The 113724-nt window shown below is 71.9% G+C and carries 107 protein-coding genes, 7 tRNA genes and 1 pseudogene (2 of these 115 cut by a window edge); 88 read left to right on the plus strand and 27 right to left on the minus strand.

Translation table 11 applies throughout. The features are described from left to right. Positions 1-1137, plus strand: the 3' portion of a protein-coding gene (locus ACZ6IM_RS11880; RefSeq protein ID WP_052837783.1) for a glycoside hydrolase family 10-like protein. Its footprint begins 108 nt before the window's first position; only the last 1137 of its 1245 coding nucleotides appear in the window; its start codon lies off the left edge, out of view; the stop codon is at positions 1135-1137. Between the two features lie 30 nt (positions 1138-1167). Here ACZ6IM_RS11880 and ACZ6IM_RS11885 read toward each other — a convergent pair whose 3' ends face one another. Both ACZ6IM_RS11885 and ACZ6IM_RS11890 read right to left on the minus strand, forming a co-directional pair. Beyond that, positions 1168-1362 (minus strand): DUF1918 domain-containing protein, encoded by a 195-nt coding sequence (locus ACZ6IM_RS11885; RefSeq protein WP_052837784.1) that lies wholly within the window; start codon positions 1360-1362, stop codon positions 1168-1170. Positions 1363-1437: 75 nt separating this feature from the next. Next, positions 1438-2364 carry a DMT family transporter gene (locus tag ACZ6IM_RS11890; RefSeq protein WP_052837785.1) on the minus strand — a complete coding sequence of 309 codons (927 nt, stop codon included), beginning with the start codon at positions 2362-2364 and terminating at the stop codon, positions 1438-1440. Between ACZ6IM_RS11890 and ACZ6IM_RS11895 the strand changes: the two genes are divergently transcribed. The 3 genes from ACZ6IM_RS11895 to ACZ6IM_RS11905 all read left to right on the plus strand — a co-directional run bounded on the left by ACZ6IM_RS11895 (position 2363) and on the right by ACZ6IM_RS11905 (position 4994). Then, entirely contained in the window at positions 2363-3802 is a 1440-nt protein-coding gene (locus ACZ6IM_RS11895) for an aminotransferase-like domain-containing protein (protein WP_469556179.1), read from the plus strand. The genes ACZ6IM_RS11890 and ACZ6IM_RS11895 overlap by 2 nt on opposite strands. A 57-nt stretch (positions 3803-3859) precedes the next feature. Continuing rightward, entirely contained in the window at positions 3860-4300 is a 441-nt protein-coding gene (locus ACZ6IM_RS11900) for a GNAT family N-acetyltransferase (RefSeq protein ID WP_052837787.1), read from the plus strand. Positions 4301-4373: 73 nt separating this feature from the next. Next, complete coding sequence (locus tag ACZ6IM_RS11905) at positions 4374-4994, plus strand: histidine phosphatase family protein (RefSeq protein WP_052837788.1); 621 nt, start codon at positions 4374-4376, stop codon at positions 4992-4994. Here ACZ6IM_RS11905 and ACZ6IM_RS11910 read toward each other — a convergent pair. Then, positions 4957-5409, minus strand: coding sequence for a DUF6314 family protein (locus ACZ6IM_RS11910; protein ID WP_052837789.1), 453 nt, complete (start codon positions 5407-5409; stop codon positions 4957-4959). The two genes, ACZ6IM_RS11905 and ACZ6IM_RS11910, sit on opposite strands and share 38 nt — an antisense overlap. A gap of 151 nt (positions 5410-5560) precedes the next feature. On the opposite strand from ACZ6IM_RS11910, the gene ACZ6IM_RS11915 reads away from it, so the two are divergent. The 7 genes from ACZ6IM_RS11915 (at position 5561) to ACZ6IM_RS11945 (ending at position 13548) form a co-directional block, all read left to right on the plus strand. Then, positions 5561-8035 (plus strand): alpha-L-arabinofuranosidase C-terminal domain-containing protein, encoded by a 2475-nt coding sequence (locus tag ACZ6IM_RS11915; protein WP_052837790.1) that lies wholly within the window; start codon positions 5561-5563, stop codon positions 8033-8035. Positions 8036-8108: 73 nt separating this feature from the next. Next, positions 8109-8633, plus strand: a complete 525-nt coding sequence (locus ACZ6IM_RS11920; protein WP_052837791.1) for an AAA family ATPase — start codon at positions 8109-8111, stop codon at positions 8631-8633. An 81-nt stretch (positions 8634-8714) separates the two neighbouring features. Continuing rightward, positions 8715-9743, plus strand: a complete 1029-nt coding sequence (gene argC, locus ACZ6IM_RS11925; RefSeq protein WP_052837792.1) for an N-acetyl-gamma-glutamyl-phosphate reductase — start codon at positions 8715-8717, stop codon at positions 9741-9743. Then, positions 9740-10891, plus strand: coding sequence for a bifunctional glutamate N-acetyltransferase/amino-acid acetyltransferase ArgJ (gene argJ, locus ACZ6IM_RS11930; RefSeq protein ID WP_052837793.1), 1152 nt, complete (start codon positions 9740-9742; stop codon positions 10889-10891). Before argC ends, argJ begins: the two co-directional genes overlap by 4 nt. After that, on the plus strand, positions 10888-11796 hold the full coding sequence (gene argB / locus ACZ6IM_RS11935) for an acetylglutamate kinase (RefSeq protein WP_052837794.1): 909 nt from the start codon (positions 10888-10890) through the stop codon (positions 11794-11796). Before argJ ends, argB begins: the two co-directional genes overlap by 4 nt. Next, positions 11793-13001: an acetylornithine transaminase gene (locus ACZ6IM_RS11940; RefSeq protein ID WP_052837795.1), complete on the plus strand. Its 1209-nt coding sequence runs from the start codon at positions 11793-11795 to the stop codon at positions 12999-13001. Before argB ends, ACZ6IM_RS11940 begins: the two co-directional genes overlap by 4 nt. A 7-nt stretch (positions 13002-13008) precedes the next feature. Further along, positions 13009-13548, plus strand: coding sequence for an arginine repressor (locus tag ACZ6IM_RS11945; RefSeq protein WP_052837796.1), 540 nt, complete (start codon positions 13009-13011; stop codon positions 13546-13548). Between the two features lie 166 nt (positions 13549-13714). On the opposite strand, the gene ACZ6IM_RS11950 is transcribed toward ACZ6IM_RS11945, so the two are convergent. The 5 genes from ACZ6IM_RS11950 to ACZ6IM_RS11970 form a co-directional block, all read right to left on the minus strand. Beyond that, a complete protein-coding gene (locus tag ACZ6IM_RS11950; protein ID WP_469556413.1) occupies positions 13715-14455 on the minus strand; it encodes an FAD:protein FMN transferase in 741 nt (246 codons plus the stop codon). 55 nt (positions 14456-14510) lie between these two features. Next, positions 14511-15284: an FMN-binding protein gene (locus ACZ6IM_RS11955; protein ID WP_469556187.1), complete on the minus strand. Its 774-nt coding sequence runs from the start codon at positions 15282-15284 to the stop codon at positions 14511-14513. A 31-nt stretch (positions 15285-15315) separates the two neighbouring features. Continuing rightward, positions 15316-16698, minus strand: coding sequence for a ferredoxin reductase family protein (locus tag ACZ6IM_RS11960; RefSeq protein WP_052837799.1), 1383 nt, complete (start codon positions 16696-16698; stop codon positions 15316-15318). A 102-nt stretch (positions 16699-16800) separates the two neighbouring features. Continuing rightward, complete coding sequence (locus ACZ6IM_RS11965) at positions 16801-17517, minus strand: L,D-transpeptidase family protein (protein WP_052837800.1); 717 nt, start codon at positions 17515-17517, stop codon at positions 16801-16803. Positions 17518-17520: 3 nt separating this feature from the next. Then, complete coding sequence (locus ACZ6IM_RS11970; protein WP_052837801.1) at positions 17521-18108, minus strand: pyridoxamine 5'-phosphate oxidase family protein; 588 nt, start codon at positions 18106-18108, stop codon at positions 17521-17523. A gap of 119 nt (positions 18109-18227) precedes the next feature. On the opposite strand from ACZ6IM_RS11970, the gene argH reads away from it, so the two are divergent. From argH to ACZ6IM_RS11990, 4 genes are all read left to right on the plus strand, one after another. Beyond that, complete coding sequence (argH, locus tag ACZ6IM_RS11975) at positions 18228-19655, plus strand: argininosuccinate lyase (protein ID WP_469556190.1); 1428 nt, start codon at positions 18228-18230, stop codon at positions 19653-19655. 102 nt (positions 19656-19757) lie between these two features. After that, positions 19758-20729 (plus strand): aldo/keto reductase, encoded by a 972-nt coding sequence (locus ACZ6IM_RS11980; RefSeq protein WP_052837803.1) that lies wholly within the window; start codon positions 19758-19760, stop codon positions 20727-20729. Between the two features lie 103 nt (positions 20730-20832). Beyond that, positions 20833-21384: a TetR/AcrR family transcriptional regulator gene (locus tag ACZ6IM_RS11985; RefSeq protein ID WP_469556193.1), complete on the plus strand. Its 552-nt coding sequence runs from the start codon at positions 20833-20835 to the stop codon at positions 21382-21384. Then, positions 21381-22913 (plus strand): MFS transporter, encoded by a 1533-nt coding sequence (locus tag ACZ6IM_RS11990; RefSeq protein ID WP_052837805.1) that lies wholly within the window; start codon positions 21381-21383, stop codon positions 22911-22913. The genes ACZ6IM_RS11985 and ACZ6IM_RS11990 overlap by 4 nt, the downstream gene beginning before the upstream one ends. 76 nt (positions 22914-22989) lie before the next feature. On the opposite strand, the gene ACZ6IM_RS11995 is transcribed toward ACZ6IM_RS11990, so the two are convergent. After that, entirely contained in the window at positions 22990-23661 is a 672-nt protein-coding gene (locus tag ACZ6IM_RS11995; protein WP_052837806.1) for a lysophospholipid acyltransferase family protein, read from the minus strand. Between the two features lie 448 nt (positions 23662-24109). Between ACZ6IM_RS11995 and ACZ6IM_RS12000 the strand changes: the two genes are divergently transcribed. The 3 genes from ACZ6IM_RS12000 (at position 24110) to ACZ6IM_RS12010 (ending at position 26406) form a co-directional block, all read left to right on the plus strand. After that, positions 24110-25276 carry a glycerophosphodiester phosphodiesterase gene (locus ACZ6IM_RS12000; RefSeq protein ID WP_469556196.1) on the plus strand — a complete coding sequence of 389 codons (1167 nt, stop codon included), beginning with the start codon at positions 24110-24112 and terminating at the stop codon, positions 25274-25276. Between the two features lie 74 nt (positions 25277-25350). Further along, a complete protein-coding gene (locus ACZ6IM_RS12005) occupies positions 25351-25851 on the plus strand; it encodes a sigma-70 RNA polymerase sigma factor region 4 domain-containing protein (protein ID WP_052837808.1) in 501 nt (166 codons plus the stop codon). 57 nt (positions 25852-25908) lie between these two features. After that, the gene (locus tag ACZ6IM_RS12010; protein WP_052837809.1) at positions 25909-26406 is read left to right on the plus strand and encodes a GNAT family N-acetyltransferase; all 498 of its coding nucleotides are present in this window, start codon (positions 25909-25911) and stop codon (positions 26404-26406) included. Positions 26407-26430: 24 nt separating this feature from the next. On the opposite strand, the gene ACZ6IM_RS12015 is transcribed toward ACZ6IM_RS12010, so the two are convergent. Both ACZ6IM_RS12015 and ACZ6IM_RS12020 read right to left on the minus strand, forming a co-directional pair. Then, complete coding sequence (locus ACZ6IM_RS12015; RefSeq protein WP_469556198.1) at positions 26431-26859, minus strand: hypothetical protein; 429 nt, start codon at positions 26857-26859, stop codon at positions 26431-26433. A gap of 1 nt (position 26860) precedes the next feature. Then, positions 26861-27220 carry a hypothetical protein gene (locus ACZ6IM_RS12020; protein WP_052837811.1) on the minus strand — a complete coding sequence of 120 codons (360 nt, stop codon included), beginning with the start codon at positions 27218-27220 and terminating at the stop codon, positions 26861-26863. Between the two features lie 102 nt (positions 27221-27322). Here ACZ6IM_RS12020 and ACZ6IM_RS12025 point away from each other — a divergent pair. The 9 genes and pseudogenes from ACZ6IM_RS12025 to ACZ6IM_RS12065 all read left to right on the plus strand — a co-directional run. Next, positions 27323-27460 (plus strand): annotated as a pseudogene (locus ACZ6IM_RS12025) (HAD family hydrolase); the annotation flags it as partial. A 426-nt stretch (positions 27461-27886) separates the two neighbouring features. Continuing rightward, entirely contained in the window at positions 27887-28951 is a 1065-nt protein-coding gene (locus ACZ6IM_RS12030) for a methionine ABC transporter ATP-binding protein (protein WP_052837812.1), read from the plus strand. Then, on the plus strand, positions 28948-29685 hold the full coding sequence (locus ACZ6IM_RS12035; RefSeq protein ID WP_052837813.1) for a methionine ABC transporter permease: 738 nt from the start codon (positions 28948-28950) through the stop codon (positions 29683-29685). Before ACZ6IM_RS12030 ends, ACZ6IM_RS12035 begins: the two co-directional genes overlap by 4 nt. Positions 29686-29750: 65 nt before the next feature. Further along, positions 29751-30578: a MetQ/NlpA family ABC transporter substrate-binding protein gene (locus tag ACZ6IM_RS12040; RefSeq protein WP_052837814.1), complete on the plus strand. Its 828-nt coding sequence runs from the start codon at positions 29751-29753 to the stop codon at positions 30576-30578. A 170-nt stretch (positions 30579-30748) separates the two neighbouring features. Beyond that, on the plus strand, positions 30749-31387 hold the full coding sequence (locus ACZ6IM_RS12045) for a GNAT family N-acetyltransferase (protein WP_052837815.1): 639 nt from the start codon (positions 30749-30751) through the stop codon (positions 31385-31387). Positions 31388-31504: 117 nt separating this feature from the next. Continuing rightward, a complete protein-coding gene (gene cbiE / locus ACZ6IM_RS12050; protein WP_469556203.1) occupies positions 31505-32731 on the plus strand; it encodes a precorrin-6y C5,15-methyltransferase (decarboxylating) subunit CbiE in 1227 nt (408 codons plus the stop codon). Positions 32732-33103: 372 nt separating this feature from the next. Further along, on the plus strand, positions 33104-36754 hold the full coding sequence (gene cobT / locus ACZ6IM_RS12055) for a nicotinate-nucleotide--dimethylbenzimidazole phosphoribosyltransferase (RefSeq protein WP_469556205.1): 3651 nt from the start codon (positions 33104-33106) through the stop codon (positions 36752-36754). A 253-nt stretch (positions 36755-37007) separates the two neighbouring features. Continuing rightward, the gene (gene cobA, locus ACZ6IM_RS12060; protein ID WP_469556208.1) at positions 37008-38240 is read left to right on the plus strand and encodes a uroporphyrinogen-III C-methyltransferase; all 1233 of its coding nucleotides are present in this window, start codon (positions 37008-37010) and stop codon (positions 38238-38240) included. A 1-nt stretch (position 38241) separates the two neighbouring features. Then, positions 38242-39060 carry a TrmH family RNA methyltransferase gene (locus ACZ6IM_RS12065; protein WP_052837819.1) on the plus strand — a complete coding sequence of 273 codons (819 nt, stop codon included), beginning with the start codon at positions 38242-38244 and terminating at the stop codon, positions 39058-39060. A gap of 20 nt (positions 39061-39080) precedes the next feature. Here ACZ6IM_RS12065 and ACZ6IM_RS12070 read toward each other — a convergent pair whose 3' ends face one another. Continuing rightward, entirely contained in the window at positions 39081-40550 is a 1470-nt protein-coding gene (locus ACZ6IM_RS12070) for a serine/threonine-protein kinase (protein WP_469556416.1), read from the minus strand. A 589-nt stretch (positions 40551-41139) separates the two neighbouring features. On the opposite strand from ACZ6IM_RS12070, the gene ACZ6IM_RS12075 reads away from it, so the two are divergent. The 3 genes from ACZ6IM_RS12075 to ACZ6IM_RS12085 all read left to right on the plus strand — a co-directional run bounded on the left by ACZ6IM_RS12075 (position 41140) and on the right by ACZ6IM_RS12085 (position 42860). Beyond that, positions 41140-41322 carry a hypothetical protein gene (locus ACZ6IM_RS12075; RefSeq protein WP_052837821.1) on the plus strand — a complete coding sequence of 61 codons (183 nt, stop codon included), beginning with the start codon at positions 41140-41142 and terminating at the stop codon, positions 41320-41322. 213 nt (positions 41323-41535) lie between these two features. Next, positions 41536-42471 (plus strand): phosphotransferase, encoded by a 936-nt coding sequence (locus tag ACZ6IM_RS12080; RefSeq protein ID WP_469556213.1) that lies wholly within the window; start codon positions 41536-41538, stop codon positions 42469-42471. A 101-nt stretch (positions 42472-42572) separates the two neighbouring features. Beyond that, complete coding sequence (locus tag ACZ6IM_RS12085) at positions 42573-42860, plus strand: TFIIB-type zinc ribbon-containing protein (protein ID WP_052837822.1); 288 nt, start codon at positions 42573-42575, stop codon at positions 42858-42860. Between the two features lie 84 nt (positions 42861-42944). Here ACZ6IM_RS12085 and ACZ6IM_RS12090 read toward each other — a convergent pair. From ACZ6IM_RS12090 to ACZ6IM_RS12110, 5 genes are all read right to left on the minus strand, one after another. Beyond that, positions 42945-43016 (minus strand) — tRNA-Val (locus tag ACZ6IM_RS12090). Positions 43017-43037: 21 nt separating this feature from the next. Further along, a tRNA-Val gene (locus ACZ6IM_RS12095) sits at positions 43038-43109 on the minus strand. A gap of 36 nt (positions 43110-43145) precedes the next feature. Beyond that, positions 43146-43217, minus strand: a tRNA-Val gene (locus tag ACZ6IM_RS12100). A gap of 1 nt (position 43218) precedes the next feature. After that, positions 43219-43292, minus strand: a tRNA-Cys gene (locus tag ACZ6IM_RS12105). A 38-nt stretch (positions 43293-43330) separates the two neighbouring features. After that, positions 43331-43403, minus strand: a tRNA-Gly gene (locus tag ACZ6IM_RS12110). A gap of 177 nt (positions 43404-43580) precedes the next feature. Between ACZ6IM_RS12110 and ACZ6IM_RS12115 the strand changes: the two genes are divergently transcribed. The 3 genes from ACZ6IM_RS12115 (at position 43581) to ACZ6IM_RS12125 (ending at position 46364) form a co-directional block, all read left to right on the plus strand. Next, positions 43581-44642: a chorismate-binding protein gene (locus tag ACZ6IM_RS12115; RefSeq protein WP_052837823.1), complete on the plus strand. Its 1062-nt coding sequence runs from the start codon at positions 43581-43583 to the stop codon at positions 44640-44642. Continuing rightward, positions 44639-45460 (plus strand): aminotransferase class IV, encoded by an 822-nt coding sequence (locus ACZ6IM_RS12120; protein ID WP_469556218.1) that lies wholly within the window; start codon positions 44639-44641, stop codon positions 45458-45460. Before ACZ6IM_RS12115 ends, ACZ6IM_RS12120 begins: the two co-directional genes overlap by 4 nt. 79 nt (positions 45461-45539) lie before the next feature. Then, a complete protein-coding gene (locus ACZ6IM_RS12125) occupies positions 45540-46364 on the plus strand; it encodes a GNAT family N-acetyltransferase (RefSeq protein WP_469556221.1) in 825 nt (274 codons plus the stop codon). Between the two features lie 34 nt (positions 46365-46398). Here the strand turns inward: ACZ6IM_RS12125 and ACZ6IM_RS12130 are convergent, their stop codons facing one another. Beyond that, positions 46399-46923, minus strand: a complete 525-nt coding sequence (locus ACZ6IM_RS12130; protein WP_052837987.1) for a DsbA family protein — start codon at positions 46921-46923, stop codon at positions 46399-46401. A gap of 189 nt (positions 46924-47112) precedes the next feature. On the opposite strand from ACZ6IM_RS12130, the gene ACZ6IM_RS12135 reads away from it, so the two are divergent. Beyond that, the gene (locus tag ACZ6IM_RS12135) at positions 47113-47565 is read left to right on the plus strand and encodes a hypothetical protein (RefSeq protein WP_052837826.1); all 453 of its coding nucleotides are present in this window, start codon (positions 47113-47115) and stop codon (positions 47563-47565) included. A gap of 196 nt (positions 47566-47761) precedes the next feature. Then, positions 47762-47941, plus strand: coding sequence for a hypothetical protein (locus ACZ6IM_RS12140; RefSeq protein WP_003977283.1), 180 nt, complete (start codon positions 47762-47764; stop codon positions 47939-47941). A gap of 93 nt (positions 47942-48034) precedes the next feature. Here the strand turns inward: ACZ6IM_RS12140 and ACZ6IM_RS12145 are convergent, their stop codons facing one another. Both ACZ6IM_RS12145 and ACZ6IM_RS12150 read right to left on the minus strand, forming a co-directional pair. Beyond that, positions 48035-48595, minus strand: a complete 561-nt coding sequence (locus ACZ6IM_RS12145) for a CGNR zinc finger domain-containing protein (protein WP_052837827.1) — start codon at positions 48593-48595, stop codon at positions 48035-48037. A 277-nt stretch (positions 48596-48872) separates the two neighbouring features. After that, entirely contained in the window at positions 48873-49286 is a 414-nt protein-coding gene (locus tag ACZ6IM_RS12150) for an SsgA family sporulation/cell division regulator (protein WP_004002642.1), read from the minus strand. Between the two features lie 191 nt (positions 49287-49477). On the opposite strand from ACZ6IM_RS12150, the gene ACZ6IM_RS12155 reads away from it, so the two are divergent. From ACZ6IM_RS12155 to ACZ6IM_RS12195, 9 genes are all read left to right on the plus strand, one after another. Continuing rightward, positions 49478-49930, plus strand: coding sequence for a TIGR02611 family protein (locus tag ACZ6IM_RS12155; RefSeq protein ID WP_052837828.1), 453 nt, complete (start codon positions 49478-49480; stop codon positions 49928-49930). Positions 49931-50008: 78 nt separating this feature from the next. Further along, a tRNA-Val gene (locus ACZ6IM_RS12160) sits at positions 50009-50080 on the plus strand. A gap of 353 nt (positions 50081-50433) precedes the next feature. After that, complete coding sequence (locus ACZ6IM_RS12165; protein WP_052837829.1) at positions 50434-51735, plus strand: ABC transporter substrate-binding protein; 1302 nt, start codon at positions 50434-50436, stop codon at positions 51733-51735. After that, positions 51735-52733 carry a carbohydrate ABC transporter permease gene (locus tag ACZ6IM_RS12170; RefSeq protein WP_052837830.1) on the plus strand — a complete coding sequence of 333 codons (999 nt, stop codon included), beginning with the start codon at positions 51735-51737 and terminating at the stop codon, positions 52731-52733. Before ACZ6IM_RS12165 ends, ACZ6IM_RS12170 begins: the two co-directional genes overlap by 1 nt. Next, complete coding sequence (locus ACZ6IM_RS12175; RefSeq protein WP_052837831.1) at positions 52730-53641, plus strand: carbohydrate ABC transporter permease; 912 nt, start codon at positions 52730-52732, stop codon at positions 53639-53641. Before ACZ6IM_RS12170 ends, ACZ6IM_RS12175 begins: the two co-directional genes overlap by 4 nt. Positions 53642-53652: 11 nt before the next feature. Then, positions 53653-54252, plus strand: a complete 600-nt coding sequence (locus ACZ6IM_RS12180) for a hypothetical protein (RefSeq protein WP_052837832.1) — start codon at positions 53653-53655, stop codon at positions 54250-54252. Positions 54253-54403: 151 nt separating this feature from the next. Continuing rightward, complete coding sequence (locus ACZ6IM_RS12185; RefSeq protein ID WP_469556230.1) at positions 54404-57139, plus strand: exo-rhamnogalacturonan lyase family protein; 2736 nt, start codon at positions 54404-54406, stop codon at positions 57137-57139. A 39-nt stretch (positions 57140-57178) separates the two neighbouring features. After that, positions 57179-57637, plus strand: coding sequence for an SRPBCC family protein (locus tag ACZ6IM_RS12190; RefSeq protein ID WP_052837834.1), 459 nt, complete (start codon positions 57179-57181; stop codon positions 57635-57637). A gap of 39 nt (positions 57638-57676) precedes the next feature. Further along, positions 57677-57748: transfer RNA gene (locus ACZ6IM_RS12195), tRNA-Val, on the plus strand. A gap of 139 nt (positions 57749-57887) precedes the next feature. Here ACZ6IM_RS12195 and ACZ6IM_RS12200 read toward each other — a convergent pair. After that, positions 57888-58613, minus strand: a complete 726-nt coding sequence (locus ACZ6IM_RS12200) for a 3'-5' exonuclease (RefSeq protein ID WP_052837835.1) — start codon at positions 58611-58613, stop codon at positions 57888-57890. A gap of 171 nt (positions 58614-58784) precedes the next feature. Between ACZ6IM_RS12200 and ACZ6IM_RS12205 the strand changes: the two genes are divergently transcribed. The 4 genes from ACZ6IM_RS12205 (at position 58785) to ACZ6IM_RS12220 (ending at position 63391) form a co-directional block, all read left to right on the plus strand. Further along, complete coding sequence (locus ACZ6IM_RS12205) at positions 58785-59351, plus strand: DUF4365 domain-containing protein (RefSeq protein WP_469556235.1); 567 nt, start codon at positions 58785-58787, stop codon at positions 59349-59351. Further along, positions 59348-60604: a hypothetical protein gene (locus ACZ6IM_RS12210; protein WP_469556238.1), complete on the plus strand. Its 1257-nt coding sequence runs from the start codon at positions 59348-59350 to the stop codon at positions 60602-60604. Before ACZ6IM_RS12205 ends, ACZ6IM_RS12210 begins: the two co-directional genes overlap by 4 nt. Positions 60605-60775: 171 nt before the next feature. Next, positions 60776-62752 (plus strand): threonine--tRNA ligase, encoded by a 1977-nt coding sequence (gene thrS / locus ACZ6IM_RS12215; protein WP_052837838.1) that lies wholly within the window; start codon positions 60776-60778, stop codon positions 62750-62752. Between the two features lie 90 nt (positions 62753-62842). Then, positions 62843-63391 carry an HIT family protein gene (locus tag ACZ6IM_RS12220; protein ID WP_052837839.1) on the plus strand — a complete coding sequence of 183 codons (549 nt, stop codon included), beginning with the start codon at positions 62843-62845 and terminating at the stop codon, positions 63389-63391. A 130-nt stretch (positions 63392-63521) separates the two neighbouring features. Here ACZ6IM_RS12220 and ACZ6IM_RS12225 read toward each other — a convergent pair whose 3' ends face one another. Both ACZ6IM_RS12225 and ACZ6IM_RS12230 read right to left on the minus strand, forming a co-directional pair. Next, complete coding sequence (locus ACZ6IM_RS12225) at positions 63522-65177, minus strand: hypothetical protein (RefSeq protein ID WP_469556242.1); 1656 nt, start codon at positions 65175-65177, stop codon at positions 63522-63524. Positions 65178-65415: 238 nt separating this feature from the next. Continuing rightward, complete coding sequence (locus ACZ6IM_RS12230; protein ID WP_469556245.1) at positions 65416-67614, minus strand: elongation factor G-like protein EF-G2; 2199 nt, start codon at positions 67612-67614, stop codon at positions 65416-65418. A 207-nt stretch (positions 67615-67821) separates the two neighbouring features. Between ACZ6IM_RS12230 and pgsA the strand changes: the two genes are divergently transcribed. The 15 genes from pgsA (at position 67822) to relA (ending at position 83181) form a co-directional block, all read left to right on the plus strand. Beyond that, complete coding sequence (gene pgsA / locus ACZ6IM_RS12235; RefSeq protein WP_052837842.1) at positions 67822-68547, plus strand: phosphatidylinositol phosphate synthase; 726 nt, start codon at positions 67822-67824, stop codon at positions 68545-68547. After that, the gene (locus ACZ6IM_RS12240) at positions 68544-69473 is read left to right on the plus strand and encodes a phosphatidylinositol mannoside acyltransferase (protein WP_052837843.1); all 930 of its coding nucleotides are present in this window, start codon (positions 68544-68546) and stop codon (positions 69471-69473) included. Before pgsA ends, ACZ6IM_RS12240 begins: the two co-directional genes overlap by 4 nt. Further along, entirely contained in the window at positions 69470-70633 is a 1164-nt protein-coding gene (locus tag ACZ6IM_RS12245; RefSeq protein ID WP_052837844.1) for a glycosyltransferase family 4 protein, read from the plus strand. Before ACZ6IM_RS12240 ends, ACZ6IM_RS12245 begins: the two co-directional genes overlap by 4 nt. Before the next feature lie 58 nt (positions 70634-70691). Continuing rightward, complete coding sequence (locus ACZ6IM_RS12250; protein ID WP_052837845.1) at positions 70692-71234, plus strand: LemA family protein; 543 nt, start codon at positions 70692-70694, stop codon at positions 71232-71234. 112 nt (positions 71235-71346) lie between these two features. Then, positions 71347-72258: a pyridoxal 5'-phosphate synthase lyase subunit PdxS gene (gene pdxS, locus ACZ6IM_RS12255; RefSeq protein ID WP_052837846.1), complete on the plus strand. Its 912-nt coding sequence runs from the start codon at positions 71347-71349 to the stop codon at positions 72256-72258. A 13-nt stretch (positions 72259-72271) separates the two neighbouring features. After that, positions 72272-72880: a pyridoxal 5'-phosphate synthase glutaminase subunit PdxT gene (gene pdxT, locus ACZ6IM_RS12260; RefSeq protein ID WP_052837847.1), complete on the plus strand. Its 609-nt coding sequence runs from the start codon at positions 72272-72274 to the stop codon at positions 72878-72880. A gap of 47 nt (positions 72881-72927) precedes the next feature. Then, positions 72928-73680, plus strand: a complete 753-nt coding sequence (locus ACZ6IM_RS12265) for a YebC/PmpR family DNA-binding transcriptional regulator (RefSeq protein WP_052837848.1) — start codon at positions 72928-72930, stop codon at positions 73678-73680. A gap of 190 nt (positions 73681-73870) precedes the next feature. Then, positions 73871-74437, plus strand: coding sequence for a crossover junction endodeoxyribonuclease RuvC (gene ruvC, locus ACZ6IM_RS12270; RefSeq protein WP_052837849.1), 567 nt, complete (start codon positions 73871-73873; stop codon positions 74435-74437). Beyond that, complete coding sequence (gene ruvA / locus ACZ6IM_RS12275) at positions 74434-75039, plus strand: Holliday junction branch migration protein RuvA (protein ID WP_052837850.1); 606 nt, start codon at positions 74434-74436, stop codon at positions 75037-75039. The genes ruvC and ruvA overlap by 4 nt, the downstream gene beginning before the upstream one ends. Before the next feature lie 47 nt (positions 75040-75086). Continuing rightward, positions 75087-76160: a Holliday junction branch migration DNA helicase RuvB gene (gene ruvB, locus ACZ6IM_RS12280; protein ID WP_052837851.1), complete on the plus strand. Its 1074-nt coding sequence runs from the start codon at positions 75087-75089 to the stop codon at positions 76158-76160. A 175-nt stretch (positions 76161-76335) separates the two neighbouring features. Further along, complete coding sequence (yajC, locus tag ACZ6IM_RS12285) at positions 76336-76854, plus strand: preprotein translocase subunit YajC (RefSeq protein WP_469556251.1); 519 nt, start codon at positions 76336-76338, stop codon at positions 76852-76854. A 135-nt stretch (positions 76855-76989) separates the two neighbouring features. Next, positions 76990-78777, plus strand: a complete 1788-nt coding sequence (gene secD, locus ACZ6IM_RS12290) for a protein translocase subunit SecD (RefSeq protein ID WP_469556254.1) — start codon at positions 76990-76992, stop codon at positions 78775-78777. Between the two features lie 3 nt (positions 78778-78780). Next, complete coding sequence (gene secF / locus ACZ6IM_RS12295; protein WP_052837854.1) at positions 78781-79902, plus strand: protein translocase subunit SecF; 1122 nt, start codon at positions 78781-78783, stop codon at positions 79900-79902. Next, entirely contained in the window at positions 79899-80447 is a 549-nt protein-coding gene (locus ACZ6IM_RS12300) for an adenine phosphoribosyltransferase (protein ID WP_052837855.1), read from the plus strand. Before secF ends, ACZ6IM_RS12300 begins: the two co-directional genes overlap by 4 nt. Before the next feature lie 190 nt (positions 80448-80637). Then, a complete protein-coding gene (relA, locus tag ACZ6IM_RS12305) occupies positions 80638-83181 on the plus strand; it encodes a GTP pyrophosphokinase (protein WP_052837856.1) in 2544 nt (847 codons plus the stop codon). A gap of 79 nt (positions 83182-83260) precedes the next feature. On the opposite strand, the gene ACZ6IM_RS12310 is transcribed toward relA, so the two are convergent. Beyond that, a complete protein-coding gene (locus tag ACZ6IM_RS12310; RefSeq protein ID WP_052837857.1) occupies positions 83261-84490 on the minus strand; it encodes a DUF349 domain-containing protein in 1230 nt (409 codons plus the stop codon). Positions 84491-84625: 135 nt separating this feature from the next. Beyond that, positions 84626-85453: a peptidylprolyl isomerase gene (locus ACZ6IM_RS12315; protein ID WP_052837858.1), complete on the minus strand. Its 828-nt coding sequence runs from the start codon at positions 85451-85453 to the stop codon at positions 84626-84628. A 183-nt stretch (positions 85454-85636) separates the two neighbouring features. Here ACZ6IM_RS12315 and ACZ6IM_RS12320 point away from each other — a divergent pair, with 183 nt between their 5' ends. The 5 genes from ACZ6IM_RS12320 (at position 85637) to rpsD (ending at position 90785) form a co-directional block, all read left to right on the plus strand. Then, positions 85637-86344 (plus strand): MBL fold metallo-hydrolase, encoded by a 708-nt coding sequence (locus ACZ6IM_RS12320; protein ID WP_052837859.1) that lies wholly within the window; start codon positions 85637-85639, stop codon positions 86342-86344. An 11-nt stretch (positions 86345-86355) separates the two neighbouring features. Further along, on the plus strand, positions 86356-87618 hold the full coding sequence (hisS, locus tag ACZ6IM_RS12325; RefSeq protein WP_052837860.1) for a histidine--tRNA ligase: 1263 nt from the start codon (positions 86356-86358) through the stop codon (positions 87616-87618). Positions 87619-87819: 201 nt separating this feature from the next. Further along, positions 87820-88482, plus strand: a complete 663-nt coding sequence (locus tag ACZ6IM_RS12330) for a vitamin K epoxide reductase family protein (protein ID WP_052837861.1) — start codon at positions 87820-87822, stop codon at positions 88480-88482. Positions 88483-88524: 42 nt separating this feature from the next. Continuing rightward, positions 88525-89880 (plus strand): replication-associated recombination protein A, encoded by a 1356-nt coding sequence (locus ACZ6IM_RS12335; protein WP_052837862.1) that lies wholly within the window; start codon positions 88525-88527, stop codon positions 89878-89880. Between the two features lie 290 nt (positions 89881-90170). Continuing rightward, a complete protein-coding gene (gene rpsD / locus ACZ6IM_RS12340; protein WP_003977321.1) occupies positions 90171-90785 on the plus strand; it encodes a 30S ribosomal protein S4 in 615 nt (204 codons plus the stop codon). 31 nt (positions 90786-90816) lie between these two features. On the opposite strand, the gene ACZ6IM_RS12345 is transcribed toward rpsD, so the two are convergent. Continuing rightward, positions 90817-93006: an ATP-binding protein gene (locus tag ACZ6IM_RS12345; protein WP_052837863.1), complete on the minus strand. Its 2190-nt coding sequence runs from the start codon at positions 93004-93006 to the stop codon at positions 90817-90819. Positions 93007-93171: 165 nt separating this feature from the next. On the opposite strand from ACZ6IM_RS12345, the gene ACZ6IM_RS12350 reads away from it, so the two are divergent. The 14 genes from ACZ6IM_RS12350 (at position 93172) to nusB (ending at position 106662) form a co-directional block, all read left to right on the plus strand. Further along, the gene (locus ACZ6IM_RS12350) at positions 93172-93621 is read left to right on the plus strand and encodes a DUF948 domain-containing protein (protein ID WP_076973493.1); all 450 of its coding nucleotides are present in this window, start codon (positions 93172-93174) and stop codon (positions 93619-93621) included. 7 nt (positions 93622-93628) lie between these two features. Beyond that, on the plus strand, positions 93629-93985 hold the full coding sequence (locus ACZ6IM_RS12355; protein ID WP_052837864.1) for a DUF6167 family protein: 357 nt from the start codon (positions 93629-93631) through the stop codon (positions 93983-93985). Then, positions 93985-96657: an alanine--tRNA ligase gene (gene alaS, locus ACZ6IM_RS12360; RefSeq protein ID WP_469556264.1), complete on the plus strand. Its 2673-nt coding sequence runs from the start codon at positions 93985-93987 to the stop codon at positions 96655-96657. The genes ACZ6IM_RS12355 and alaS overlap by 1 nt, the downstream gene beginning before the upstream one ends. 35 nt (positions 96658-96692) lie before the next feature. Beyond that, entirely contained in the window at positions 96693-97157 is a 465-nt protein-coding gene (gene ruvX, locus ACZ6IM_RS12365) for a Holliday junction resolvase RuvX (RefSeq protein WP_469556420.1), read from the plus strand. A gap of 128 nt (positions 97158-97285) precedes the next feature. Then, a complete protein-coding gene (gene mltG / locus ACZ6IM_RS12370; protein ID WP_052837867.1) occupies positions 97286-99040 on the plus strand; it encodes an endolytic transglycosylase MltG in 1755 nt (584 codons plus the stop codon). Continuing rightward, positions 99021-99860: a shikimate dehydrogenase gene (locus ACZ6IM_RS12375; RefSeq protein WP_052837868.1), complete on the plus strand. Its 840-nt coding sequence runs from the start codon at positions 99021-99023 to the stop codon at positions 99858-99860. The genes mltG and ACZ6IM_RS12375 overlap by 20 nt, the downstream gene beginning before the upstream one ends. A 48-nt stretch (positions 99861-99908) precedes the next feature. Then, entirely contained in the window at positions 99909-100280 is a 372-nt protein-coding gene (locus tag ACZ6IM_RS12380) for a hypothetical protein (RefSeq protein WP_469556268.1), read from the plus strand. 173 nt (positions 100281-100453) lie between these two features. Continuing rightward, on the plus strand, positions 100454-101638 hold the full coding sequence (aroC, locus tag ACZ6IM_RS12385) for a chorismate synthase (protein WP_052837870.1): 1185 nt from the start codon (positions 100454-100456) through the stop codon (positions 101636-101638). Further along, positions 101635-102150, plus strand: coding sequence for a shikimate kinase (locus ACZ6IM_RS12390; RefSeq protein ID WP_052837871.1), 516 nt, complete (start codon positions 101635-101637; stop codon positions 102148-102150). The genes aroC and ACZ6IM_RS12390 overlap by 4 nt, the downstream gene beginning before the upstream one ends. Continuing rightward, positions 102147-103238 carry a 3-dehydroquinate synthase gene (gene aroB / locus ACZ6IM_RS12395; RefSeq protein ID WP_052837872.1) on the plus strand — a complete coding sequence of 364 codons (1092 nt, stop codon included), beginning with the start codon at positions 102147-102149 and terminating at the stop codon, positions 103236-103238. The genes ACZ6IM_RS12390 and aroB overlap by 4 nt, the downstream gene beginning before the upstream one ends. A gap of 167 nt (positions 103239-103405) precedes the next feature. Next, complete coding sequence (locus ACZ6IM_RS12400; protein ID WP_469556273.1) at positions 103406-104329, plus strand: Pro-rich N-terminal domain-containing protein; 924 nt, start codon at positions 103406-103408, stop codon at positions 104327-104329. Between the two features lie 165 nt (positions 104330-104494). After that, on the plus strand, positions 104495-105601 hold the full coding sequence (locus ACZ6IM_RS12405; protein ID WP_052837874.1) for an aminopeptidase P family protein: 1107 nt from the start codon (positions 104495-104497) through the stop codon (positions 105599-105601). Positions 105602-105664: 63 nt separating this feature from the next. Further along, positions 105665-106231 (plus strand): elongation factor P, encoded by a 567-nt coding sequence (gene efp / locus ACZ6IM_RS12410; RefSeq protein WP_052837875.1) that lies wholly within the window; start codon positions 105665-105667, stop codon positions 106229-106231. A 2-nt stretch (positions 106232-106233) separates the two neighbouring features. Continuing rightward, positions 106234-106662 (plus strand): transcription antitermination factor NusB, encoded by a 429-nt coding sequence (nusB, locus tag ACZ6IM_RS12415; RefSeq protein ID WP_052837876.1) that lies wholly within the window; start codon positions 106234-106236, stop codon positions 106660-106662. Positions 106663-106888: 226 nt separating this feature from the next. Here nusB and bldD read toward each other — a convergent pair whose 3' ends face one another. Next, on the minus strand, positions 106889-107392 hold the full coding sequence (gene bldD / locus ACZ6IM_RS12420; protein WP_003977337.1) for a transcriptional regulator BldD: 504 nt from the start codon (positions 107390-107392) through the stop codon (positions 106889-106891). A 297-nt stretch (positions 107393-107689) separates the two neighbouring features. On the opposite strand from bldD, the gene pyrR reads away from it, so the two are divergent. The 6 genes from pyrR to carB all read left to right on the plus strand — a co-directional run. Further along, positions 107690-108259 (plus strand): bifunctional pyr operon transcriptional regulator/uracil phosphoribosyltransferase PyrR, encoded by a 570-nt coding sequence (gene pyrR, locus ACZ6IM_RS12425; protein WP_052837877.1) that lies wholly within the window; start codon positions 107690-107692, stop codon positions 108257-108259. Between the two features lie 114 nt (positions 108260-108373). Then, on the plus strand, positions 108374-109354 hold the full coding sequence (locus ACZ6IM_RS12430) for an aspartate carbamoyltransferase catalytic subunit (protein WP_052837878.1): 981 nt from the start codon (positions 108374-108376) through the stop codon (positions 109352-109354). A 4-nt stretch (positions 109355-109358) separates the two neighbouring features. Continuing rightward, a complete protein-coding gene (locus tag ACZ6IM_RS12435) occupies positions 109359-110645 on the plus strand; it encodes a dihydroorotase (protein ID WP_052837879.1) in 1287 nt (428 codons plus the stop codon). Beyond that, positions 110642-111217, plus strand: coding sequence for a PH-like domain-containing protein (locus ACZ6IM_RS12440; RefSeq protein ID WP_398917124.1), 576 nt, complete (start codon positions 110642-110644; stop codon positions 111215-111217). Before ACZ6IM_RS12435 ends, ACZ6IM_RS12440 begins: the two co-directional genes overlap by 4 nt. After that, positions 111214-112356, plus strand: coding sequence for a glutamine-hydrolyzing carbamoyl-phosphate synthase small subunit (carA, locus tag ACZ6IM_RS12445; protein WP_052837881.1), 1143 nt, complete (start codon positions 111214-111216; stop codon positions 112354-112356). The genes ACZ6IM_RS12440 and carA overlap by 4 nt, the downstream gene beginning before the upstream one ends. Further along, positions 112349-113724: the beginning of a carbamoyl-phosphate synthase large subunit gene (gene carB / locus ACZ6IM_RS12450; protein WP_052837882.1), read on the plus strand. 1933 nt of this gene lie beyond the right edge of the window; the window shows 1376 of its 3309 coding nt (coding positions 1-1376); it begins with the start codon at positions 112349-112351; its stop codon lies off the right edge, out of view. The genes carA and carB overlap by 8 nt, the downstream gene beginning before the upstream one ends.

The following is a 113724-nucleotide window of genomic DNA, read 5'->3' on the forward strand; positions in this document are numbered from 1 at the left end:
CGCAGCGCCGCCGCCGGGATGCGCGGGATGTGGCTGGCCACCGTGGCCAACCGCGACTGGCCCACCCGTGCGGGGCTGCGCGCCGCCGAGCAGCGCGCGGAGCTGATCGAGCACCTCGACAACGCGGTCCGGCACCGCCTCAACACGGTGATCCTCCAGGTGCGCCCGACGGCCGACGCGCTGTGGCCCTCGGCGCACGAGCCGTGGTCGCAGTACCTGTCCGGCAGTCAGGGCCGCGACCCGGGCTGGGACCCGCTGGGCACGGCCGTGGAGGAGGCCCACGCCCGCGGCCTTCACCTGCACGCCTGGTTCAACCCGTACCGCGTCGCCACCCACGACGACCCGGCCCACCTCGTCTCCTCCCACCCCGCACGGAAGAACCCCGGCTGGGTGGTGCCGTACGGCGGGCAGCTCTACTACAACCCCGGGCTGCCCGAGGTCCGGGCCTTCGTGCTGGACGCGGTCATGGACGCGGTGGCGAAGTACGCGGTGGACGGGGTCCACTTCGACGACTACTTCTACCCCTATCCGGTGGCGGGCCAGAGCTTCGGCGACGGCGGGACCTTCGGCACCTTCGGCACCGGCTTCGCCACGAAGGCCGACTGGCGCCGGGACAACATCGACCGCCTGGTGCGCGAGACCGCACAGCGCGTCAAGGAGGTCCGGCCCGCCGCCCGCTTCGGCGTCAGCCCCTTCGGCGTGTGGCGCAACGCCGCCACCGACGAACGCGGCTCCGACACCAGGGCGGGCGTGCAGACCTACGACGACCTGTACGCGGACACCCGCAAGTGGGTGCGCGAGGGCTGGATCGACTACGTCGTGCCGCAGCTGTACTGGAACATCGGGATGGACGGCGCCGACTACGCGAAGCTGCTGCCCTGGTGGGCCGAGGTGGCCCGGGGCAGCCGCACCCAGCTGTACGTGGGGGAGGCGCTGTACAAGTCCGGCGACCCGGCCCAGCCCGCAGCCTGGCAGGACCCGGCCGAGCTGTCCCGCCACCTCGCGCTGGCCGCGCGCCACCCCGAGGTCCGCGGGCACGTCTACTTCTCCGCGAAGGACGTCGCCGAGGACCGCGGCGGCGCGATGGCGCGGGTGGCCGCCGACCACTACGCGCAGCCGGCCACCGTCCCGCGCTGAGCCGCTCCCGCGCGCGGCGCGGCCACCGCGCTACAGATGGGTCTCCCTGTGCCGGATCTCCGAGTCGGGGCCGGGCGAGCACACGGCCTCGTGACCGTCCTCGAACCGGACCCGGTACGGGGGAGTGCCCTTGTCGCCCATGACTTCGACGATCTCCGCGACCTTGTCGTGCTCACCGACCACCCGGCCGTGCTGGACCAGCTGGTCGCCCTTGGTTGCGTGCATCCGTGAGGCCTCCTCACCTGTGTGCCGCCCGGGGGCAGGGTCTGAGGGGTTGAGGATCTGAGGGTCTGACCGGGGCTAACCCCTGGCCCGCTGGGTGACCGCGATGCACACCAGTACGGCCGCGGCTGTCAGCGGAGCGGCCACCGGCAGGTGCTCGCCCAGGAGAAGTACCGACCACACCAGTGTGAGCAGCGGCTGGGCCAGCTGCAACTGGCTGGCCTTCGGGATGCCGATCGCCGCCATGCCCCGGTACCAGACGACCAGGCCGAGGAACTGCGAACCCATCGCCACCCACAGCAGCCCGGTCACACTGTGCGCCGTCAGGTGCACCGGCTCGGCCGACAGCGCCACCGCCGCCATCGGCACCGTCAGCGGCAGACACAGCACCAGCGCCCAGCCGATGACCTGCCACCCCGGCATCTGACGGGCCAGCCGGCCGCCCTCCGTGTAACCGGCCGCGCACACCAGCAGCGCCCCGAAGAGGTAGGCGTCGGCCGAGGTCAGCGCGCCGCCGCTCTGCTGCACCGTGAAGGCGATCACGGCCGCCGCGCCCGCCAGGGCCGCGATCCAGAAGGTGCGCGAGGGGCGGGTGCCGACGCGCAGGGCGGACAGCAGCGCGGTGGTCAGCGGCAGCAGCCCCACCACGACGGCGGCGTGTGCGGTGGTCGAGGTCTGCAGGGCGAGCGTGGTCAGCAGGGGGAAGCCCAGCACCACCCCGGCACCGACCACCCCGAGGCCGAGCCAGTGCCGCCGCTCGGGCGGTGCCACCCGCAGGACCACCAGGCAGGCACCGGCGACGGCGGCGGCCAGGACGCTGCGCACGGCGATCAGGGACCAGGGGCCGAAGCCCTCCAGACCCCAGGCGGTGGCCGGGAAGGTGAGGGAGAAGGCGACGACGCCCAGGGCGGCCTGGACGGTGCCGAGGGAGGCGCCGCCGGGCATCGCGCTCGCGGCGCCGACTGCTATCCGGGGCGATGCGGTAGCGCTACTCTGTGCTCTCATGCAAGAGCGTAGCAGCGTCGCTGACCTGGTGACCGTGTTGCGACGGGAGCTGAACCGCTACTCGCCCGGCGGAAAGCTCCCGTCCAGCCGGGCCCTCGTCGACCGGTTCCGGGTGAGCCCCGTGACGGTCTCCCGTGCCCTGGCCCAGCTGGCCGCCGAGGGGCTGGTCGTCACCCGGCCCGGCGCCGGCGCCTTCCGTGCCGCGCCGCGCCCCTCGGCCGCACCCGCCGGGGACACCTCCTGGCAAGAGGTCGCGCTCAGCGCCGACGGGGCCGCCGACCTCGTACCGCGATCCGTGGACGCCTCCGGGGTCCTGGTCTCGCTGGCCGCCCCGCCACCCGGTGTCGTGGAGTTCAACGGCGGCTACCTGCACCCGTCCCTGCAGCCGGAGCGGGCGATGGCGGCGGCCCTGGCCCGGGCCGGGCGGCGGCCGGGTGCCTGGGGCCGGCCGCCGGTGGAAGGGCTGCCGGAGCTGAGGGAGTGGTTCGCGCGCGGCATCGGCGGCGCCATCACGGCGGCCGAGGTGCTGATCACCGCGGGCGGCCAGTCCGCGCTGGCCACCGCGCTGCGCGCGCTCGCCCCGCCCGGCGCCCCCGTGCTCGTCGAGTCCCCGACCTACCCCGGCATGCTGGCCATCGCGCGGGCGGCCGGACTGCGCCCGGTGCCCGTTCCCGTGGACGCCGACGGCGTACGTCCGGCTCTGCTCGCCGACGCCTTCCGCGCCACCGGTGCCCGCGTCTTCGTCTGCCAGCCCCTGTTCCAGAACCCGACCGGAGCCGTGCTCGCGCCCGAGCGGCGCGCGGAGGTGCTGCGCATCGCGCGCGCGGCCGGTGCCTTCGTCGTGGAGGACGACTTCGTGCGCCGGCTGGTGCACGAGGACGCGGGCCCGCTGCCCGCCCCGCTCGCCGCCGACGACCCGGACGGCGTCGTCGTCCACGTGTGCTCGCTGACCAAGGCGACCTCGCCCAGCTTCCGGGTGAGCGCCCTGGCCGCGCGCGGGCCGGTCCTCGAGCGCCTGCGCGCCATCCAGATCGTCGACACCTTCTTCGTGCCCCGGCCGCTTCAGGAGGCGGCGCTGGAACTCGTCGGGTCGCCCGCCTGGCCGCGCCATCTGCGCGCGGTGTCGGCCGAGTTGAGGGCCCGCCGGGACGCCATGACCTCCGCCCTGCGTCTGGAGCTCCCCGAGATCTCCCTGGCCCGCATCCCCTCCGGCGGCTACCACCTGTGGCCGCGCCTGCCGGAGGGCGCCGACGAGAACGCCCTGACCTCGGCCGCCCTGCGCGCGGGCGTCGCGATCACGCCTGGCCGCCCGTACTTCAGCGCCGAACCCCCGGCCGCCCATGTCCGGCTGAGCTTCGCTGCGGTCGCGAACGTCGCGGAGATCGCGGAAGGGGTACGGCGCCTGCGCACCGCCTGCCAGGAGGTGTGGGGCGGCTGACGGAGGCCGGGGGATATCCGGTCGACGCGCTGTCCCCGGCCCTGCGAGCATCCCGGCATGACCGACACGCCGAGGCTCCCCGAGGGCTACGAGATCTCCGCCGACCCGGACCGCATCGACGCCGGGCGCGTGCACCACTGGCTGTCCACCGACGCGTACTGGGCCCTGGGACGGACCCGCGAGAAGCAGGACCGGGCCATCGGGGCCTCGCTCAACTTCGGGGTGTACGACGCGGTCTCCGGCGAGCAGGTCGCGTACGCCCGGGTGGTCACCGACCTGGCCACCTTCGCGTGGCTCTGCGACGTGTACGTCGACCCGTCGGTGCGGGCCAAGGGCCTGGGCACGGCGCTGGTCGCGGCCGTGCGCGAGCACCTGGCGCCCCACGGGCTGCGGCGCATCCTGCTGGCGACGCACGACGCGCAGGGCGTCTACGAGAAGCTCGGGTTCAGGGCGCTGGACCGGCCGGAGCAGTGGATGGCCTTCGCCTTCGGTCGGTGAGCCGTGGCACACCCTGGGTAACCCGCAGGTAACACCCCTTGACCTGGACACCTTCGCACTCCACCATCACCGCATGGCGCTTCGGGTCACGTTCGTCGCGGCTGCGCGCAGCTCACCGCTGCTGGCGGAGCGCTTCGACGACGACCGGCCGCTGGACCGGGCCGGCTGGGACGAGGCGGTGCGCGCCGCGGGCGACCTGCTGCCGCTGGCGGCGGCCGAGTTGCGCTATTGCTCGCCCACGCCCCGCAGCCGCGCCACCGGTGACGCCCTCGGCTGTGCTCCGCTGGCCCAACTCGCCCTGCGGGACTGCGACATGGGCCGGTGGCGCGGTCTGACACTCGGCGAGGCCATGGCCCGTGAGCCGGCGGCCGTGGACGCCTGGCTCGCCGATCCGCGCTCGGCGCCGCACGGCGGGGAGTCGCTGCTGGGCTTCATCACCCGCGTCGGCGGCTGGCTCGACACCCGCCCCGGCGAGGACGGCGACCGGATCGTCGCCGTGGCCGAGCCCTCGGTGATCCGGGCCGCGCTGGTCTACGCGCTGAAGGCGCCGCCCGGAACGTACTGGAACCTGGACGTCCGCCCGCTGTCGGCGACCACCGTGACGGGCCGGGCGGGCCGCTGGAGCCTGCGTTTCGAAGGCGCACCGGACCAGGGTGCTACGCACCCGGCGTTTCGCGAAGGTAATCCGTCGTGAGCAGCAGGTCCTTGGCCGGGCCGCCCACCCGCCACACGGTCCGCCAGCGGTCCGGGCCCCGGACGGTGAACTCGCCCCGGTAGAGGTCGGCGGCGCACGGGTGGTCGGCCACGTGGTGCCCCGAGGTCAGGTCCAGCCCGTGGAAGGGGCGGCCGTCCGCGAAGCGCACGTCGGCGCGGCCGGGCGCGCCGCCCGGCCGGTAGCGCAGCGTGCGCTCGGCCGGCCGGGTCACGCCCTGCCAGGTGAAGGCGCCCGACTCGCGGCCGACCAGCCCGCCGCCGTCGAGTGCGTCGAAGGACGTGACCCCCTCGAACCAGCCCTCGAGGCCGCTCGCCAGATCCCGCACCGACCGCTCGGTGCGCCAGCGCCCCGCGAGGTACGCCAGTACGTCGGGCACCGGCCACAACTCGCCCATTTCGACTCGCTTTCCCGCTCCGGCCCACTCGTTGCCGCGCGACCCATTGACGCGCCGCGACCCCCTCCCTATCTTGCCGTTCGAAGTGCTGACCAATGTCCGATATCTCGAACGAACTCGAACGACTTCTAGTGAGAGCCGCGGAGTATCCATGTCACGCACCCGCTGGAGACTCGGTCTCAGCGTCACCGCCCTCCTGACGGCCTCGGCCCTGCTGCCGTCCCCGGCACACGCCGAGGCCGTCGCCGACTACACGATCACCGTCGACCCGTCCGGGCAGGGCCCCACGATCGACGACACGATGTACGGCGTCTTCTACGAGGACATCAACCGTGCCGCCGACGGCGGCCTGTACGCCGAGCTCGTGCAGAACCGGTCCTTCGAGTACTCCACCGCCGACCACGCCTCGTACACACCGCTCACCGGGTGGGCGGCCGACGGCACGGCCGAGGTGGTGAACGACGGGGGCCGCCTCAACGAGCGCAACCGCAACTACCTCTCGCTGGCCGCCGGTTCCACCGTCACCAACGCGGGCTACAACACCGGCATCCGGGTGGAGAAGGGTGCGAGGTACGACTTCTCGGTCTGGTCCCGCGCCGAGAGCGGCACCACCCTCACCGTCGCCCTCCGGGACGCCGCGGGCATGCTCGCCAAGGCGCGCGAGGTGGCGGCGAAGGGGAAGTGGCGCAAGTACACCGCCACCTTCACCGCGACCCGCACCAGCAACCGCGGCCGCCTCGCCGTCACCACGACCGCTCCCGCCGCCCTCGACATGGTGTCCCTCTTCCCCCGCGACACCTACAAGCAGCAGCCGGGCGGCCTGCGCAAGGACCTCGCGGAGAAGATCGAGGCCCTCCACCCCGGCTTCCTGCGCTTCCCCGGCGGCTGCCTGGTCAACACCGGCTCCATGGCGGACTACAGCGCGGACTCCGACTGGCAGCGCAAGCGCAGCTACCAGTGGAAGGACACCATCGGCCCGGTCGAGGAGCGGGCCACCAACGCCAACTTCTGGGGCTACAACCAGAGCTACGGCCTCGGCTACTACGAGTACTTCCGCTTCGCCGAGGACATCGGCGCCATGCCGCTGCCCGTCGTCCCCGCCCTGGTCACCGGCTGCGGCCAGAACCAGGCCGTCGACGACGACGCCCTGCTGAAGCGGCACATCCAGGACACCCTCGACCTCATCGAGTTCGCCAACGGCCCCCGCACCAGCGAGTGGGGCGGCAAGCGCGCCGAGATGGGCCACCCCGAGCCCTTCCACCTCACCCACCTCGAGGTCGGCAACGAGGAGAACCTCCCGAAGGAGTTCTTCGCCCGCTTCGAACGGTTCCGCACCGCCATCGAGGCGAAGTACCCGGACATCACCGTCGTCTCCAACTCCGGCCCCGACGACTCCGGCGCCACCTTCGACACCGCCTGGCGGCTCAACCGCGACGCCGGTGTCGCGATGGTCGACGAGCACTACTACAACAGCCCGCAGTGGTTCCTCCAGAACAACGACCGCTACGACTCCTACGACCGGAAGGGCCCCAAGGTCTTCCTCGGCGAGTACGCCTCCCAGGGCAACGCCTGGAAGAACGCCCTCGCCGAGGCCGCGTTCATGACCGGCCTGGAGCGCAACGCCGACGTGGTCCAACTGGCCTCCTACGCCCCGCTGCTCGCCAACGAGGACTACGTGCAGTGGAGCCCGGACATGATCTGGTTCAACAACCACGCGTCCTGGGGCTCGGCCAACTACGAGGTCCAGAAGCTGTTCATGAACAACACCGGCGACCGCGTCGTCCCCTCGAAGGCCACCGGCACCCCCGACGTCAGCGGCCCCATCACCGGCGCCGTCGGCCTGTCGACCTGGGCGACGAGTGCGGCGTACGACGACGTGAGGGTGACCTCGGCCGACGGGGAGACGCTCCTGTCCGACGACTTCTCCGGTGACGCCTCGCGGTGGACCCACTCGGGCTCCGGCAACTGGACCGTCCAGGACGGCCAGTACGTCCAGACGGACACGGCGGCCGAGAACACCATGGTCACGGCGGGCGACCCGGCCTGGCACGACTACGACCTGCATGTGAAGGCCACGAAGAAGTCCGGCAAGGAGGGCTTCCTGGTCGCCTTCGGCGTCAAGGACACCGGCAACCACTACTGGTGGAACCTGGGCGGCTGGAACAACACCCAGTCCGCCGTCGAGCACGCCTCCGACGGCGGCAAGTCGACGCTCCTGTCCAAGGCCGGGTCGATCGAGACGGGCCGCGCCTACGACATCGACGTCAAGGTCCGGGGCCGCCAGGTCACCCTCTACCTCGACGGCGAGGAGTGGGGCAGCTTCACCGACGACAAGCCGGCCGAGCCGTTCCGCCAGACCGTCACGCGCGACGACCGCACCGGCGAAATGATCGTCAAGGTCGTCAACGCCCAGGACACGGCCGCCCGCACCGCCGTAGACCTCGGCGGCGCCAAGGTCGCGTCCAGGGCACGCGTCACCACGCTGGCCGCCGACCAGGACGCGGTCAACACCGAGACGGACACCCCGGTGACCCCGGTGACGTCCACCTTCTCGGGGGCGGCGAGCACGTTCACGTACACCTTCCCGGCGAACTCGGTGACGTTCCTCAGGATCCGACAGAGGTAGCCCGCCGGCCCGCCACCCGGACCGGCGACGAAACCGCCCGTCGCGCCGTCGGTCCGGGCTAGCGTGGGGACGCATGATCGTATGGCTCAACGGGACCCACGGCGCCGGCAAGACGACCACCGCCGCGCTCTTGCAGCGGCTGCTCCCGGATTCCCGGGTGTTCGACGCCGAGAAGGTCGGCGAGACGCTCATGGACATCACGCCGGGGCTGCCCGGGACGGACAACTTCCAGCACTGGCCGCCGTGGCGGCCGCTCGTCGTCGAGACCGCCCGGCACGTGCTCGACTACACCGGCGGCACCCTGGTGGTGCCGATGACCGTCCTGGTCGAGGAGTACTGGAGGGAGATCGCCGACGGCCTCGCCGCACACGCGATTCCCGTGCGGCACTTCGTCCTCCACGCCGATCAGGACACCCTGCGGGGGCGCATCGCGGGGGACACCGTGGTGGGGCCGAACTCGCCCTTTCGTCTCCAGTACCTCCAGCCCTACGCCGAGGCGGCCCGCACCTGGCTGCATGCCGAGGCCGAGGTGGTGGACACCACGCACCTCGCACCCGCCGAGGCCGCGCTGCGGATCGCGGAGGCCGTCAAGGCGTAGTGCCGGGCGGTCCATGCCACGGTGCGTTGCATAAACGTGCAGCGAAACGTATAGTCATGCCATCGAGGAGGAGGGTTTCCCATGGCGGTACGTGCGGCGGTGGCCGGAGCGAGTGGGTACGCGGGCGGTGAGCTGCTGCGTCTGCTCATGGCCCACCCCGAGGTCGAGATCGGCGCCCTGACCGGCAACTCCAACGCGGGGCAGCGCCTGGGCGCGCTGCAGCCGCATCTGCTGCCGCTGGCCGACCGGGTGCTGGAGCCGACGACGCCGGAGGTGCTCGGCGGTCACGACGTCGTCTTCCTCGCGCTGCCGCACGGGCAGTCCGCCGCCGTGGCCGAGCAGCTCGGTCCCGACGTCCTCGTCGTCGACATGGGCGCCGACTTCCGGCTGAAGGACGCCGGTGACTGGGAGCGGTTCTACGGCTCGCCGCACGCCGGCACCTGGCCGTACGGCCTGCCCGAACTTCCGGGTGCCCGCGCCGCGCTGGAGGGGTCCAAGCGCATCGCGGTACCCGGTTGCTACCCGACGGCCGTGTCCCTGGCCCTCTTCCCGGCGTACGCCGCGTCGCTGGCCGAGCCCGAGGCCGTGATCGTCGCCGCGTCCGGCACCTCCGGCGCCGGCAAGGCGGCCAAGCCGCACCTGCTGGGCAGCGAGGTCATGGGCTCCATGTCGCCCTACGGCGTCGGCGGCGGCCACCGGCACACCCCCGAGATGATCCAGAACCTCCGCGAGGTGGCGGGGGAGCCGGTCACCGTCTCCTTCACGCCGACCCTCGCGCCGATGCCCCGCGGCATCCTCGCCACCTGCACCGCGAAGGCGAAGCCCGCAATCACCGCCGAGACGGTGCGGGCCGCCTACGAGAAGGCCCTCGCCGACGAACCGTTCGTGCACCTGCTGCCCGAGGGGCAGTGGCCCGCGACCGCCTCCGTGTACGGCTCCAACGCCGTCCAGGTGCAGGTCGCCTACGACGACGCCGCGGGCCGGATCATCGCCATCAGCGCCATCGACAACCTGGCCAAGGGCACCGCGGGCGGTGCCGTCCAGAGCATGAACATCGCCCTCGGTCTCGACGAGACCACCGGACTGACGACGATCGGAGTTGCGCCGTGAGTGTGACGGCAGCGAAGGGGTTCACGGCGGCGGGCATCGCCGCCGGGATCAAGGAGAGCGGCAACCCCGACCTGGCCCTCGTGGTCAACACCGGCCCCCGACGCTGGGCCGCGGGCGTCTTCACCTCCAACCGCGTCAAGGCCGCGCCGGTCCTGTGGTCCGAGCAGGTCCTCAAGAGCGGTGAGCTGACCGCCGTCGTGCTCAACTCCGGCGGCGCCAACGCCTGTACCGGACCCAAGGGCTTCCAGGACACGCACGCCACCGCCGAGAAGGCCGCGGAGGTGCTCGGGACGGGGGCGGGCGAGGTCGCCGTGTGCTCCACCGGGCTCATCGGCGTCCTGCTGCCCATGGAAAAGCTGCTCCCGGGCGTGGAGACGGCCGCCGGCCAGCTCTCCGAGCACGGCGGCGAGAAGGCCGCCATCGCCATCAAGACCACCGACACCGTGCACAAGACGTCCGTCGTGACGAAGGACGGCTGGACCGTCGGCGGCATGGCCAAGGGCGCCGGCATGCTCGCTCCCGGCCTCGCCACCATGCTCGTCGTGATCACCACCGACGCCGACCTGGAGACCGAGGTCCTGGACCGCGCCCTGCGCGACGCCACCAGGGTCACCTTCGACCGGGTCGACTCCGACGGCTGCATGTCCACCAACGACACCGTGCTGCTGCTCGCCTCGGGCGCCTCCGGCGTCACCCCTCCGTACGAGGCGTTCGCCGAGGCCGTCCGCACCGTCTGCGACGACCTCGGGCAACAGCTCATCCGGGACGCCGAGGGTGCCAGCAAGGACATCAAGGTCGAGGTCGTGAACGCCGCGACGGAGGACGACGCCGTCCAGGTGGGCCGCACCATCGCCCGCAACAACCTCCTCAAGTGCGCCATCCACGGCGAGGACCCGAACTGGGGCCGGGTGCTCTCCGCCATCGGCACCACGTCCGCCGCCTTCGAACCGGACCGGCTCAACGTCGCCATCAACGGCGTCTGGGTCTGCAAGAACGGCGGCGTCGGCGAGGACCGGGAGCTGGTCGACATGCGCTACCGCGAGGTCCACATCGTGGCGGACCTCGCCGCGGGCGACGCCACCGCCACCATCTGGACCAACGACCTCACCGCCGACTACGTCCACGAGAACAGCGCGTACTCGTCATGAGCAGCGGACCCACGCGGAAGCACACCGCGCTCCCCAAGGCCCAGATCCTCATCGAGGCGCTGCCCTGGCTGACCCGGCACCACGGCAAGACCGTCGTCATCAAGTTCGGCGGCAACGCCATGATCGACGAGGACCTCAAGGCGGCCTTCGCCCAGGACGTCGTCTTCCTGCGGCACGCCGGCCTCAAGCCCGTCGTGGTGCACGGCGGCGGCCCGCAGATCAGCGCCGCCCTCGACCGGCACGGCATCGTCAGCGAGTTCAAGGCCGGCCTGCGCGTCACCACCGAGGACGCCATGGACGTCGTGCGGATGGTGCTGGCCGGGCAGGTGCAGCGCGAGCTGGTCGGGCTGCTCAACCAGCACGGACCGCTCGCCGTCGGCCTCACCGGTGAGGACGCGCACACGCTCACCGCCACCAAGCACCAGCCGGAGATCGACGGCGAACTCGTCGACATCGGCCGGGTCGGCGAGATCACCGCGATCGACACCGGCGCCATCGAGGCGCTGCTGGCCGACGGCCGCATCCCGGTCGTCTCCTCCATCGCCCGCTCCCAGGACGACCACCATGTCTACAACGTCAATGCTGATACGGCGGCTGCGGCACTCGCTGCGGCGCTCGGCGCCGAGACTCTCATGGTCCTCACCGACGTCGAGGGCCTCTACGAGGACTGGCCGAACTCCGACGAGGTGATCAGCCGCCTCACCGCGTCCGAGCTGGAGAAACTGCTGCCCGAGCTGTCCAGTGGCATGGTGCCGAAGATGGAGGGCTGCCTGCACGCCGTACGCGGCGGCGTCACCACCGCCCGTGTCATCGACGGCCGGGTCCAGCACTCGATCCTGCTGGAGATCTTCACCGACGAGGGGATCGGCACGATGGTCGTGCCGGACGAAGAGGGGGAGTCGTGAGCAACACGGAGCTGACCGAGCGGTGGCAGGGCACCCTCATGAACAACTACGGGACACCGCGCCTGCCCCTGGTGCGCGGCGAGGGCGCCCGTCTCTGGGACGCCGACGGCAAGGAGTACCTCGACTTCGTCGGCGGCATCGCGGTCAACGCGCTCGGCCACGCCCACCCGGCGGTGGTGGACGCGGTGAGCCGGCAGATCGCCTCCCTCGGCCACGTCTCCAACCTCTTCATCGCCGAGCCGCCCATCGCCCTCGCCGAACGGCTGCTCCAGCACTTCGGCCGCGACGGCAGGGTCTACTTCTGCAACTCCGGCGCCGAGGCCAACGAGGGCGCCTTCAAGATCGGCCGGCTGACCGGCCGGCCGCACATGGTCGCCACCCAGGGCGGTTTCCACGGCCGCACCATGGGCGCCCTGGCGCTGACCGGCCAGCCCGGCAAGCAGCAACCGTTCCTGCCGCTGCCCGGCGACGTCACGCACGTACCGTACGGCGATCCGCAGGCGCTGGCCGCGGCGGTCACCGAGGAGACGGCACTGGTGGTCATCGAGCCGATCCAGGGCGAGAACGGCGTCGTCGTGCCGCCCCCCGGCTATCTGAAGGCGGCCCGCGCCATCACCGCCGCCACCGGAGCGCTGCTCGTCCTGGACGAGGTGCAGACCGGCATCGGCCGGACCGGTCACTGGTTCGAGTACCAGGCTCACGAGGGCGTCCTGCCGGACGTCGTCACCCTCGCCAAGGGCCTCGGCGGCGGACTGCCCCTGGGCGCGACGGTCGCCTTCGGACGCGCCGCCGACCTCCTCCAGCCCGGCCACCACGGCACGACCTTCGGCGGCAACCCGGTCGCCTGCGCCGCCGGACTCGCCGTCCTCAACACCATCGAGGACGAGGGACTGCTCGACAACGTCAAGCGGCAGAGCGAGCGGCTGCGCGGCGAGATCGAGGCCCTGGGGCACCCGTTGATCGCCCACGTCCGGGGCGCCGGACTGCTCCTCGGTATCGTGCTCACCGAGCCGCTCGCCGCCCAGGTGCAGCAGGCGGCTCAGGACGCCGGAATCCTGGTCAACGCGCCCGCACCCGATGTCGTACGGCTGATGCCCGCGCTGAACCTCGGCGACGACGTGGTGGACGCGTTCCTCGGGGCGCTGCCCGGCATCCTTGACCAGGCCGCCGACGCGGCCCACGGGGACGGACGATCCGGAGAATGAGACGACGATGAGCCACGCGCAGGAGCACGAGCAGACGGCCGGGCCCGCCCTGCCGCAGACCCGCACCGCACGCCACCGCCGGATCGTGGACATCCTCAACCGGCAGGCGGTGCGCTCGCAGAGCCAGCTGGCGAAGCTGCTCGCCGACGACGGGCTCACCGTCACCCAGGCGACGCTCTCCCGGGACCTGGACGAGCTGAACGCGGTGAAGATCCGCAACACCGACGGCGACCTCATCTACGCGGTGCCCAGCGAGGGCGGTTTCCGCACCCCGCGGGCGCCGCTCGGGGAGTCGGCCAAGGAGGAGCGGATGCGGCGGCTCTCCGCGGAGTTGCTGATCTCCGCGGAGGCGTCGGCGAACCTCGTGGTCCTGCGGACCCCTCCGGGGGCGGCGCAGTTCCTCGCCTCGGCGATCGACCAGGCGGAGCTGCACGACATCCTGGGCACGATCGCGGGCGACGACACGCTGATGCTGATCAGCCGGGAGCCCGCGGGTGGGCAGGCCCTGGCGGATCATCTGCTGCGGCTGGCCCAGAACGGCAACTGAAGGAGGCGGTGCGGAGGTCTGCCGACTGCGGCCACGTCGTGGCTGTTCGCGCGGTTCCCCGCGCCCCCAGGGGGCTGCAGCCAGGGCGACTGCAGCGGCGCCCCGCCAACGCGGTGAGTGACAACGCCGGTACCTCGCTACAGCACCGGCCGGCTTTCCGCACCGGTCACCCCAACCACCCCGCCAATCCCCCCGTGCACCGCACCTCGTCCCCCGCGGTGATCAGCAGCGCCTCCACCCCCTCCAGCGACTCCAGCCACCGCAGCCCCTCCCGCGCCCCCATCGCGAACGCCGCCGTGGCCCAGCAGTCGGCCCACGTCAGCCGGGGTGCCACCACCGTCACGGACAGCAGGTCGGTCACCGCGGAGCGGCCGGTGCGCGGGTCGACGACATGCGCGCCGCGCTCGGCGGAACCGGACGTCGCCACGGCCAGCTCCGCCGCCCCCGCCGCCGAGACGACCGCCGCGAGCCCGCCCGGCCGCAGCGGGTCCGACACCCCGACCCGCCACGGTCGCGCCGCGCCCGGCGTGCCGAGCAACTGCACGTCCCCGCCGCCGTTGACGCTGACCCCGCTCGTACCGCCCGCCGCCGCGATCCGCCGCGCGGCGCGTTCCACGGCCCAGCCCTTGACGATCCCGGTCGGGTCGAGCCGTCCCTCGTACCGCGTGCTGAACCAGCCCTCGCTCACCCGCTCGGCCTCGGCGGCCAGCTCCAGCACCTCGGCGACCTCCGGAGCGCACGCGGCGACGGTCATCTCCCCGCGCGCCAGCCGGGAGATCTCGCTGCCGTCCCGGTAGGTGCTGAACACCTCGTCGGCCCGGTGCACCCCGGCGACCGCCTCGTCCAGTGCCGCCCGGACGGCCGCCGGTTCCCCGCCGCGGACGTCGAAGGAGAAGACGGTCCCCATCGCCTCCTCCACGTGACGCACCGCGGCGGGAGCCCGTGCGGAACCGGCTCCGGTGTCAGCCACCGGCCCGGTCCAGGGCGGACTGGAGGGACTGCTTGTATCCGGCGCTGGTGTAGGTGGCGCCGGAGACCGTGTCGATGTCGGCGGTGCCCGCGGCGACGGCCGCCCGGTTGAGCCTGGGCACGGCGTCGGCGGTGACCTGGTCGCTGCGGCCGCCCTTGGGCGCCTGGAGCGCCTCGGCGTCGGTGATCCTCCCGCCGCTGACGGTCACCCGGACCTGCACGGGCCCGTACTGGGTCTGAGCGGCGTCGCCGGTGAGCACCTGCGTGCCCTGTCCGGCGCCCGTGCCCGCGCCCTTCCCGGGGGCTCCGGAGCCGGCCGCCGCGGCCGCCTTGTCCAGCGCCGACTGGAGGGACTTCACGTACCCGGCGCTGGTGTAGGTGGCGCCGGAGACCGCGTCGATGTCGGCGGTGCCCGCGGCGACGGCCGCCCGGTTGAGCCTGGGCACGGCGTCGGCGGTGACCCGGTCACTCTGCCCGCCCCTGGGCGCCTGCACCGCCTCGGCCTTGGTGATCTTCCCACCGCTCACGGTGAGCCGGACCTGCACGGGACCGTACTGCGTACTGGCCGCGTCGCCCGTGACGGTGCCGGCGGCCCCGGCGCCCCGGCCGCCCTGCGGCGACGGTGCGGCCACGGGCGGAGCCGCGCCGCCCGCCGCCGAGGCGGAGCCCGGGTCGGACGCCGGTTTCAGCGACAGCAGCAGCACGATCCCGGACACGGTGGCGGCCCCGGCGAGCACGGCACGCCGAACGGGGTGGCTTTTCCTCATCTGTCCTGGACTCCTGATGTCTGTCCGTCGCTCACATCTCGAACGACTCGTGGTGGATACGGCGAGCGGGGACCCCCGCGCCGCGCAGTGCCTCGTACACCGACTGGGCGAAGCCGGGCGGCCCGCACAGGAAGACGTCGTGGCGCTCGACGTCCGGGATCTTCCGGGCCAGGGTCTCGGCCGAGATGTCAGGACGCTCCCCGTCCGGGCTGTTGACCGCGTACATCAGCCGGGCCCCGCGCTCGTCGGCGATCCCGGCCAGCTCGTCCCAGAGCGCCAGGTCCTGGGTGCTGTTGGCCCGGTAGAGCAGCGTGATGTCGCCGGACGCGCCGGGCAGCGTCTCGAACAGCGCCCGCATCGGCGTGATCCCGACCCCGCCCGCCACCAGCAGCACCTTGCCGCGGCTGCGGCGCTGGGCGGTCAGGGCGCCGTACGGGCCCTCCGCCCACACCCGGGTGCCGGGCGTCAGCTCACGCAGCCGGGCGCTGTGGTCGCCGATCGCCTTCACGGTGATCCGCAGCATGTCCGGGCGGGGCGCCGCCGACAGCGAGTACGGGTGCGAGCTGAACCGCATCCCCGGCGCCAGGAACCGCCAGCGGAAGAACTGCCCGGCCTCCGCGCCCATCCGGTGCAGCCGGCGCCCGCCGATGAGCACCGACACGATTCCCGGCGTCTCCTCGATCACCGCCTCCACCCGCATCCGGTGCCGCAGGTTGAGACGCAGGGGGGTCAGGACCCGGTACCAGAGGACCAGTGCGGTCACCGAGCCGTACAGGGCGTACCAGACGGTCCTGGCGACCGGTTCGACGGCGAAGTCGTTGCCGGTGGTCAGCTGGTGCCAGAAGGTCAGGAACACCGCCGCGTAGGTGAGCAGGTGCACGTGGTACCAGGCGTCGTACGGGATCCGGCGGCGGACGGGGCCGACGGACAGGAACCCGATGACGACCAGCAGACCGGTGCCGATGGCCGCCTTGCCCATGTCCGGCAGCTGGTTCACCGAGTCGACCGTCTGCGCGACGATGTCGCCGAGGCCCTTGCCGGCCTGTGCCGCGTACCCCCACATGATCAGGAAGACGTGGGCCAGGACCAGGCAGAGGGTGTAGCGGCCGGTCATGGCGTGCCAGCGGGCGACCCGGTCGGACCCGACGCGCCGCTCCAGCGCCGGCACCCGGGCCATCTGGAGCACCACCAGCGCCATGAGGTACCCGGCGAGCAGTCCGGTGATCCGCCCGGCGCCGAGGATCTTGCCGGCGTCGTCGGAGATGGCGGGCGTGTTGCGCCACCACAGCCACAACACGCCCGCCGCGCCCGCCCATACGGCGAGCAGCAGGGGGACGGCGGGGGAGCGGCGCGGACGGATGCGCCGCATCGTCTGACGGCGGGCGGCACGGCCGCCGGCGAGCGTGGTGGTCACGGTTCCTCCGTGGGGGACTCGGCCCTTGGCCTACAGATACGCGCCGTGCCGGGCGAGCGTTCAGCCCGTGCCGGTAATGCCCTCCGCTGATGCCGTCCGTGTTCAGTACCGGGTGACGGCCGTCGCCCCGTGCGAGGTGCCGATCGCGATGTGCGGTGCTTCCCCCGGCTCGGCCCACCGCAGGATCCGCCGCATGGCCTCCTTCGGCACCGACACGCAGCCGGCCGTCGCCCCGCGCCCCTCGACGTGCAGGAAGATGCCCGCGCCGCGGCCGCGCACCGGACTCTCGTAGTTGAAGCCGACGACCAGGGCGTGGGCGTACTGCGCCGGATAGGTGACCAGGTGCTCGGCCTCGGTGGCCCGGCAGTCGGCGGGAAGCGGCTCGGTCCAGCGGTTGTAGGAGCGGGAGGCGTTGTCCTGGCACCACCAGGAGTCCTCGTGGACCGGGCGGTACCGGTACGCCGTGCCGGGCGGCGCGGGCTCGGTGCCGAAGGCGTACGGCAGGTCGTACAGGCCGGTCGGGGTGGTGCCGGTGCCCTGGACGCGCGCCGGCCCGTCGGTGAGTCCGCCGGACCCGAAGCGGGCCGGCGCGGAACCGGCCGCCACCCAGCGCCCGTCGCGCCCGCCCACGTGGTCCCACCAGGTGACGGTCCCCGTGGTCGAGCCGGTGTCCGGCGCGACGGCGGTGATCAGCTGGGTGCCGCCGCCCGTGTCGGCCATCCGGGCCGGAAGCGGCGCGGGAGCGGTCCCGTCGGCGGGGGCGGCGCCGAGCAGGAGGAGGGAAGTGGACACGAGGGCGGCGACGGCACCGGGGCGCATGGTTCAGACGGTAGAGGGAGGCAGCGGCAACGGCAGCCCGGGGAGGCCGTCGATGCTGGAGGCGATGTGCTCCTTCTTGGTGAAGTACGCGCTGAGCGAGGCGTCGTCCTCCCGCGCGAACCGCTTGCCGTGCAGGTCCCGGTCGCTCTCGTAGGCCATGAAGGGGACGGCGTAGCCGCAGGTGTCGCGGATGAGTTCGGCGTGCACGACGATGACCGCGCGCAGTCCGTGCGCGGTGGTGTCGATGTCCGGGAAGTGGGTGAGCAGGTCCGGGAAGCGGGGGTCGTCGCGGAAGACCGGCTCGCCGCGGCCGTGCACCCGGACGATGTTCGGCGGGCCCTGGAAGGCGCACCACATCAGGGTGATCCGCCCGTTCTCCCGCAGGTGGGCGATGGTCTCCGCGTTGGAGCCCGCGAAGTCGAGGTAGGCCACGGTCAGTTCGTCGAGCACCGCGAAGCAGCCCGTGAGGCCCTTGGGGGACAGGTTGACCGTGCCGTCGCCGGCCAGCGGAGCGGTGGCGGTGAAGAAGAGGGGCTGGGCCTCGATGAAGGTACGGAGTCTGCCGTCTATGCGCTCATAAGTCTTTCCCATGTCTAACGATTATGGGGGTGCGGGGCGCCGTGGGCGGCGCCAACCTGCAAGATTGACGAAACATGCAGAGTTCTGCATACTCATGCAGGACAGTGATCGTACGGTGAGGAGCGACCCTAGTGAGCAGCAACAGCGGTGACGTCCGGCTCTGGGGCGGCCGTTTCGCCGACGGTCCCGCCGAGGCACTGGCGAAGCTGTCCGCGTCCGTCCACTTCGACTGGCGGCTCGCGCCCTACGACATCGCCGGTTCGCGCGCCCACGCGCGCGTGCTGCACCAGGCCGGGCTGCTCACCGAGGACGAGCTGACCCGGATGATCGCCGGGCTCGACCGGCTGGAGGCGGACGTCGCCGACGGCTCCTTCACCGGCACCATCGCCGACGAGGACGTCCACACCGCCCTGGAGCGCGGGCTGCTGGAGCGCCTCGGCCCCGACCTCGGCGGCAAGCTGCGCGCCGGCCGCTCCCGCAACGACCAGGTGGCGACCCTCTTCCGGATGTACCTGCGCGACCACGCCCGGACCGTCGGCTCGCTGATCGCCGACCTCCAGGACGTGCTGATCGGCCTCGCCGAGGCCCACCCGCACGTGGCCATGCCCGGCCGCACCCACCTCCAGCACGCCCAGCCGGTGCTCTTCGCCCACCACGTGCTCGCCCACGCCCAGGCGCTGGGCCGGGACGCGGAGCGGCTGCGCCAGTGGGACGAGCGCACGGCCGTCTCCCCGTACGGCTCGGGCGCGCTCGCGGGCAGCAGCCTCGGCCTTGACCCGGAGGCCGTCGCCCGCGACCTCGGCTTCGAGCGCGGCAGCGCCGGCAACTCCATCGACGGCACGGCTTCCCGGGACTTCGTCGCCGAGTTCGCCTTCATCACCGCGATGATCGGCGTGAACGTCTCCCGGATCGCCGAGGAGATCATCATCTGGAACACGAAGGAGTTCTCCTTCGTGACCCTGCACGACGCCTTCTCCACCGGCTCCTCGATCATGCCGCAGAAGAAGAACCCGGACATCGCCGAGCTGGCCCGCGGCAAGTCCGGGCGGCTGATCGGCAACCTGACCGGTCTGATGGCCACCCTCAAGGCCCTCCCGCTCGCGTACAACCGCGACCTCCAGGAGGACAAGGAGCCGGTCTTCGACTCCATCGACCAGCTGGAGGTCCTGCTCCCCGCCTTCACAGGGATGATGGCCACGCTCACCGTGCACCGCGAGCGGATGGAGGAGCTGGCCCCGGCCGGGTTCTCGCTGGCCACCGACATCGCCGAGTGGCTGGTCAAGCAGGGCGTGCCGTTCCGGGTCGCGCACGAGGTGGCCGGCGAGTGTGTGAAGGTCGCCGAGGCCGACGGCAAGGAGCTGGACGAGCTGACCGACGAGCAGTTCGCCAAGATCTCCGCCCACCTCACCCCCGAGGTCCGCACCGTCCTCGACGTCCCCGGTGCCCTCGCCTCCCGCAGCGGCCGCGGGGGTACGGCGCCCAGCGCGGTCGCCGTCCAGCTCGCCGAGGTGAAGGCGGACGTGGCCGCCCAGCACGCCTGGGCGGACGCCAAGAAGTAGCGGCCGGAAGCAACAGCCGGTGTGCCCGGAGGGCATCGCGGTTACGTTGGTCAACAGCTCAGCAGCCCAACCGCTTCAGCAGTCGACCGAACGGAGCCCGCGATGCCCTTCGCCCGTCTGGCCGCGGCGACCACCCCCACCTGTCACATCGGGCTGGGTCTCGCCGCCGTCGGCCGCCCCGGCTACATCAACCTCGGCCGCGACCGCGACCTCGGAGAGGACCGCACCGTCGAGGCGCTGCGCGAACGCACCCACGACCTCCTCGACGCCGCCTACGCGCAGGGCGTGCGCTACTTCGACGCGGCCCGCTCCTACGGCCGCTCCGAGGAGTTCCTGGCCGGCTGGCTCCGCGACCGCCCCGACGTCGACGACGTGGTCGTCGGCAGCAAGTGGGGCTACACCTACACGGCCGACTGGTCCACCGACGCCGAGAAGCACGAGGTCAAGGACCACGGCGTCGCCACCTACGACCGCCAGCGCGCCGAGACCGACGCCCTGCTCGGCGACCGGCTCGACCTGTACCAGATCCACTCGCTCACCCCGGACAGCCCCGCCCTCACCGACAAGGAGCTGCACGCCAGGCTGGCCGAGGCCGCCGCGCAGGGCAGCACCGTCGGCTTCTCCACCAGTGGCCCCGCCCAGGCCGACACCATCCGCGCCGCGCTCGCGGTGACCGTCGACGGCGAGCCCCTCTTCCGCACCGTCCAGTCGACGTACAACGCGCTGGAGACCTCCGCCGGACCCGCGCTGGCCGAGGCGCACGAGGCCGGGCTCACCGTGATCGTCAAGGAGGGCATGGCCAACGGCCGGCTCGCGGAGCCGCACGCCCCCGACGTCCTGAAGGCCGTCGCCGAGGAGACCGCCCTGGGCTGCGACGCGGTCGCGCTCGCCCTGGTCCTGCGGCAGCCCTGGGCCGGTGTGGTGCTGTCCGGCGCGGCGACCGTCAACCAGCTCGGCTCCAACCTGCACGCCGCCGTGGTCGACCTCGACGACGACCAGGTGGCACGCCTCGGCGTACTGGCCGAGGACCCGCACGCCTACTGGGCGCGCCGCGGTCAGCTGCCCTGGCACTGAGACCGCAGCCCCGCCGAAACCGCAGAACCCGTGACCGCCCGAGAGGTGAGTCACGCATGCCCGGGGTGATACGGCAATGTCTCATATGGGTTATCGTTGTCTCATGGCCGTCGATCGAGACCAGGTACTGCGCAGCGCCGCCGCCCTGCTGACCCGGAAATCCACCGCGACCATGGATGAGGTCGCCAGGGCCGCCGGCCTCAGCCGGGCCACCCTGCACCGGCACTTCGCCGGGCGGGACGCCCTCGTCCGCGCGCTGGAGTCGCTCGGCATCGCCGAGTGCGAGGCCGCGCTGAGAGCGGCCCGCACCGACGAGGGCCCGGCGGCCGACGCGGTGCGCCGGCTGGTCCGCGCGATGGAGCCCTCCGCCGGTTTGCTCGCCTTCCTCTACACCGAGAACCAGTTGTTCGAGGGCGAGGAGCAGAACGAGGGCTGGACCCGCATCGACGCCGGGCTCACCGAGTTGTTCCGCAGGGGCCAGGAGAGCGGCGAGTTCCGCATCGACCTCACCCCCGCCTGGCTCACCGAGGCGCTGTACGGCCTGCTGGCCTCCGGCGCCTGGGCGGTGACCGAGGGCCGCGTGGCCCGCAACGACTTCACCCACATGATCGTCGAGCTGCTGCTCGGCGGCGCACTCCGGAGAGAGGAACCATGACCCGCACCCTGCAGCCGGCCCACCCGACCGAGGCGGTGAAGCGCCCCGGCCGCTGGCTGGCGCTGTCCGTCCTGGTGCTGGCCGTGCTGCTGGTGGCCGTCGACGCGACCGTCCTCGGTCTCGCGACCCCCTACATCAGCGAGGACCTCGCGCCCTCCGGCACCCAGCTGCTCTGGATCGGCGACGTCTACTCCTTCGTCATCGCCGGCCTGCTCGTCTCCATGGGCAGCCTCGGCGACCGCATCGGACGCAAGCGGATCCTGCTCGTCGGCGCCACCGCCTTCGGCGCGATATCCGTCCTCAACGCCTACGCGCACACGCCCGAGGTGATGATCCTCGCCCGGGCCCTGCTCGGCGTCGCGGGCGCCACCCTGATGCCCGCCACCCTCGCCCTGATCCGCAACCTCTTCCACGACCCGCGCGAACGCAGCCTCGCCGTCGGCATCTGGGGCGCGGCGGCCTCCGCCGGCGCGGCGGTGGGTCCGGTCGTCGGCGGGTTCCTGCTGGAGCACTTCTGGTGGGGCTCCGTCTTCCTGATCAACCTGCCCGTGATGGCCGTCCTGGTCGTCGTCGGCGTCAGACTGCTGCCCGAGTCCCGCAACCCGAACCCGGGCCCCTGGGACCTGGCCAGCGTCGTCCTGTCCCTCATCGGCATGGTCGGCGTCGTGTACGCGGTCAAGGAGGCGGCCGCCCACGGGTTCGCCTGGGCCACGCTCGCCGCGGGCCTGCTGGGCGCCGCCGCGCTCTACGGCTTCGTCCGCCGCCAGCTGACCATGCCGGTCCCGCTGCTCGACATGCGGCTGTTCCGCAACCGCGGCTTCAGCGGCGCGGTCCTGGCCGACCTGCTGACCATCCTGGGCCTGTCGGGACTGGTGTTCTTCCTGTCCCAGTACCTGCAACTCGTCCAGGGCAGGGGGCCCTTCGAGGCGGGCCTGGCCGAACTGCCCGCCGCCGTCGGCGCGGTGGTGGCCGGGCTGATCGCCGGGCGCGCGGCCCGGCGTTTCTCGGTCCGATCCGTGGTCTCCGGCGGACTCGCCGCCGTCGGACTCGCGCTCGCCGCGCTGACCGTCATCGGCCAGCACACCCGCTACCCGCTGCTCGGCGCGGCCCTGCTGGTCGTCGGCCTCGGCGCGGGCTTCGCCTTCACCGTCACGGCCGACGTGATCCTCTCCAGCGTGCCCGGGGAACAGGCGGGCGCCGCCTCCGCGGTCTCCGAGACGGCGTACGAACTCGGCGCCGCCCTCGGCATCGCCGTGCTCGGCTCCATCGTGACCGGCGTCTACCGCGACTTCACCGGCCCCGCCGGCACCCCGGCCGCGGCCCACGAGTCACTGGGCGGTGCGGTGCACGCCGCCGCCGGGCTCCCGGCGCCCGCCGGCCAGGCACTGCTCGACTCCGCCCGGCAGGCCTTCGTCGACGGCCTGGCCCTCGCGGCGGGCGTCGGCGCCGCCGTACTCCTGGCCGCCGCCGCGGCGTCCTGGTACCTGCTGCGGGGCCAGCGCCTGGAGGACGGGGTGGAACACCCGTAGCGCCACGACACGGAAACGCGATGCGGCGGACCGCCCACCGGGCGGTCCGCCGCATCGCGTACGCGGGTCCGCGGCGCTACGCCGCCTTCGCCTTGCTCGCGTACATGTCCACGTACTCCTGGCCGGACAGCCGCATGACCTCCGTCATCACGGAGTCGGTCACGGCCCGCAGGACGTAGCGGTCGCGGTCCATGCCCTCGTAGCGGGAGAACTCCATCGCCTCGCCGAAGCGGACCGTGACCCGGCCCGGCCGCGGCAGGCCTGCGCCGCCCGGCTGGAGCTTGTCGGTGCCGATCATGGCGAACGGGACCACCGGGGCGCCGGTCATCAGGGTCAGCCGGGCGATACCGGTGCGGCCCCGGTAGAGACGGCCGTCGGGGGAGCGGGTGCCCTCCGGGTAGATGCCGAAGATCCGGCCCTCGTCCAGCACCCGCCGCCCGGTCATCAGCGCCGCGACCCCGCCCCGGCCGCCGTCGCGGTCGACCGGGATCATGCCGACGCCGGTGAAGAACCAGGCCATCAGCCGGCCCTTGAGGCCCTTGCCGGTGACGTACTCGTCCTTGCCGATGAAGACGACCTGCCGGTCGCAGACCAGCGGCAGGATCATCGAGTCGATGAAGGTGAGGTGATTGCCGGCCAGGATCACCGGACCCTCGCCCGGGATGTTCTCCACACCCTCCACCCGTGTGCGGAACATCAGGCGCATGATCGGGCCGAGCACTGCCTTGATGAACACGAAGCGGGACAACGGGCCCTCCGGTGTCGGGGATGCGGTATGAGTCTGTGCAGGTGAGGACATTACTCGGGCCCCGGGGGGTCACGCACCTCGGGTCACCCGGGTCTTACACGCCGTTGACGCGTGTTCACCTGCGGCGCGTGGGCGTTGCGCGGCGGTAACACGCACGCGGCGATGTGAGGCAGGTCGCGTCCGCGAGGACCGGGTCCGCAGCGCGGCCACGGCCCGGATCGAAGCACATCCGGGCCGCGCACCGGGTGAGGCGCGCCGCCCGGGTGCCGTCACGGAGCCCGTGCCCTTCGCCTACCCCGGCACGCCGCCGTCAAGCCGACGGCACGTCAGCGTCCGCGCCCCACACGACATCCCCGCGCACCCGCGTGTTCGGGCCGCGGTCTCCCGCTCGTCATGTACGCGCCCCTACGATCGGCCCGCACGGAACGGTCGACGGCAGGAGGGCCCCATGGGAACGCAGGAGTCGGACGAGCGGGCGGGCGGCGGCACCGGACGGCGGGCGCTCCTCGGGGCGGCGGTGCTCGGCGCGGGCGGGGCCGTACTGGGCCTGCCCGGGACGGCGAGAGCCGCCGACGCCCGGCACGGCGGCGGTGTGCAGAGCCTGCCCGTACCGACCGTCATCGGTCACCGCGGTGCCAGCGGCTACCGCCCCGAGCACACCTTCGGCTCCTACGAGCTGGCCCTGGACCTGGGCGCCGACATCGTCGAGGCGGGCGACCTGGTGCCCACCAAGGACGGTCACCTCGTCTGCCGGCACGAGCCGGAGATCGGCGGCACCACGGACGTCGCCGACCACCCGGAGTTCGCCGACCGCAAGCGCACCACACTGCTCGACGGGGTCTCCACGACCGGCTGGTTCACCGAGGACTTCACGCTCGCCGAGCTCAAGACGCTCCGCGCCACCGAGCGCATCCCGGCCAACCGCCCGCACATCACCCTCTACGACGGCCGCTGGGAGATCCCCACCTTCGAGGAGGTGCTCCGCTGGCAGAACGAGCAGACCCGCAAGCGCGGCAAGCAGGTCTGGATCTACCCCGAACTCAAGCACCCCACCTACTTCCGCAAACTGGGCCTGGGCACGGAGGAGCGCCTGGCACGGCTGCTGCGCAAGTACGGCAAGGACCGGAAGAACTCGCCCGTCATCATCCAGTCCTTCGAGCCCACCAGCATCCAGCGGATGAACAAACTCGTCGGCAACCCCCTCGCCGTCCTGCTGTCCGGCGCGAACACCCGCCCCTGGGACTTCGTCGAGACCGGCGACCCGCGCACCACGGCCGACCTCGTCACGCCCAAGGGACTGAAGGAGATCGCCTCCTACGCGCAGGGCATCGGCCCGACCCTTGACCTGATCATCCCGAAGGACTCCGCCGGGCGGCTCACCGAGCCGACGACGCTCGTCCGCGACGCACATCGAGCGGGCCTGATCCTGCACCCGTACACCATGCGCAACGAGAACCCCTTCCTTCCCGCGGAGTTCCGCAAGGGCGGCGACCCCGACGCCTACGGCGACGTCTTCGGCGCGTTCCGGACGTACTTCGCCACCGGCATCGACGGCATCTTCACCGACAACCCGGACACGGGTGTGCTGGCCCGCGAGGACTTCGTCAACGGCTGAGCGCACACACCCGGTTGGGGTGACCTTGGGCCGCCCGGGCAACCCGTCGCCCGGGCGGCCGCGTCGACGTGCATATGACGCACGACCTGCTCACCTCTCTGCGCCCCCTGCTCACCGCCGAGGCCTCGGCCGAGGCATATGCGTCCGGAACCGAGCCCGGCGACCTGGAACAGGCGGTCTGGCTGCGCCTGCTGGAACGCCTGGCGGCCGACGGCCCGCCCCCCGACCCGCACCGCTGGCTGCGCGGCGCCGTCCGCACCGAGGTCCGCCGTACCCGCCGCACGGCCCGCAACGAGCGGCCGTACGGGACCGAACCCGCCGGTGTCGCCGTGGACGCCCACGAGCCCGAGCGGCTTGCGCTTGCCGCGGCCCGGCACCGCGCGCTGCGCGACGCCGTGCGCCGGCTGCCGGGCCGCTGCCCCCGCCTGATGGAGGCCCTGTTGTCGCCCAGGGACCTCACATACCGGGAAATCGCGGGGGAGTTGGGTATCTCACAGGGCAGTCTTGGCCCGGAACGCTCCCGATGTCTGGGATGTCTGCGGCGATTGCTGACGCCGGAGGTTGCGGCCGGCTGAGGACGGGGATAGGAGTGGGGGACCACAGGTGATCAGGTGAGCGGGAGGCATGCGCACATGGGCATGAGCGTGACCATCTCGGCGGCGACCGAACAGGATGCCGAGCAGATCTTCCGGCTGCAGTACCTCTGCTTCCAGAGCGAGGCGGCGCTGTACGCCAACTACCGCATCGACCCGCTCGTCCAGACCCTGGACTCCGTGCGCGAGGAGGTCGCCGCCGACTGCGTCTTCGTGGCGCGGCTCGGCGACGAGGTCGTCGGCTCGGTGCGGGGGCGGGTGACCGAGGACGGGGCGGCGGCCATCGGCAAGCTCTGCGTCCACCCCCGCCTCCAGGGGCACGGCATCGGAGCCCGGCTGCTGCGGGCCGCCGAGTCCGCCCTGGTCGAGGAGCGTGGCGCCAAGCGGTTCCGGCTGCACACCGGGCACCGCAGCGAAGGCAACCTGCGGCTGTACCGCCGGGTCGGCTACGAGACGGTGGGGACCGCCGAGGGCACCGACGGCGTACCCATGATCGTCCTGGAGAAGCCGGCGGAGACGTACGCGACCACGGCCTGAGCTGCCGCCGGGTCCCGGCGACCGCTACGCGGTGCGGGCCCGGCGCAGCCAGTACAGGGCAGACAGCGGCAGCAGCACGGGAATGAAGAGGTACCCCATCCCGTAGTCCGACCACACGGTCGCGTCGGGGAAGGCCGACGGCTCCACCAGCGTCCAGGTGCCGACCGTCAGCACCCCCACCAGTTCGGCGGCGCAGCACACCTGCGCCGCCTTGCGGGCCGTCTCGCCGCCGCGCACCAGGGTGTAGGTGATGAACCCGTAGACGACACCCGCCAGGGCCGACAGCGCGTAGGCGAGCGGGGCCCGGTCGAACTCGGTGGCGATCTGGTACGCGGACCGCGACACCGCGCCGACGACCATCACGCCGTACAGCCACACCAGCAGGATGCCGGGCCCGCCGATCAGCCGCTGCCCGGTCCGCTTCTCCTGCGTGTTCTCCTGCGTGGCCACCATCTCAGCCTCCCCAGATGTCATACAGCCGGACCTCCAGGACGGCGAGGACGACCCCGCCGGCCGCGACCGTCACCGAACCCCAGCGGGTGCGCTCGGCCAGCGACATGAACCCCGCCGCCGGCACACAGGCGAAGGCGCCCAGCAGATACGCGACGAAGATCGTCGTGCCCTGCTCCGGATCCTCGCCCCGCGCCAGCTGCACGACGCCGACCACCAGCTGGATCAGCGCCAGCGCCGAGACCACGGCCATGCCGATGAAGTGCCAGTCCTTCGTCGGCTGGTCACGGTAGGCGGCCCAGCCGCACCAGGCGGCCAGCAGCAGTGCGGCGACGCCGGTCACCAGCGTCAGGACGTCAAGCATGGCAGCGAGCCTATTACGGCCCAAAAGGCCCGCCGTCCCCGGCCCCGGGGCCCGGCCGAGGCGCGGCTCTGCGCCGTCGGCATCCTCACCACGGCCCTCGTCGCCGCCGGCACGGGGACCGTGGCGTTGGCCACAACCCACCGGGCCGGCGAACTCGACGCCGACCTGGTGGTCACCGGCCTCCCGGCCTTGTCGGCACTGGTCACCGAGGGCGGAATCGAGATCACCGCCCGAGGCTGATCGGAATCCCTGGGACCGCCTGCTGTCCACCGCTGTCCAGTATCCGGACGGCGGTCTCCGGCCAGGGGCATACGTCTGCTTTACTGATCGGCATGAGCACCACGAGCGACCGCACCCCTGCGACCGAGGCGACGACGACGCCCGGTGCTCGTTGTATGTGCCGCCGAATGTGCGCCTTCTAGAGGGCCCCCGCACCACCTGAGCCTCGCGCCCCGAAGCGAGCGCCCGCTCATGCCCGCCCGCGCCCGACGCGCACGCGGCCCGAGCCACGCCCCGCGCACACGTTTCTCCCCGGTCCCACCGCCATGGCGCACCGCCACCGCGAGAACCGTGCCGCGTTCCGAAGGCCCCCAAGAACCCGAAGAACAACGCCCCGTGCCCGGCGCACACCACCGCGCCGCGCACTCGACAGTGACGGAAACCCACGTGATCACCACATCGGGCCTCACCAAGGTCTATCGTTCACGCGGCCGCGAGGTCACCGCCCTGGACGGCGTCGACCTGCACGTCCGCGAGGGCGAGGTGTACGGCGTCATCGGCCAGTCCGGCGCCGGCAAGTCTTCGCTCATCCGCTGCGTCAACCTCCTGGAGCGCCCCACCGCCGGCACGGTCACCGTCGACGGCCGGGACCTCACCGCGCTGGCCGGTCGCGGCCCCCGCGCGGGCCGGGAACTGCGGCAGGCGCGCAGCCGTATCGGCATGGTCTTCCAGCACTTCAACCTGCTCTCCTCGCGGACCGTGCGGGACAACGTCGAACTGCCGCTGGAGATCCTCGGGAAGTCGGGGAAGGAACGTTCCCGCAAGGCGCTGGAACTGCTCGACCTCGTCGGCCTCGCCGACAAGGCCGGTGCCTACCCCGCCCAGCTCTCCGGCGGTCAGAAGCAGCGTGTCGGCATCGCCCGCGCCCTGGCCGGCGACCCCAAGGTCCTGCTCTCCGACGAGGCCACCAGCGCCCTCGACCCGGAGACCACCCGCTCCATCCTCCAGCTGCTGCGCGACCTCAACCGGCAGCTCGGGCTGACCGTCCTGCTCATCACCCACGAGATGGACGTCGTCAAGAGCATCTGCGACTCGGCCGCACTCATGGACCGCGGCCGCATCGTCGAGTCCGGCACGGTCGGCGAACTCCTCGCCACCCCCGGTTCCGAACTGGCCGCCGCGCTCTTCCCGGTCGGCGGCGACGCCTCCGCGGAGGACCGCACCGTCCTCGACGTCACCTTCCACGGCGAGGCCGCCACCCAGCCCGTCATCTCCCAGCTCTCCCGCACCTACAACATCGACATATCGATCCTCGGCGCCGCCATCGACACCGTCGGCGGCCTCCAGGTCGGCCGGATGCGCATCGAACTGCCCGGCCGCTACGAGGACAACGTCGTGCCTGTCGGCTTCCTGCGCGAACAGGGGCTGCAGATCGACGTGGTGAACGAGACGCCGGACCCGGCCGGCGTCTCGACCGCGTCGGCCTCGCCGGTGAAGGAAGGTGCCAAGTGACCTGGTCGCAGATGCAGCCCCTGCTGGAGCAGGCCTCCTGGGAGACCCTGATCATGGTCGGCTGGTCCACCCTGATCGCCGTCGTCCTCGGACTTCCGCTCGGCGTGCTCCTCGTCCTCACCGACCGCGGCGGCCTGCTGCAGAACGTCCTGGTCAACAAGGTCATCGGGCAGATCGTGAACATCGGCCGCTCGATGCCCTTCATCATCCTCATGGTCGCGCTGATGAGCTTCACCCGCTGGGTCACCGGCACCACCATCGGCAGCGAGGCCGCGATCGTGCCGCTCGCCATCGGCGGCATCCCGTTCTTCGCGCGGCTCGTCGAGACCGCCGTGCGCGAGGTCGACGGAGGGCTCGTCGAGGCCGTCCAGTCCATGGGCGGCAACACCTGGACCATCGTCCGCAAGGTCCTGGTCCCCGAGGCGCTCCCCTCCCTGATCGCCTCCACCACCACCACGATCATCGCCCTCATCGGTTACTCCGCCATGGCCGGCACTGTCGGCGGCGGCGGCCTCGGCGACCTCGCCGTCCGCTACGGCTACCAGCGCTTCGAGCCCGGCTTCATGTGGATCACCGTCGCGCTGCTCGCCGTCGCGATCTCCCTCATCCAGTTCGCCGGCGACTACGCGGCCCGCACCCTGCACCGCCGCGGCGGACGCGGCGGAGCGGCGCCCGGGCTCCGGCTGCTCAGGGCCAAGGAGCCCGCCGCGGCCGACGTGAGCAAGGTCGCCTGACCGCACTCCCCAGACTCCCCGCCCCACCGGGACGGGGTCGCACCACCTCAGGAAAGGCACTTTTCGTGCGTAACACCGCCAAGTTCACCACCGCCGTCCTCGCCGTCGGAGCCCTCACCCTCGGCCTGACCGCCTGCGGCTCCGACAAGGACTCCGCCTCCGACACCTCCGGTCCGCTGGTCGTCGCCGCGAGCCCCACCCCGCACGCCGAGATCCTCGACTACGTCAAGGACAACCTGGCGAAGGACGCGGGCCTCGACCTCGAGGTCAAGGAGTTCACCGACTACGTCACGCCGAACACGGCGACGGAGGACGGCTCCGTGGGGGCGAACTACTTCCAGACCCAGCCCTACCTCGACGACTTCAACAAGAAGAACGGCACCCACATCGTGTCCGTCGTCGACGTGCACCTGGAGCCCCTCGGCCTCTACTCCCACAAGGTGAAGAAGGCCGACGACCTGAAGAGCGGTGCGACCGTCGCCGTCCCCAACGACACCGTCAACGAGGGCCGCGCCCTTCAGCTGCTCGCCGCCAACGGGATCATCACCCTCAAGGACGGCGTCGGCACCGCGGCGACCCCCTCGGACATCACCGAGAACCCGAAGAAGCTCGAGTTCAAGGAGCTGGAGGCGGCCCAGACCCCGCGCTCCCTGGACGACGTGGACGCGGCGGTCGTCAACGGCAACTACGCCATCGAGGCCGACCTGAAGCCCGCCCAGGACGCCCTCGTCCTGGAGAGCGCCAAGGGCAATCCGAACAGCAACCTCCTCGCCGTCAAGGAGGGCCACGAGGACGACCCGCGCGTCAAGAAGCTCGCGAAGCTCCTCAACTCGCCCGAGGTGAAGAAGTTCATCGAGGACAAATACGCGGGCGCCGTCCTGCCCTCCTTCTGATCCTCCGGCCGAGCCTCCCTGCGGACCGCCGTCCGGGCCGATCCCCGCGTCATCCACCGGGTCCGCTCCGTGCTCACGGGGCGGACCCGGTGGTGTGGTTGAGTGCTTTCATGCTGCATGCTGGGCAGTTCGAGCAGGCCCTGACGGTCACACAGGTTACGGAGCGGCGCATGACGAGCACCTTCCCCAACATCTCCATCAGCACGGAGCGGTTGGTGCTGCGCCCCCTCGACGAGGACGACGTCCCCGCGCTGGCCGCGATGATGAACGACGAGCAGGTCGCCGCCTGGACCCACGTACCCCAGCCCTTCACCGAGGACAACGCCGCCACCTGGATCGGCGAGTACGCCCCCGCCGAGCGCACCGCCGGCCGGGGACTCGACCTCGCCGTCACCGAGTTCCTCACCCAGCGGCTGGTCGGTGTCATCCAGCTGACCAAGACCAACTGGCACGTACGGGCCACCGAACTCTCGTACATAATCGCCCCCTGGGCCCGGGGTGAGGGGTACGCGTCCGAGGCGGCCCTCGCCACCGCCCAGTGGCTCTTCGGCGACCAGAAGTTCGAACGCGTCGAGCTGCGCACCGCGGCCGACAACACCGCCTCCCAGCAGGTCGCCCAGAAGATCGGCTGCATCAGCGAGGGTGTCCTGCGCGGCGCCTGTATAGCCCGCGTACGCACCGAGGACGGCGTCTGGACGGACGTACGCACCGACTTCATCGTGTGGAGCCTGCTGCCGGAGGACCTGGAGGGCACCACCGGGCAGCTGACCGACACCGATGGTTTCACCACCTTCACGGACTGGAACTGACAGACGGGGCCGACCGGCGCCACCACCCCGGACCCAGGCCGCACCAGGTACGCTCACGGGGCGCACCCGTGACGGTACCGCGACCACGACCTGCGAAAACCCTGGAGACTGACGACGATGGCCGACCGGGTCACGGTGATCGGCTGGGACGGTTCGCCACTGACCGCCGCGGCACGCTCAGCACTGGGTGCCGCCACCCTCGTGGCCGGCGCCGCCCACCACCTGGCACTTCCCGAGGTGCCGCCCGCCGCCGAACGCATCCGTCTCGGGAGCGTCGCCCTCGCCGCCCGCCGACTCGCCGCCCATCGCGGTACGACGGTCGTACTGGCCGACGGCGACCCCGGCTTCTTCGGCGTCGTACGCACCCTGCGGGCCCCCGAGTTCGGCCTGGAGGTCGAGGTCGTCCCCGCCGTCTCCTCCGTGGCCGCCGCCTTCGCCCGCGCCGGGATGCCCTGGGACGACGCCCATGTGGTCGTCGCCCACCCGCGCACCCTGCGCCGCGCGGTGAACGTGTGCCGGGCCCACACCAAGGTCGCGGTCCTCACCTCACCGGGCGCAGGACCGGCCGAACTCGGCCTGCTGATGGAGGGCGTCCACCGCACCTTCGTCATCTGCGAGGAACTGGGCACCACCCGCGAGCGGGTCACCGTCGTCACCTCCGACAAGGCCGCCGACCACGCCTGGCGCGACCCGAACGTCGTGATCGTGGCGGGCGGCAGCGCCGGTCCGGCCGCCGCGGGCGACGGCACCGGCTGGATCGCCGGCCGCGACCCCGCCACCGGCCCGCGTGGCTGGTCGCTGCCCGCCTCGGCCTACGGCGGCGAACTGGGCGAGGGCGAGACCGACCTGCTGCGCACCGCCCAACTCGCCCGGCTCGGTCCGCGCCTCGGCGACCTCGTGTGGGACATCGGCTGCGGCAGCGGCGCCTTCGCCACCGAGGCCGCCCGCGGCGGCGCCGCCGTCATCGCCGTCGACCGGGACCGGGACGCATGTGCCCGCACCGAGGCCACCGCACGGCATTTCGGCGTCCAGCTCCAGACCGTGCACGGCAACGCCCCGCACATCCTGGAGAACCTCCCCGAACCGGACGTGGTCCGGGTCGGCGGCGGGGGAGCGGCCGTGGTCTCCGCGGTCGCGGACCGCCGCCCGCAGCGCATCGTGGCGCACGCCGCGACCCGCGACGCGGCCGAACTCGTGGGCAGGGACCTGACGGAGCACGGGTACCGCGTCGAGTGCGCCCTGCTGCAGTCCGTCGGACTCGACACCCGGGCCTGGACGGAGACGGAGCGGAGCGTCGCGTTCCTGCTCAGCGGAGAGATCGTGCGGCGCGAGGCCGCCCGCTGAGGTCCCGCCGTGACCGCGCCCCGTGATCGGTTGTTCATACCGCGCGGGGTAGGCTGGCGGATTGTTGTACCGCATGCGGACACCCGGCAGTTCGTCGGTCGATGTCCGTAAAAACCCGCACCTTCGGGGGCGGGTGTGGTACGGCAGAACCGGAGGACGCGCAACGTGGCGCAGTCCACAGCGGGCCGTCGCGGATCAAGCTGTCGTGGCGGGGGAACGACCGCGACAATGCCACTCAATGGCTTTGTCGTCATTTCCCGCGGGTCGTTCGTGCCGCTGGGCATGCCCGCTCGTTCTTCACTACGGGCGGTCGGTGCGCCGTCCCGGGTGAGCTGGTCGTAGAAGCACTAACCGATGGGCGAGGGGTTACGCATGACCGACACCGGCCAGATCCCGGGCGAGGGGCTGCCGGAGAACGCAGGCATGGTGGAGCAGCCGGGCGTCCCCGCACCCGGCGCGTACACCTACCTCTCCGAGACCACCGCCGAGGACGAGGACCTGTTGTTGCTGCCGGGAGCCCAGAGTGCCTGGGGCAACGAGGTCGCGCCGCCGGCGCCGGAGCCGGTCGTCGAGGCCGTGCACCAGCCCGGCCCGCACGAGATGTCCGGCCGTGACAGCGGTTCGGTCGACCTCGGCGGCGTCCGGCTGCCCGATCCGGCGCAGGACCCCGCGTCCGCCCCGGCCCCGCCGCGCAGGCCCCTCCACCTCGGTCCGCCGATCCCGGACACCTCCGCCAGCCCGGTCCGCTCCCTCGCCGACCGCGGCCCCGCCGACGTGCCGGTACGGCATCCGGGCCCGCCGACCGCGGGGCCCGAGTACCTCGACGTGCCGCAGGCCGCCGTGCCGACCCCGCAGGCGGCGGCCCCCTGGGGAGCGCAGGCGGCGCCGCAGGCCGAGGAGGCCCCGGTGAACGCCGGGGCGGGGCATGCGGAAACGGTTGTTCCGGTACCGCAGCAGCAGCAGTCGGCCGAGCCGGTGGGCGCGGCCGAGGCGCTCGTGACCCGCGTGGCGACGGAGGCCGTGGCGGCGACCGGCGGGACGTCCGGGGGCCCCGGCGAGCCCGGCGAACCGCAGGAGGCTCCCGCGCCGGAGGCGGTCTCCGCACCGCAGGAAGCGCCCGTACCGCAGGAGGTGGCGCCGACCGACGCGGAGCAGGCGACCACCCCCGCGGAGGAAGCCGTACCGGATCCCGAGACGGCCCCCGCCGAGCCCATGGACCCCGCGACCCCTGTGACCGAGTCTGTCCAGGCGGCGGCCGAGGACCACGCCGGGCCCGAGCAGACGCCGGGGGAGCCGGTGGCCCAGGTGGCCCAGCTGGTCCCCGCGGAGTCGGCTCCGGAGGAAGCCTCGGCGCAGACACCGGCGCAAGCCCCGTCGGAAGCCCCGCAGGCACTCGGCGAACCCCCGGTGGGCAACACCCCGGAGGCCCCCGAGCCGCAGGAAGCCCCGCCCTCCCCGGCACCCGAGCCCGAGCCCGGCGACGTCCAGGCGCCCGGCGCGTCGGTGTCCGTCGCGGAACCCGCGCCCGTCGCGGCACCCGAGGCGGTCGTGCCCGAAGCGGTCGCGCCCGAGCCGTCCCCGGTTCCGGAGCAGGCTGCTCCGGTCCAGGTGGAACCCGGACAGCCGGAGGCCCGGCCCGCCCCGGAGGAAGCGCCGGACGCGCAGCCGGACGTCCTGCCCGCGCCGGAGTTCGCCGTCCCCCAGCCGTCCCCGGCAGCCGGTCCGGAGCCGCAGGCCGTCGAGGCCCCCGCACCACAGCCGGCCCAGGGCCCCCAGTCCCTCGTGGACGCCACCATGCCCCAGGAGCAGGAGCAGGAGCAGGAGCAGGAGCAGGAGCAGGAGCAGGAGCAGGAGCAGGAGCCGACAGCCGTGGCCGACGGCGCGGCGGAGCCCCTGCCCGCCGCGGCCCCCGCCCTCCAGGAACCGCAGCCCGCCCAGCCCGTGGCCCAGTTCATGCCCGTCGACGGCGGTCAGGTGCCCACCACCCCGCACCTCGCGCCCACGCCCCCGGAGGCGGTCCTGGTCCCGCCGGCGGCTCCGGCAGCGGAGCCCGTCGCCGCGGCCCCGGTGGTCGAGGACGCCGCGGCCGGGGTACCGGCGCCGCGCGAGGCCGATCCCGAAGTCGTCCAGAGCGTCGACGACCTGGACACCCGGGGCGCCGGCGAGGACGACCACGTGACCGAACCCGCCGAACCCGCCGAAGCGGGGGCCCCCGACGCGCAGCCCGCCCCCCAGGAAGACCCGCACGACGTGAGCACGCCTGCGGCCGTGGCAGCCCGGCAGCCCGCCGGCCCGGCGGCTCCCGCCTACGACGACGCCGAGCGCGAGGCCGTACTGAAGGTCATGCGCGAGCGCCGCGACATCCGCAACGGCTTCCGCAGTGACCCCATCCCGCACGAGGTGCTGCTCCGCGTTCTTGAGGCCGCGCACACCGCGCCGTCCGTCGGTCACTCGCAGCCCTGGGACTTCGTCGTCATCCGCTCCGCCGACACCCGGCGCGCGATGCACGAACTGGCGATGCGTCAGCGCGACGCGTACGCGAAGTCGCTGCCCAAGGGCCGGGCCAAGCAGTTCAAGGAACTCAAGATCGAGGCCATCCTCGACACGCCGGTCAACATCGTCGTCACCGCCGACCCGACCCGTGGCGGCCGGCACACCCTCGGCCGCCACACCCAGCCGCAGATGGCGCCGTACTCCTCCGCGCTCGCCGTCGAGAACCTGTGGCTCGCAGCTCGCGCCGAGGGCCTCGGCGTCGGCTGGGTCAGCTTCTTCGACGAGCGCGAGATGGTCCGCGCCCTCGGCCTGCCCGAGCACCTGGACGTCGTCGCCTACCTGTGCGTCGGATACGTCGACGAGTTCCCGGACGAGCCCGAGCTGATGCAGGCCGGCTGGTCCAAGCGCCGCCCGCTGTCCTGGGTGGTGCACGAGGAGACGTACGGCCGTCGCGCCCTGCCCGGCGAGGCACCGCACGACCTGCTCGCCGAGACCGTCGCGCAGATCCGCCCGCTGGACGCCAAGGCGCTCGGCGAGGCCTGGGAGCGGCAGAAGCGCATGACCAAGCCGGCCGGCGCGCTCGGCATGCTGGAGATCATCTCCGCCCAGCTGTCCGGACTGTCCCGGCAGTGCCCGCCGCCCATCCCGGAGCCCGCGGCCGTCGCCGTCTTCGCCGGTGACCACGGAGTGCACGCCCAGGGCGTCACCCCGTGGCCTCAGGAGGTCACCGCCCAGATGGTGGCCAACTTCCTGGGCGGCGGAGCGGTCTGCAACGCCTTCGCCACCCAGGTCGGCGCCGAGGTGTGTGTCGTGGACGTCGGTGTCGCCACCGACCTGCCCGCGACGCCGGGCCTGCTGCCCCGCAAGGTCCGCGCGGGCACCTCCGACATGACCACCGGCGCGGCGATGACCCGCGAGGAGGCCAAGCAGGCCATCGAGGTCGGCATCGAGACCGCCCGCGACCTGGTGGCTGCGGGCAACAAGGCGCTGCTCACCGGCGAGATGGGCATCGCGAACACCACCGCGTCCGCCGCGCTCATCTCCGTCTTCACCGGTGCCGACCCGGCCGAGGTCACCGGCCGCGGCACCGGCATCAACGACGAGACGCTGGCCCGCAAGACCGAGGTCGTCCGCCGCGCCCTCGAACTCCACCAGCCGGACCCGGCCGACCCGATCGGGGTGCTCGCGGCGATCGGCGGCTTCGAGCACGCGGCCATGGTCGGCCTGCTGCTCGGCGGTGCCTCCCTGCGCACCCCGGTGATCCTGGACGGCGTCAGCGCCGGTGCCGCCGCCCTGGTGGCCCGCGCGATCGCCCCCGAGGTCCTCGCGGCCTGCATCGCCGGACACCGCAGCGCCGAGCCCGGCCACGTCGCCGCGCTCAACAAGCTGGGCCTGCGTCCGTTGGTCGACCTCGACCTCCGCCTCGGCGAGGGGACGGGCGCGCTGCTCGCCCTGCCGATGGTGCAGAGCACGGCACGGGCGATGCACGAGGTGGCGACGTTCGACTCGGCGGGCGTCACCGAGAAGTAGCCGAGAAACTGCCGAGCAGCTGCCGGGAACAACCGAACGGCCGAGAAGTACGCGAAGCAGCCGTCGCACGACGCGGGGCCCGGGACCACGGTGCCGGGCCCCCGCCGGGGCCGCCGTGCTCCCAGCCCCACCCGGCGACCGGGGTCCATCCACCGGACTGGTGGTCCACCCACCGGACCACCCGGGCCCCGCCCGCCACCCCGCCGTAAAATCCGCACGTCAGCGACACCGCCGCAAGAGGAGCCGTCCCCTCATGGCCGAACACCCCGCCTACCCCGTAGGCCTCCGCCTCGCCGGCCGCCGCGTGGTCGTCCTCGGCGGCGGGCAGGTCGCCCAGCGCCGTCTCCCGGCCCTGATCGCGGCGGGCGCGGACATCCGCCTCGTGTCTCCCGACGCCACCCCCTCGGTCGAGGCCATGGCGGACTCGGGGGAGATCACCTGGGAGCGGCGCCCGTACACCGAAGGCGACCTCGCAGACGCCTGGTACGCCCTGATCGCCACCAGCGACACCGGGGCCAACAACGCCGCCTCCGCCGAGGCCGAGCGGCACCGCGTGTGGTGCGTCCGCTCCGACGACGCCGACCGCGCCACGGCCTGGACCCCGGCCACCGGACACAGCGAGGGCGTCACCGTCGCCGTGCTCACCACCGACGCGCGCCACCGCGACCCCCGCCACACCGCCGCCATCCGCGACGCGGTGGTGGAGGGCCTGCGCGACGGCACCCTCGTCGCCCCGCACCGGCGCATCCGCACACCCGGCGTCGCCCTGGTCGGCGGCGGCCCCGGTGACCCCGACCTGATCACCGTCCGCGGCCGCCGCCTGCTCGCCGAGGCCGACGTCGTCATCGCCGACCGGCTCGGCCCCCGCGACCTGCTCGCCGAACTGCCGCCGCACGTCGAGGTCATCGACGCGGCCAAGATCCCGTACGGACGCTTCATGGCCCAGGAGGCCATCAACAACGCGCTGATCGAGCACGCCAAGCAGGGCAAGGCGGTCGTCCGGCTGAAGGGCGGCGACCCGTTCGTCTTCGGCCGGGGCATGGAGGAGGCCCAGGCGCTGGCCGAGGCGGGTATCGCCTGCACCGTCGTCCCCGGCATCTCCAGCTCCGTCTCGGTCCCCGGCGCGGCCGGCATCCCGGTCACCCACCGGGGCGTCGCCCACGAGTTCACCGTGGTCAGCGGGCACGTCGCCCCCGACGACGAGCGCTCCCTGGTCGACTGGGCGTCCCTGGCGAAGCTGACCGGCACCCTCGTGATCCTGATGGGCGTCGACAAGATCGGCAGGATCGCCGAGACCCTCGTCGCGCACGGCAAGTCCCCCGACACCCCGGTCGCCCTCGTCCAGGAGGGCACCACGGCCGCCCAGCGCCGGGTGGACGCGACCCTCGCCACCGTCGCCGAGGTGGTCGTCGCCGAGGAGGTCAGGCCGCCCGCCGTCATCGTCGTCGGCGAGGTCGTCGCCGTAGGCCCGCACGGGACGGTGTGACGTGGCCGGCATCGTCACGATCGACGACCCCGACGACCCGCGCCTGCACGACTACACCGACCTGACCGACGTCGAACTGCGGCGCCGCCGCGAACCCGCCGAGGGCCTGTTCATCGCCGAGGGCGAGAAGGTCATCCGGCGGGCCGGCGAGGCGGGCTACGCGATGCGCTCGATGCTGCTGTCCGCCAAGTGGGTCGACACCATGCGCGACATCATCGACGAGGCCCCGGCCCCGGTGTACGTCGTCGACCCGGCGCTCGCCGAGCAGGTCACCGGCTACCACGTGCACCGCGGCGCCCTCGCCTCGATGCGGCGCAAGCCGCTGTCCCCGGCCGCCGACCTCCTGACGACCGCCCGTCGCGTCGTCGTCATGGAGTCCGTCAACGACCACACCAACATCGGCGCGATCTTCCGCTCCGCCGCCGCGCTCGGCATGGACGCGGTCCTGCTCTCCCCGGACTGCGCGGACCCCCTGTACCGGCGCAGCGTCAAGGTCTCGATGGGCGCGGTCTTCTCCGTGCCGTACGCCCGCCTCGACACCTGGCCGGCCGGTCTGGCGACGGTCGGAGAGGCGGGCTTCACGCTCCTCGCCCTCACCCCCGACGAGCGGGCCGAGCCCCTCGACGCGGTCGCCCCGCACCGCATGGACCGGGTGGCCCTCATGCTGGGCGCCGAGGGCAGCGGCCTGTCCCGACGAGCCCTGGCGGCGTCCGACACGTGGGTCCGCATCCCGATGTCCCACGGCGTCGACTCCCTGAACGTGGGCGCGGCGGCCGCGGTCGCCTTCTACGCGGTGACGGCGGGACGCCCCTCGGCATAGGCGCCCGTGCGGGCGCGGCCTCAGAGCCCGGACGCGCGCTGCTCCGGAGGACCGCCGGGCACGACTCCCCGCTCCCGGAGTGCCACCCGCCCCTGCTGCGACTCCCGCTCCTGCTGCGTCGCCCGCACGCCGCCCCGCTCGTCGCCGAGCCCGCGCGAGGGCCCCTGACAGCCCTGAGCGGCGGCGATGCCCAGCGCGACCAGCAGCGTCACCACCACGAACACGAACAGGCGCTGCCGCAGCAGCCGCGGATTGGCGGGCCGCCGCCACCTGGTCCCCGTCGTCCTGGGCCCCGTACGGCCGGCTCCGCTGCGCGGTGCGGACCGGCCACCGTCGTTGCGGGAGGGGTTCCGGCCGGTCGTGTCGCGCGAGGACGGCGTGGGCCTGGGCCCGGACCGGCCCCCCGCGCCGCCGCCCCGTGACGGTGTGCCACCGCGCGAGGGTGCCCCGCCCCGGGAGGGCGCTCCGCCCCGCGACGGAACGGACCCCCGGGGCGCGGGTCCACGCGACCCCGACGTGCCGCGCGGCGGGGGAGTGCCCGGTGCGCCCGGCCGGCCCTGCGGACGCCGCGGGCCACGCTCCGGGTAGGTGTCGGCGAGCCGCCCCGTGGGCACGTCCGCCTCACCACTGCGGGGCGCGGGCGGCCGTACGTCGGCCATGCCCTGGGCCTCCCTGGCGGCGATCTCCTTGAGCCGCAGCGACAGTTGCAGGGTGCTGGGGCGCTCCTCCGGGTCCTTGGCCAGGCACGCCCGCACCAGCGGGGCGAGCGCGTCCGGGACGCCGTGCAGCTGGGCCTCCTCGTGCACCACGCGGTAGAGCATCACCTCGGAACTGCCGTGCCCGAAGGGCGAGTCGCCCATCGACGCGTATGCCAGCGTGGCACCGAGCGAGAACACATCCGTGGCCGGGGTGACGGCGGCCCCGCGCACCTGCTCCGGCGCCAGGAACCCGGGCGAGCCGACCGCGGTGCCGACGTGTGTGAGGGTGGAGGCACCGGTGGCCCAGGCGATGCCGAAGTCGATGATCCGCGGCCCCTTCGGGGACAGCAGGATGTTGGACGGCTTCAGGTCCCGGTGCACCACCCCGGCCTCGTGCACGGCGACCAGGCCCTCGGACAGCGCTGCGCCCACGGCCGCGACGTCGGCCGCGACCAGCGGACCCCCGTCCACGACCTTGTCGTGCAGGGAGGGGCCGGGCACGTACTGCGTGGCGAACCAGGGGCGGTCCGCCTCCAGGTCCGCGGCGACCAGCCGGGCCGTGCAGCCGCCCCGGATGCGCCGGGCCGCGGAGACCTCACGCGCGAACCGTGACCGGAACTCCTGGTCCTCCGCCAGGTCGGGCCGGATGACCTTCAGCGCCACCCGCTGCCCCTTCTTGTCGGAGCCCAGGTAGACCACGCCCATTCCACCCGCGCCGAGCCGCCTGTGAAGCCTGAACGAGCCGACGACGCGCGGGTCCTCGCGCCTCAGGCGCATCATCGCCATGTTCATCCCCGCTGCCCGGTCCCTGTGACGTGCCACAGCTTACGTTTCCACGGCCGCCCGCGCGCAGAGGCCGCGCCCTCTCACGAGAACGGATTGTCAGTACCCGGTGCGAGAGTTGAGAGGTGGTCAGCGAACGCGTGGACGGAGTCGCCACGCCGCACCCCTGATCCCAACCGACCGCAGGGGCGGGGGGATTGGGCCGGGAGTGGGCGACCGGGCGGGGAAGGCCGGGGATGGAGGGGAGGGGCCACGCACGTACGGCGCGGTGGTGGGCGGGGTGGGCCCCGGGGCGGGGGCGGAGGCGTGCCGGGAGGTGATCGGAGTGAGGGAAGTCACCGGACAGCCCGGAGATACCCGGACAGGGCGGGCACCCCGTCCGGGAAGACCCCGAGACCCGGGAGCCGGTCTCCACCCAGGGGAGTACTCGGCAGGTGAGGGCTCATCCTCCGGGAGGCCCGGCAATCGGTACGAGGGCATGACGTCCGGCGCACGCCCGACGCATAGATTTGAGGTCAAGCGGCGGGTGCAGCACTCGTCCCCCGAGGTCAGACACCCGCCGCTGCAACGAGACAACGAAACGGTCAGGAGAGGGACCATGGCCCAGACGGTTCCGCGGACGCTGGTCCGCACACGGCAAAGCCGCCGTCAAGGCCGTCGCCACCCCGCGGTGGCGACGCTCATGGCCCTGCCCCTGGCGGTCCTGCTCCTCCTCGTCTTCGACGGGTGGGAGACAGTGGCCACACAGGCGTCGTCCGTGGGTGTGGTGCTGGGGCGCTGAGCGGCGACCCCAGGCCCGGAAGAGCGGTCCGGGCGGGGACATCCATCCATGAAACCCCGTGGGGACGGGGGTGCGGCGGACGGCAAGAAATGCCGGCGCAGCTGGGGAGCTGCGCCGGCATTGCCGTTCCCTCCGGCCGCCTGCGAGGCAGGACCGGTGCTCGACCCAGCCGGCGCGCACGGCCGCACGCCGCGCCTGCGTACCCTCACCCACGTGACCACGGACGCCCCCGCTCTCCTCCCCGCCCTCGAGGCCCGCGCCAGGGAGACGGCCCACGCCCGCACCCCGGCCTGTCCCTGCGGCGCGGCCACCCTCGCCGACCGCCCCGACGCCACCGTCGTCCGGCACGGGGGCACCGTCGCCAAGGCCCACGCCGCGGACGCCGGCCACGCCGAGCTGTCCCTCCGTGTCACCGCGGCCGCCCGCCTCCCCGGCGTATTCCTGCCCCCGCTCTCCCCGGCCCCCGCCGACCTGCACGGGCGGCTCGTCACGTACTGGCCCTACGGCACGCCTGTCGACCCGGAGGACCCGGACGCCGCTCCGTGGGAGGCCGCGGCCACCCTCCTCGCCCGCCTGCACCGCACGCCGGCCCCCACCCCCGTACCGCCCATGCGCGGCCCCGCGAAGGCGGCCCTGGCCGCAGCCCGCCTCCGGGACACCGCACCCGGCCACCCCGCCACCGCGCCCGTACTCGCGGCCTGGGCGGCGCTGCCCGCCTGGGCACGCGACGAGGCCGCCATGCCGGACACGACCACCCTCTGCCACGGCGACCTCCACCTCGGCCAGCTCATACGCCACCCCGCCCCCGCGGGACCCTGGCTGCTGATCGACGTCGACGACCTCGGCACCGGCGTCCCGGCCTGGGACCTGGCCCGCCCCGCGGCCTGGTACGCCTGCGGGCTGCTGCCGTCCGAGGAGTGGCACCGCTTCCTGACCGCCTACCGCGCCTCCGGCGGCCCCGCCGTCCCCGCCGACGGCGACCCCTGGCCCGCCCTGGACGTCCCGGCCCGCGCCCTCACCGCGCAGACCGCCGCTCGGGCCGTCACCAAGGCGGCCCTGGAGGACCGGCCGCTGGACGAAGTGGAGCGTTGCCTCGTCGACGCCTGCGCGCGCATGGCGTCCGTCCGGCCCGTCGCCCCACGGGGTTGAGCCGAAGTTCCGCGAAGTAGGGTGCAACCGACCCGCGGCGGGACAGAGTCTGTCCTGGCGATACGCGAAGCAGGACCGACCGGCGAGGAGTTGAGCCGAGCATGCAGTGCCCCAAGTGCCACGCACCGATGCACACATACAACCGCAACGGCGTTCAGATCGAGCAGTGCAGCGGCTGCCGCGGCATCTTTCTCGACTACGGCGAGCTGGAGTCGCTGACCCGCCTGGAGGCCCAGTGGTCCCAGCCCGCGCCGCCGCCCCCGCCCGCCGCGCCGCAGGCGTACCCGGCGGCCCAGGCTCCGGCCTGGGGCGCCCCGCAGCACGGCGGCCACGGTCACTACGGCCACCACCGCCAGAAGAGCTTCGGCCGCATGCTCTTCTCCAGCTGATCCGTCGCCCGCGGGCCCGCCCGGGCGGGCCCGCACACGACGAAGCCCCCGGCCGTTCGAGGCGGCCGGGGGCTTCGTTCCGGGTGGACGATACTGGGATTGAACCAGTGACCTCTTCCGTGTCAGGGAAGCGCTCTCCCGCTGAGCTAATCGTCCGGGAGTGGTGCGATTACTGCGTGCGCGATACTGGGATTGAACCAGTGACCTCTTCCGTGTCAGGGAAGCGCTCTCCCGCTGAGCTAATCGCGCGGGGATCCGTACGGATCAGTGATCCTGGCGGATCAGTGGACGATACTGGGATTGAACCAGTGACCTCTTCCGTGTCAGGGAAGCGCTCTCCCGCTGAGCTAATCGTCCTTGGAGGTGGAGACGGGATTTGAACCCGTGTAGACGGCTTTGCAGGCCGTTGCCTCGCCTCTCGGCCACTCCACCAGGAGTGCAGAAGGCCCGGGAGGCCCCCTGTTCCTGCGAGCGGACGACGAGGCTCGAACTCGCGACCTCAACCTTGGCAAGGTTGCGCTCTACCAACTGAGCTACGTCCGCCTGTCGGTTCGGTCCGCTTGCGCGGCCCGGCGACGTGATGAACTCTAGCGGATTCCGGGGCCAGTACAAAAACGCGTTTGTGCAGCGTGCTGCGGTGCGTCCGCTCGCGGACCAGGTCAGGGCACCCGGAAGGACACGTTCGGGTCATCTCAGGGCCACCGGCCTAGACTCGGCAGCGTGCTCGACCTCCCTCCCCTCGCCCGCTTCGGCGACCGTCTCGCCACCGGTCTCCTCGACGTCACGAGCGATCCCGCGGCCCTGGACTCCGAGGGGTTCTGGGCGGTCTGCGCGGACTTCGAGGGCCGCCTGACCTGCGCACGCTTCGCGCACGTACGGACCGAGCCGGTGCCCGCGCCCACACCGGGAGCGTGGCGGGGCCCCGCCGTCGGCGACTGGGCGTCCTCGCTCGACCGCGCCGCGTACACGACGGGCGTACGGCGCATCCGCGCGCACATAGCCGCCGGCGAGGTCTACCAGGCCAACCTCTGCCGGGTGCTCTCGGCGCCCGTGGATCCCGGCGCCGACGTCGATGCCCTCACCGCGCTGCTGGCCCGCGGCAACCCGGCGCCGTACGCCGGAACGATCCGGCTGCCCGGACACGGCGTCGAGATCGCCACCGCCTCGCCGGAGCTGTTCCTGCGTCGGAACGGCCGGACGGTCGAGTCCGGACCGATCAAGGGCACCGGCCGGACCGAGGCCGACCTGCTGGAGAAGGACTACGCCGAGAACGTCATGATCGTGGACCTGGTCCGCAACGACCTGGGGCGGGTCTGCGCCACGGGCACGGTCACGGTGCCCGACCTGTGCGCCGTCGAGAAGCACCCGGGCCTCGTCCACCTGGTGTCCGCGGTGCGTGGCGAGCTGTCCCGGGACGCGGGCTGGCCTGAGCTGCTCGACGCCGCCTTCCCGCCCGGGTCCGTCACCGGCGCGCCCAAGTCCAGCGCCCTGCGGATCATCGAATCGCTGGAGACCGCGCCCCGGGGCCCGTACTGCGGGGGCGTCGGCTGGGTCGACGCCGACCGGGGGACGGGCGAGCTGGCCGTCGGCATCCGCACCTTCTGGATCGACCGGTCCACCGACGGCGCCGCGCGGCTGCGCTTCGGCACGGGTGCCGGCATCACCTGGGGCTCCGAGCCGCAGGGCGAGTGGCGGGAGACCGAACTGAAGGCCTCCCGGCTGCTCGCGGTAGCGTCGGGGGCGTACGAGGCGAACGGAACCGGAGAGGCGCTGGCGACGTGAAGATCTGGCTCGACGGCAGGTTGCAGGACATCGGGTCAGCCCGTGTCTCCGTCCTCGACCACGGGCTGACCGTGGGCGACGGCATCTTCGAGACGGTGAAGGCGGTGGACGGCAGGCCGTTCGCGCTGACCCGGCACCTGGACCGGCTGACCCGCTCGGCCCGCGGCCTCGGCCTGCCCGACCCCGACCTCGACGAGGTGCGCCGCGCCTGCGCCGCGGTCCTCGACGCCAACCCGATGCCGCTGGGCCGGCTGCGCATCACCTACACCGGAGGCCACGGCCCCCTCGGCTCCGACCGCGGCGAGCACGGCCCGACCCTGGTCGTCGCCCTCGGCGAGGCCGCCCGCCGCCCCGACTCCACGGCCGTCGTCACCGTCCCCTGGACCCGCAACGAGCGCGGCGCGCTCACCGGCCTGAAGACCACCTCCTACGCCGAGAACGTCGTCGCCCTCGCCCGCGCCCGCGAACGGGGCGCCTCCGAGGCGCTGTTCGGCAACACGGTGGGCCGGCTGTGCGAGGGCACCGGTTCGAACGTCTTCGTCGTCCTCGACGGCGAGATCCACACGCCGCCGGTCGCCTCGGGCTGCCTCGCCGGGATCACCCGCGCCCTGGTGGTCGAGTGGACCGGGGCCCGCGAGACCGACCTCCCGCTGGATGTCCTGGAGCGCGCCGACGAGGTCTTCCTGACCTCGACCCTGCGGGACGTACAGGCCGTGCACCGCGTCGACGACCGCGAACTGCCGGGCACCCCGGGACCGGTGACCGCCAAGGCCATGCGGATCTTCGAGGAGCGGTCCGGGGACGACCTGGATCCATGACCCCGCATCCCCGACCGGGAACCGCGAAGCCGCCGATATTCGGCTGCCGTTCTCGTCCACGGTGGGTAGAACTGCCGTGATGACCACGACCCTGCGGCCGACCGAGCCGCTCCAGCGCACCGCCGACGGGACCCGATCGCGCCACTACCAGGTGTGCGTGAACAGCCGCCCCGTCGGCGTGCTGCACCTCGGCACCTCACCCTCCCTCGGCGACTCGGTGGCCGTGATCCACGAGCTGCGCGTCGACGAGCCGGACCGCCGGCGCGGCCGGGGCACGGTGGCCGCGCTCGCCGCCGAGGAGGTGGCGCGTTCCTGGGGCTGCCGGCAGATCGAGGCGGGCGTCGCCGGTGACGCCGAGGCGGGCACCCGGCTCGCGCAGGCACTCGGCTACGTCCTGCGCAACCGCACCATGAGCAAGCCGCTCGGCACCACCCCGCCCGCCCTGCCCCCGGGCAGCGCGGCACGGCCCATGACACCGGAGGACTTCGCCGCCTGGCACGCCTACGAGTCCGAGCGGTACGCCCGCACCTGGATGGAACGGGGCGTGCCCGAGGCCGACGCGCGCGAGAAGGCCCGCCGTGATCACGAAGTGCTGCTGCCTCAGGGGCTGGACACCGAGAACATGCTGTTCAGCGTGTTGGAACACGAGGGCGAGCGGGTCGGGATCCTGTGGCTGGCGCTGCGGGAGGACGGGGCCTTCGTGTTCGACGTCGAGGCCGACGCGCCCCACCGGGGCCGGGGCCACGGCCGTACCCTGATGCTGCTGGCCGAGGCCCGGACGATCGCCGCCGGGCTGCCCCTGATCGGCCTCAACGTCTTCGCGGGGAACACCGCGGCCGAACGGCTCTACGAGTCGCTCGGCTACGAGACCACGCGGTACATCTACCGCAAGCCGCTGCTGTGACGGCGGGCGGCCGGTCCCGGACCCGCCGCCGTCCTCAGCCCCGCTGCTGGGCGAGCAGCCGGTCCGCGATCTCCTCGACGCGCTCGCGCAGCCCCTCCTGGCTCTTGCCGCCGTCGAGGCGCTCGCCGCCGATCACGTACGTGGGGGTGCCGGTCACGCCGATCGCCTTGCCCTCGGCCTGGTCGGCGTCGACGATCAGGATGTGCCGGCCGTCGATCAGCGCCGTGTCGAACTCCTCCGCGTCCAGCCCCAGTTCCCGGGCCACCTCGACCAGGAAGGCCTCTCCCTCGCGGTCCAGCTCCGGAACCCGGTCCAGAACGGCCTCGGCGTACGCCCAGCCCCTGCCCTGGGCGAAGGCCTCCTCGGCGGCCTGCGCGGCGGCGAAGGCGTGCTTGTGCTTCTCCAGCGGGAAGTGCCGCAACCGCACGTCCAGGCGGTCGCCGTAGCGGGCGCGCAGGGCGCGGAGGTCGTCCAGGGCGGTATGGCAGTCCGGGCACTGGAGCTCGCACCAGACGTCGAGGACGGGCGCGGCGGGACGGGCGGGGGAGGAGTCGCTCATGCCCTCCATCCTCCCAGTCCGCGGCGTGCCGCCCCAACCGGCCTCGTACCCGCCCCGGCACCTGCGGAGGAGCCGACCCCTAGATCTCCCTGATCTCGGCCTCCCGGCATGGCCTCACGGCGGGCGGACGGTGCAGGATGGAAGGGACGAAGTACTCGAGCCCGACCGAGCCCAGCCCTGGAGGACCGGATGATTGCCGAGACCGTCTGCTCCGCGGTGTCCGCGGCGGGCCTGGGTATCGCGGCGGTCACCGCGTACCGCAAGCGCTTCCTGACCGCCGCCCGTATCGCCGCCTACTCCCTGGTCCCGATCGGCCTGGTGATGACCGGAGTCGTCGAGTGGCTGGCCGACACGGCCTTCAGCCCGGTGGCCTGGGCCGGCTTCGGAGTGCTGGGGGTGGCCTGGGTGCTCTTCATGACCCTGCGCGCCGTCGAGCGCCGCCGCGGCGGCACCCGCAAGGAGCGCAAGGAGGCCCGGGCCGCGACACGGCGTGACGCGGTGGCTCCCGGCGCCTCCGCACCCTCCCTGGGCACTGGTTCCCGTCCGGCCGCCGAGCCCGCGCCCCGTCCGGCGAAGGCGTCCCGGGGCGGTGACGACGACTTCAGCGACATCGAGGCCATCCTCAAGAAACACGGGATATGAGGCACCGGAAACACCGGAAGCACCGGACCTGACGGTCGGCGCCCGGTGGCTGAAACGACACAGCGGTCCGAGGGCGACAGCGCGTGCTCCGGAATGATCACGTTCCGACCGGACATCGCGACATTCAACCAACACGTGGTCGTAACGGGCGTGTTGATCGCGTAGACCCCGCCCGCTGCGTCATCATCGCGGCGAGATGCCGGACACCACTCAGCTGGATTCCCAGCTGGACACGAGACAGAGCGAAACCGCGCGGGTGCAGGACGAACCACGCGGCTGCCTCTTCGCCCTATCCCAGCCACCGCTCATGATCTTCCTGGCGGTGATCGGGTGTCTGCTGCTCATGGCTTCGTTGCACGATCTGCTGTTGCTGTGAGCCGTACCCGCGCTCCCCGGCGCCACCCGCCGGGGGCCGCGTCGCCGTCCGCGCATCCGCGTCCCCCGCGTCCGCACGGGCCCCGAGCCGGTGTCAGCCCGCCGCCTCCTTGCGCCGGGCCCGGTAGGCGGCCACGTGCAGGCGGTTCCCGCAGGTGCGGCTGTCGCAGTACCGCCGCGAGCGGTTCCGGGAGAGGTCGACGAAGGCGCGCCGGCAGTCGGGGGCCTCGCACCGGCGCAGCCGTTCCTGCTCCCCGGCCACCACGAAGAACGCCAGGGCCATCCCGCAGTCCGCCGCGAGGTGGTCCGCGACGGAGGCGCCGGGGGCGAAGTAGTGGATGTGCCAGTCGTAGCCGTCGTGGTCGGTGAGCCGGGGCGTGGTGCCGGCGGCCGCGACCAGGTCGTTGATGAGTCCCGCGGCGGTTCGGGCGTCGGGGGCGGCGAAGACCGCCGCGAACCGTCCGCGGATCCCCCGCACCGCCGAGAGGTCGAGGTCCGTGAGCACGCCGACCTCGCTGATCTCGTGCGTTCCCACGAACTCCTGGAGGGCCGCGACGTGCGGCAGTCCGTCCGGAGCCGATTCGTCCTCCGGCGCGGTGTTCACCAGATCCACCACGGTGTCGAGTGCGCACCGGGTGTCGTGGGTGATCAGCACGTTTCGCTCCCTGGCCTGGGGGTCGGGCGGACGCCCGCCGATGCTGGCCGATGGTAGTGGCTGGCGCGGCGGGCGAACCGGCCGCGAGCCGGTTCCGGCCGCCGGTTGCCCCTACAACGGCGGCAGGCCCGCCTTCGTTCCCGGTGCCGCGCACGCGGCGGCGCCGCCCCCGCGGAGATCCGCGGCGACGACGCCGTTGTGTGCCGTATGCGGTTGTCCGGGCCCGTGCCGTCACCCCGAGTCGACGGCGACGGGCGGCTTCACGCGGGGCCCCGCCCTAGCTTTCCGCCAGGATGTGCGAGAGCTCCTGATCGAGGTCGAAGTGCCGGTGCTCCGTGCCGGGGGGCACGGCGGCGTCTGTGCGCTTCAGGAAGGACTCCAGGGCCCGCGCCGGGGCCTCGAGCAGTGCTTCGCCCTCCGGGGAGCTGAGAGCGATGCACACGACGCCCTGGCCGTGACTGCGGGACGGCCAGACCCGGACGTCGCCGGTGCCTGTGGGGCGGTGGAGACCTTCGGCGAGGAGGTCGCGGGCGAACACCCACTCGACGGTCTCCTCGGCTCCGGTGTGGAAGGTGGCGTGCACGGCGTAGGGGTCGGCCGTGTCGTACCGCAGGCCTGCGGGGACAGGCAGGGAGGACTCGCTCGACACAACGAGGCGCAGGTGCAGCTCGCAGCTGACCGTGGTGTTCATAAGCGCCAGGGCCTTTCGCTCAGTGTGCGCTCGGGGATTCGCACGTCGGCGAAATCGACATGCCACCTACGGTGCCGTTGTAAACCCCTCTGAGTGTTTTGCGTGCGTTTACGTAACTCTTCCGGCCGAGAGCTCGTTCGGGCCGTACGCCCATTCCGGTGACAGGTTTCGCTCCGGTAGTGTTTGGCCGTATGAACACGGGGAGTAACAAGCCCGGCGAAACGGCCGTGGCGGCAGACCGTACGGGGACGGACGAGGCCACGGCCGAGCGGGCGCTCGGTTCGCGGGCACCGGAATTCATCAAGGCGCGGCGTGCGCTGCACCTGAGCTGGCAGGTCGGCGTCTTCGTCGTCGGCCTCGCGGTCGTGGTGGCCGGCATCATCATGCTGCCGCTGCCCGGACCTGGCTGGGTGGTGATCTTCGGCGGCATGGCGATCTGGGCGACCGAGTTCGTCTGGGCCCAGCTGGTGCTGCGCTGGACCAAGCGCAAGGTCACCGAGGCGGCGCAGCGTGCCCTCGATCCGAAGGTGCGGCGCCGGAACATCATCCTGACCTCGATCGGCGTGGTGATCATCGCCGTGCTGGCCGGGATCTACCTGTGGAAGTTCGGCCTCCAGATGCCCTGGAAGATCAAGGACCAGTGAGCGCCGGCGGGGGTGCGCCGTCCCGGCCCCCGCTGGTCACGGACGCCCCTGACATGGGGTAATGTTCTTCCTGCGTCCGGGCGATTAGCTCAGTGGGAGAGCGCTTCGTTCACACCGAAGAGGTCACTGGTTCGAACCCAGTATCGCCCACCGGATCATCAGGCGGCCCGGCTCACGATCGTGAGCCGGGCCGCCTTCGTGTGTGGTCCCTCCGGGCGTCCCGGCATTCCGCTTCGGCCCGCCTTCACCCAACCGTGACCTTCCCGGCCGGGGTGCTCCGCTGCCTGGCCGGCGTTCGGCCGGTCGGTCGCGCCGCGCCGACCTGTGGGTTCTCGAAGCCGCCGAACGGGGTGTGCGGGACGGGTGACCGGGACCGGCCGCGACCGCGCCCATCAATTCCTGTCCGAATCATTGACGCGCCCCCGGGCCCTTCGTACCTTGTGCCAGCAAGCGCTTACTTGAAACGATTCATGAGGCGGACGCGACGTCGCGGGGAGGCTCGTATGCAGCAGGGCGGGAATGCGGAGCGGCAGGCCGGGAGGCGCACGATCCTCAAAGCGGCGGGTGCCTCGCTGGCCGTCGCGGGGCTGGGCGCCACGGCCACCGCGTGCGGCGGCGGGAGCGGTTCGGGGGACGGAACGGTGACGATCCGTTACTCCTGGTGGGGCGCCGAGGACCGGGCGGAACGCATCAACAAGACCATCGCGCTCTTCGAGAAGAAGTATCCGAAGATCAAGGTCAAGACCGACTTCCAGCCGTACACGGACTTCTGGAAGAAGTTCAACACCCAGGCCTCCGGGGGGAATCCACCGGATGTCTTCCAGAATGCCATCGGATTTCTCCGCAAATACGATGCCAAGAATGTCCTGCTCGATCTCGGCGGACAGGTCGAGGCGGGAAACCTCTCCATGGAGGGCTTCCGCGCGGGCCTGGAGAAATTCGGCGAGATCGACGGAAAACTCCTCGGCGTGCCCGTCGGTTCCAACTCGATGGCCCTGGTCATCGACAAGCCCGTCTACACCCGGGCCGGCGTCAAACCCGAACAGGGCTGGACGTGGGACGACTTCGACGAGGCGATGACGAAGGTCCGCGACAGGACCGGCCGGGCCGGTGACAGCGGCATGTACGGCGTCATGTACCTCTACGACCTGTACCTGCGTCAGAACGGCAAGGCGTTCTTCACCGAGGACGGACTCGGTTTCACCGAGGCGGACCTGACCGCGTGGTGGACCAAGGCGGAGAAGGGCGTGAAGTCCGGCCTGTTCGCCGACGCCAAGAAGGTCGCCCAGATCAAGCCCAAGTCGGCGCTCTCCGCGGAACTCGCCGGCAGCGAGTTCACCTGGGACAACTTCACCGTCCGCTACACCTCCGAGGGCAAGAGCGAGTACGGTCTCGCGCCGATCCCCACCACGGACGGCAAGAAGACCGGGCAGTACCTCGGCTCGCTGATGCTCAGCGCCTACAAGCGCACCCAGCACCCCAAGGAGGTCGCCCAGTTCATCGACTTCATGGTCCACGACCCTGAGGTCGCCAAGATCATGGGCTACGACCGCGGTGTCCCCACCACGCAGGCCCAGTACGACGCGTACCGGCCGGCCGACCCGGTCAACAAGGCCATCGCCGCCTACGAGGAGTCGCTCGTCGAGGCCGGCGTCCTGGAGCGGATCACCCCGCACCCCAACGGGGCCGACATCTGCGAGGCCGCGTTCCTGCGCATCGCCGAGGAGATGGCGCTCGGCTCGCGGTCCGTCGAGGACGCGGTCAAGCAGTTCTTCACCGAGTCGAAGACGGCTCTCGCCGGCTGATGGGAAGCGCCGTGACACACGCCCCCGCGATGGAGGGCCGGGCGGACGCCGGGCCGCGGCACGGTCCGGTGAAGTCCCCGCGCCCCGCCGGGCCGAAGCGACGAAGCCGCCGGGAGAACCTGGCCGGATACCTCTTCATGTCCCCCTGGATCGCCGGGTTCCTGCTGCTGACGGCAGGCCCGATGGCCGCCTCGCTGTACTTCGCGTTCACCGACTACAACCTGTTCGACGCACCCAGGTGGATCGGCCTGGACAACTTCTCCGAGATGTTCGGCGACCCGCGCTGGCGCCACTCGGTCCGCATCACCCTGTGGTACGTCGTGGTCGGCACACCGATCAAGCTGATCGCGGCGCTCGGCGTCGCCCTCCTGCTGGCGCAGAAGCGGCGCGGACAGGCCTTCTACCGGGCCGCGTTCTACGCGCCGTCGCTGATCGGCGCGAGCGTGTCCGTCGCCATCGTGTGGAAGGCGATCTTCTCGGACGACGCGATCGTCGACCGTACACAGCGGTTCTTCGGGATCGACGCCGGTGGCTGGACCGGCGACCCGGAGCTGATCATCTACAGCCTGGTGGCGCTCACCGTCTGGCAGTTCGGCGCCCCGATGGTCATCTTCCTGGCCGGTCTGAAACAGGTGCCGCGCGAGTTGTACGAGGCGGCCGACGTGGACGGCGCGAGCAAGATGCGGCAGTTCTGGAACATCACCCTGCCGATGATCTCCCCGGTCCTCTTCTTCAACGTCCTGCTGGAGACCATCCACTCCTTCCAGATCTTCAGCTCGGCCTACATCGTCGGCGGCGGCGCGGGAGGCAACGCCTGCGGTCCGGCGGACGGCACGATGGTCTACACCTGCTACCTGTACGTCCAGGGCTTCGAGAACAGCCGCATGGGCCTGGCCTCCGCCATGGCGTGGATGCTGCTGGTCGCGGTCGCCCTGGTCACCGCGGTGCTGTTCTGGTCACAGAAGCGCTGGGTGCACTACGAGGAGGGCGGCCGATGAGCGCGCAGGCCACCGATGTCACTCCGGCCACCGAAGCCCCACCGTCCCGGTCCACCGGGGCGGCCGTGCTCCGGCGCCGGCTGCCCGGGTCGCTCGCCTGGCACCTGGGCTCGCTGGCGATCCTCGCCGTGATCCTCTACCCGGTGCTCTGGGTGATCGGCGGCTCCTTCAAGGAGAGCGGCGACATCGTCGGCAGCCTGGACCTCTTTCCGGGCGACCCGATCACGTCCAACTACACGAGCCTCGCCGACGGCATCGCGGACATCTCGATCTCCACGTTCTTCCTCAACTCGCTCTTCCTCGCCGTCGGTTCCGTCATCGGGATCGTGGTGTCCTGCTCGCTGACGGCGTACGCCTTCGCGAAGATCAGGTTCGCCGGCCGCAACCTGCTGTTCACGCTGATGATCGGCACGCTGCTGCTGCCGTACCACGTGCTGCTGATCCCGCAGTACGTGCTCTTCCGCAACCTGGACATGATCAACACGTACACCCCGCTGCTGCTGGGCAAGTACCTGGCCACCGAGGCGTTCTTCGTCTTCCTGATGGTGCAGTTCATGCGCAACCTGCCCAGGGAGCTGGACGAGGCCGCCCGGCTCGACGGCTGCGGGCACTTCCGCATCTACTGGTCGATCGTGCTCCCGCTGTGCCGGCCGGCGCTGATCACCAGCGCGATCTTCACCTTCATCAACTCCTGGAACGACTTCATGGGCCCGCTGATCTACCTCAACGAGCCCGGCAAGTACACGATCTCCCTCGGCCTCAAGATGTTCGTGGACCAGGAGGGCCTGGCGAACTACGGCGGGATGATCGCCATGTCGCTCGTCGCCCTGCTGCCGGTCCTCGCCTTCTTCCTGGCCTTCCAGCGCTATCTGATCGACGGCATGGCGACGTCCGGCCTGAAGGGCTGAGGGGGACCGTGATGACCGAAGCGCGTGCCAAGGCCCGTCCGGAGCCGGGGGAGTCCCGGTTCGCCCAGGGCTTCGCCCTGTTCGCCGAGTGCCTGCTCACCGGCGTGTGGATCGCGGTGGCGGCGCTGCCGCTGGTCACCTACCCCGCCGCCTTCGCGGCCGGCGCGCGGCACCTCGGGCGCCGGCTGGCCCACCAGCGCGGCGGCCGACGGGAGTTCGTCGCCGACTTCCGGGCGGCGGTGCGCCGCGGGTGGCTCGTCGGGGTCGCCGGATGGGCAGCCCTCGCGGTGGTCTGGATCGACGTACGGGCCGTACGGGACGGTCTGCCCGGCGGCCCGGCGGTCGGCGCCGTCGGTGTCCTCGCCCTGATCGGCGCGGCCGTCGCGGGGCTGCGCGCGGCGGCGGACTGGCACCCCGGCGCCTCCTGGCGGTCGCTGCTCGCGCGAGCGGGCCGGCGCACCGTGCTCGACCCCGCCGGTTCCTTCCTCCTCGTCGCCGGGCTGGCCGTCGTGGTCTGCTCCGCCTGGTTCAGCGCACCGCTGGCCGTAGCCGTCCTGGGTGCCGTCGCCGCGGCGGCCGTGGCGGTGGAGGAGCGCTACCGACGCCGCTGACCGGCGCGGTCCGGGGCCGCCGCCGCTCCCGGGAGGGTGCCCGGCCCCGCCCCATTTTCTGTCATGCCCTTGACATTCACTACGGCTCGACGGCACCTCCCACAGCCATGCCCTCGACCCGCCCCGCACCCCGGTACGGAAAGGAACGGCCATGTCCCCCATCCCCCGCAGGTCCCTCCTCAAGGCGGCCGCCGCCGCCGGCGCCGCCGCCCAGTTCAGCTGGGCGCTGGGCACGAAGAACGCGCAGGCCGCGCCCGCCGCCCCGGTCGCCGACGACGCCCCCGTCACCCTGACCTGGCTGGAGGACGGCGGCCTCGGCGCCGCCCCCGGCTCCACCGTCGGCGTCCCCTGGCCCAGGGGCACCTTCCAGGCGGACCAGTCGTTCGCCGTCACGGACGCGGACGGCGGGGCCGTACCCGTGCAGTCCTGGCCGCTCGCCCACTGGCCCGACGGCTCCCTCAAGTGGACCGCCCACGCCGTCGGTTCGGGCAACGGCAAGCTCACCCTGACCGCCGGCACCCCGGCCGAGCCCGCCCAGAAGATCACCGTCGCCCGGCGTGGCGGCACCATCGACATATCGACCGGTGTCATCACCGCCAGCATCGGCACGTCCGGATCGGCGCTGATCAAGTCGGTCACCCGGGGCTCCACGGAGATCGCGAGAAACGGCCGCCTCGTCCTGCTGCGCCAGCCCGAGATCGAGGACGGCGACCAGGGCACGGTGAAGTACGAGCGCTTCGACGGGGCGGTCGACGAGGTGAAGGTCGAGCAGGAGGGCCCGGTCCGCGCCGTCGTCCGCATCGACGGCAAGCACCGCAAGGGCCACCGCGGCTGGCTGCCCTTTTCCATCCGCCTCTACTTCTACGCGGGCGCCGACTCCTTCCGGATGGTGCACACCATCACCTTCGACGGCCGGCAGGAGCCCGGGCGGGCGAGCGGCGACTTCATCCGCGGCCTCGGCGTCCGCTTCACCGTCCCGATGCGCGACGAGGCCTACGACCGCCACATCCGCATCGGCGGCGAGGGCACCGGACTGCTCCGCGAGGCCGTCAAGGGCATCACCGGGCTGCGCCGCGACCCGGGAGCCGCCGTCCAGGCGGCCCAGTTCGCCGGCGAGAAGCTGCCCGACCCCGCCACCTGGGACCAGCGGGTCACCACCCGCCTGAAGTACATCCCCGAATGGGGCGACTACACCCTCGCCCAGCTCTCCGCCGACGGCTTCACCCTGCGCAAGCGCACCAAGAAGGGCCACGGCTGGATCGGCGCGGGCGGCGGACGGCGGGCCTCCGGCTTCGGCTACGTCGGCGGCGCGAGCGGCGGCCTCTCCTTCGGCCTGCGCGACTTCTGGGAGAAGCACCCCGCCCAGCTCGACATCCGCGACGCCCGGACCGACGAGGCCGAGGTCACCCTCTGGCTGTGGTCCCCCGAGGCCCAGCCGATGGACCTGCGCTTCTACCACGACGGCATGGGCCAGGACACCTTCCCCGAGCAGCTCGAAGGCCTCAACATCACCTACGAGGACTACGAACCGGAGTTCGGCACCCCCTATGGCATCGCCCGCACCTCGGAACTCCTCTTCTGGGCCAACGCCGCCACCCCGAGCGCCGAGCGGCTCGCCGAACAGGTCGAGGCGGTACGCGTACTGCCGCAGCTCGCCGCCCCGCCCGGGCAACTCGTCAAGGCCGGGGTCTTCGGCCCGGGCCTCTACTCCGAGCCCGACCGCTCCACCCCCGCCAAGGCGAAGATCGAGGACCACCTCGACTTCCTCTTCACCTACTACAAGGACCAGGTGGAACAACGCCGCTGGTACGGCTTCTGGGACTACGGCGACATCATGCACACCTACGACGCCGCCCGGCACACCTGGCGGTACGACATCGGCGGCTACGCCTGGGACAACTCCGAGCTCTCCCCGGACCTCTGGCTCTGGTACGCCTACCTGCGCTCCGGCCGCGCCGACATCTTCCGCTTCGCCGAGGCCATGACCCGGCACACCGGCGAGGTCGACGTCTACCACCTCGGCAAGTGGGCGGGCCTGGGCACCCGGCACGGCGTCCAGCACTACGCCGACAGCGCCAAGCAGCAGCGCATCGCCAACACCACCTACCGGCGCTTCTACTACTTCCTCACCGCCGACGAACGCGTCGGCGACCTCATGCACGCCAACGTGGACTCCGACGAGACCTTCCTCGCCCTCGACCCGCTCCGCAAGATCCGCACCGAGCCCTACACCCCCGACCGCAACGCCCTGTCGGTCGGCTTCGGCACCGACTGGAGCGGCCTGGTCTCGGCCTGGCTCACCGAGTGGGAACGCAAGGGCCCCAAGTGGGAGAAGGCCAGGGACCGCGTCCTGTCCACGATGGAGACCATCGCCGCCCAGCCCAACGGCTTCGTCCAGGGCAGCGGCCTGTACGACCTGGACACCGGGCGGTTCGCCGTCGCCGACACGCCGAAGGTCGAGGTCTCCCACCTGTCGGCCGTCTTCGGCCTGAACGAACTGTGCGCCGAACTGATCGACCTCGTCGACATGCCGAAGTTCGAGGAGGCGTACTACGACTACTGCCGCTACTTCAACGCGAGCAAGAGGGAACAGGCCGAGCGCTACGGCACCGACTTCGGCAGCCTCATCCTCTTCCAGGGTCACTCGCGCCTCGACGCCTACGCCGCCGTGCGGACCGGTGACGACAAGCTCGCCGCGCGCGCGTGGCAGAAGTTCTACGACTCCGACGGCTACAAGGAGTCGGCGCCCTGGACGACGGAGAAGCTGAGCGGAACCGTCGCCCTGGTCCCGGGCGGCGAGGCGAGCTGGGTGTCCACCAACGACACCGCCCTCTACGGCCTCGCCGCCATCGAGAACCTCGCACTCCTGGGGGACAGGATGCCGTAGCCGGCCCCTGACCGGCGCGGGCGCGGGCACACTGCACGGGTGGACTGGAACCATTACCGCTTCCGCAGCCTGTGGCCGCTGCCCGCGTCCGCCCCGGAGGTCTACCGCGCCCTGGAACGCATCGAGGACTACCCCCGCTGGTGGCCGCAGGTCCGCGAGGTCACCCGGCTCGACGACACCAGCGGCGTCCTCCGCTTCCGCTCCCTGCTCCCGTACGAGCTGACCGCGACCGTGCGGGAGGGGCGCCGGGAGCCGGCCGCGGGGGTGCTGGAGGTCGCGATGAGCGGCGACATGGAGGGCTGGGCACGCTGGACGGTCGCCCCGCGCGGCTCCGCCACCCTCGTCCGCTACGACCAGGAGGTCGTCGTGCGCAAGCCGCTGCTGCGCCGCCTCGCCGTGCCCGGGCGGCCCCTGTTCCGTGCCAACCACCGCCTCATGATGCGGACGGGCCGGCAGGGCCTGGCCGCGCACCTGGCAGGCGGCCGGCAAGCGGTTTGATGGAACCCCGCGGCGCCCTGTATTGTTCAGTGCGTTCCCGGGCGATTAGCTCAGTGGGAGAGCGCTTCGTTCACACCGAAGAGGTCACTGGTTCGAACCCAGTATCGCCCACGCTCGCGACAGCGACGTGTGTCCGCGGAATCCGCGGACCACGTCGCTCTCTTCGTTTCCTGCGCGGCTTCACCGCGCGAAGTGAGGGCTCCGCCACCCACACCCCGCCCCGGCGTTCACGCGGGCCGGGGACGAAGGGTCACGCCGCCGCGGGCAGGTCCGGGCGCAGCGGCCAGGCCGGGTCCACCGGCTCCTCCGTGCCGTTGAGCGCGAACCACGCCTGCAGGCCGCGCGCCTGACCCGCGTGCCACACCGCCTGGAGCGTGTGCAACTCGGCGGGGGAGAGACGCTCGAGTCGTGCCTGGAAGCGGCGCCCCACCGCCCGTACGACCTCCAGCGCCGCCTGGGCGTCGGCGGCCGCGTCGTGCGCGCCCTCCAACTCCACACCGTAGTGCGCGCACAGGTCGGTGAGGGTGCGGCGGCCCTTGCGGTAGCGGTCCAGGTGCTTGTCCAGCACGCGCGGGTCCAGCACGTGCAGCGACGTCCGCTCCAGCCAGCGGCCCAGCGACGAGGCGCGGTGCCTGCGCAACTCCCGGTCCAGCAGCGTGAGGTCGAACGGCGCGTTCATCACCACCAGCGGACGCCCGGCGCGGGCCTGCTCGGTCAGCGCCTCGGCTATCTCGTACATCACCGGCGCCGGCCAGCGGCCGTGGCGCTGCACATGCTCCTGGGTCAGCCCGTGCACCGCCGTCGCCGCCTCCGGCACCGGCACCCCCGGGTTCACCAGCCACCGGGTCACCCGCGGGCGCAGTCCCGGCGCGTCCTGGACGACGAGGGCCGCGGACACGATCCGGTCGGTCTCGGTGTCCACACCCGTCGTCTCCGTGTCGAAGGCCGCCAGCGGCCCCTCGAACCAGTTCGTCATAGGGCACTCAACTCCTCGTCCGAGCACGGCAGCTGACGCGCCGTCCCTTGTCCCGGTTCGGTGATACCCGGGCTGTTTGCGCCGTACGCCGGAAGGAGACAACAGGAGTACGGGTCTTTGCAGTTCACAGACCCGCCACGGGGATTCACCGGTTCTGGAAGGCTGTTGGTCATGGCCATTGCGCAGCCCGAACGGGGCGGGCTGCTGCCGGAGCGCACCGCGCCCTCACGCGGCTCTCTCGCCACCACCGCCTGCATGGAGACCTTGCAGGTCGGCTACCTCCACGCGGTCGCCGCCGCGGCGGGCTGCTCGCTCTCCCAGCCCTTCCCGGACAACGGCATCGACTGGCACGTCAGCCACAGCGCCCCCGGGCACACCGTCGACGACGAGGTCACCATCAAGGTGCAGCTCAAGGCCACCTACCAGACCGCGCCGAGCCCGCCAGGCCGCTTCTTCTCCTTCACCCTCGACAACGACCACCTGGCGAAGCTCGCCCGCACCCCGGTGTCGGTGCACAAGATCCTGGTCGTGATGATCGTCCCCCGGTCCCGGGACCAGTGGCTGCGCGCCGGCCACGACCGGCTCGACCTCAGGCACTGCTGCTACTGGACGAATCTCGCCGGACACCCCGTCACGGGCCGGCGGCGCACCACCGTGCGGATTCCGACCGCGCGGATCTTCGACGACCGTGCGCTGTGCGAGATCATGACGCGGGTCGGGACGGGAGGGAAACCATGACGCACCGCCCGACCGGCGAACCCCTGCGCCCCGTACGGCCGCACCCGGCCGACGCCCTCGACGACACCCCCCGGTACGGCGGCCCGCCCGAGCCCGGCACCGTCGACCCGGCCGTGCTGACCGCCCTGCTGCACCGGCACGGCTGGCGGCGGCGCGGCGGCGCGGCGGGCCGCTACGGCCGCTGGACCCCGCCAGGACCGGCCGCGGACGTCACCAGCCTCCTGGTGCCGGTCAGCCGCGCCTTCCCCGACAGCGACGACCTGCTCGGCGAGGCGCTGCACGCCCTGTACCGCAGCGGCACGCCCGCCGCCCGCGAGATCCTGCTCTCCCTCGCCGTCCCCAGCGACGAGATCCGCTGGGAACGCGACATACCGACGGGTCCCGGCGACACCGCGTCCTGGACGGCGGAGGAGCAGCTGCGCTCCGCCGCCCGTCGGATGCTGCTCGCCGGAGCGCTCGCCACGCGCGCGCGTGCGGGCTACTACGGCGCCCGGCACCGGCGCGCCGCCGGCGCGGCCCTGGAGAACGTCGTGGTGGGCCCCGCCCCCGGCGGCCGCCGTCTCACGGCGTTCCTGCCGGTCGGCACCGGCCGGCCCCTCGCCGTACGCCTTCACCAGGCCCTCCACGCCGCCCGTGAGGCCGTCGACTACCGTCGGGCCACCGGAGGAGCGGATGCCTTCGACGCGGCCGTCGCGGCGGGCGTCAGCCACGAGCTGACCGAGTCCCTCGTCGCCCTGGTCCGGGGCACCCAGGGCGCCCGCATCGCCGTCGGCTGGGCGCCGGCCGCGGGCGTCCCCGAGGGCTGCGGCGCCCTCACCGAACCCGTCGAGTTCTCGCCCGGCGACCTGCCCGCCCTGCGCGAGGCCGCCGCCCGCTACCTGCGCGCGGAGCCCTCCGTGCCGGTGCGGATCACCGGCACCGTCGTCCGCATGCGCCGGCCCGGACCGCGCGGCACGGGCACCGTACGGCTCCGGGTGCTGGCCGGGGCCGAGGTGCCGCACGTGCGGGTCGCGCTGGACGAGGAGGCCTACCGGATCGCCGGGCACGCCCACCTCGTCGGGCTGCCGGTGCGGGTGCTCGGGCGGCTGGAGAGCCGGGGCGGCTTCCGCCGGCTCACCGGCGCCTGCGAGATCACCCCCGTACAGGTCGACGACGCGGAGCGGGACCGGCTGCTGAAGGCCGTCCAGGAGCACGTCGAGGTGGCGGCCTTCTTCGAGGAGGCCTGCGGCGACGGAGGGGACTGCGGGGACTAGGGGGGTGTCGTCCGGATCAGGCCGGCTTCGGGGGCGGTGCCTTGTCGCCGGCCCCGGCAGGATCCGCGGCGCCCCCTAGTTTCGCGGTGGGCGGGTGCGGGTCGGTACGATCGCCCTCATGCGTGCGCTCCGGTATGGTGCCGCGGCCCCACCTTCAGTCAGGAGAGACCGGTGTCAGACGTCCGTGTGATCATCCAGCGGGATTCCGAGCGGGAAGAACGCGTGGTGACGACGGGCACTACGGCCGCCGAGCTCTTCGCCGGCGAGCGCTCGGTCATCGCCGCCCGCGTGTCCGGCGAGCTCAAGGACCTCGCCTACGAGGTGCGGGACGGCGAGACCGTCGAAGGCGTCGAGATCTCCTCCGAGGACGGTCTGGACATCCTGCGCCACTCCACCGCGCACGTCATGGCACAGGCCGTGCAGGAGCTGTTCCCCGAGGCCAAGCTGGGCATCGGCCCGCCCGTCAAGGACGGCTTCTACTACGACTTCGACGTCGAGAAGCCCTTCCACCCCGATGACCTCAAGGCCATCGAGAAGAAGATGCAGGAGATCCAGAAGCGCGGGCAGCGGTTCTCCCGCCGCGTGGTCAGCGACGAGGCCGCCCGCGAGGAGCTGGCCGACGAGCCGTACAAGCTGGAGCTGATCGGTCTCAAGGGCGCCGCCTCCAGCGACGACGGCGCGGACGTCGAGGTCGGCGCCGGCGAGCTGACGATCTACGACAACCTCGACGCGAAGACCGGCGAGCTGTGCTGGAAGGACCTCTGCCGGGGTCCCCACCTGCCCACCACCCGGAACATCCCGGCCTTCAAGCTGATGCGCAACGCCGCCGCCTACTGGCGCGGCAGCGAGAAGAACCCGATGCTCCAGCGCATCTACGGCACCGCCTGGCCCACCAAGGACGAGCTGAAGGCTCACCTGGAGTTCCTCGCCGAGGCCGAGAAGCGCGACCACCGCAAGCTCGGCAGCGAGCTGGACCTGTTCTCCATCCCGGAGCAGATCGGTTCCGGCCTCGCCGTCTTCCACCCCAAGGGCGGCATCATCCGCCGGACCATGGAGGACTACTCGCGGCGCCGCCACGAGGAGGAGGGCTACGAGTTCGTCTACACCCCGCACGCGACCAAGGGGAAGCTCTTCGAGACCTCGGGCCACCTGGACTGGTACGCCGACGGCATGTACCCGCCCATGCAGCTCGACGAGGGCGTGGACTACTACCTCAAGCCCATGAACTGCCCGATGCACAACCTGATCTTCGACGCGCGGGGGCGGTCCTACCGCGAACTGCCCCTGAGGCTGTTCGAGTTCGGCACCGTGTACCGGTACGAGAAGTCGGGCGTCGTGCACGGTCTGACCCGGGCCCGCGGCTTCACCCAGGACGACGCGCACATCTACTGCACCCGCGAGCAGATGTCGGAGGAGCTGGACAAGACCCTCACCTTCGTCCTGAACCTGCTGCGCGACTACGGCCTGAACGACTTCTACCTGGAGCTGTCCACCAAGGACCCGGAGAAGTTCGTCGGCTCCGACGAGGCCTGGGAAGAGGCCACCGAGACGCTGCGCCAGGTCGCCGAGAAGCAGAACCTGGAACTGGTGGCGGACCCGGGCGGCGCCGCGTTCTACGGCCCGAAGATCTCCGTGCAGGCCAAGGACGCCATCGGGCGCACCTGGCAGATGTCGACCATCCAGCTCGACTTCAACCTGCCGGAGCGCTTCGACCTGGAGTACACGGCCGCGGACGGTTCCAAGACCCGCCCGGTCATGATCCACCGCGCGCTGTTCGGCTCCATCGAGCGTTTCTTCGCGGTGCTCCTGGAGCACTACGCGGGCGCGATGCCGCCCTGGCTCGCTCCGGTGCAGGCGGTGGGCATCCCGGTGGGGGACGCGCACGTGCAGTACCTGGAGGAGTTCGCGGCGGAGGCACGGCGCAAGGGGCTGCGCGTCGACGTGGACTCCTCCTCGGACCGGATGCAGAAGAAGATCCGTACGCAGCAGAAGCAGAAGGTCCCGTTCATGATCATCGTCGGCGACGAGGACATGCACGGGGGCACGGTGTCGTTCCGCTACCGCGACGGATCGCAGGAGAACGGCATTCCGCGCGACCAGGCGCTGGCAAAGCTCGTCGACGTGGTGGAGCGCCGGATTCAGGTGTGATTCGCTCCCCGCACACGCGGGGATCGGCCCCCGGGGAAAGCTCCCGGGGGCCCTTTCAGTTTCCCGGCGCCGACGCCATATGCTGCACGCATGACGAGTGAGCCGGAGCAGCAGCTGGGAGTGGGGACGCCGGACGCGTTCCAGCGCCTGTGGACGCCCCACCGGATGGCCTACATCCAGGGCGAGAACAAGCCGAGCGGCCCCGGCGCCGACGACGGCTGCCCCTTCTGCTCGATCCCGGCCAAGTCCGACGAGGACGGTCTGATCATCCGGCGCGGCGAGCACGTGTACGCGGTGCTCAACCTGTACCCGTACAACGGCGGCCACCTGATGACCGTGCCCTACCGCCACGTCGCCGACTACACCGAGCTGAACGCCGTGGAGACCGCGGAGCTGGCCGAGCTGACCAAGCAGGCGATGACCGCCCTGCGCACCGCGTCCGGCGCCCATGGCTTCAACATCGGCATGAACCAGGGCTCGGTGGCGGGCGCGGGCATCGCCGCCCACCTGCACCAGCATGTGGTGCCCCGCTGGGGCGGCGACACCAATTTCCTCCCCGTGATCGGCCACACAAGGGTCCTGCCCCAGCTCCTGGGCGACACCCGCAAGATGCTGGCAGAGGCCTGGCCGACGGCCTAGCTCTCAGTCCGGGGGCGGTGAGCGAGCCCGTCCGGCGCTTGAGGACGAGGCCGTCCAGGCCGAAGCGGGGGTCTGGGGGCGCAGCCCCCAGGGACGTCCACCCCCACACCCCCGCCCGACCGCCGGAGGCCTACGCGTCGTAGACGTCCGCCTTCTTCGGCACCGCCTCCTGCACGGCCCCGCTCAGACCACCCGCGCGGGCGCCGAACTTCTCCGTGTCCACGCCGTTCTCCTTCAGCACCTTGATCGCCGCCGAGTGCACCGCCCGCAGGACCGGCGTGGCCGCGCGCAGCGCGTCGTCGGCCATGAAACGGTGCCGCCACGGCCGGTCCGCCCAGGCGTGCCGCAGGCCGAAGGGCTCGGGCAGCGTGAGCTTGCCGCCCAGCCAGTACAGCAGCGGCGGATACCAGGTCAGCGGGGCCCGCGCGGCCAGCCGCACCACCTCGTCGGTGTCGACCAGCGGGAGCTTCACCGTGCGGGTCTCCCAGAACTTGACGGACTTCTGGACCGTCTTCTCCTTGGCCGCGGGCTTGCTGGTGAACAGGGAGTGCACCGGCCCCAGGGCGTGGCCGGTGACCTCGATGCGCAGCGTCTCGTGCAGCACCGTCACCGTGATCAGCATGGAGATGACCAACTGGCCGTCCCACAGGGTCCACTGCACGCCCAGGTAGTGCCGGTCGCCCGCGCCGAACTGCTGCTTGTCGCAGATCTCCTGTATCGCGTGCTGCTTGACCTGGTAGGCCTCGACGTCCGTGCCCTCGGGCCGGGACACCGAGTCGGCGTTCTCACCGATCGGGGTCACGATCCAGTGCCGCACCGTCGGCTTGGTGAAGCCGCCGGTGTGCAGCGGGCCGCGCTCCAGCATCCGCAGCCGGTCGTGGATGGCCTTGATCACGTCCCAGCTGCGGAACGGGTTGATCTCCCGGTCCGGGTCGACGGGGACCAGCTCCTCGGCGAGCTGCCAGTTGCCCCAGCGGGTGCCCATGCCGAGGATCCCCTTGGGACCGGCGTAGAAGACGGAGTTGGACTGCTGCTCGGCGCTGAGCCTGGCCAGTGACTGCCGCAGCTCCTCGGCGGCCGTCTCGCCGGGGCTGCTCGGCACCGCCTCGGGCACCTTGGCGCCCACGCCGGCACCGGACAGGAGGCCGTTCCAGCGCTCCCGGAGGTCCCGTGCCGTGCGCTCGCAGATCCGCTTGGCCCAGAACCAGCCGATCACCGGGGCGACGACGCAGGCGCGCGCGTACCAGGCCCAGAAGCCGCCGAAGGGCATTTTCAGCAGGAAGAGCACGGCCAGGACCGCCATCGCGAGCAGCAGCGCGGTGGCGAGCGCCCCGGCCCGCTTGTCCTCGCGCCGCGCGATGGTGGTGCGGATCTGGAAGACCAGGAGCCAGATCAGCAGTCCGGGCAGGAACAGCAGTCCGCACAGCACCATGACGGCACTGAGCCAGTTGTCCCGGTCCCTGCGTATGCGGTGCGCCGCGAGACTGTGCTCCACGACGACCTGGGGCTGGGTGCCGAAGGACTGGATGAGCGGGGCCCGCTTGGGGCCCAGCATCCGGTCGATGATCGCCCGGGAGTAGGCCTCGCCGAGATTGGGCCGGAACAGCTTGATCCGGGGCTTGCTCACGGACGACTTGTGCCACTCGCTGTTGGCCTTGAGTATCTCCTCGGCCTCGCTGTCCCGGTAGGCGGCCGAGGCCAGCGCGAACGTGGCCGTCTGGCCGCCGTCGTCCGTGCGCGGCACCTGCGGTCCGAAGAAGTCCGCGTAACCGCCGTCAACGGTCATTCCCGCCCCCGATCGCCACCACTGTCGCTCCTGCGGCCTTCCCGACTTCCCTGCCCCGCACACCTGTTGATCTGGTCATCAGCGTATCCGCCGGGACCGTCCTGCGTCACGGGACGCCCAAAGGCGCCCCCGCGCGCGGATCGGCCGCCGGGCCGCGCCGTCGCACGCCGGGGCGGGGGACCTCGGCCGCGGAAGGCGGGCCCCGGTGCGGCGGGCCCGCACCGGGGGCCGGGCCGCGCTAGGACGCCGCCCGCACCTCCTCGCGCAGCCGGTCCGCGACCTGGGCCGGCATCGGTTCGTGCCGGGCGTAGCGGCGGTCGAAGCGGGCGGTGCCGTGCGACAGGGAGCGCAGGTCGACGGCGTAGCGGCCGATCTCGATCTCGGGAACCTCGGCCCTGACCAGGGTCCGGCCGCCGCTGGTCTGCTCGGTGCCCAGCACCTTGCCGCGCCGTCCGGACAGGTCGCTCATCACCGCGCCCACGTAGTCGTCGCCGACCAGCACGCTCACCTCGGCCACCGGCTCCAGCAGGTGGATCCGCGCCTCGGCCGCCGCCTCCCTGAGCGCCAGCGCGCCCGCGGTCTGGAACGCGGCGTCGGAGGAGTCCACCGAGTGCGCCTTGCCGTCGAGCAGCGTGATCCGTACGTCGATCAGCGGGTGGCCCGCGGCGACGCCCTTGGCCGCCTGCGTGCGCACGCCCTTCTCGACGGACGGGATGAACTGCCGGGGCACCGCGCCGCCGACCACCTTGTCCACGAACTCGACGCCCGAGCCGCCCGGCAGCGGCTCCACCTCGATCTCGCAGATGGCGTACTGGCCGTGCCCGCCGGACTGCTTGACGTGCCGCCCGCGCCCGGCCGCCCGGCCGCCGAACGTCTCGCGCAGGGAGACCCGGTGGGGTACGACGTCGACCTGGACGCCGTAGCGGCTGCGCAGCCGTTCCAGGGCCACGTCGGCGTGCGCCTCGCCCAGGCACCACAGCACCACCTGGTGGGTGTCCTGGTTGTGCTCCAGGCGCATCGTCGGGTCCTCGGCGACCAGCCGGGCCAGCCCCTGGGAGAGCTTGTCCTCGTCGGGTTTGCTGTGCGCCTCGATGGCGAGCGGCAGCAGCGGGTCGGGCATCTCCCAGGGCGCCATCAGCAGCGGATCGTCCTTGGCCGAGAGCGTGTCCCCGGTCTCCGCGCGGGTCAGCTTGGCCACGCAGGCGAGGTCGCCCGCGATCACGTGCGTGACCGGCCGCTGCTGTTTGCCGAACGGCGTGGACAGGGCGCCGATCCGCTCGTCGACATCGTGGTCCTCGTGACCGCGGTCGGTCATCCCGTGCCCGGACACGTGCACCGTCTGGTCGGCGCGCAGGGTGCCGGAGAAGACGCGGACCATCGAGATCCGGCCGACGTAGGGGTCGGAGGACGTCTTGACGACCTCCGCGACCAGCGACTCCTCGGGATCGCACATCCGCAGTTCGCGTCCGGCGCCCTCGGGCGTGGTGACCCGGGGCGCCGCGCGCTCCAGGGGCGTCGGGAAGCCGCGCGTGATCAGTTCCAGGAGTTCGACCGTGCCCAGTCCCTGCCGGGCGCCCTCGGCCGCGGGGGCGGCGGCCAGGACGGGGAAGAACACCCCGCGTGCCACGGCCCGTTCCAGATCCTCGATGAGCGTCTTGACGTCGACCTGCTCGCCGCCGAGGTAGCGCTCCATGAGGGTCTCGTCCTCGCTCTCCGAGATGATCCCCTCGATCAGCATCGAGCGGGCCTCGTCGAGCTGTGGCAGGTCGGCCTCGCCGGGTTCGGAGGCCACGCGCTCGCCCGGGGCGTAGTCGAACAGCTTCCGCGAGAGCAGCCCCACGAGCCCGGTCACGGGCGCGTGCCCGTCGGGGGCGGGCGGACCGTGCAGCGGGAGGTACAGCGGCAGTACCGCGTCGGGATCGTCGCCGCCGAAGGCCTCCGCGCAGATCCGCGTCATCTCCTCGAAGTCGGCGCGGGCGGCCTCCAGGTGCGTGACCACGATGGCGCGCGGCATGCCGACGGCGGCGCACTCCTCCCAGAGCATCCGGGTCGAGCCGTCCACCCCGTCGGAGGCCGAGACGACGAAGAGGGCCGCGTCCGCCGCGCGCAGACCGGCCCTCAGCTCACCGACGAAGTCGGCGTACCCGGGGGTGTCCAAGAGGTTGATCTTGATGCCGTCCCATTCGACCGGCACCAGGGAGAGCTGCACGGAGCGCTGCTGGCGGTGCTCCATGTCGTCGTAGTCCGAGACGCAGCCGCCGTCCTCCACGCGGCCCGCGCGGTTCACCGCTCCCGCCGTCAGCGCGAGAGCCTCCACCAGAGTCGTCTTGCCCGATCCGGAGGGGCCGACCAGCACCACGTTCCGTACGGACGTGGGGTGGTCGGCCGCCGTTGCCCTTCCGGCGGCTCCGGGATGGGTATGTGCCTTGTCGCCCATGTCCTTGCCTCCCGTGCACGGTGAGGTCGTTGTGGGCGCGGACACGCGGGACCGCGTGCACTGGCGGCTCCGGCGACGCCCGCGGTCCTTCGAGCTTTCCACTCCCGTCACGCCGCGTCCATACGAAGGACCCGATCCCGCCGCCCACCGGGCGCTCACCGAGGGCTCTGGGTGCCCGGCCACCGCTCACGCGCGCGCGTGACTACGATGGGCCAGCCGGTGGCCAGCAAGGGCCGCGGCGCCACACCGACCGTCGGGAAGGCCATGCTGAACAAGTACGCGCGTGCATTTTTTACGCGTGTCCTCACACCGTTCGCCGCGTTTCTCATCCGCCGGGGCGTCAGCCCCGACACGGTCACGCTGATCGGCACCGCCGGTGTGGTCGCGGGTGCGCTGGTCTTCTACCCCATGGGTGAGTTCTTCTGGGGCACGGTGGTGATCACGCTCTTCGTCTTCTCCGACCTCGTCGACGGCAACATGGCCCGCCAGCTGGGCCGCTCCAGCCGCTGGGGCGCGTTCCTGGACTCCACCCTCGACCGGGTCGCCGACGGCGCGATCTTCGGCGGCCTCGCCCTCTGGTACGCGGGCAACGGCGACGACAACGTCCTGTGCGCGGTGTCGATCTTCTGCCTGGCCAGCGGCCAGGTGGTGTCGTACACGAAGGCGCGCGGCGAGGCGATCGGCCTGCCGGTGGCCGTCAACGGGCTGGTCGAGCGCGCCGAGCGCCTCGTCATCTCGCTGGTCGCCGCCGGCTTCGCCGGACTGCACAAGTTCGGCGTACCCGGCATCCAGTACCTGCTGCCGGTCGCCCTGTGGATCGTCGCCGTCGGCAGCCTCGTCACCCTGGTCCAGCGGGTGGTCACGGTGCGCCGGGAGGCCGCCGAGGCGGACGCCGCCGCGCAGGAGAGCCAGGGCACCGAGGCGGCGAAGTGAGCGCTCGGGACCGCCTGACCGACGGTCTGTACGGCGCCGGCTGGGCCACCGTGAAGAAGCTCCCCGAGCCCGCCGCCGTACGCCTCGGCCACTCCATCGCCGACCTCGCCTGGAAGCGGCGCGGCGCGGGGGTGCGCCGCCTGGAGAGCAACTACGCGCGCGTGGTGCCCGGCGCGGGTCCGGAGCGGCTCGCCGCCCTCTCGCGCGCGGGGATGCGCTCGTACCTGCGTTACTGGATGGAGTCGTTCCGGCTCCCGGCGTGGAGCACCGAGCGGATCAAGGGCGGCTTCGCCCCCGACGACCTGCACCACCTCACCGACGGCATGGCCGCCGGCAAGGGCGTGATACTCGCCCTGCCGCACCTGGCCAACTGGGACCTCGCGGGCGCCTGGGTCACCACGAGGCTCGGCATCCCGTTCACCACGGTCGCCGAGCGCCTCAAGCCGGAGACCCTGTACGACCGTTTCGTCGCCTACCGCGAGGGCCTCGGCATGGAGGTCCTGCCGCACAGCGGCGGCACCGCCTTCGGCACGCTGGCCCGGCGGCTGCGCGACGGCGGCCTGGTCTGCCTGGTCGCCGACCGCGACCTGTCCGCCTCCGGCGTGGAGGTCGACTTCTTCGGCGAGACGGCCCGGATGCCCGCCGGACCCGCCCTGCTCGCCCAGCAGACGGGCGCGCTGCTGCTGCCGGTGACGCTCTGGTACGACGACTCGCCCGTGATGCGGGGCCGGGTGCACCCGGCGGTCGAGGTGCCCGGGTCAGGCACCCGGGCCGAAAAGACGTCTGTCATGACACAGGCGCTGGCCGACGCCTTCGCCACGGGGATCGCCGACCATCCGGAGGACTGGCACATGCTGCAGCGCTTGTGGCTGAAGGACCTCGACCCCGCCAAGGCGCCCGGGGCCCGAGAGCGGGGCGCCCAGTGAGGATCGGCATCGTCTGCCCGTACTCCTGGGACGTGCCGGGCGGCGTCCAGTTCCACATCCGCGACCTCGCCGAGTACTTCATCCGGCTCGGCCACGAGGTGTCCGTCCTCGCCCCGGCCGACGACGACACCCCGCTGCCTGCGTACGTCGTCTCCGCCGGCCGCGCGGTGCCGGTGCCGTACAACGGCTCGGTGGCCCGGCTGAACTTCGGCTTCCTGTCCGCGGCCCGGGTCCGGCGCTGGCTGCACGAGGGCGCCTTCGACGTCATCCACATCCACGAGCCGACCTCGCCCTCGCTGGGCCTGCTGACCTGCTGGGCGGCGCAGGGCCCGATCGTGGCCACCTTCCACACCTCCAACCCGCGCTCCCGCGCGATGATCGCCGCGTACGCGATCCTCCAGGCCGCCCTGGAGAAGATCAGCGCCCGGATCGCCGTGAGCGAGTACGCCCGGCGCACGCTCGTCGAGCACCTGGGCGGCGACGCGGTCGTCATCCCCAACGGCGTCGACGTCGACTTCTTCGCCGACGCGCGGCCCAAGCCCGAGTGGCAGGGCGACACGATCGGCTTCATCGGGCGCATCGACGAGCCCCGCAAGGGCCTGCCGGTGCTCATGCGGGCGCTGCCCGCCATCCTCGCCGCCCGCCCGCAGGCCCGGCTGCTCGTCGCCGGGCGCGGGGACGAGGAGGAGGCCGTCGAGAGCCTGCCCAGGGAGCTGCGTTCCCGCGTGGAGTTCCTCGGCATGATCAGCGACCAGGACAAGGCCCGCCTCCTGCGCAGCGTCGACCTGTACGTGGCGCCCAACACCGGCGGCGAGAGCTTCGGCATCATCCTGGTCGAGGCCATGTCGGCCGGCGCCCCCGTCCTCGCCTCCGACCTGGACGCCTTCGCCCAGGTCCTCGACCAGGGCGAAGCCGGCGAACTGTTCCCCAACGAGGACGCGGACGCCCTGGCCGAGGCGGCCGTACGCCTGCTGGCCGACCCGGAACGCCGGACCGTGCTGCGGGAGCGGGGCAGCGCCCACGTACGGCGCTTCGACTGGTCCACCGTGGGCGCGGACATCCTGTCCGTCTACGAGACGGTCACCGCGGGAGCGGCGGCGGTGGCGGCGGACGACCGCGCGACGGGCCTGCGGGCCCGCTTCGGCCTGGCGAGGGACTGACCCACCGGCGCACGGGGCCCCACCGGACGCGCTCGGTCCACCGATAGGGTTGCGGCCCGTGACCGCAACCCTGATCTGGATCCTGGTCGTCCTCGTCGCCGTCGGCCTGTACCTCAGCTGGACGGCGGGCCGCCTGGACCGGCTGCACGCCCGGATCGACGCCGCCCGTGCCGCCCTGGACGCACAGCTGCTGCGCAGGGCGTCCGTGGCCCAGGAACTCGCCACCTCCGGTGTGCTCGACCCGGCCGCCTCCATGGTTCTCTACGAGGCCGCACACGCCGCCCGGCAGGCCGAGGAGGAGCAGCGGGAGGTCGCCGAGAGCGAGCTGAGCCAGGCACTGCGCGCCGTGTTCGCCGACGCACCCCAGGTGGACGTGTTGCGCGAGGCGCCCGGGGGAGAGGAGACCGCCCGCGAACTGGCCGAGGCCGTACGGCGGGTGCCGATGGCCCGGCGCTTCCACAACGACGCGGTGGGTGCCGCGCGCAGACTGCGCGAGCACCGCAAGGTCCGCTGGTTCCGCCTCGCCGGGCACGCGCCCTTCCCGCTGGCCTTCGAAATGGACGACGAGTCGCCGGCGGCCCTGGTGGAGCGGGCGGCGTAGCGCACCCGCAGGCGAAAACGATCCACCGCCTTGTCATTGGCCCTTGCTGTGGCCTGCTCGCCTCACGTTTCCTCGTTGCTGCAGAAACCCCCTTCTCCTCAGCGAGGTACCCGTGTCCAGCACGCTCTCCGAAAACCAGGCACCCGAGACCGGCACCGCCCGGGTGAAGCGCGGCATGGCCGAGCAGCTCAAGGGCGGCGTCATCATGGACGTCGTCACGCCGGAGCAGGCGAAGATCGCCGAGGACGCGGGCGCCGTGGCCGTCATGGCCCTGGAGCGGGTCCCGGCCGACATCCGCAAGGACGGCGGCGTGGCCCGGATGTCCGACCCGGACATGATCGAGGGCATCATCGACGCCGTCTCCATCCCGGTGATGGCCAAGTCCCGCATCGGCCACTTCGTGGAGGCCCAGGTCCTGCAGTCCCTCGGCGTCGACTACATCGACGAGTCCGAGGTCCTCACCCCGGCCGACGAGGTCAACCACAGCGACAAGTTCGCCTTCACCACCCCCTTCGTCTGCGGCGCCACCAACCTGGGCGAGGCCCTGCGCCGCATCGCCGAGGGCGCGGCCATGATCCGCTCCAAGGGCGAGGCCGGCACCGGCAACGTCGTCGAGGCCGTCCGCCACCTGCGCCAGATCAAGAACGAGATCGCCCGGCTGCGCGGCTGTGACAACAACGAGCTGTACGCCGCCGCCAAGGAGCTGCGCGCCCCCTACGAGCTGGTCAAGGAGGTCTCGGAGCTGGGCAGGCTCCCGGTCGTCCTCTTCTCCGCCGGCGGTGTCGCCACCCCGGCCGACGCCGCGCTCATGCGCCAGCTCGGCGCCGAGGGCGTCTTCGTCGGCTCCGGCATCTTCAAGTCCGGCGACCCCGCCAAGCGCGCCGCCGCCATCGTGAAGGCCACCACCTTCTACGACGACCCGAAGATCATCGCGGACGCGTCCCGCAACCTCGGCGAGGCCATGGTCGGCATCAACTGCGACACCCTCCCCGAGGCCGAGCGCTACGCCAACCGCGGCTGGTAAGGCACCCGAACCCATGAGTGACACCCCCGTCATCGGCGTCCTGGCCCTCCAGGGCGACGTACGGGAGCACCTCGTCGCCCTGGCCGTGGCCGACGCCGTGGCCAGGCCGGTGAGGCGCCCCGAAGAACTCGCCGAGGTGGACGGCCTGGTCGTCCCCGGCGGCGAGTCCACCACCATCTCCAAGCTCGCCGTCCTCTTCGGAGTGATGGACCCCCTCCGCGCGCGCGTGCGCGACGGCATGCCCGTCTACGGCACCTGTGCCGGCATGATCATGCTGGCCGACAAGATCCTCGACCCGCGCTCCGGGCAGGAGACGGTCGGCGGCATCGACATGATCGTGCGCCGCAACGCCTTCGGCCGGCAGAACGAGTCCTTCGAGGCCGCCGTCGACGTCAAGGGCGTCGAGGGCGCTCCCGTGGAGGGCGTCTTCATCCGCGCCCCCTGGGTCGAGTCCGTGGGAGCCGCCGTCGAGGTGCTCGCCCAGCACGACGGCCACATCGTCGCCGTCCGCCAGGGCAACGCGCTGGCCACGTCGTTCCACCCGGAGCTGACCGGCGACCACCGTGTGCACCGGCTCTTCGCCGAGATGGTGCGCGCGAACCTGGCGGCGGAGTCCTTGTAGGATTCCTCCGTTCGTACAAAGACGGGTTACGCGAAGGAGACAGGCAGATGTCCGGCCACTCTAAATGGGCCACGACGAAGCACAAGAAGGCCGTCATCGATGCCAAGCGCGGCAAGCTCTTCGCGAAGCTGATCAAGAACATCGAGGTCGCGGCCCGCATGGGTGGTGCCGACATCGACGGCAACCCGACGCTGTACGACGCCATCCAGAAGGCGAAGAAGCAGTCGGTCCCGAACAAGAACATCGACTCCGCGGTCAAGCGCGGCGCCGGCCTGGAGGCCGGTGGCGCCGACTACGAGACGATCATGTATGAGGGCTACGGTCCCAACGGCGTCGCGGTGCTCATCGAGTGCCTCACCGACAACCGCAACCGCGCCGCCTCCGACGTCCGCGTCGCCATGACCCGCAACGGCGGCTCCATGGCCGACCCGGGCTCGGTGTCGTACCTCTTCAACCGCAAGGGCGTCGTGATCGTGCCAAAGGGCGAGCTGGGCGAGGACGACGTCCTCGGCGCCGTCCTTGACGCGGGCGCCGAGGAGGTCAACGACCTCGGCGAGTCCTTCGAGGTGCTCAGCGAGGCCACCGACCTGGTCGCGGTCCGCACCGCCCTCCAGGAGGCCGGCATCGACTACGAGTCCGCCGACGCCAACTTCGTCCCGACCATGCAGGTCGAGCTGGACGAGGAGGGCGCGCGGAAGATCTTCCGGCTGATCGACGCCCTGGAGGACAGCGACGACGTGCAGAACGTCTTCGCCAACTTCGACGTGAGCGACGAGATCATGGAGAAGGTCGACGCGTAACGCGCCCCCTGCTCAGCGGGCCGACGGGGACACAACCCGTCGGCCCGTCGCGTTGTCGGCGGCACCCGATAGCCTTACGCAAGTCAATGATCACCGTCCATGGACCGCAACCATCAATCGGGCAACTCCGATGGTGACCAGACAGGTCCGCGAGAGCGGCGGCGGTTCAGCCGCAAAGGAGGGGCCGGCGTTGCGTGTGCTGGGGGTGGACCCGGGGCTGACCCGCTGCGGGGTCGGGGTCGTGGAGGGCGTCGCGGGCCGGCCGCTCACCATGATCGGCGTCGGCGTCGTCCGCACGCCCGCGGACGCCGACCTCGGCCACCGCCTCGTCGCCGTCGAGCAGGGCATCGAGGCGTGGCTGGACGAGCACCGGCCGGAATTCGTCGCCGTGGAGCGCGTCTTCAGCCAGCACAACGTCCGCACCGTCATGGGCACCGCCCAGGCCAGCGCGGTGGCGATCCTGTGCGCCTCCCGCCGCGGCATCCCCGTCGCCCTGCACACGCCCAGCGAGGTCAAGGCGGCCGTCACCGGCAGCGGACGCGCCGACAAGGCGCAGGTCGGTGCCATGGTCACCCGCCTGCTGCGGCTCGCCGCCCCGCCCAAGCCGGCCGACGCCGCCGACGCCCTCGCCCTCGCCATCTGCCACATCTGGCGCGCCCCCGCGCACAGCCGCCTCCAGCAGGCCGTGGCCCTGCACGCCTCCCAGGGCCCGCGCCGCCCGCAGACCTCCCACCCCCCGAAAGGCCGCCCCGCATGATCGCCTTCGTCAGCGGCACCGTCGCCGCCCTCGCACCCGACGCCGCGGTGGTCGAGGTCGGCGGCGTCGGCATGGCCGTCCAGTGCACCCCGAACACGCTGTCCACCCTCCGGCTCGGCAAGCCCGCCAAGCTCGCCACCTCCCTCGTCGTCCGCGAGGACTCGCTCACGCTCTACGGCTTCGCCGACGACGACGAGCGCCAGGTCTTCGAGCTGCTCCAGACCGCCAGTGGCGTCGGCCCCCGCCTCGCCCAGGCCATGCTCGCCGTGCACCAGCCCGACGCCCTGCGCCGAGCCGTCTCCACCGGTGACGAGAAGGCGCTCACCGCCGTCCCCGGCATCGGCAAGAAGGGCGCGCAGAAGCTGCTCCTGGAGCTGAAGGACCGGCTCGGCGAGCCCATCGGCGCTCCCGCCGTCGGCGCCCCGGTCAGCACCGGCTGGCGCGACCAGCTGCACGCCGCCCTGATCGGCCTCGGCTACGCGACCCGCGAGGCCGACGAGGCCGTCTCCGCCGTGACGCCGCAGGCGGAGGCCGCCGGGGGCACACCGCAGGTGGGCCAGCTGCTCAAGGCCGCCCTGCAGACGCTGAACCGCGCCCGCTGACCACGCCCGCCACCACCGACCCGGTGCGCCACGGCAAGGAGAATCAAGTGAACTGGGACGACACGACCGACGCGGAGGCCGCCGCCGAGCGGCTGGTGGGCGCTGTCGCCGACGGCGAGGACCAGGCCGTGGAGGCGGCCCTGCGCCCCAAGGACCTGGGTGAGTTCATCGGCCAGGAGAAGGTCCGCGAACAGCTCGACCTGGTGCTGCGCGCCGCACGCGCGCGCGGGGCGACCGCCGACCACGTGCTCCTGTCCGGCGCCCCCGGCCTCGGCAAGACCACCCTCTCGATGATCATCGCGGCCGAGATGGAAGCCCCCATCCGCATCACCTCGGGGCCCGCCATCCAGCACGCCGGCGACCTCGCGGCGATCCTCTCCTCGCTCCAGGAGGGCGAGGTCCTCTTCCTCGACGAGATCCACCGCATGTCGCGGCCCGCCGAGGAGATGCTCTACATGGCGATGGAGGACTTCCGCGTCGACGTCATCGTCGGCAAGGGCCCCGGCGCCACCGCCATCCCCCTGGAGCTGCCCCCGTTCACCCTGGTCGGCGCCACCACGCGCGCGGGACTGCTGCCGCCCCCGCTGCGCGACCGCTTCGGCTTCACCGCCCACATGGAGTTCTACGGACCGGCCGAGCTGGAGCGCGTGATCCACCGCTCCGCCGGCCTGCTCGACGTCGAGATCGACCCCACCGGCGCCGCCGAGATCGCCGGCCGCTCCCGCGGCACCCCCCGTATCGCCAACCGCCTGCTGCGCAGGGTCCGCGACTACGCCCAGGTCAAGGCCGACGGCCTGATCACCCAGGAGATCGCCGCGGCCGCCCTCGCCGTCTACGAGGTCGACGCCCGGGGCCTCGACCGGCTCGACCGGGGGGTCCTGGAGGCCCTTCTCAAGCTGTTCGGCGGCGGGCCCGTCGGCCTGTCGACGCTCGCCGTCGCCGTGGGGGAGGAGCGTGAGACAGTGGAAGAGGTCGCCGAACCCTTCCTCGTACGGGAGGGTCTGCTCGCCCGCACCCCACGCGGGCGGGTGGCCACTCCGGCCGCATGGGCGCACCTCGGCCTCACCCCGCCGCGTTCGCAGGGTTCAGGAAACGGACAACCGGACTTGTTCGGGGCGTGACGACCCGGTCACGAGAGGCACATTCGCCGGAGCAGGAACCCCGGTGCCATGCTGAGCGTTGTTCCATGCGCGCGGACTCGCTTAGACTCCGCCGATGCCGCCCTAGTCGGCGGCGTACACACCCCCAACCATCAGGCCGCTCATCATCGCGGTCGTGTGAAGGAAGTACCGACCCGTGAGTCTCGTGACCCTCCTCCCGTTCATCGTGCTCATCGGGGCCATGTTCCTGATGACCCGGTCGGCGAAGAAGAAGCAGCAGCAGGCCGCCACCATGCGGAACGAGATGCAGCCCGGAACCGGTGTCCGCACCATCGGGGGCATGTACGCCACGGTCAAGGAGGTCAACGACGACACGGTCCTTCTCGACGCCGGACCGGGTGTGGAACTGCTCTTCGCCAAGAACGCGATCGGTGCCGTCCTCTCCGACGACGAGTACAACCGCATCGTCCACGGCATCGAGCACGACCTGAAGTCCGACGCGGACGTCGTCCCCGACGACGCCTCCTCCCTCATCGACACCGACGCCGCCTCCGACGACAAGTCCGTCGACCTCGGCAAGAAGGCCGACGAGCCGGCCGCCGACGAGCCGGCCGCCGACGAGCCGGCCGACGAGCCGACGGCCGACGCCGCACCCGCCGAGGCGAAGACGGACGAGCAGGCGAAGAAGTCCGACGGCGGTTCCGAGGCGAAGTAAGCCGTGCCCCGGGGTGCGCGGGACGGGTTCCCGCGCACTTCGCGTGACGCGCGGCTCGCACGGATCCGGACACCATGTGATGGCCGCCGGTGACGCCTTCTGGGCGCGAAGCGGCCCGAGAGGGAGTACGCAAAGGTGGCAGCACCTAAAAAGGGAAAGAATGCGAGCGCTCAGAGTAAGCCCGGGCGCTCGCTGGCCCTGATCCTGATCGCCATCGTGGCGCTCACCGGGGGAATGTTCGCCTCCGGGCACACGACTCCGCGCCTCGGTATCGACCTGGCGGGCGGCACGAGCATCACGCTCCGGGCCGTGCCCGAGGCGGGCCAGGAGTCCGCGATCAACAAGACCAACATGGACACCGCGGTCGAGATCATGAACCGCCGTGTCAATGGTCTGGGTGTTTCCGAGGCCGAGGTCCAGACCCAGGGCGACCGGAACATCATCGTCAACATCCCCAAGGGGACGAACTCGAAGGAAGCCCGGCAGCAGGTCGGCACCACCGCCAAGCTGTACTTCCGTCCGGTCCTCGCAACCGAGCTCTCCGGCGCCAACGCGACCGGCAGCCCCTCGCCGAGCGAGACCGGCGGCGCCTCGGACAAGGCGACCGACAAGGCCACCGACGGGGACAAGGCCACCGACGGGGACAAGGCGAGCGGCACGCCGTCCGACTCCGCCTCGGCGAGCGCCACCTCCCAGGGCCGCGCCGCCAGCGAGGCCCTCAAGGCCGACCCCAGCCCGTCCGCGAAGAGCTCCGACGGAGCCTCCCCGTCCCCGAGCACCAGCGCCCCCGGCGACGCCGCCGCTGCCAAGCTGCAGCAGCAGTACGCGGCCCTGGACTGCACCGACAAGGGCGCCCGCGCCCAGGCCGGCAAGGGCGCCAAGCCCGGCGAGCAGACGGTGGCCTGCGGTCAGAACTCGCAGGGCCAGTGGCAGAAGTACATCCTCGGCCCCGCCGCGGTGGACGGCACCGAGGTCGACGAGGCCGAGGCCGTCTACAACACGCAGACCGCTGCCGGCTGGACCGTGACGATGAAGTTCACGGACAAGGGCAGCAAGAAGTTCGCGGACATCACCGGCAAGCTGGCGCAGAACCAGTCCCCGCAGAACCAGTTCGCCATCGTCCTGGACAACGAGGTCGTCTCCGACCCGTACGTCAGCCAGGCGCTCACCGGCGGCAACGCGGAGATCTCCGGCAGCTTCGACCAGGAGGAGGCCCAGAGCCTCGCCAACATGCTGTCCTACGGCGCGCTGCCGCTGACCTTCAAGGAGGACAGCGTCACCACCGTCACCGCCGCGCTCGGCGGTGAGCAGCTCAAGGCCGGTCTGATCGCGGGCGCCATCGGTCTCGCCCTGGTCGTCCTCTACCTGCTGTTCTACTACCGCGGTCTGTCGTTCATCGCCGTCTGTTCGCTGCTGGTCTCGGCCGGTCTCACCTACGTGATCATGGCGCTGCTCGGCCCGACCATCGGCTTCGCGCTGAACCTGCCGGCCGTGTGCGGTGCCATCGTCGCCATCGGCATCACGGCGGACTCGTTCATCGTGTACTTCGAACGCGTCCGCGACGAGATCCGGGAGGGCCGCACGCTGCGTCCGGCCGTCGAGCGGGCCTGGCCGCGCGCCCGGCGCACCATCCTCGTCTCCGACTTCGTGTCCTTCCTCGCCGCCGCGGTGCTCTTCATCGTCACCGTCGGCAAGGTGCAGGGCTTCGCGTTCACGCTCGGTCTGACGACCCTGCTCGACGTGGTGGTGGTGTTCTTGTTCACCAAGCCGCTGCTGACGCTGATGGCCCGGCGCCGGTTCTTCTCCAGCGGTCACAAGTGGTCCGGCCTCGACCCCAAGGCCCTGGGTGCCAAGCCCCCGCTGCGCCGCACCCGCCGTCCGTCCCGTCCTGCCGCCGGCCCTGTCGACCCGAAGGAGGCGTGAGAGATGTCGAAGCTCGGCACACTCGGCGCCCGACTGCACCACGGCGAGGTCGGCTACGACTTCGTCAAGAACCGCAAGATCTGGTACGGCATCTCGATCCTCATCACCATCACGGCCATCGTCGGCCTGGCGGTGCGCGGCCTGCACATGGGCATCGAGTTCCAGGGCGGCGCGGTCTTCACCACCCCGAAGAACATGAGCGCCTCGGTCGCCCAGGCCGAGACCTGGTCGGAGGAGGCGTCCGGCCACGACGCGATCGTCCAGAAGCTCGGCGACGGCAGCCTCCGCATCCAGATCGCGGGCACCGACACCCAGCAGTCGGACCAGATCAAGGAGGACCTCTCCAAGAACCTGGACGTCCCCGCGGAGAAGATCAACGCCGACCTGGTCGGCCCCAGCTGGGGTGACCAGATCGCGAACAAGGCCTGGCAGGGCCTCGGGATCTTCATGGTCCTCGTGGTGATCTACCTGGCGATCGCGTTCGAGTGGCGGATGGCGCTGGCCGCCTTCGTCGCGTTGATCCACGACATCACCATCACGGTGGGCATCTACGCTCTCGTCGGCTTCGAGGTCACACCCGGCACGGTGATCGGTCTGCTGACGATCCTCGGTTACTCGCTCTACGACACGGTCGTCGTCTTCGACAGCCTCAAGGAGCAGACGCGGGACATCACCAAGCAGACCCGCTGGACCTACGCGGAGATCGCCAACCGCTCCATCAACAGCACCCTGGTCCGCTCCATCAACACCACGGTGGTCGCGCTGCTGCCGGTGGCGGGCCTGCTGTTCATCGGCGGCGGCGTCCTCGGCGCCGGCATGCTCAACGACATCTCGCTGTCGCTGTTCGTCGGTCTCGCGGCCGGCGCGTACTCGTCGATCTTCATCGCCACGCCGCTCGTCGCCGACCTCAAGGAGGCCGAGCCGCAGATGAAGGCCCTCAGGAAGCGGGTCCTCGCCAAGCGCGCCCAGTCGGCGGCCAAGGGCGAGTCCGCGGAGTCCGCGGCCGACGAGGGGGCGTACGACGCCGACGAGCCGGACGACGCCGCACCCGCGGTCGTCGGCCCCCGCAACCAGCCCGCGTCCCGCGGCAGGGGCCGCGGCCGACCCTCGGGGAAGCGCCGATGACCGAGACGACCGACATCACGGAGCTGCTGCTCAGCCGCATCCGTGACGTGGCCGACTACCCGGAGCCGGGCGTGGTGTTCAAGGACATCACCCCGCTCCTGGCGGACCCGGCGGCCTTCACGGCGCTCACCGACGCCCTCGCCGACGTGGCCCGGGACACCGGCGCCACCAAGGTCGTCGGCCTGGAGGCGCGCGGCTTCATCCTCGGCGCCCCGGTGGCCCTGAGGGCGGGCCTCGGCTTCATCCCCGTACGCAAGGCGGGGAAGCTCCCCGGAGCCACGCTCAGCCAGGCGTACGACCTGGAGTACGGCTCCGCCGAGATCGAGGTGCACGCCGAGGACCTCACCGCGGGCGACCGGGTGCTGGTCGTCGACGACGTCCTCGCCACCGGCGGCACCGCCGAGGCCTCGCTGGAGCTGATCCGCCGGGCCGGTGCCGACGTCGCGGGCCTCGCCGTGCTGATGGAGCTGGGCTTCCTCGGCGGGCGGGCCCGTCTGGAGCCCGCTCTGGCCGGGGCGCCGCTGAAGGCGCTGCTCACGGTCTGAGCCGCCCGGGAGCACGAGGGGCGCCCGTTGCAGGCCCGAGGCGGGCCCGGAGGAATCCGGCGCCCGCCTCAGGCGTTGCAGGGGTTGAAGGCCTTCACATTGGCCAGAAGGCGATCCTGGAGGGCAGGATCGCTACCATGGGGTATCCGGAGCCTGACCGGGGGACCCGGATCGCGCACGAGGAGTCCTCTTGCCAGACGAGGCCCAGCCACTGACCGCCGCAAAGCCCGAGTCCGCCTCGGCGTCCGCGGCGAAGCCCGCGCCGAGCGGGCCCCAGGCGAAGAACGACACGCGCGGACCCATCCAGGACGCCCCGGCCGCACCGGTCGACAAGCCGGCGGAGCAGCAGTCGCGCCCCAAGGCGCTGCCGGCCGAACGCCCGCAGAACGCGCCCGTGGTCCGCGCCCCAGCCGGGCAGCCCGCCCGCTCCGGCTCCTCCAACCGCGTCCGCGCCCGCCTCGCCCGCCTCGGCGTGCAGCGCGCCAACCCGTACAACCCGGTCCTGGAGCCGCTGCTGCGCATAGTGCGCGGCAACGACCCGAAGATCGAGACGGCGACCCTGCGCCAGATCGAGCGCGCCTACCAGGTCGCCGAACGCTGGCACCGCGGCCAGAAGCGCAAGAGCGGCGACCCGTACATCACGCACCCGCTCGCCGTCACTACCATCCTCGCCGAGCTGGGCATGGATCCGGCCACCCTGATGGCCGGGCTGCTGCACGACACCGTCGAGGACACCGAGTACGGCCTGGAGGACCTGCGCCGCGACTTCGGCGACGTGGTCACCCTGCTCGTCGACGGTGTCACCAAGCTGGACAAGGTCAAGTTCGGCGAGGCGGCGCAGGCCGAGACCGTGCGCAAGATGGTCGTCGCCATGGCCAAGGACCCGCGCGTCCTGGTCATCAAGCTCGCCGACCGCCTGCACAACATGCGCACCATGCGCTACCTCAAGCGCGAGAAGCAGGAGAAGAAGGCGCGCGAGACCCTGGAGATCTACGCGCCGCTCGCCCACCGGCTGGGCATGAACACCATCAAGTGGGAGCTGGAGGACCTCGCCTTCGCGATCCTCTACCCCAAGATGTACGACGAGATCGTCCGCCTGGTCGCCGAGCGCGCGCCCAAGCGCGACGAGTACCTGGCCGTCGTCACCGACGAGGTCCAGCAGGATCTGCGCGCGGCGCGCATCAAGGCGACCGTCACCGGCCGCCCCAAGCACTACTACAGCGTCTACCAGAAGATGATCGTCCGCGGCCGTGACTTCGCGGAGATCTACGACCTGGTGGGCATCCGCGTCCTGGTGGACACCGTCCGCGACTGCTACGCGGCGCTCGGCACCGTCCACGCCCGCTGGAATCCGGTTCCGGGGCGGTTCAAGGACTACATCGCGATGCCCAAGTTCAACATGTACCAGTCGCTGCACACGACGGTCATCGGGCCCGGCGGCAAGCCGGTCGAGCTGCAGATCCGCACCTTCGACATGCACCGCCGCGCGGAGTACGGCATCGCCGCGCACTGGAAGTACAAGCAGGAGGCCGTCGCGGGCGCCTCCAAGGTGCGCACGGACGCCCCCAAGTCGTCCGGCAAGAGCAAGGACGACCACCTCAACGACATGGCGTGGCTGCGGCAGCTGCTCGACTGGCAGAAGGAGACCGAGGACCCCGGCGAGTTCCTGGAGTCCCTGCGCTTCGACCTCTCCCGCAACGAGGTCTTCGTCTTCACGCCCAAGGGCGACGTCATAGCGCTCCCCGCCGGCGCCACCCCCGTGGACTTCGCGTACGCCGTCCACACCGAGGTCGGCCACCGCACCATAGGGGCACGGGTCAACGGGCGGCTGGTGCCGCTGGAGTCCACCCTGGACAACGGCGACCTGGTGGAGGTCTTCACCTCCAAGGCGGCCGGGGCGGGCCCCTCCCGCGACTGGCTGGGCTTCGTGAAGTCGCCGCGCGCCCGCAACAAGATCCGCGGCTGGTTCTCCAAGGAGCGCCGCGACGAGGCGATCGAGCAGGGCAAGGACGCCATCGTCCGCGCGATGCGCAAGCAGAACCTGCCGATCCAGCGGATCCTCACCGGCGACTCCCTGGTCACGCTCGCGCACGAGATGCGGTACTCGGACATCTCCGCGCTGTACGCGGCGATCGGCGAGGGCCATGTCTCCGCGCAGAACATCGTGCAGAAACTGGTCTCGGCGCTCGGCGGCGAGGAGGCGGCCACCGAGGAGATCGACGAGTCGGTGCCTCCGGCCCGCGGCCGTGGCCGCAAGCGCCGGACCAGTGCCGACCCGGGCGTCGTCGTCAAGGGCGTCGAGGACGTGTGGGTCAAGCTGGCCCGCTGCTGCACTCCCGTACCCGGGGACCCCATCATCGGCTTCGTCACCCGCGGCAGCGGCGTGTCCGTCCACCGCAGCGACTGTGTGAACGTGGACTCGCTGTCCCGCGAGCCCGAGCGCATCCTCGAGGTCGAGTGGGCGCCCACCCAGTCCTCCGTCTTCCTGGTCGCCATCCAGGTCGAGGCGCTGGACCGCTCCCGGCTGCTGTCGGACGTCACGCGGGTGCTGTCCGACCAGCACGTCAACATCCTCTCGGCGGCCGTCCAGACCTCCCGCGACCGCGTGGCCACCTCTCGCTTCACCTTCGAGATGGGCGACCCCAAGCACCTCGGGCACGTCCTGAAGGCCGTACGCGGCGTGGAGGGCGTCTACGACGTGTACCGGGTGACGTCGGCGCGCAGGCCGTCGTAGGAGGCCGTACAGGCGCACACACGAGAGGGGCTCCCGTACGCGCCGTACGGGAGCCCCTCTCGTGTCCGGTCCGCGACCGTCAGCCGCCGAACTCGTGCAGGCCCTTGAGCGCCTGGTCGAGGAGCGCCTGGCGGCCCTCCAGCTCACGCGCGAGCTTGTCGGCCTTGGCGTCGTTGCCCTGGGCGCGCGCCTGCTCGACCTGGGAGCGCAGCTTGTCCACGGCGGCCTGGAGCTGACCGGTCAGGCCCTCGGCACGCGCGCGTGCCTCCGGGTTGGTCCGGCGCCACTCGGCCTCCTCGGCCTCCTGGAGGGCCCGCTCGACCGCGTGCATCCGCCCCTCGACCTTCGGCCGGGCGTCGCGCGGCACGTGGCCGATGGCCTCCCAGCGCTCGTTGACCGAACGGAACGCGGCGCGGGCCGCCTTGAGGTCGGTGACCGGGACGAGCTTCTCGGCCTCCTCGGCCAGCTCCTCCTTGAGCTTCAGGTTCTCCGACTGCTCGGCGTCCCGCTCGGCGAAGACCGAGCTGCGGGCGGCGAAGAACACGTCCTGGGCACCGCGGAAACGGTTCCACAGGTCGTCCTCGTGCTCGCGCTGGGCCCGGCCCGCGGCCTTCCACTCGGACATCAGGTCGCGGTAGCGCGCGGCCGTCGGTCCCCAGTCCGTCGAGTTCGACAGCGCCTCGGCCTCGGTGACCAGCCGCTCCTTGGTCCGCCGGGCCTCCTCGCGCTGCGCGTCGAGCTGCGCGAAGTGCTGCTTGCGGCGCTTGGAGAACGCCGAGCGCGCGTGCGAGAAGCGGTGCCACAGCTCGTCGTCGGACTTGCGGTCCAGGCGCGGCAGGCCCTTCCAGGTGTCCACCAGGGACCGCAGCCGCTCACCGGCCGACCGCCACTGGTCCGAGCGCGCCAGCTCCTCGGCCTCGGCGACCAGGGCCTCCTTGGCACCGCGCGCCTCGTCGGACTGCTTGGCCCGCTGGGCCTTGCGCTCCTCACGCCGTGCCTCCACGAGCGCGACGAGCTTGTCCAGCCGGGTCCGCAGGGCCTCCAGGTCGCCGACCGCGTGGTGCGCGTCCACCTGCTCGCGCAGGTGGTCGATGGCGGCCTGGGCGTCCTTGGCCGACAGGTCGGTGGTCTTCACCCGCTTCTCGAGGAGGCCGATCTCGACAACCAGGCCTTCGTACTTGCGTTCGAAGTAGGCCAGCGCCTCCTCGGGGGAGCCTGCCTGCCAGGATCCGACGACCTTCTCGCCGTCGGCCGTACGCACGTACACGGTCCCCGTCTCATCGACGCGGCCCCACGGGTCGCTGCTCACAGCGCCTCCTCCACATGATGCCTGCGGAGGGCTTCGCTACCCCCGGGCATCGTCCACAGTTTCGTCACGGCCAACATAGGCGACCGGCGGGGGGCCTGTCCGCATCCCGCACGACCGAACTTTCGCTGATGAGGGTCAGGATTTCGTGACGGTGGCCTTGTCGATCACGACTGTCGCGTTGGGCGCTCCGTCACCCTGGCCGGTGCTCTCCCCGGCCTTCGCGATCTTCTTCAGCACGGCCATGCCCTCGTCGGAGATGGTGCCGAACGGCGTGTAGCTCGGCGGCAGCGGGCTGTCCTGGTACACGAGGAAGAACTGGCTGCCGCCGGAGTCCGGCTGTCCCGTGTTCGCCATCGCCACCGTGCCCGCCGGGTACGTGTTCGACTTGAGGCTCTTGTCCTTCAGGTTCTCGTCCGGGATGTTGTAGCCCGGACCGCCGTTGCCCTGCCCCGTCGGGTCGCCGCACTGCAGCACGAAGATGCCGTTGGTGGTGAGGCGGTGGCACGGCGTGTGATCGAAGAAGCCCTTGCCGGCCAGGAAGTTGAACGAGTTGACGGTGTGCGGTGCCGCGTCCGTCTTCAGCGCGATGCCTATGTCACCGCACGTGGTCGCCAGCTTCATCGTGTACTTCGCCGACTTGTCGACGGTCATCGCAGGTTCCTTCTTCCAGGTCTGCGTCTTGACCTTGCCCTCGGCGGGCTTCTCGCACGGGTCCGGCGCCTTGCTCGGAGCCGAGGCGCTCGGCGTGACCTCCGCACTCGCGTTCGTCTTGCTGTCGTCGTCGTCCCCCAGGACCACGCCGGTCGTGTACAGCGCGACGCTGCCGATCAGGATCACGCCGAGCACCGAAGCGATCGCGGCGTTGCGCATGCGCGCCTTGCGTCGTGCGGAGGTACGTCGCTGCTGCTGCCGCAAGAACTTCTCCCGGGCGAGCTGACGCCGCCGCTGCTCCTGGGTGACCACCGGGTTCTCTCCTCATGCGTCTTCGTGTGCCGACCGGTACGCGTGGGTGCGATGAGCCGACCGTGGGCGTGTAGCCCCGTACCGTATATGGGTTCGCTGAGGAATCGGCACCGCCGGTAGGCTCTGACCACGGGCGCGGCCGGTTCGCAAGCCCACCCTTACCGACACAAACGAAGGACGATCGTGCTCATTGCCGGGTTCCCCGCCGGTGCCTGGGGGACGAACTGCTATCTCGTCGCCCCCGCCGCCGGTGAGGAGTGCGTGATCATCGACCCGGGCCACCAGGCGGCCCCCGGAGTCGAGGAAGCGATCAGGAAGCACCGTCTCAAGCCGGTCGCCGTCGTCCTCACCCACGGCCACATCGACCACGTCGCCTCGGTCGTCCCGGTGTGCGGCGCCCACGACGTGCCGGCCTGGATCCACCCCGAGGACCGCTACATGATGAGCGACCCCGAGAAGGGCATCGGCCGCACCATCGGCATGCCGCTCATGGGCGAGCTGACCGTGGGGGAGCCGGACGACGTCAAGGAGCTGACCGACGGCGCGAAGCTGGCGCTGGCGGGCCTGGAGCTGACCGTCGCGCACGCCCCGGGCCATACGAAGGGGTCGGTGACCTTCGGCCTGCCCGAGACGGCGGACATCCCGCCGGTCATGTTCTCGGGCGACCTGCTGTTCGCCGGCTCCATCGGACGCACCGACTTCCCCGGTGGCTCCATGGACGACATGCTCGAGTCCCTGGCACGCGTGTGCCTGCCGCTCGACGACTCGACCGTGGTGCTCTCCGGACACGGCCCCCAGACGACCATCGGCCAGGAACGCGCCACCAACCCGTATCTGCGGCAGGTGGCCGCCGGCCAGGGCGCACCGGACGCGCCCCGACGAGGAATGTGACGAGACCTTCCGTGAGCACCTTCAAGGCCCCCAAGGGCACGTACGACCTGCTGCCGCCGGACTCCGCCAAGTACCTGGCCGTCCGCGAGGCGATCGCCGCCCCGCTGCGCAACTCCGGCTACGGCTACATCGAGACGCCCGGCTTCGAGAACGTCGAGCTCTTCGCGCGCGGTGTCGGCGAGTCCACCGACATCGTGACCAAGGAGATGTACGTCTTCGAGACCAAGGGCGGCGACCGGCTCGCCCTGCGCCCGGAGACCACCGCTCCGGTGCTGCGCGCGGTCCTGGAGGCCAACCTGCACAAGGCGGGCAACCTGCCGGTGAAGGTCTGGTACTCGGGCTCCCAGTACCGCTACGAGCGTCCCCAGAAGGGCCGTTACCGCCACTTCTCCCAGGTCGGCGCCGAGGCGATCGGCGCCGAGGACCCGGCCCTGGACGCCGAACTGATCATCCTGGCCGACCAGTCCTACCGCGCGCTCGGCCTGCGGGACTTCCGCATCCTGCTCAACTCCCTGGGCGACAAGGAGTGCCGCCCCGTCTACCGGGCCGCGCTCCAGGACTTCCTGCGCGGTCTCGACCTGGACGAGGACACGCTGCGCCGCGCCGAGATCAACCCGCTGCGCGTGCTGGACGACAAGCGCCCCGACGTCCAGAAGCAGCTCACCGACGCCCCGCTGCTGCGCGACTACCTGTGCGACGCCTGCAAGGCGTACCACGAGGAGGTGCGCGAGCTGATCACGGCGGCGGGCGTCGTCTTCGAGGACGACCCGAAGCTGGTCCGCGGCCTGGACTACTACACGCGCACGACGTTCGAGTTCGTCCACGACGGCCTCGGCTCCCAGTCCGCGGTGGGCGGCGGGGGCCGCTACGACGGCCTGTCCGAGATGATCGGCGGCCCCTCCCTGCCCTCGGTCGGCTGGGCCCTCGGCGTCGACCGCACCGTCCTCGCCCTGGAGGCGGAGGGCATCGAACTGGACATCCCGTCCGCCACCTCCGTCTTCGCGGTCCCGCTGGGCGAGGAGGCCCGCCGGATCCTGTTCGCCAAGGTCACCGAGCTGCGCAAGAACGGCGTCGCGGCCGACTTCTCCTACGGCGGCAAGGGACTCAAGGCCGCGATGAAGGCGGCCAACCGCTCAGGGGCCCGCTACACCCTGGTGCTGGGTGAGCGCGACCTGGCCGAGGGCGTCGTCCAGCTCAAGGACATGGAGTCCGGCGAGCAGACCGCGATCGGCGTCAACGAGATCGTCGCGGAGCTGGAGTCCCGTCTCGGCTAGGGACCGGAGCCCGGTGTCCCCTTCAGGGGTACACGTTTCGTTCGCGTGTGCCCCTGGAGAACGGGTGTTGGCCGGAACGCGCCGCTCCGGAGTGATCGCCGATCCGTTCATATGGTCATCGAACGGTGCCCATACAGGGTCGTGCGGCACAATGGCCCCTGCCCGAAGCAGGTCCCACTCCCCAGTGACGGAATCGGCGTGATGAGCAAGACGACAGTGAAGGACGTCTCCACCGTGGCAGAGTCCGCGCCGGACACCAGCACCCGCACCCCGCGCACCGAGGGCGGCAGCCGGGCCCTCGCCCTGCTGCTGGTGATCACGGGCGCGGCCGGGCTGCTCGCCGCGTGGGTCATCACGATCGACAAGCAGAAGATTCTCGAGGCCAAGATCGCCGGCACCACCTTCACGCCCGGCTGCAGCCTCAACCCGGTCGTCTCCTGCGGCAACATCATGGAGAGCGACCAGGCCTCCGTCTTCGGCTTCCCCAACCCGATGCTCGGCCTCGTCGCCTACGGCATCGTCATCTGCGTCGGCGTGAGCCTGCTCGCCCGCGCCACCTACCCGCGCTGGTACTGGCTCACCTTCAACGCGGGCTGCCTGTTCGGCGTCGCGTTCGTCTCGTGGCTGCAGTTCCAGTCCCTGTACCGGATCAACTCGCTGTGCCTGTGGTGCTGCCTGGCCTGGGTCGCCACGATCCTGATGTTCTGGTACGTGACGTCCTTCAACGTCCGCAAGGGCTTCCTGCCCGCGCCGGGCTGGCTGCGCGGGTTCTTCGGCGAGTTCACCTGGGTCCTGCCGGTGCTGCACATCGGCATCATCGGCATGATGATCCTCACCCGCTGGTGGGACTTCTGGACCAGCTGACGGGCGGCTCGCTTGTCAGTGCGGTCATTTAGGGTTCAGAGCGTGGAGCCCGATCTGTTCACCGCCGCAGCCGAAGAACGCCAGGAGAAGGACCCGACCGGCAGCCCCCTCGCCGTGCGGATGCGCCCACGCACCCTCGACGAGGTCGTCGGCCAGCAGCACCTGCTCAAGCCCGGGTCGCCGCTGCGCCGCCTGGTCGGCGAGGGCGCCTCAGGCCCGGCCGGACCGTCCTCCGTGTTCCTCTGGGGCCCGCCGGGCACCGGCAAGACCACCCTGGCGTACGTGGTCTCCAAGGCGACCAACAAGCGTTTCGTGGAGCTGTCGGCGATCACCGCGGGCGTCAAGGAGGTCCGCGCGGTCATCGACGGCGCCCGCCGCGCGGTCGGTGGGTACGGCAAGGAGACCGTCCTCTTCCTCGACGAGATCCACCGCTTCAGCAAGGCCCAGCAGGACTCCCTGCTCCCGGCCGTCGAGAACCGCTGGGTCACCCTGATCGCCGCCACCACCGAGAACCCGTACTTCTCGGTGATCTCCCCGCTGCTCTCCCGCTCCCTTCTGCTCACCCTCGAACCCCTCACCGACGACGACGTCCGGGGCCTGCTCCGCCGCGCGCTGAGCGACGAGCGCGGGCTCAAGGACGCCGTCACCCTCCCCGGGGACACCGAGGAGCACCTGCTGCGCATCGCCGGCGGTGACGCCCGCCGCGCGCTCACCGCCCTGGAGGCCGCCGCCGGGGCCGCACTGGACAAGGGTGAGACGGCGATCTCCCTGACCACGCTGGAGGAGACGGTCGACCGGGCCGCGGTGAAGTACGACCGCGACGGCGACCAGCACTACGACGTCGCCAGCGCCCTGATCAAGTCCATCCGCGGCTCCGACGTCGACGCCGCCCTGCACTACCTGGCCCGGATGATCGAGGCAGGCGAGGACCCCCGCTTCATCGCCCGGCGCCTGATGATCTCCGCCAGCGAGGACATCGGCCTGGCCGACCCCAACGCCCTGCAGATCGCCGTCGCCGCCGCCCAGGCCGTCGCCATGATCGGCTTTCCCGAGGCCGCCCTCACCCTCAGCCACGCCACCATCGCCCTGGCGCTGGCCCCCAAGTCCAACGCCGCCACCACCGCCATCGGCGCCGCCCTGGAGGACGTGCGCAAGGGCCACGCCGGCCCGGTCCCCGCCCACCTGCGCGACAGCCACTACAAGGGCGCCGGCAAGCTGGGACACGGGCAGGGGTACGTGTACCCGCACGACCTGCCCGAGGGCATCGCCGCCCAGCAGTACGCCCCGGACGAGCTGAAGGACCGGCGGTACTACACGCCGACCCGGCACGGCGCCGAGGCCCGGTACGCGGACGCGGTGGAGTGGACCCGCGGGCACCTCGGTCGCAAGCCGTCCTGAGCAGCCTGTAGAATCGCCCGGAGTGCCGAGTGCCGTGCAGTCAGAACGGGACAACCGGCCGGAACCCTTCGGGGTTCCAGGAGCGTCGCGCACCGTCGATGGTGTCGCGGGCAGCCCACCACCACCCGGACCTCCGGGACAGGTCGGTGGGCCACTCGCGTGCTGCACGTATGTGCCCAGACCAGGGGAGCGGCTGCCCGGCAGGTCCCGAGCGGACCCGGCGGGTTTCCCCGGCTGCGGATTGCGACCTCCCTCAACCCTGACAAGCCGGAAACTAGGAAAGAGACACAGTGGCGAACCAGCCCCGTCCCAAGGTCAAGAAGTCGCGTGCCCTCGGCATCGCGCTGACCCCGAAGGCCGTCAAGTACTTCGAGGCCCGCCCCTACCCGCCGGGTGAGCACGGCCGCGGCCGCAAGCAGAACTCGGACTACAAGGTCCGTCTGCTTGAGAAGCAGCGTCTGCGCGCGCAGTACGACCTCAGCGAGCGCCAGCTCGTCCGCGCCTACGAGCGTGCCTCCAAGACCAACATGAAGACCGGCGAGGCCCTGGTCATCGAGCTCGAGCGCCGTCTCGACGCGCTGGTCCTGCGTTCGGGCATCGCCCGCACCATCTACCAGGCCCGGCAGATGGTCGTCCACGGCCACATCCAGGTCAACGGCCAGAAGGTCGACAAGCCGTCCTTCCGCGTCCGCCCGGACGACGTCGTGCAGGTGCGCGAGCGCTCCAAGGAGAAGACCCTCTTCACGATCGCTCGTGAGGGTGGCTTCGCCCCCGACGGCGAGACCCCGCGCTACCTCCAGGTGAACCTCAAGGCCCTGGCGTTCCGCCTGGACCGCGAGCCGAACCGCAAGGAGATCCCGGTGATCTGCGACGAGCAGCTCGTCGTCGAGTACTACGCCCGCTGATCCCAGCCCGGCGCAGTACCACCGCGGTACCTCAGCCCGCCGTCTCCCCGCCCTTCCGGGTGGGCGAGGCGGCGGGCTTCGCCGTCCGGGCACCCGCCGCGGCCCGCCCCCCGGCCGGCGAGCGCGGCGCCGGCAGCGAGGCAGGCACCCCGGGCCGGCGCAGCGCCCGTGCCACCGCCTCCCGGCGGCCGAGCCGCGTCCCGTGCCGTACGCACTCCTCGTACCGCTCGTCGCCCAGCTGGTCCCGGGACGCCGCCTCGCACAGCTCGTGCGGGGCGTTGTAGTGCGCCGAGCCGAACAGCGGCAGCCCCACCGACGGCCACATCCGGTCCGCCGCGCCCTGCAGCACCGCCGCCTCCGCCGCGTCGCCCTCCGCCACCGTGACCAGGGCCAGCAGCTCCACCGCCAGCACCGAGCCCAGCTGGTCGCGGAAGCGGTGCGCGCTGCCCAGGCAGTCGGCCAGCAGCTCGCGGGCGCGCACCGGCTCGCCGTCGCTCCAGGCCGCGTACGCCAGCACGTACAGGGCGTATCCCCGCGCCCAGCGCTCGCCGTGGTCCTCGCACACCTGGCGCACGTCCTCGCACAGGCGCACCGCGTCCGGCAGGTCGCCCTGGAACGCTCGGGTCATCGCCAGCTCCACCTGGCCCATCAGCACGTTGCTGTTGAGTTCGCCGATCTCCCGGTAGCGGTGCAACGCGGAGCGCAGCAGCCGCTCCGCGCGCGGCATGTCGTCGGTCACCAGCGCCAGACAGCCGATGCGGTGCTCCGCGTACGCCACCGCGGTGGGGTTCGCCGAGCGCTCCGCCTCCTGGCGGCACTCCTGGAGCGCCGCCAGCGCGGGCACCGTGTCGCCCTGAAGGATCGCCACGTAGGCCAGCACCCACAGCGCCTTCAGCCGGGACTGCTCGCCCGCCGTCGGCTCCGCGTCCAGCCGCACCGCCTGCTCCAGCCAGTGCCGTCCCTCCGACAGCCGCCCGCAGCCGACCCAGTGGAACCACAGGGCGCCCGCCAGGTACTGGCCCAGGTGGGCCCCGCCCGGCTCGTCCAGGCAGTGCTCCAGGGCGCTGCGAAGATTCGGCAGCTCGGCGTCCACCCGCGCGGCGACCTCGCGCTGGCGCGGCGAGAACCACTCCAGCTCGCACCAGGTCGCCAGGCCCACGTACCAGTCCCGGTGCCGCCGACGCAGCCGGTCCGCGTCCCCCGTCGCCTCCAGCCAGTCGGCGCCGTAGGCCCGCACCGTGTCGAGCATCCGGTAGCGCACCCCGGCCGGGGACTCCTCGCGGGTCAGCACGGACTGCGCGAGCAGCGCGGAGAGCACGTCGAGCACGTCCTCGGCGGGCAGCCCCTCCCCGCTGCACACGTACTCGGCGGCCTCCAGGTCGAACGTCCCGGAGAACACCGAGAGCCGCGCCCACAGCAGCCGCTGCGGCGGGGTGCACAGCTCGTGGCTCCAGCCGATCGCCGTGCGCAGCGTCCGGTGCCGGGGCAGCGCGGTGCGGTCCCCGCCCGTCAGCAGCCGGAACCGGTCGTCGAGGCGGCGCAGCACCTGCCCCGGCGACAGCGTGTCCAGGCGCCCCGCCGCCAGCTCGATCGCCAGGGGGATCCCGTCGAGGCGCCGGCACAGCTCGCGCACCTCCCGCTGGTCCGTGTCCGGGTCGGCGGCGAAGCCGCAGGTGACGCTCCGCTGCGCGGCTCGGACCGTCAGCAGCTCCATCGCCTCCTCCGTCCCCAGCGGCGCCAGCGGAACGAGCCGTTCTCCGGCCACGCCCAGCCGCCTGCGCCCCACCGCCAGCACCCGCAGCCCCGGGGCGCGGCCGAGCAGGTCGGCCACCAGCGCCGCGCAGGCGTCCACCAGATGCTCGACCCCGTCCAGGAGCAGCAGCAGCTCCCGATCGGCCAGGTGCGCGAGCAGCGTCTCCCGGGGCAGCCGGGTCGTGTGGTCGGTGAGGCCCAGCGCCTCCACGACCGCGTAGTCGACGAACTCCTCGTCCCGTACCGGCGCCAGTTGCACCCGCCACACCCCGTCCCGGGGGAAGCGGCGCGCGGCCGCCCGCGCGGCCAGCCGGGACTTGCCGACGCCACCGGCGCCGGTGACGGTCACCAGCCGTGCCGAGTCCAGCGTCCGGGCCAGCTCCGCCAGTTGTGCCCCTCTCCCCACGAACGTGTCGAGCTCCAGCGGGAGATTGCCGTGCGGGATGCCGTCGCGCCGATGGTCTCGCATGAAACACGGAGCGTACTGAACCGTATTCACTCCGTACAATCGCTTCACCGAACTCGGCCGCACCGCGCCGCGCGCGACGGGGAATCCGGTGCGGAGCCACGCGCCCGGCGCGATAGGCTCGGTGCACGACTTTCCCGATGTTCAGGCACGTCTTTCAGGGAGCGGGTGCACACAGTGTCCGGTGGCGAGGTGGCCGGGATCCTGGTGGCCGTCTTCTGGGCGATCCTGGTCTCCTTCCTCGCCGTCGCACTGGCGAGGCTGGCCCAGACGCTCAGGACGACCACCAAGCTCGTGGCGGACGTGACCGACCAGGCCGTCCCGCTGCTGGCCGATGCCTCCGCGGCGGTGCGCAGCGCGCAGACCCAGATCGACCGGGTCGACGCGATCGCCTCCGACGTCCAGGAGGTCACCTCGAACGCCTCCGCGCTGTCCACCACCGTGGCCTCCACCTTCGGTGGCCCGCTGGTCAAGGTCGCGGCGTTCGGGTACGGCGTGCGCCGGGCACTCGGCGGTCGCAAGGAGGACATGTCCGCCCCGGCCGCCCAGGCGCGGCGTACCGTGATCGTGGGCCGTACGCTCCCGGCCGCGCGGCGGACGAAGCGGAAGAAGGGCTGACCGAGCGATGTTCCGCCGTACGTTCTGGTTCGGCACCGGCGTGGCCGCCGGTGTGTGGGCCACCACCAAGGTCAACCGGAAGCTCAAGCAGCTCACCCCCGACAGCCTCGCCGCCACCGCGGCGAACAAGGCGCTCGACGTGGGCGCCCGGGTCAAGGACCGCGCGGTGGGCTTCGCGCTCGACGTCCGCGACAACATGGCCCAGCGGGAGGCCGAACTGGACGACGCGCTGGGCCTGAACGCCCCCGTCGACCGTGAACTGCCCGCACTGAGGCACCACGCCGCCATCGAGAACAGCAAGGACCCGAAGTACGTCGTCGACGACCACGCGACGTACTCGTACAACCGGAATGAGGACCACTGATGGAGTCGGCCGAGATTCGTCGCCGCTGGTTGAGCTTCTTCGAGGAGCGCGGTCACACCGTCGTCCCTTCGGCGTCGCTCATCGCGGACGACCCGACTCTGCTCCTCGTCCCGGCCGGCATGGTGCCCTTCAAGCCCTACTTCCTTGGTGAGGTCAAGCCGCCCTTCGACCGCGCCACCAGCGTGCAGAAGTGCGTGCGCACCCCGGACATCGAAGAGGTCGGCAAGACCACCCGGCACGGCACGTTCTTCCAGATGTGCGGCAACTTCTCCTTCGGCGACTACTTCAAGGAAGGCGCCATCAAGTACGCCTGGGAGCTGCTCACCAGCCCCCAGGACAAGGGCGGTTACGGCCTCGACCCCGAGCGCCTGTGGATCACCGTCTACCAGGACGACGACGAGGCCGAGCGCATCTGGCACGACGTCGTGGGCGTCCCCTCCGAGCGCATCCAGCGCCTGGGCAAGAAGGACAACTACTGGTCCATGGGCGTCCCCGGCCCCTGCGGCCCCTGCTCCGAGATCAACTACGACCGCGGCCCCGAGTTCGGCGTCGAGGGCGGCCCCGCCGTCAACGACGAGCGGTACGTGGAGATCTGGAACCTCGTCTTCATGCAGTACGAGCGGGGCGAGGGCATCGGCAAGGAGGAGTTCGAGATCCTCGGCGAGCTGCCGAGCAAGAACATCGACACCGGCCTCGGCCTGGAACGCCTCGCCATGATTCTGCAGGGCGTGCAGAACATGTACGAGATCGACACCTCCATGGCCGTCATCAACAAGGCCACCGAACTGACCGGCGTGGCCTACGGCGACGCCCAGGCCTCGGACGTCTCCCTGCGCGTGGTCACCGACCACATGCGCACCTCCGTGATGCTCATCGGCGACGGCGTCACCCCCGGCAACGAGGGCCGCGGCTACGTGCTGCGCCGCATCATGCGCCGCGCCATCCGCAACATGCGCCTCCTCGGCGCCACCGGTCCCGTCGTCAAGGACCTGATCGACGTCGTGATCGGCATGATGGGGCAGCAGTACCCCGAGCTGATCACCGACCGCGAGCGGATCGAGAAGGTCGCCCTCGCCGAGGAGAACGCCTTCCTCAAGACGCTGAAGGCCGGCACCAACATCCTCGACACCGCCGTCAGCGACACCAAGGCGGCGGGCGGCACCGTCCTCGCCGGTGACAAGGCGTTCCTGCTCCACGACACCTGGGGCTTCCCGATCGACCTCACCCTGGAGATGGCCGCCGAGCAGGGGCTCTCCGTGGACGAGGACGGCTTCCGCCGCCTGATGAAGGAGCAGCGGGAGCGCGCCAAGGCCGACGCCCAGGCGAAGAAGACCGGTCACGCCGGTGCCGGTGCCTACCGGGAGATCGCCGACAAGGCCGGTGCCACCGACTTCGTCGGCTACACCGACACCGAGAGCGAGTCCACGATCGTCGGCATCCTCGTCGACGGCGCCTCCTCCCCGGCCGCCACCGAGGGCGACGAGGTCGAGATCGTCCTGGACCGCACCCCGTTCTACGCCGAGGGCGGCGGCCAGATCGGCGACACCGGCCGGATCCGGGTCGACACCGGCGCCGTGATCGAGGTCCGCGACTGCCAGAAGCCGGTGCCCGGCGTGTACGTCCACAAGGGCGTCGTCCAGGTCGGCGAGGTCACCGTCGGTGCCAAGGCCCAGGCCTCCATCGACGACCGCCGCCGCAAGGCCATCGCCCGCGCCCACTCGGCCACCCACCTCACCCACCAGGCGCTGCGCGACGCCCTGGGCCCGACGGCCGCCCAGGCCGGTTCCGAGAACCAGCCCGGCCGCTTCCGCTTCGACTTCGGCTCGCCGTCCGCGGTGCCGACGGCCGTGATGACCGACGTCGAGCAGAAGATCAACGAGGTGCTCGCCCGAGACCTCGACGTACGCGCCGACGTCATGGGCATCGACGAGGCCAAGAAGCAGGGCGCCATCGCCGAGTTCGGCGAGAAGTACGGCGAGCGCGTGCGCGTCGTGACCATCGGAGACTTCTCCAAGGAGCTGTGCGGCGGCACCCACGTGCACAACACCGCCCAGCTCGGCCTGGTCAAGCTGCTCGGCGAGTCGTCCATCGGCTCCGGCGTGCGCCGCATCGAGGCCCTGGTCGGCGTGGACGCCTACAACTTCCTGGCCCGCGAGCACACGGTCGTCGCCCAGCTTCAGGAGCTGGTCAAGGGCCGTCCGGAGGAGCTGCCGGAGAAGGTCTCCGCGATGCTCGGCAAGCTCAAGGACGCCGAGAAGGAGATCGAGAAGTTCCGCGCCGAGAAGGTCCTCCAGGCCGCGGGCGGTCTCGCCGACTCCGCCAAGGACGTGCGCGGCGTGGCCCTGGTGACCGGGCAGGTCCCCGACGGCACCACCGCCGACGACCTGCGCAAGCTGGTCCTCGACGTGCGCGGTCGCATCCAGGGCGGCCGGGCCGCGGTCGTGGCCCTGTTCACCACGGTGGGCGGCAAGCCCCTCACGGTCGTCGCCACCAACGAGGCCGCCCGCGAGCGCGGCCTCAAGGCCGGTGACCTGGTGCGCACCGCCGCCAAGACCCTCGGTGGCGGTGGTGGTGGCAAGCCGGACGTCGCCCAGGGCGGCGGCCAGAACCCGGCCGCCATCGGCGACGCCGTCGACGCCGTCGAGCGCCTTGTGGCGGACACCGCCAAGTGAGTACGCCGGAGAACGAACAGGCGGTCGGCCCGGCGATGCGCCGCGGCCGCCGCCTGGCCGTAGACGTCGGCGACGCCCGCATCGGGGTCGCGTCCTGCGACCCCGACGGCATCCTCGCCACGCCGGTGGAGACCGTCCCCGGCCGTGACGTCCCGGCCGCGCACCGGCGCCTCGGGCAACTGGTCGCGGAGTACGAGCCCATCGAGGTCGTCGTCGGCCTCCCGCGCTCCCTCAAGGGGGGCGAGGGCCCGGCCGCGGCCAAGGTCAGGCGCTTCGCGCAGGAGCTGGCCAAGGGCATCGCGCCCGTCCCGGTCCGGCTGGTGGACGAACGCATGACGACGGTCACCGCCAGTCAGGGACTGCGCGCCTCGGGAGTGAAGTCCAAGAAGGGCCGGTCCGTCATCGACCAGGCCGCCGCCGTGATCATCCTCCAGCAGGCCCTGGAATCCGAACGGGTGTCAGGCAGGCCACCCGGCGAGGGCGTCGAAGTGGTCATCTGATCGCGGTACGGTAACGTTCCGCGCGATGCGGAGGCATTCGAACAGCCTCCGCACAGCAAGAGGCGGAACGGTAGCGGGCCCTTCGGCAAGGGCCCCGGTCCCCGTCGCCTCGCGGCTCTAGGGGATCGATGACTGAGTATGGCCGGGGCCCAGGCTCCGAACCGTGGCATCCGGAGGACCCGTTGTACGGGGACGGCGGATGGGGCGGACAGCAGGCCCAGGCGGGTCAGCAGTCCCCCTACGGCGGCCAGCCGCAGCAGTATCCGGAGCAGCAGGCGCAGCAGCAGGAGTACGACGACTGGAGCAACGGCGGCCAGTCGTCGTACGGCGGCGGGCAGCAGCAGTACGACCAGTACGGCCGCCAGCACCCCGAGCCGCAGTACGACCAGTACGGTCAGCAGCAGTACGACCAGCAGCACTCGTACGGCGGGCAGCAGCAGTACGACCAGCAGTACGCACCCCAGGCCCAGCCGCAGCAGGGTTACGACAACGGCGGCTGGGGCAGCGGCACCCACCCCCAGGCGCAGTACCCGGCCGACCCGTCCGACCCCTACGGACAGCAGGCCGGCGGCTACGGCGCCGAGCAGCCCGACTTCTACGGCACCCCCGAGGCGTACCCGCCGCCGGAGCCGCCCACCCGCCGGCGCGCCGAGCCCGAGCCGCAGCGCACCGACTGGGACCCCGGCCCGGACGAGGGGGAGCACGCCTTCTTCGCGGGCGGGGACTCCGGCGACGATGACGCGGCGGACGACGGCCGCGGCAGCCGTGGGGAGCGCAGGAGCCGGGGCGGCGGCAAGCCCAAGAAGCGCCGCAGCGGATGCGCCTGCCTGGTGGTCTGCCTGGTGCTCGGCGGCGGTGTGGCGGGTGTCGGCTATTTCGGTTACCAGTTTTACCAGGATCGTTTCGGCGCGGCCCCGGACTTCGCGGGCGACGGCAACGGCGAGCAGGTGACCGTCACCATCCCCAAGGGGGCGGGCGGCTCCACGATCGGCCAGGAACTCAAACGCCAGGGCGTGGTGAAGAGCGTGGACGCCTTCATCGCCGCCCAGCAGAGCAATCCCCGGGGCAAGAGCATCCAGGACGGCGTGTACACGCTGCAGAAGGAGATGTCGGCCGACAGCGCGATCGAGCTCCTGCTCAACCCGAAGAGCCGCAGCAACCTGATCATCGCCGAGGGCAAGCGCAACGCCGACGTCTACAAGCTCATCGACAAACGCCTCGAGGTGAAGGACGGCACCACGGCCAAGGTCGCCAAGTCCGAGTACAAGAGCCTCGGCCTGCCCGACTGGGCGCTGAACCACAAGGACGTGAAGGACCCGCTGGAGGGCTTCCTCTACCCGTCCAGCTACTCGGCGGCCAAGGGGCAGAAGCCCGAGGACGTGCTCAAGCAGATGGTGGCACGTGCCAACGAGCAGTACGAGAAGATCGGACTGGAGGAGAAGGCGGAGGGCCTCGGTCTGAAGGGTCCCTGGGAGCTGCTCACCGTGGCGAGCCTCCTGCAGGCCGAGGGCAAGACCCACGACGACTTCCGCAAGATGTCCGAGGTCATCTACAACCGGCTCAAGACCTCCAACACCGAGACGAACCAGAAGCTCCAGTTCGACTCGACGTTCAACTACCTGATGAGGCAGAGCAAGATCCACATCAGCGAGTCCGAGATCAACACCAACCCGGACCCGTACAACACCTACTACCACCGGGGCCTGCCGCCCGGACCCATCGGCAACCCCGGCGAAGAGGCCCTGCAGGCGGCGCTCAACCCGACCGAGGACGGCTGGATCTACTTCGTGGCCACCGACGGCGTGGAGAAGACCGAGTTCGCCAAGACCCACGACGAGTTCCTGAAGCTGAAGGACAAGTTCGATGCCAGCTCCGGCGACTGACCGGCGCCGGGCCGCCGTACTCGGCTCCCCGATCGCCCACTCCCTCTCCCCGGCCCTGCACCGCGCCGCCTACGCGGAGCTGGGCCTCGCGAACTGGACGTACGACCGCTTCGACGTCGACGAGGCGGCGCTGCCGGGCTTCTTCGAGGGCCTGGGGCAGGAGTGGGCGGGGCTGTCGCTGACCATGCCGCTCAAGCGGGCGGTGATCCCGCTGCTCGACTCGGTCAGCGAGACGGCGGCCTCCGTGGACGCGGTGAACACCGTCGTCCTCACCGAGGACGGCCGCAGGAGCGGCGACAACACCGACATCCCCGGCATCGTCGCCGCCCTGCGCGAGCACGGCATCGAGAAGGCCGAGACCGCCGCGGTCCTCGGCGCCGGCGCCACCGCGTCCTCCGCGCTCGCCGCGCTGGCCCGGATCTGCACCGGCGAGATCGCCGTCTACGTGCGCAGCGCGACGCGCGCCGACGAGATGCGGGGCTGGGCGCAACGGCTGGACGTCGACGTGCGCATCGCGGACTGGGCGGACGCCGAGGAGGCGCTGCGCGCCCCGCTGGTCGTGGCCACCACCCCGGCCGGCGCCACCGACGCCCTGGCCGCCGCCGTCCCCGAGCGGCCCGCCACTCTCTTCGACGTGCTCTACGACCCCTGGCCCACCGCGCTCGCCGCCCGCTGGTCGGCGTACGGCGGTGCCGTCGTCAGCGGCCTCGACCTGCTGCTCCACCAGGCGGTGCTCCAGGTGGAGCAGATGACCGGCCGGGCTCCCGCCCCGCTGGCCGCGATGCGGAAAGCGGGGGAGCGGGCGCTCGCGGATCGCTAGTATCCCTCCGGTTCCGCAGGCGGGCGGAACGGCAGGGGAGGACGATCCATGTACACAGGCGTGCCGCTGGCCTCCGCCAAGACCCAGGTCTTCGAGGCGGTCCTGGGCTTCCTGCCCGACTGGGCGCAGATCACGGTGCTCGCCCTGATCGTGCTCGCGGTCGTCGCGAGCTGGGTGGTCAAGGCTCGGCGCGGGATCGTCCGGCGGCGCGCGAGCCGCGCGGGGCGGGTACCGCCGGGAGCGGCGCGGTACGGGCAGGGCACCGGCGCCGGCCACCTGGGACCCTACGCGCCGTCGCGGTCGGGGGAGAGCGGCGCGGACTTCCTCGGCCCCTACGCCCCGGCGCCGCGGCAGGAGAGCGGCGCGGACTTCCTCGGTTCCCGCGCTCCCTCGCCGTGGCAGGGCACCCCTCCCTCCTGACGCCGCCGGAGTCCGCCGGTCCGTCCGTCAAGTGGACCGGCGACCGGCGCCGGCGGCCGGACATGGGAGGATCGGAGGCGGCGGACCGGGGCCGCGCACCCGGTCGGACCGTCGCGTACGCGCAGCAGACGCGTACGCGGGGCATACCGGGGCGCGAGCATTGAGGAGCACCGTTGAGCAGGTTGCGCTGGCTGACCGCGGGGGAGTCCCACGGACCCGCACTCGTCGCGACGCTGGAGGGACTGCCCGCCGGCGTCCCGATCACCACCGAGATGGTGGCGGACCACCTGGCGAGGCGGCGGCTCGGCTACGGTCGCGGTGCGCGGATGAAGTTCGAGCGTGACGAGGTCACCTTCCTCGGCGGCGTCCGGCACGGTCTGACCATGGGCTCCCCGGTCGCCGTCATGGTCGGCAACACCGAGTGGCCCAAGTGGGAGCAGGTCATGGCGGCCGACCCGGTGGACCCGGAGGTGCTGGCCGGCCTCGCGCGCAACGCCCCGCTGACCCGGCCCCGCCCCGGTCACGCGGACCTCGCCGGCATGCAGAAGTACGGCTTCGACGAGGCCCGGCCGATCCTGGAGCGTGCCTCGGCCCGGGAGACGGCGGCCCGTGTCGCGCTGGGCGCGGTGGCCCGGTCGTACCTGAAGGAGACGGCCGGCGTCGAGATCGTCAGCCACGTCGTCGAGCTGGCCTCGGTGAAGGCCCCGCGCGGTGTGTACCCGACGCCGGCCGACGTGGAGAGGCTGGACGCCGACCCGGTGCGCTGCCTGGACGCGGACGCGTCGAAGGCGATGGTCGCCGAGATCGACCAAGCCCACAAGGACGGCGACACGCTCGGCGGTGTCGTCGAGATCCTCGCCTACGGCGTGCCGGTGGGCCTCGGCTCGCACGTCCACTGGGACCGCAAGCTCGACGCCCGCCTCGCGGGTGCCCTCATGGGCATCCAGGCGATCAAGGGCGTCGAACTGGGCGACGGCTTCGAGCTGGCCCGCGTGCCCGGTTCGCAGGCGCACGACGAGATCGTGGGCACGGCGGAGGGCATCCGCCGGGTCTCCGGCCGCTCCGGCGGCACCGAGGGCGGCCTCACCACCGGTGAGCTGCTGCGGGTGCGCGCCGCGATGAAGCCGATCGCGACCGTCCCGCGCGCCCTGCAGACCGTGGACGTGACCACGGGCGAGGCCGCGCAGGCCCACCACCAGCGCTCCGACGTGTCCGCCGTGCCGGCCGCCGGAATCGTCGCCGAGGCCATGGTGGCCCTGGTCCTCGCCGACGCGGTGGCGGAGAAGTTCGGCGGCGACAGCGTGACCGAGACCCGCCGCAACGTGCGGTCCTACCTCGACAACCTGGCCATCCGATGAGCGCGCCGCTGATCGTCCTGGTCGGACCGATGGGGGTCGGCAAGTCCACCGTCGGGCGGTTGCTCGCCGAGCGGCTGGGCACGGGGTACCGGGACACCGACGAGGACATCGTCACCGCCCAGGGGCGGACCATCGCGGAGATCTTCGTGGACGAGGGCGAGGCCGCCTTCCGGGCCCTGGAGAAGGAGGCCGTGCGCAGCGCGCTCGGCGAGCACGACGGGGTCCTCGCCCTCGGTGGCGGCGCGGTCCTGGACGCCGACACCCGTGCGCTGCTCGCCGGGCAGCGGGTCGTCTACCTCTCGATGGACGTCGAGGAGGCGGTCAAGCGCACCGGCCTGAACACGGCGCGTCCGCTGCTCGCGGTCAACCCCCGCAAGCAGTGGCGCGAGCTGATGGAGGCCCGTCGGCACCTCTACGAGGAGGTCGCCACGGCCGTCGTGACCACGGACGGCCGTACGCCGGAAGAAGTCACCCAAGTCGCCCTGGACGCAGTGGAGTTGAAGGAAGCATGAGCGAAGCAGTCACTCGGGTCCAGGTCGCCGGCACCGCGGGGTCCGACCCCTACGAGGTCCTGGTGGGCCGTCAGCTCCTGGGCGAACTGGGCGGCCTGATCGGCGCCAGGGCGAAGCGGGTCGCGGTGATCCACCCCGAGGCGCTCGCGGAGACCGGTGAGGCCCTGCGCGCCGACCTCGCCGAGCAGGGCTACGAGGCGATCGCCATCCAGGTGCCCAACGCGGAGGAGGCCAAGACCGCCGAGGTCGCCGCCTACTGCTGGAAGGCGCTCGGCCAGTCCGGGTTCACCCGTACCGACGTCATCGTCGGGGTGGGCGGCGGTGCCAGCACCGACCTGGCCGGATTCGTGGCCGCGACCTGGCTGCGCGGGGTGCGCTGGATCGCCGTCCCCACCACGGTGCTGGCCATGGTGGACGCCGCCGTCGGCGGCAAGACCGGCATCAACACCGCCGAGGGCAAGAACCTCGTCGGCTCCTTCCACCCGCCCGCCGGTGTCCTGTGCGACCTGGCCGCCCTGGACTCGCTGCCGGTCAACGACTACGTCTCCGGCCTCGCCGAGGTCATCAAGGCCGGCTTCATCGCCGACCCGGTGATCCTGGACCTGATCGAGTCCGACCCGCAGGCCGCGCGCACCCCGGCCGGACCGCACACCGCCGAGCTGATCGTGCGCTCCATCAAGGTCAAGGCCGAGGTCGTCTCCTCCGACCTCAAGGAAGCGGGCCTCAGGGAGATCCTCAACTACGGCCACACCCTCGGCCACGCCATCGAGAAGAACGAGCGCTACAAGTGGCGCCACGGCGCCGCCGTATCGGTCGGCATGATGTTCGCGGCCGAACTCGGCCGCCTCGCGGGCCGCCTGGACGACGCCACCGCGGACCGCCACCGCAGCATCCTCGAAGCGGTCGGCCTCCCGCTGCACTACCGCCACGACCAGTGGCCCAAGCTGGTCGAGAACATGAAGGTCGACAAGAAGTCGCGCGGCGACATGCTGCGCTTCATCGTCCTGGACGGCCTCGCCAAGCCCACCGTGCTGGAGGGCCCCGACCCGGCCGTCCTCCTCGCCGCCTACGGCGAGGTGGGCGAGTAGTACCCCAGTGCGCCGTTCCGCCCGATTCGCCGTGCGGGACGGGCACTTCGGGCCGCCCCCGGCCGTTCACCAAACGACGGCCGGGGGCGGTACCGTTCGGTAGCAAGACGGCGAGCCCCCTTCCCGCCGTCAGCGCCCATCGCCTGTACGAGACGGAGTGGCACCGGATGCAGCACCCAGTGGGTTCTCCGCTGCCGCCGCCCCACCAGCCGGGGCACGGACCTGCCCTCGGCTGGTCCCCGGCCGCACACCACCCTGGACCGCCCCAGGGACCCGCCCCCGTACCGCCTCCCGCACCGGGGTACCCCACGGCGCCGCGGCAGGCCCCGGCCCCCCACCCTGGCCCCGGCCCGGCCGCGCACCAGCCGGCTCCCGCGCCGGCCCCGCACCAGCCGGCCCCCGCCCCGGCCCCGCACCAGCCGGCTCCCGCGCCACCAGCGCCGGACACCACCGGGCATGTGCCGCTGCCGCCGGGCGGCCCGGTGGCCGTACCCAGCGTGCCCCACGCCACCGCCGCCGCGCCCGACCCCACCACGACCACCCTCGCGGTGCTGCTCATCGGCCCCGCGGGCGCGGGCAAGACCAGCGTGGCCAAGTACTGGGCGGACCACCGCCGGGTCCCGACGGCGCACATCAGCCTCGACGACGTGCGCGAGTGGGTCCGCTCCGGCTTCGCCGACCCCCAGACCGGGTGGAACGAGCACTCGGAGGCGCAGTACCGCCTCGCCCGCCGCACCTGCGGCTTCTCCGCGCGCAACTTCCTCGCCAACGGCATCTCCTGCATCCTCGACGACGCGGTCTTCCCGGACCGCCCGGTCGTCGGCCTCGGCGGCTGGAAGCGGCACGTCGGCCCCGGCCTGCTCCCGGTCGTGCTCCTGCCCGGCCTGGACATCGTCCTGGAGCGCAACGCCGAACGCAGCGGCAACCGCCGCCTCACGGACGAGGAGGTCGCCCGCATCCACGGCCGCATGGCCGGCTGGTACGGCTCCGGCCTCCCGATCATCGACAACTCCCAACTCGACATCCCGGAAACCGCCCAGCTCCTCGACGAGGTCCTCTCCCGCTCGATAGCCAGCCCACCCAGCTGGTAAGCGCCCCGAAGGGGCGCGGGGAACTGCGCGACCAGCCCCCACCGGCCGGTCACACGCCACACAACAGCAAGCCCCCACCCCACTTGGCGCACCCCGCATCCCCCGGCCCCGCCCACTCGGCCCACCCAAGCGGCGCCCCCACCGGCGGAGCCATACGCTCGGCTCATGTCAGAGGTCTACGCGGCCCGCCGGACGCGCCTACGGGAACGCTGCAACGCGGGCGGCAGCGCGGCGGCGCTCGTCTCCCGGCCCGCCAACGTGCGCTATCTCGCGGGCGCCGCCCCGCACGGCGCCGTACTGCTGCTCGGCAGGACCGAGGACCTGCTGGTCTGCTCGGGCCCGCCCGACGACCGGCCCACACAGGGCCGCCCCGACGAGTCGCTTCCGGTGCGCGCGCTGCCCGGGCCCGGTGGCGATCCCGCCGTCGCGGCCACCGGTCTCGCCGCGGACCAGGGCGCCGAGTCCCTGGCCACGGAGGACCACCACCTCACCGTGGTCCGGCACCGCGCCATGCGCTCGGTCGCGCCGACGCTGCGCCTGACCGACCTCGGACTGGCCGTCGAGCAGCTGAGGGTGGTCAAGGACGAGGAGGAGATCTCCTGTCTGCGCATCGGCGCCGAGATCGCCGACCAGGCCCTCGGTGAGTTGCTCGAGTCCATCCTGGTCGGCCGCACCGAGCGGCACCTCGCCCTGGAGCTGGAACGCCGACTCGTCGACCACGGCGCGGACGGCCCCGCCTTCCCCACCTCCGTGGGCACCGGCCCGAACTCGGGACGCCGCGGACACCGGCCCACCGACCGCCGGGTGGAGGAGGGCGACTTCCTCTCGGTGTGCCTGGGCGCGACGTACCGCGGTTACCGTTGCGAGATCGGCCGCACGTTCGTCATCGGCACCTCGCCGGCCGACTGGCAGATCGAGCTGTACGACCTCGTCTTCGCCGCCCAGCGGGCCGGACGCGAGGCCCTCGCACCCGGCGCCGCCTGCCGTGATGTGGACCGCGCCGCCCGCCAGGCACTGGATTCGGCCGGGTACGCGGAGAACCTTCCGGCACTCACCGGGCACGGTGTCGGACTCGAAATCGACGAGGACCCGCAGTTGGCCCCCGCGGCCATGGGTAAACTGGACGCTTGTGTGCCGGTCACCGTCGAACCGGGGGTCCACCTCCCGGGCCGGGGCGGTGTCCGGATCGATGACACGCTCGTCGTGCGCCCCGAGGCGGACGGCGGACCCGAGCTACTCACCATCACGACCAAGGAGCTGCTCGCACTCTAGCCTCGCGCTGTGCGGACGCTCCCGGGTCGTCCACGTCAGTCCAGTCCAGGAGATTCCGCAACCGTGGCTTCCACGAACGACCTCAAGAACGGCCTGGTGCTCAAGCTCGAAGGCGGCCAGCTCTGGTCCGTCGTCGAGTTCCAGCACGTCAAGCCCGGCAAGGGCCCGGCCTTCGTGCGCACCAAGCTCAAGAACGTGCTTTCCGGCAAGGTGGTCGACAAGACCTTCAACGCCGGCGTCAAGGTCGAGACGGCCACTGTCGACAAGCGTGACATGCAGTTCTCGTACATGGACGGCGACTACTTCGTGTTCATGGACATGGAGACGTACGACCAGCTGATGATCGACCGCAAGGTCGTCGGCGACGCCGCCAACTTCCTCATCGAGGGCTTCGAGGCCACCGTCGCGCAGCACGAGGGCGAGGTCCTCTTCGTCGAGCTGCCGGCCGCCGTCGAGCTGACCGTCCAGGAGACCGAGCCGGGCGTCCAGGGCGACCGCTCCACCGGCGGCACCAAGCCCGCCATCCTGGAGACCGGTCACCAGATCAACGTGCCGCTCTTCATCACCACCGGTGAGAAGATCAAGGTCGACACCCGCACGAGCGACTACCTCGGCCGGGTGAACAGCTAACCGTGGCTGCTCGCAACACGGCCCGCAAGCGCGCCTTCCAGATCCTCTTCGAGGGCGATCAGCGCGGCGCCGACGTCCTGACGGTGCTCGCCGACTGGGTCCGGCACTCCCGGTCCGACACCCGGCAGCCGCCGGTGAGCGAGTACACGATGGAGCTGGTCGAGGGCTACGCCGGGCGCGCGCAGCGCATCGACGAGCTGATCGCCCAGTACTCGGTCGACTGGACGCTGGACCGGATGCCGGTCGTCGACCGCAACATCCTGCGCCTGGGCGCGTACGAGCTGCTGTGGGTCGACGGGACCCCGGACGCCGTCGTCCTGGACGAGATGGTGCAGCTGGCGAAGGAGTTCTCCACGGACGAGTCGCCCGCGTTCATCAACGGCCTGCTCGGCCGGCTGAAGGACCTCAAGCCGTCGCTGCGCCGCGAGTAGCTCCGCAGCCGGTGCGGGGGAGGCGGAGCCGTGGCGGTGCGGTCGGGGAGCGGCTGCCGGTTGTCCGTGACCGGTCGCGCCCACGCGGCGGTAGCCGCAGGATCGACGCAGCCCCGCGCCCCTGGTGGAGCTGAGCCCACGACGTGACAAAGCCGCCGGGGTGGCCGGAACCGAACGAACGGTTCCGGCCACCCCGGCGGCACGTTTCTGCTGAGGCGGCGGAGGCTCAGAGCTCGTCGTGGGACGCCACCGCGCGACGCGCGTCCGCGTCCAGGACGCCCCAGCTGATCAGCTGCTCGGTGAGGACCGAGGGCGACTGGTCGTAGATGACGGCGAGTGTGCGCAGGTCGTCCTGGCGGATCGAGAGCACCTTGCCGTTGTAGTCACCGCGCTGCGACTGGATGGTGGCCGCGTACCGCTGGAGGGGGCCCGCCTTCTCGGCCGGCACGGTGGCCAGCCGCTCCAGGTCCAGGACCAGCTTCGGCGGCGGCTCCGCGGCACCGCCCGGGGTGGTGCCCGGCAGCAGCTCCTGCACGGGAACGCCGTAGAAATCCGCCAGCTCGGCGAGGCGCTGCACGGTCACGGCACGGTCGCCGCGCTCGTACGAACCGACCACGACGGCCTTCCAGCGGCCCTGGGACTTCTCCTCGACACCGTGGAGGGAAAGGCCCTGCTGGGTGCGGATGGCCCGGAGCTTGGCCCCGAGCTGTTTGGCGTATTCGCTGGACATATGGCTCCCCGGACAAGGTGTCGACGCGGCAGGCTGTGTTGTCGGCCGCGCGGCTGGTAACTCACTGTGAGGTTACGCAGCGTTACTCTCCTGCGTCAAGCCGAATGGTCCGCACCGACTCTTCCGTGGTATTCGCCATCCGTTACTCCGAGCGGGTGATCGGGGTGCGGCAGAAGGGTGACGGGGGAGTGTCAGGGGGGCCTCCGAGAGGGTTCTGTGAGCCTGCTACCGTAGGTGGCGCATATCCGACGTCCTTTAAGATCCGTCCCGTGAGGCGGAGAAGGGGGTCCGTTTCGTATGGACAAGCAGCAGGATGCCCGGCCCGTCCTTGAAGGGCCCGACATCGCGCGGGTGCTGACCCGCATCGCCCACGAGATCGTCGAACGCGCCAAGGGCGCCGACGACGTGGTGCTCCTCGGCATCCCGACCCGCGGCGTCTTCCTCGCCCGGCGGCTCGCCGACAAGCTGGAGCAGATCACCGAGCGAAAGATGCCGGTCGGCTCGCTGGACATCACCATGTACCGCGACGACCTGCGCATGCACCCGCCGCGTGCCCTGGCCCGCACCGAGATCCCCGGTGACGGCATCGACGGCCGCCTCGTCGTCCTCGTCGACGACGTGCTCTTCTCCGGCCGCACCATCCGCGCCGCCCTCGACGCGCTGAACGACATCGGCCGCCCGCGCGCGGTGCAGCTCGCGGTCCTCGTCGACCGCGGCCATCGCGAGCTGCCCATCCGCGCCGACTACGTCGGCAAGAACCTCCCGACGTCGCTGCGGGAGACGGTCAAGGTCCAGCTCGCCGAGGAGGACGGTCGCGACACCGTGCTCCTCGGTGACAAGCCGGCCGCCCCGGGCGCCCACCCCTAGCACCCCGCGTACGCACCCCCTCGTGCCGTACGCCTGCTCGGCGCGCCCCCGTACGCGCCCGGCCGCCCGAATTATCCCGCTCTTCCGCATGACTCGCCCTACGGAGCCTGACAGATGCAGCGTCATCTCATCTCGGCCGCCGACCTCACCCGCGACGACGCCGTCCTGATCCTCGACACCGCCGAGGAGATGGCCCGGGTCGCGGACCGGCCGATCAAGAAACTGCCCACCCTGCGCGGCCGCACCGTCGTGAACCTCTTCTTCGAGGACTCCACCCGGACCCGGATCTCCTTCGAGGCCGCCGAGAAGCGCCTGTCGGCGGACGTCATCAACTTCACCGCCAAGGGCTCCAGCGTCTCCAAGGGCGAGTCCCTCAAGGACACCGCCCAGACCCTGGAGGCGATGGGCGTCGACGCCGTCGTCATCCGGCACAGCGCCTCCGGCGCCCCCTACCGCCTGGCCACCTCCGGCTGGATCGACGCCGCCGTGGTCAACGCCGGGGACGGCACCCACCAGCACCCCACCCAGGCCCTGCTCGACGCCTTCACCATGCGCCGGCGCCTGGTCGGCCGCGACGCCGGGCTCGGCAAGGACCTGGACGGCCGCCGGATCACGCTCGTCGGCGACATCCTGCACAGCCGCGTCGCCCGCTCCAACGTCGACCTGCTGCACACCCTCGGCGCCGAGGTCACCCTCGTCGCCCCGCCCACCCTGCTGCCGGTCGGCGTCGAGACCTGGCCCTGCGAGGTCTCCTACGACCTCGACTCCACGCTGCCCAAGTCCGACGCGGTGATGCTGCTGCGTGTGCAGCGGGAGCGGATGAACGCCGCGTTCTTCCCCACCGAGCGCGAGTACTCCCGCCGCTACGGCCTCGACGGCGACCGGATGGCGAAGATGCCCGACCACGCCATCGTGATGCACCCCGGCCCGATGGTGCGCGGCATGGAGATCACCGCCGAGGTCGCCGACTCCGACCGCTGCACCGTCGTCGAGCAGGTCGCCAACGGCGTCTCCATCCGGATGGCCGTCCTCTACCTGCTGCTCGGCGGCAACGAGCCCGCCGTGTCCCACGCCCGCCCCACCGAGGAGAAGTAAGAAGATGAGCAAGACCCTGATCCGCGGTGCGAAGGTGCTCGGCGGCGAGCCGCAGGACGTGCTGATCGGCGGCGGCGTCGTCGAGGCGGTCGGCCGGAACCTGTCCGCCGAGGGCGCGGAGGTCGTCGAGGCCGGCGGCAAGGTGCTGCTGCCGGGCCTGGTCGACCTGCACACCCACCTGCGCGAGCCCGGCCGCGAGGACTCAGAGACCGTACTGACCGGAACCCGCGCGGCGGCGAGCGGCGGCTACACCAACGTCTTCGCCATGGCCAACACCTTCCCGGTCGCCGACACCGCCGGCGTCGTCGAGCAGGTCTGGCGGCTCGGCCAGGAATCCGGCTACTGCGACGTGCAGCCCATCGGCGCCGTCACCGTCGGCCTGGAGGGCGCCAAGCTGGCCGAGCTGGGCGCCATGCACGAGTCCGCGGCCGGCGTCACCGTCTTCTCCGACGACGGCAAGTGCGTCCACGACGCCGTGATCATGCGCCGCGCCCTGGAGTACGTGAAGGCGTTCAACGGCGTCGTCGCCCAGCACGCCCAGGAGCCCCGGCTGACCGAGGGCGCCCAGATGAACGAGGGCGTCGTCTCCGCCGAGCTGGGCCTCGGCGGCTGGCCCGCCGTCGCCGAGGAGTCGATCATCGCCCGGGACGTGCTGCTCGCCGAGCACGTCGGCTCCCGCGTCCACATCTGCCACCTGTCGACCGCCGGGTCCGTCGAGATCGTCCGCTGGGCCAAGTCCCGCGGCATCGACGTCACCGCCGAGGTCACCCCGCACCACCTCCTCCTCACCGACGAGCTGGTCCGCTCGTACAACCCGGTCTACAAGGTCAACCCGCCGCTGCGCACCGAGCGCGACGTCATGGCGCTGCGCGAGGCGCTCGCCGACGGCACGATCGACATCGTCGCCACCGACCACGCCCCGCACCCGCACGAGGACAAGGACTGCGAGTGGGCCGCCGCCGCCATGGGGATGGTGGGCCTGGAGACCGCGCTCTCGGTGGTGCAGGCGACCATGGTGGACACGGGCCTGCTCGACTGGGCCGGCGTCGCCGACCGGATGTCCTCCAAGCCCGCGCAGATCGGACAGGCCACCGGACACGGCCGTCCCGTCTCGGCCGGTGAACCCGCCAACCTCACCCTCGTCGACACGGAATACCGTGGCCAGGTGGACCCCGCGGGCTTCGCCTCGCGCAGTCGCAACACCCCCTACGAGGGTCGTGAGCTGCCGGGCCGTGTGACGCACACGTGGCTGCGGGGCAAGGCCACGCTCTTCGACGGGAAGCTCACGTGACATCTGTAGCACCGGTAATCCTGCTGGCCGCCGAGAAGGAATCGGCGGAAGTGACCGACTGGGCCGCCCGCGTCGGCTGGGTCGTCGGCCTCGGCCTCTTCGTCGCGCTCGTCTACTGGCTGATGCGCGAGGGCTGGAAGTGGCGCGGCACCCTCCAGGGAGACCTCCCCGAGCTGCCCGGCGCGCCGGACGACCCGGGTGCGGCGAAACTGGTGCTGAGCGGCCGCTACCACGGCTCCACCACCGCCGGACAGTGGCTGGACCGCATCGTCGCGCACGGCCTGGGCACCCGCAGCCGGGTCGAGCTGACCCTGACGGACGCGGGACTGGACGTCGTACGCCCCGGCGCCGCCGACTTCTTCGTCCCCGTCGCCGCGCTGCGCGAGGCCCGGCTGGACAAGGGCATCGCCGGCAAGGTCCTCACCGAGGGCGGCCTGCTGGTCGTCACCTGGGCCCACGGCGACAAGCTGATCGACTCCGGCTTCCGCTCCGACCACGCGGCCGAGCACAACGAATGGGTCGAAACACTGAACGACATGATCAACAAGACGGAAACGGAAGGCGCACGATGACGACCTCCAGCAGGGGAGCCCACCGGACTCCCGCCGTACTCGTCCTGGAGGACGGCCGGATCTTCCGCGGCCGGGCCTACGGGGCCGTGGGGGCCACCTTCGGCGAAGCCGTGTTCTCCACCGGCATGACCGGCTACCAGGAGACCCTCACCGACCCGTCGTACCACCGCCAGGTCGTCGTGATGACCGCCCCGCACGTCGGGAACACCGGCGTCAACGACGAGGACATGGAGTCCAAGAAGATCTGGGTCTCCGGCTACGTCGTGCGCGACCCCGCGCGCGTGCCCTCCAACTGGCGCTCGACGCGCTCCCTCGACGAGGAGCTGGCCGCCCAGGGCGTCGTCGGCATCTCCGGCATCGACACCCGCGCCCTCACCCGTCACCTGCGTGAGCGCGGCGCCATGCGCGTCGGCATCTTCTCCGGCCAGGCGCTGCCCGACGAGGGCACCATGCTCGCCGAGGTCCGCCAGGCCCCCGAGATGAGCGGTGCCGACCTCTCCGCCGAGGTCGCCACCACCGAGGCGTACGTCGTCCCGGCGATCGGCGAGAAGAAGTTCACCGTCGCCGCCGTCGACCTCGGCATCAAGGGCATGACCCCGCACCGCATGGCCGAGCGCGGCATCGAGGTGCACGTGCTGCCCGCCACCGCCACGGTCGAGGACGTCTACGCCGTCGACCCGGACGGCGTGTTCTTCTCCAACGGCCCCGGCGACCCGTCCACCGCCGACCACCCGGTCTCGGTCATGCGGGGCGTCCTGGAACGCGGCACCCCGCTGTTCGGCATCTGCTTCGGCAACCAGATCCTGGGCCGCGCGCTCGGCTTCGGCACCTTCAAGCTGAAGTACGGCCACCGCGGCATCAACCAGCCGGTGCAGGACCGCACGACCGGCAAGGTCGAGGTCACCGCGCACAACCACGGCTTCGCCGTCGACGCCCCGCTCGACCAGGTCTCCGACACCCCCTACGGCCGCGCCGAGGTCTCCCACGTCTGCCTCAACGACAACGTGGTGGAGGGTCTCCAGCTCCTCGACCGGCCGGCCTTCAGCGTCCAGTACCACCCCGAAGCGGCGGCGGGCCCCCACGATGCCGCCTACCTGTTCGACCGCTTCGTGAACCTCATGGAGGGCCAGCGTGCCTAAGCGCACCGATATCCAGTCCGTCCTGGTCATCGGCTCCGGCCCGATCGTCATCGGCCAGGCCGCCGAGTTCGACTACTCCGGCACCCAGGCGTGCCGCGTGCTCAAGGCTGAGGGCCTGCGCGTCATCCTGGTGAACTCCAACCCGGCGACGATCATGACCGACCCGGAGATCGCCGACGCCACCTACGTCGAGCCGATCACCCCCGAGTTCGTCGAGAAGATCATCGCCAAGGAGCGGCCCGACGCGCTGCTGCCCACCCTGGGCGGCCAGACCGCGCTGAACGCCGCCATCTCCCTGCACGGCAACGGCGTCCTGGAGAAGTACGGCGTCGAGCTGATCGGCGCCAACGTCGAGGCCATCAACAAGGGCGAGGACCGCGACCTGTTCAAGGAGGTCGTCGAGGAGGTCCGCAAGAAGATCGGCCACGGCGAGTCCGCCCGGTCCTACATCTGCCACTCCATGGACGACGTCCTCAAGGGCGTCGACGCGCTCGGCGGCTACCCCGTCGTGGTCCGCCCCTCCTTCACCATGGGCGGCGCCGGTTCCGGCTTCGCCCACGACGAGGAGGAGCTGCGCCGCATCGCCGGACAGGGCCTCACCCTCTCGCCGACCACCGAGGTGCTCCTGGAGGAGTCCATCCTCGGCTGGAAGGAGTACGAGCTGGAGCTGATGCGCGACAAGAACGACAACGTCGTGGTCGTCTGCTCCATCGAGAACTTCGACCCCATGGGCGTGCACACCGGCGACTCGATCACCGTGGCGCCCGCGATGACGCTCACCGACCGCGAGTACCAGACCCTGCGCGACGTCGGCATCGCGATCATCCGCGAGGTCGGCGTCGACACCGGCGGCTGCAACATCCAGTTCGCGGTGAACCCGGCCGACGGCCGCGTCATCGTGATCGAGATGAACCCGCGCGTGTCGCGTTCCTCCGCGCTGGCCTCGAAGGCGACCGGGTTCCCCATCGCCAAGATCGCCGCCAAGCTCGCCGTCGGCTACACCCTCGACGAGATCCCGAACGACATCACGCAGGAGACCCCGGCCTCCTTCGAGCCGACCCTCGACTACGTGGTCGTCAAGGCCCCGCGCTTCGCCTTCGAGAAGTTCCCGAGCGCCGACTCCACCCTCACCACCACCATGAAGTCGGTGGGTGAAGCCATGGCCATCGGCCGCAACTTCACCGAGGCCTTCCAGAAGGCGCTGCGCTCGCTGGAGAAGAAGGGCAGCCAGTTCACCTTCGTCGGCGAGCCGGGCGACAAGAAGGCGCTGCTCGAAGAGGCCGTCCGGCCCACCGACGGCCGGATCAACGCCGTCATGCAGGCCATCCGCGCGGGCGCCACGCCCGACGAGGTCTTCGAGTACACGAA

It is taken from the genome of Streptomyces sp. NPDC042336 (genome assembly GCF_055581985.1).

Bases quoted from the DNA above. Each gene is read 5' to 3' on its own strand.
- ACZ6IM_RS12205 (WP_469556235.1), top strand. From the start codon at position 58,785: ATGGCCATTGCGCAGCCCGAACGGGGCGGGCTGCTGCCGGAGCGCACC.
- ACZ6IM_RS12140 (WP_003977283.1), top strand. From the start codon at position 47,762: ATGCCGGACACCACTCAGCTGGATTCCCAGCTGGACACGAGACAGAGC.
- ACZ6IM_RS11910 (WP_052837789.1), bottom strand. From the start codon at position 5,409: ATGGGCGAGTTGTGGCCGGTGCCCGACGTACTGGCGTACCTCGCGGGG.
- ACZ6IM_RS11915 (WP_052837790.1), top strand. From the start codon at position 5,561: ATGTCACGCACCCGCTGGAGACTCGGTCTCAGCGTCACCGCCCTCCTG.
- pgsA (WP_052837842.1), top strand. From the start codon at position 67,822: ATGGGCCAGCCGGTGGCCAGCAAGGGCCGCGGCGCCACACCGACCGTC.
- ACZ6IM_RS11985 (WP_469556193.1), top strand. From the start codon at position 20,833: ATGGCCGTCGATCGAGACCAGGTACTGCGCAGCGCCGCCGCCCTGCTG.
- ACZ6IM_RS12045 (WP_052837815.1), top strand. From the start codon at position 30,749: ATGACGAGCACCTTCCCCAACATCTCCATCAGCACGGAGCGGTTGGTG.
- ACZ6IM_RS12265 (WP_052837848.1), top strand. From the start codon at position 72,928: ATGTCCGGCCACTCTAAATGGGCCACGACGAAGCACAAGAAGGCCGTC.
- ACZ6IM_RS12005 (WP_052837808.1), top strand. From the start codon at position 25,351: ATGACGCACGACCTGCTCACCTCTCTGCGCCCCCTGCTCACCGCCGAG.
- ACZ6IM_RS11945 (WP_052837796.1), top strand. From the start codon at position 13,009: ATGAGCCACGCGCAGGAGCACGAGCAGACGGCCGGGCCCGCCCTGCCG.
- ACZ6IM_RS12075 (WP_052837821.1), top strand. From the start codon at position 41,140: ATGGCCCAGACGGTTCCGCGGACGCTGGTCCGCACACGGCAAAGCCGC.
- ACZ6IM_RS11965 (WP_052837800.1), bottom strand. From the start codon at position 17,517: ATGCGCCCCGGTGCCGTCGCCGCCCTCGTGTCCACTTCCCTCCTCCTG.
- ACZ6IM_RS12155 (WP_052837828.1), top strand. From the start codon at position 49,478: ATGAACACGGGGAGTAACAAGCCCGGCGAAACGGCCGTGGCGGCAGAC.
- ACZ6IM_RS11990 (WP_052837805.1), top strand. From the start codon at position 21,381: ATGACCCGCACCCTGCAGCCGGCCCACCCGACCGAGGCGGTGAAGCGC.
- ACZ6IM_RS12345 (WP_052837863.1), bottom strand. From the start codon at position 93,006: ATGCGAGACCATCGGCGCGACGGCATCCCGCACGGCAATCTCCCGCTG.
- ACZ6IM_RS12130 (WP_052837987.1), bottom strand. From the start codon at position 46,923: ATGAGCGACTCCTCCCCCGCCCGTCCCGCCGCGCCCGTCCTCGACGTC.
- ACZ6IM_RS12380 (WP_469556268.1), top strand. From the start codon at position 99,909: ATGTACACAGGCGTGCCGCTGGCCTCCGCCAAGACCCAGGTCTTCGAG.
- ACZ6IM_RS12175 (WP_052837831.1), top strand. From the start codon at position 52,730: ATGAGCGCGCAGGCCACCGATGTCACTCCGGCCACCGAAGCCCCACCG.
- ACZ6IM_RS12085 (WP_052837822.1), top strand. From the start codon at position 42,573: ATGCAGTGCCCCAAGTGCCACGCACCGATGCACACATACAACCGCAAC.
- pdxT (WP_052837847.1), top strand. From the start codon at position 72,272: ATGAGTGACACCCCCGTCATCGGCGTCCTGGCCCTCCAGGGCGACGTA.
- ACZ6IM_RS12135 (WP_052837826.1), top strand. From the start codon at position 47,113: ATGATTGCCGAGACCGTCTGCTCCGCGGTGTCCGCGGCGGGCCTGGGT.
- carA (WP_052837881.1), top strand. From the start codon at position 111,214: ATGACGACCTCCAGCAGGGGAGCCCACCGGACTCCCGCCGTACTCGTC.
- ACZ6IM_RS12170 (WP_052837830.1), top strand. From the start codon at position 51,735: ATGGGAAGCGCCGTGACACACGCCCCCGCGATGGAGGGCCGGGCGGAC.
- ACZ6IM_RS11895 (WP_469556179.1), top strand. From the start codon at position 2,363: ATGCAAGAGCGTAGCAGCGTCGCTGACCTGGTGACCGTGTTGCGACGG.
- ACZ6IM_RS12010 (WP_052837809.1), top strand. From the start codon at position 25,909: ATGGGCATGAGCGTGACCATCTCGGCGGCGACCGAACAGGATGCCGAG.
- pyrR (WP_052837877.1), top strand. From the start codon at position 107,690: ATGGACAAGCAGCAGGATGCCCGGCCCGTCCTTGAAGGGCCCGACATC.
- ACZ6IM_RS12125 (WP_469556221.1), top strand. From the start codon at position 45,540: ATGACCACGACCCTGCGGCCGACCGAGCCGCTCCAGCGCACCGCCGAC.
- ACZ6IM_RS11890 (WP_052837785.1), bottom strand. From the start codon at position 2,364: ATGAGAGCACAGAGTAGCGCTACCGCATCGCCCCGGATAGCAGTCGGC.
- ACZ6IM_RS12165 (WP_052837829.1), top strand. From the start codon at position 50,434: ATGCAGCAGGGCGGGAATGCGGAGCGGCAGGCCGGGAGGCGCACGATC.
- ACZ6IM_RS11980 (WP_052837803.1), top strand. From the start codon at position 19,758: ATGCCCTTCGCCCGTCTGGCCGCGGCGACCACCCCCACCTGTCACATC.
- ACZ6IM_RS11900 (WP_052837787.1), top strand. From the start codon at position 3,860: ATGACCGACACGCCGAGGCTCCCCGAGGGCTACGAGATCTCCGCCGAC.
- ACZ6IM_RS12400 (WP_469556273.1), top strand. From the start codon at position 103,406: ATGCAGCACCCAGTGGGTTCTCCGCTGCCGCCGCCCCACCAGCCGGGG.
- secF (WP_052837854.1), top strand. From the start codon at position 78,781: ATGTCGAAGCTCGGCACACTCGGCGCCCGACTGCACCACGGCGAGGTC.
- ACZ6IM_RS12405 (WP_052837874.1), top strand. From the start codon at position 104,495: ATGTCAGAGGTCTACGCGGCCCGCCGGACGCGCCTACGGGAACGCTGC.
- ACZ6IM_RS12200 (WP_052837835.1), bottom strand. From the start codon at position 58,613: ATGACGAACTGGTTCGAGGGGCCGCTGGCGGCCTTCGACACGGAGACG.
- ACZ6IM_RS11970 (WP_052837801.1), bottom strand. From the start codon at position 18,108: ATGGGAAAGACTTATGAGCGCATAGACGGCAGACTCCGTACCTTCATC.
- ACZ6IM_RS12225 (WP_469556242.1), bottom strand. From the start codon at position 65,177: ATGACCGTTGACGGCGGTTACGCGGACTTCTTCGGACCGCAGGTGCCG.
- ACZ6IM_RS11950 (WP_469556413.1), bottom strand. From the start codon at position 14,455: ATGGGGACCGTCTTCTCCTTCGACGTCCGCGGCGGGGAACCGGCGGCC.
- ACZ6IM_RS12185 (WP_469556230.1), top strand. From the start codon at position 54,404: ATGTCCCCCATCCCCCGCAGGTCCCTCCTCAAGGCGGCCGCCGCCGCC.
- ACZ6IM_RS11905 (WP_052837788.1), top strand. From the start codon at position 4,374: ATGGCGCTTCGGGTCACGTTCGTCGCGGCTGCGCGCAGCTCACCGCTG.
- ACZ6IM_RS12070 (WP_469556416.1), bottom strand. From the start codon at position 40,550: ATGAACATGGCGATGATGCGCCTGAGGCGCGAGGACCCGCGCGTCGTC.
- alaS (WP_469556264.1), top strand. From the start codon at position 93,985: ATGGAGTCGGCCGAGATTCGTCGCCGCTGGTTGAGCTTCTTCGAGGAG.
- ruvX (WP_469556420.1), top strand. From the start codon at position 96,693: ATGCGCCGCGGCCGCCGCCTGGCCGTAGACGTCGGCGACGCCCGCATC.
- ACZ6IM_RS11920 (WP_052837791.1), top strand. From the start codon at position 8,109: ATGATCGTATGGCTCAACGGGACCCACGGCGCCGGCAAGACGACCACC.
- ACZ6IM_RS12020 (WP_052837811.1), bottom strand. From the start codon at position 27,220: ATGCTTGACGTCCTGACGCTGGTGACCGGCGTCGCCGCACTGCTGCTG.
- ACZ6IM_RS12230 (WP_469556245.1), bottom strand. From the start codon at position 67,614: ATGGGCGACAAGGCACATACCCATCCCGGAGCCGCCGGAAGGGCAACG.
- ACZ6IM_RS12150 (WP_004002642.1), bottom strand. From the start codon at position 49,286: ATGAACACCACGGTCAGCTGCGAGCTGCACCTGCGCCTCGTTGTGTCG.
- ACZ6IM_RS12355 (WP_052837864.1), top strand. From the start codon at position 93,629: ATGTTCCGCCGTACGTTCTGGTTCGGCACCGGCGTGGCCGCCGGTGTG.
- ACZ6IM_RS11885 (WP_052837784.1), bottom strand. From the start codon at position 1,362: ATGCACGCAACCAAGGGCGACCAGCTGGTCCAGCACGGCCGGGTGGTC.
- bldD (WP_003977337.1), bottom strand. From the start codon at position 107,392: ATGTCCAGCGAATACGCCAAACAGCTCGGGGCCAAGCTCCGGGCCATC.
- ACZ6IM_RS12430 (WP_052837878.1), top strand. From the start codon at position 108,374: ATGCAGCGTCATCTCATCTCGGCCGCCGACCTCACCCGCGACGACGCC.
- ruvA (WP_052837850.1), top strand. From the start codon at position 74,434: ATGATCGCCTTCGTCAGCGGCACCGTCGCCGCCCTCGCACCCGACGCC.
- ACZ6IM_RS12220 (WP_052837839.1), top strand. From the start codon at position 62,843: ATGACGAGTGAGCCGGAGCAGCAGCTGGGAGTGGGGACGCCGGACGCG.
- cbiE (WP_469556203.1), top strand. From the start codon at position 31,505: ATGGCCGACCGGGTCACGGTGATCGGCTGGGACGGTTCGCCACTGACC.
- ACZ6IM_RS12435 (WP_052837879.1), top strand. From the start codon at position 109,359: ATGAGCAAGACCCTGATCCGCGGTGCGAAGGTGCTCGGCGGCGAGCCG.
- cobA (WP_469556208.1), top strand. From the start codon at position 37,008: ATGGCCGAACACCCCGCCTACCCCGTAGGCCTCCGCCTCGCCGGCCGC.
- ACZ6IM_RS12300 (WP_052837855.1), top strand. From the start codon at position 79,899: ATGACCGAGACGACCGACATCACGGAGCTGCTGCTCAGCCGCATCCGT.
- ACZ6IM_RS12375 (WP_052837868.1), top strand. From the start codon at position 99,021: ATGCCAGCTCCGGCGACTGACCGGCGCCGGGCCGCCGTACTCGGCTCC.
- ACZ6IM_RS12330 (WP_052837861.1), top strand. From the start codon at position 87,820: ATGAGCAAGACGACAGTGAAGGACGTCTCCACCGTGGCAGAGTCCGCG.
- ACZ6IM_RS12015 (WP_469556198.1), bottom strand. From the start codon at position 26,859: ATGGTGGCCACGCAGGAGAACACGCAGGAGAAGCGGACCGGGCAGCGG.
- cobT (WP_469556205.1), top strand. From the start codon at position 33,104: ATGACCGACACCGGCCAGATCCCGGGCGAGGGGCTGCCGGAGAACGCA.
- argC (WP_052837792.1), top strand. From the start codon at position 8,715: ATGGCGGTACGTGCGGCGGTGGCCGGAGCGAGTGGGTACGCGGGCGGT.
- ACZ6IM_RS12180 (WP_052837832.1), top strand. From the start codon at position 53,653: ATGACCGAAGCGCGTGCCAAGGCCCGTCCGGAGCCGGGGGAGTCCCGG.
- argB (WP_052837794.1), top strand. From the start codon at position 10,888: ATGAGCAGCGGACCCACGCGGAAGCACACCGCGCTCCCCAAGGCCCAG.
- ACZ6IM_RS11955 (WP_469556187.1), bottom strand. From the start codon at position 15,284: ATGAGGAAAAGCCACCCCGTTCGGCGTGCCGTGCTCGCCGGGGCCGCC.
- ACZ6IM_RS12000 (WP_469556196.1), top strand. From the start codon at position 24,110: ATGGGAACGCAGGAGTCGGACGAGCGGGCGGGCGGCGGCACCGGACGG.
- mltG (WP_052837867.1), top strand. From the start codon at position 97,286: ATGACTGAGTATGGCCGGGGCCCAGGCTCCGAACCGTGGCATCCGGAG.
- aroB (WP_052837872.1), top strand. From the start codon at position 102,147: ATGAGCGAAGCAGTCACTCGGGTCCAGGTCGCCGGCACCGCGGGGTCC.
- ACZ6IM_RS12210 (WP_469556238.1), top strand. From the start codon at position 59,348: ATGACGCACCGCCCGACCGGCGAACCCCTGCGCCCCGTACGGCCGCAC.
- ACZ6IM_RS12390 (WP_052837871.1), top strand. From the start codon at position 101,635: ATGAGCGCGCCGCTGATCGTCCTGGTCGGACCGATGGGGGTCGGCAAG.